General features: G+C 72.2%; 108 protein-coding genes and 3 pseudogenes (1 of these 111 cut by a window edge). 57 read left to right on the forward strand and 54 right to left on the reverse strand.

The window, feature by feature from the left end; translation table 11 throughout:
• The 9 genes and pseudogenes from ABEB28_RS27010 to ABEB28_RS27050 form a co-directional block, all read left to right on the forward strand.
• A partial coding sequence (locus ABEB28_RS27010; protein WP_345731027.1) for an ATP-binding cassette domain-containing protein occupies positions 1-815 on the forward strand: 815 nt, incomplete at its 5' end.
• A gap of 81 nt (positions 816-896) precedes the next feature.
• On the forward strand, positions 897-1,817 hold the full coding sequence (locus tag ABEB28_RS27015) for a LysR family transcriptional regulator (RefSeq protein WP_345731028.1): 921 nt from the start codon (positions 897-899) through the stop codon (positions 1,815-1,817).
• Positions 1,818-1,924: 107 nt separating this feature from the next.
• Positions 1,925-2,836 carry a VOC family protein gene (locus ABEB28_RS27020; RefSeq protein WP_345731029.1) on the forward strand — a complete coding sequence of 304 codons (912 nt, stop codon included), beginning with the start codon at positions 1,925-1,927 and terminating at the stop codon, positions 2,834-2,836.
• Complete coding sequence (locus tag ABEB28_RS27025) at positions 2,833-4,302, forward strand: NAD-dependent succinate-semialdehyde dehydrogenase (RefSeq protein WP_345731030.1); 1,470 nt, start codon at positions 2,833-2,835, stop codon at positions 4,300-4,302. The genes ABEB28_RS27020 and ABEB28_RS27025 overlap by 4 nt, the downstream gene beginning before the upstream one ends.
• Entirely contained in the window at positions 4,299-5,102 is an 804-nt protein-coding gene (locus ABEB28_RS27030; protein ID WP_345731031.1) for a fumarylacetoacetate hydrolase family protein, read from the forward strand. The genes ABEB28_RS27025 and ABEB28_RS27030 overlap by 4 nt, the downstream gene beginning before the upstream one ends.
• Positions 5,099-5,461: pseudogene (locus ABEB28_RS27035) on the forward strand (VOC family protein); the annotation flags it as partial. The gene ABEB28_RS27030 and the pseudogene ABEB28_RS27035, both read left to right, overlap by 4 nt.
• Before the next feature lie 68 nt (positions 5,462-5,529).
• Positions 5,530-6,315: an alpha/beta fold hydrolase gene (locus ABEB28_RS27040; RefSeq protein ID WP_345731032.1), complete on the forward strand. Its 786-nt coding sequence runs from the start codon at positions 5,530-5,532 to the stop codon at positions 6,313-6,315.
• The gene (locus ABEB28_RS27045; RefSeq protein ID WP_345731033.1) at positions 6,312-6,791 is read left to right on the forward strand and encodes a GlcG/HbpS family heme-binding protein; all 480 of its coding nucleotides are present in this window, start codon (positions 6,312-6,314) and stop codon (positions 6,789-6,791) included. Before ABEB28_RS27040 ends, ABEB28_RS27045 begins: the two co-directional genes overlap by 4 nt.
• Positions 6,784-7,842, forward strand: a complete 1,059-nt coding sequence (locus ABEB28_RS27050; RefSeq protein ID WP_345731034.1) for a methionine synthase — start codon at positions 6,784-6,786, stop codon at positions 7,840-7,842. The genes ABEB28_RS27045 and ABEB28_RS27050 overlap by 8 nt, the downstream gene beginning before the upstream one ends.
• On the opposite strand, the gene ABEB28_RS27055 is transcribed toward ABEB28_RS27050, so the two are convergent.
• Entirely contained in the window at positions 7,818-8,510 is a 693-nt protein-coding gene (locus ABEB28_RS27055; RefSeq protein WP_345731035.1) for a hypothetical protein, read from the reverse strand. The two genes, ABEB28_RS27050 and ABEB28_RS27055, sit on opposite strands and share 25 nt — an antisense overlap.
• A gap of 204 nt (positions 8,511-8,714) precedes the next feature.
• Here ABEB28_RS27055 and ABEB28_RS27060 point away from each other — a divergent pair, with 204 nt between their 5' ends.
• Positions 8,715-10,316 (forward strand): HNH endonuclease signature motif containing protein, encoded by a 1,602-nt coding sequence (locus ABEB28_RS27060; RefSeq protein ID WP_345731036.1) that lies wholly within the window; start codon positions 8,715-8,717, stop codon positions 10,314-10,316.
• Between the two features lie 274 nt (positions 10,317-10,590).
• Positions 10,591-11,013, forward strand: a pseudogene (locus tag ABEB28_RS27065) (Rossmann-fold NAD(P)-binding domain-containing protein); the annotation flags it as partial.
• Positions 11,014-11,117: 104 nt separating this feature from the next.
• On the opposite strand, the gene ABEB28_RS27070 reads toward ABEB28_RS27065, so the two are convergent.
• The 7 genes from ABEB28_RS27070 to ABEB28_RS27100 all read right to left on the reverse strand — a co-directional run bounded on the left by ABEB28_RS27070 (position 11,118) and on the right by ABEB28_RS27100 (position 19,002).
• Positions 11,118-12,167, reverse strand: a complete 1,050-nt coding sequence (locus tag ABEB28_RS27070; protein WP_345731037.1) for an Ldh family oxidoreductase — start codon at positions 12,165-12,167, stop codon at positions 11,118-11,120.
• Positions 12,168-12,182: 15 nt separating this feature from the next.
• Positions 12,183-13,874 carry a thiamine pyrophosphate-dependent enzyme gene (locus tag ABEB28_RS27075; RefSeq protein WP_345731038.1) on the reverse strand — a complete coding sequence of 564 codons (1,692 nt, stop codon included), beginning with the start codon at positions 13,872-13,874 and terminating at the stop codon, positions 12,183-12,185.
• Positions 13,871-14,803, reverse strand: coding sequence for an amidohydrolase family protein (locus ABEB28_RS27080; protein ID WP_345731039.1), 933 nt, complete (start codon positions 14,801-14,803; stop codon positions 13,871-13,873). Before ABEB28_RS27080 ends, ABEB28_RS27075 begins: the two co-directional genes overlap by 4 nt.
• Positions 14,804-14,860: 57 nt before the next feature.
• Positions 14,861-16,057 carry an L-2-hydroxyglutarate oxidase gene (gene lhgO, locus ABEB28_RS27085; protein ID WP_345731040.1) on the reverse strand — a complete coding sequence of 399 codons (1,197 nt, stop codon included), beginning with the start codon at positions 16,055-16,057 and terminating at the stop codon, positions 14,861-14,863.
• The gene (locus tag ABEB28_RS27090) at positions 16,054-17,502 is read right to left on the reverse strand and encodes an aldehyde dehydrogenase family protein (protein ID WP_345731041.1); all 1,449 of its coding nucleotides are present in this window, start codon (positions 17,500-17,502) and stop codon (positions 16,054-16,056) included. Before ABEB28_RS27090 ends, lhgO begins: the two co-directional genes overlap by 4 nt.
• Positions 17,503-17,859: 357 nt before the next feature.
• Positions 17,860-18,330, reverse strand: coding sequence for a DUF6098 family protein (locus ABEB28_RS27095; protein ID WP_345731042.1), 471 nt, complete (start codon positions 18,328-18,330; stop codon positions 17,860-17,862).
• 105 nt (positions 18,331-18,435) lie between these two features.
• Positions 18,436-19,002 carry a hemerythrin domain-containing protein gene (locus tag ABEB28_RS27100; RefSeq protein WP_345731043.1) on the reverse strand — a complete coding sequence of 189 codons (567 nt, stop codon included), beginning with the start codon at positions 19,000-19,002 and terminating at the stop codon, positions 18,436-18,438.
• A 149-nt stretch (positions 19,003-19,151) separates the two neighbouring features.
• Between ABEB28_RS27100 and ABEB28_RS27105 the strand changes: the two genes are divergently transcribed.
• The 3 genes from ABEB28_RS27105 (at position 19,152) to ABEB28_RS27115 (ending at position 21,985) form a co-directional block, all read left to right on the forward strand.
• Positions 19,152-19,394 carry an acyl carrier protein gene (locus ABEB28_RS27105; protein WP_345731044.1) on the forward strand — a complete coding sequence of 81 codons (243 nt, stop codon included), beginning with the start codon at positions 19,152-19,154 and terminating at the stop codon, positions 19,392-19,394.
• Positions 19,395-19,580: 186 nt separating this feature from the next.
• Positions 19,581-20,963, forward strand: coding sequence for a cytochrome ubiquinol oxidase subunit I (locus ABEB28_RS27110; protein WP_345731045.1), 1,383 nt, complete (start codon positions 19,581-19,583; stop codon positions 20,961-20,963).
• Positions 20,960-21,985 (forward strand): cytochrome d ubiquinol oxidase subunit II, encoded by a 1,026-nt coding sequence (locus ABEB28_RS27115; protein WP_345731046.1) that lies wholly within the window; start codon positions 20,960-20,962, stop codon positions 21,983-21,985. The genes ABEB28_RS27110 and ABEB28_RS27115 overlap by 4 nt, the downstream gene beginning before the upstream one ends.
• Before the next feature lie 135 nt (positions 21,986-22,120).
• Here ABEB28_RS27115 and ABEB28_RS27120 read toward each other — a convergent pair whose 3' ends face one another.
• Together ABEB28_RS27120 and ABEB28_RS27125 are read right to left on the reverse strand one after the other, a co-directional pair.
• Positions 22,121-22,477, reverse strand: coding sequence for a hypothetical protein (locus ABEB28_RS27120; protein ID WP_345731047.1), 357 nt, complete (start codon positions 22,475-22,477; stop codon positions 22,121-22,123).
• Between the two features lie 82 nt (positions 22,478-22,559).
• On the reverse strand, positions 22,560-23,309 hold the full coding sequence (locus ABEB28_RS27125; protein ID WP_345731048.1) for an AfsR/SARP family transcriptional regulator: 750 nt from the start codon (positions 23,307-23,309) through the stop codon (positions 22,560-22,562).
• 355 nt (positions 23,310-23,664) lie between these two features.
• Between ABEB28_RS27125 and ABEB28_RS27130 the strand changes: the two genes are divergently transcribed.
• The 3 genes from ABEB28_RS27130 (at position 23,665) to ABEB28_RS27140 (ending at position 26,156) form a co-directional block, all read left to right on the forward strand.
• The gene (locus ABEB28_RS27130; protein WP_345731049.1) at positions 23,665-24,573 is read left to right on the forward strand and encodes a manganese catalase; all 909 of its coding nucleotides are present in this window, start codon (positions 23,665-23,667) and stop codon (positions 24,571-24,573) included.
• 87 nt (positions 24,574-24,660) lie between these two features.
• The gene (locus ABEB28_RS27135) at positions 24,661-24,894 is read left to right on the forward strand and encodes a hypothetical protein (RefSeq protein WP_345731050.1); all 234 of its coding nucleotides are present in this window, start codon (positions 24,661-24,663) and stop codon (positions 24,892-24,894) included.
• Positions 24,891-26,156, forward strand: a complete 1,266-nt coding sequence (locus ABEB28_RS27140) for an Nramp family divalent metal transporter (RefSeq protein ID WP_345731051.1) — start codon at positions 24,891-24,893, stop codon at positions 26,154-26,156. The genes ABEB28_RS27135 and ABEB28_RS27140 overlap by 4 nt, the downstream gene beginning before the upstream one ends.
• A gap of 68 nt (positions 26,157-26,224) precedes the next feature.
• Here ABEB28_RS27140 and ABEB28_RS27145 read toward each other — a convergent pair whose 3' ends face one another.
• The 5 genes from ABEB28_RS27145 to ABEB28_RS27165 all read right to left on the reverse strand — a co-directional run bounded on the left by ABEB28_RS27145 (position 26,225) and on the right by ABEB28_RS27165 (position 30,408).
• Positions 26,225-27,400, reverse strand: a complete 1,176-nt coding sequence (locus ABEB28_RS27145) for a zinc-dependent alcohol dehydrogenase (RefSeq protein ID WP_345731052.1) — start codon at positions 27,398-27,400, stop codon at positions 26,225-26,227.
• Positions 27,397-27,873, reverse strand: coding sequence for a hypothetical protein (locus tag ABEB28_RS27150; RefSeq protein WP_345731053.1), 477 nt, complete (start codon positions 27,871-27,873; stop codon positions 27,397-27,399). The genes ABEB28_RS27145 and ABEB28_RS27150 overlap by 4 nt, the downstream gene beginning before the upstream one ends.
• Positions 27,874-27,886: 13 nt before the next feature.
• Entirely contained in the window at positions 27,887-28,282 is a 396-nt protein-coding gene (locus tag ABEB28_RS27155; protein ID WP_345731054.1) for a hypothetical protein, read from the reverse strand.
• A 49-nt stretch (positions 28,283-28,331) separates the two neighbouring features.
• Positions 28,332-28,625, reverse strand: a complete 294-nt coding sequence (locus tag ABEB28_RS27160) for a hypothetical protein (RefSeq protein ID WP_345731055.1) — start codon at positions 28,623-28,625, stop codon at positions 28,332-28,334.
• A 397-nt stretch (positions 28,626-29,022) separates the two neighbouring features.
• Positions 29,023-30,408 (reverse strand): SLC13 family permease, encoded by a 1,386-nt coding sequence (locus tag ABEB28_RS27165; RefSeq protein ID WP_345731056.1) that lies wholly within the window; start codon positions 30,406-30,408, stop codon positions 29,023-29,025.
• Between the two features lie 110 nt (positions 30,409-30,518).
• On the opposite strand from ABEB28_RS27165, the gene ABEB28_RS27170 reads away from it, so the two are divergent.
• Positions 30,519-31,277, forward strand: coding sequence for a sulfite exporter TauE/SafE family protein (locus tag ABEB28_RS27170; RefSeq protein ID WP_345731057.1), 759 nt, complete (start codon positions 30,519-30,521; stop codon positions 31,275-31,277).
• Here the strand turns inward: ABEB28_RS27170 and ABEB28_RS27175 are convergent.
• Positions 31,261-32,769, reverse strand: a complete 1,509-nt coding sequence (locus ABEB28_RS27175) for a GGDEF domain-containing protein (protein WP_345731058.1) — start codon at positions 32,767-32,769, stop codon at positions 31,261-31,263. The genes ABEB28_RS27170 and ABEB28_RS27175 overlap by 17 nt on opposite strands.
• Positions 32,766-35,663: a hybrid sensor histidine kinase/response regulator gene (locus ABEB28_RS27180; RefSeq protein ID WP_345731059.1), complete on the reverse strand. Its 2,898-nt coding sequence runs from the start codon at positions 35,661-35,663 to the stop codon at positions 32,766-32,768. The genes ABEB28_RS27175 and ABEB28_RS27180 overlap by 4 nt, the downstream gene beginning before the upstream one ends.
• Before the next feature lie 214 nt (positions 35,664-35,877).
• Between ABEB28_RS27180 and ABEB28_RS27185 the strand changes: the two genes are divergently transcribed.
• From ABEB28_RS27185 to ABEB28_RS27195, 3 genes are all read left to right on the forward strand, one after another.
• Positions 35,878-36,381, forward strand: coding sequence for a response regulator transcription factor (locus ABEB28_RS27185; RefSeq protein ID WP_345731060.1), 504 nt, complete (start codon positions 35,878-35,880; stop codon positions 36,379-36,381).
• Between the two features lie 101 nt (positions 36,382-36,482).
• Complete coding sequence (locus ABEB28_RS27190) at positions 36,483-36,968, forward strand: dimethylamine monooxygenase subunit DmmA family protein (RefSeq protein ID WP_345731061.1); 486 nt, start codon at positions 36,483-36,485, stop codon at positions 36,966-36,968.
• On the forward strand, positions 36,965-37,900 hold the full coding sequence (locus ABEB28_RS27195) for a PDR/VanB family oxidoreductase (protein WP_345731062.1): 936 nt from the start codon (positions 36,965-36,967) through the stop codon (positions 37,898-37,900). Before ABEB28_RS27190 ends, ABEB28_RS27195 begins: the two co-directional genes overlap by 4 nt.
• A 32-nt stretch (positions 37,901-37,932) precedes the next feature.
• Here ABEB28_RS27195 and ABEB28_RS27200 read toward each other — a convergent pair whose 3' ends face one another.
• From ABEB28_RS27200 to ABEB28_RS27230, 7 genes are all read right to left on the reverse strand, one after another.
• Entirely contained in the window at positions 37,933-38,796 is an 864-nt protein-coding gene (locus ABEB28_RS27200) for an LLM class F420-dependent oxidoreductase (protein WP_345731063.1), read from the reverse strand.
• 116 nt (positions 38,797-38,912) lie between these two features.
• Positions 38,913-39,842: an alpha/beta hydrolase fold domain-containing protein gene (locus tag ABEB28_RS27205; protein WP_345731064.1), complete on the reverse strand. Its 930-nt coding sequence runs from the start codon at positions 39,840-39,842 to the stop codon at positions 38,913-38,915.
• Positions 39,843-39,865: 23 nt separating this feature from the next.
• The gene (locus ABEB28_RS27210; RefSeq protein WP_345731065.1) at positions 39,866-41,542 is read right to left on the reverse strand and encodes an FAD-dependent monooxygenase; all 1,677 of its coding nucleotides are present in this window, start codon (positions 41,540-41,542) and stop codon (positions 39,866-39,868) included.
• Positions 41,539-42,789 (reverse strand): DUF3500 domain-containing protein, encoded by a 1,251-nt coding sequence (locus ABEB28_RS27215; RefSeq protein WP_345731066.1) that lies wholly within the window; start codon positions 42,787-42,789, stop codon positions 41,539-41,541. Before ABEB28_RS27215 ends, ABEB28_RS27210 begins: the two co-directional genes overlap by 4 nt.
• Positions 42,789-43,664 (reverse strand): fumarylacetoacetate hydrolase family protein, encoded by an 876-nt coding sequence (locus ABEB28_RS27220; protein WP_345731067.1) that lies wholly within the window; start codon positions 43,662-43,664, stop codon positions 42,789-42,791. The genes ABEB28_RS27215 and ABEB28_RS27220 overlap by 1 nt, the downstream gene beginning before the upstream one ends.
• Before the next feature lie 100 nt (positions 43,665-43,764).
• Entirely contained in the window at positions 43,765-44,331 is a 567-nt protein-coding gene (locus tag ABEB28_RS27225; RefSeq protein ID WP_345731068.1) for a quercetin 2,3-dioxygenase, read from the reverse strand.
• Between the two features lie 145 nt (positions 44,332-44,476).
• The gene (locus tag ABEB28_RS27230) at positions 44,477-45,340 is read right to left on the reverse strand and encodes an IclR family transcriptional regulator (protein ID WP_345731069.1); all 864 of its coding nucleotides are present in this window, start codon (positions 45,338-45,340) and stop codon (positions 44,477-44,479) included.
• 225 nt (positions 45,341-45,565) lie between these two features.
• On the opposite strand from ABEB28_RS27230, the gene ABEB28_RS27235 reads away from it, so the two are divergent.
• On the forward strand, positions 45,566-47,494 hold the full coding sequence (locus ABEB28_RS27235) for a hypothetical protein (protein WP_345731070.1): 1,929 nt from the start codon (positions 45,566-45,568) through the stop codon (positions 47,492-47,494).
• A gap of 25 nt (positions 47,495-47,519) precedes the next feature.
• Here ABEB28_RS27235 and ABEB28_RS27240 read toward each other — a convergent pair whose 3' ends face one another.
• Positions 47,520-47,975, reverse strand: coding sequence for a hypothetical protein (locus tag ABEB28_RS27240; protein ID WP_345731071.1), 456 nt, complete (start codon positions 47,973-47,975; stop codon positions 47,520-47,522).
• A gap of 108 nt (positions 47,976-48,083) precedes the next feature.
• Positions 48,084-49,022, reverse strand: coding sequence for an LLM class F420-dependent oxidoreductase (locus ABEB28_RS27245; RefSeq protein ID WP_345731072.1), 939 nt, complete (start codon positions 49,020-49,022; stop codon positions 48,084-48,086).
• A gap of 63 nt (positions 49,023-49,085) precedes the next feature.
• On the opposite strand from ABEB28_RS27245, the gene ABEB28_RS27250 reads away from it, so the two are divergent.
• From ABEB28_RS27250 to ABEB28_RS27260, 3 genes are all read left to right on the forward strand, one after another.
• Positions 49,086-49,541, forward strand: a complete 456-nt coding sequence (locus ABEB28_RS27250) for a nuclear transport factor 2 family protein (RefSeq protein WP_345731073.1) — start codon at positions 49,086-49,088, stop codon at positions 49,539-49,541.
• A 74-nt stretch (positions 49,542-49,615) separates the two neighbouring features.
• Positions 49,616-50,755 (forward strand): phosphotransferase family protein, encoded by a 1,140-nt coding sequence (locus tag ABEB28_RS27255; protein ID WP_345731074.1) that lies wholly within the window; start codon positions 49,616-49,618, stop codon positions 50,753-50,755.
• Positions 50,752-51,858: an Rv3169 family protein gene (locus ABEB28_RS27260; RefSeq protein ID WP_345731075.1), complete on the forward strand. Its 1,107-nt coding sequence runs from the start codon at positions 50,752-50,754 to the stop codon at positions 51,856-51,858. Before ABEB28_RS27255 ends, ABEB28_RS27260 begins: the two co-directional genes overlap by 4 nt.
• Before the next feature lie 87 nt (positions 51,859-51,945).
• Here the strand turns inward: ABEB28_RS27260 and ABEB28_RS27265 are convergent, their stop codons facing one another.
• From ABEB28_RS27265 to ABEB28_RS27285, 5 genes are all read right to left on the reverse strand, one after another.
• A complete protein-coding gene (locus ABEB28_RS27265) occupies positions 51,946-52,947 on the reverse strand; it encodes an MEDS domain-containing protein (protein WP_345731076.1) in 1,002 nt (333 codons plus the stop codon).
• A complete protein-coding gene (locus ABEB28_RS27270) occupies positions 52,944-53,306 on the reverse strand; it encodes an STAS domain-containing protein (protein ID WP_345731077.1) in 363 nt (120 codons plus the stop codon). Before ABEB28_RS27270 ends, ABEB28_RS27265 begins: the two co-directional genes overlap by 4 nt.
• Before the next feature lie 99 nt (positions 53,307-53,405).
• Positions 53,406-54,968 carry an alkaline phosphatase D family protein gene (locus ABEB28_RS27275; protein WP_345731078.1) on the reverse strand — a complete coding sequence of 521 codons (1,563 nt, stop codon included), beginning with the start codon at positions 54,966-54,968 and terminating at the stop codon, positions 53,406-53,408.
• A gap of 6 nt (positions 54,969-54,974) precedes the next feature.
• Positions 54,975-55,580, reverse strand: coding sequence for a TetR/AcrR family transcriptional regulator (locus ABEB28_RS27280; protein WP_345731079.1), 606 nt, complete (start codon positions 55,578-55,580; stop codon positions 54,975-54,977).
• A 16-nt stretch (positions 55,581-55,596) separates the two neighbouring features.
• Positions 55,597-56,262, reverse strand: coding sequence for an SGNH/GDSL hydrolase family protein (locus ABEB28_RS27285; RefSeq protein ID WP_345731080.1), 666 nt, complete (start codon positions 56,260-56,262; stop codon positions 55,597-55,599).
• Between the two features lie 223 nt (positions 56,263-56,485).
• On the opposite strand from ABEB28_RS27285, the gene ABEB28_RS27290 reads away from it, so the two are divergent.
• Both ABEB28_RS27290 and ABEB28_RS27295 read left to right on the forward strand, forming a co-directional pair.
• Positions 56,486-58,042, forward strand: coding sequence for a PstS family phosphate ABC transporter substrate-binding protein (locus tag ABEB28_RS27290; protein ID WP_345731081.1), 1,557 nt, complete (start codon positions 56,486-56,488; stop codon positions 58,040-58,042).
• 90 nt (positions 58,043-58,132) lie between these two features.
• Positions 58,133-59,962: a sensor histidine kinase gene (locus ABEB28_RS27295; RefSeq protein WP_345731082.1), complete on the forward strand. Its 1,830-nt coding sequence runs from the start codon at positions 58,133-58,135 to the stop codon at positions 59,960-59,962.
• A gap of 19 nt (positions 59,963-59,981) precedes the next feature.
• Here the strand turns inward: ABEB28_RS27295 and ABEB28_RS27300 are convergent, their stop codons facing one another.
• Together ABEB28_RS27300 and ABEB28_RS27305 are read right to left on the reverse strand one after the other, a co-directional pair.
• Positions 59,982-61,595, reverse strand: a complete 1,614-nt coding sequence (locus tag ABEB28_RS27300) for an alkaline phosphatase D family protein (RefSeq protein WP_345731083.1) — start codon at positions 61,593-61,595, stop codon at positions 59,982-59,984.
• 20 nt (positions 61,596-61,615) lie between these two features.
• Positions 61,616-62,227, reverse strand: a complete 612-nt coding sequence (locus ABEB28_RS27305; protein ID WP_345731084.1) for a TetR/AcrR family transcriptional regulator — start codon at positions 62,225-62,227, stop codon at positions 61,616-61,618.
• 97 nt (positions 62,228-62,324) lie between these two features.
• On the opposite strand from ABEB28_RS27305, the gene ABEB28_RS27310 reads away from it, so the two are divergent.
• Entirely contained in the window at positions 62,325-63,827 is a 1,503-nt protein-coding gene (locus ABEB28_RS27310; protein ID WP_345731085.1) for an MFS transporter, read from the forward strand.
• A gap of 121 nt (positions 63,828-63,948) precedes the next feature.
• Here the strand turns inward: ABEB28_RS27310 and ABEB28_RS27315 are convergent, their stop codons facing one another.
• From ABEB28_RS27315 to ABEB28_RS27325, 3 genes and pseudogenes are all read right to left on the reverse strand, one after another.
• On the reverse strand, positions 63,949-64,692 hold the full coding sequence (locus ABEB28_RS27315) for an ABC transporter permease (RefSeq protein WP_345731086.1): 744 nt from the start codon (positions 64,690-64,692) through the stop codon (positions 63,949-63,951).
• Positions 64,692-66,236: an ABC transporter permease subunit gene (locus ABEB28_RS27320; protein WP_345731087.1), complete on the reverse strand. Its 1,545-nt coding sequence runs from the start codon at positions 66,234-66,236 to the stop codon at positions 64,692-64,694. Before ABEB28_RS27320 ends, ABEB28_RS27315 begins: the two co-directional genes overlap by 1 nt.
• A 71-nt stretch (positions 66,237-66,307) precedes the next feature.
• A pseudogene (locus tag ABEB28_RS27325) lies at positions 66,308-66,967 on the reverse strand (ABC transporter ATP-binding protein); the annotation flags it as partial.
• Positions 66,968-67,129: 162 nt separating this feature from the next.
• On the opposite strand from ABEB28_RS27325, the gene ABEB28_RS27330 reads away from it, so the two are divergent.
• From ABEB28_RS27330 to ABEB28_RS27375, 10 genes are all read left to right on the forward strand, one after another.
• Entirely contained in the window at positions 67,130-67,792 is a 663-nt protein-coding gene (locus ABEB28_RS27330; protein WP_345731089.1) for a response regulator transcription factor, read from the forward strand.
• 28 nt (positions 67,793-67,820) lie between these two features.
• Positions 67,821-68,885, forward strand: a complete 1,065-nt coding sequence (locus ABEB28_RS27335) for a sensor histidine kinase (RefSeq protein ID WP_345731090.1) — start codon at positions 67,821-67,823, stop codon at positions 68,883-68,885.
• A 137-nt stretch (positions 68,886-69,022) separates the two neighbouring features.
• Positions 69,023-71,434, forward strand: coding sequence for a sensor histidine kinase (locus ABEB28_RS27340; protein ID WP_345731091.1), 2,412 nt, complete (start codon positions 69,023-69,025; stop codon positions 71,432-71,434).
• On the forward strand, positions 71,431-71,865 hold the full coding sequence (locus ABEB28_RS27345) for a roadblock/LC7 domain-containing protein (RefSeq protein WP_345731092.1): 435 nt from the start codon (positions 71,431-71,433) through the stop codon (positions 71,863-71,865). The genes ABEB28_RS27340 and ABEB28_RS27345 overlap by 4 nt, the downstream gene beginning before the upstream one ends.
• The gene (locus ABEB28_RS27350; RefSeq protein WP_345731093.1) at positions 71,862-72,251 is read left to right on the forward strand and encodes a DUF742 domain-containing protein; all 390 of its coding nucleotides are present in this window, start codon (positions 71,862-71,864) and stop codon (positions 72,249-72,251) included. Before ABEB28_RS27345 ends, ABEB28_RS27350 begins: the two co-directional genes overlap by 4 nt.
• Positions 72,235-72,852, forward strand: a complete 618-nt coding sequence (locus tag ABEB28_RS27355) for a GTP-binding protein (protein ID WP_345731094.1) — start codon at positions 72,235-72,237, stop codon at positions 72,850-72,852. The genes ABEB28_RS27350 and ABEB28_RS27355 overlap by 17 nt, the downstream gene beginning before the upstream one ends.
• Positions 72,846-73,796, forward strand: coding sequence for an ABC transporter substrate-binding protein (locus tag ABEB28_RS27360; protein ID WP_376980536.1), 951 nt, complete (start codon positions 72,846-72,848; stop codon positions 73,794-73,796). Before ABEB28_RS27355 ends, ABEB28_RS27360 begins: the two co-directional genes overlap by 7 nt.
• Positions 73,797-73,838: 42 nt before the next feature.
• Complete coding sequence (locus tag ABEB28_RS27365; protein ID WP_345731095.1) at positions 73,839-74,207, forward strand: ArsR/SmtB family transcription factor; 369 nt, start codon at positions 73,839-73,841, stop codon at positions 74,205-74,207.
• On the forward strand, positions 74,204-74,842 hold the full coding sequence (locus tag ABEB28_RS27370) for an SRPBCC family protein (RefSeq protein ID WP_345731096.1): 639 nt from the start codon (positions 74,204-74,206) through the stop codon (positions 74,840-74,842). Before ABEB28_RS27365 ends, ABEB28_RS27370 begins: the two co-directional genes overlap by 4 nt.
• 59 nt (positions 74,843-74,901) lie before the next feature.
• Complete coding sequence (locus ABEB28_RS27375; RefSeq protein ID WP_345731097.1) at positions 74,902-75,969, forward strand: SDR family oxidoreductase; 1,068 nt, start codon at positions 74,902-74,904, stop codon at positions 75,967-75,969.
• Positions 75,970-76,016: 47 nt separating this feature from the next.
• On the opposite strand, the gene ABEB28_RS27380 is transcribed toward ABEB28_RS27375, so the two are convergent.
• On the reverse strand, positions 76,017-76,331 hold the full coding sequence (locus ABEB28_RS27380) for a hypothetical protein (protein WP_345731098.1): 315 nt from the start codon (positions 76,329-76,331) through the stop codon (positions 76,017-76,019).
• A gap of 120 nt (positions 76,332-76,451) precedes the next feature.
• Positions 76,452-77,627, reverse strand: a complete 1,176-nt coding sequence (locus ABEB28_RS27385) for an AI-2E family transporter (protein WP_345731099.1) — start codon at positions 77,625-77,627, stop codon at positions 76,452-76,454.
• Between the two features lie 188 nt (positions 77,628-77,815).
• On the opposite strand from ABEB28_RS27385, the gene ABEB28_RS27390 reads away from it, so the two are divergent.
• The 3 genes from ABEB28_RS27390 to ABEB28_RS27400 all read left to right on the forward strand — a co-directional run bounded on the left by ABEB28_RS27390 (position 77,816) and on the right by ABEB28_RS27400 (position 81,322).
• On the forward strand, positions 77,816-78,142 hold the full coding sequence (locus ABEB28_RS27390; RefSeq protein ID WP_345731100.1) for a hypothetical protein: 327 nt from the start codon (positions 77,816-77,818) through the stop codon (positions 78,140-78,142).
• A gap of 167 nt (positions 78,143-78,309) precedes the next feature.
• Positions 78,310-80,001 carry an FAD-dependent oxidoreductase gene (locus ABEB28_RS27395; protein WP_345731101.1) on the forward strand — a complete coding sequence of 564 codons (1,692 nt, stop codon included), beginning with the start codon at positions 78,310-78,312 and terminating at the stop codon, positions 79,999-80,001.
• A gap of 61 nt (positions 80,002-80,062) precedes the next feature.
• Positions 80,063-81,322 (forward strand): glycosyltransferase family protein, encoded by a 1,260-nt coding sequence (locus ABEB28_RS27400; RefSeq protein WP_345731102.1) that lies wholly within the window; start codon positions 80,063-80,065, stop codon positions 81,320-81,322.
• 62 nt (positions 81,323-81,384) lie between these two features.
• On the opposite strand, the gene ABEB28_RS27405 is transcribed toward ABEB28_RS27400, so the two are convergent.
• The 4 genes from ABEB28_RS27405 to ABEB28_RS27420 all read right to left on the reverse strand — a co-directional run bounded on the left by ABEB28_RS27405 (position 81,385) and on the right by ABEB28_RS27420 (position 84,445).
• Positions 81,385-82,074, reverse strand: coding sequence for a hypothetical protein (locus ABEB28_RS27405; protein ID WP_345731103.1), 690 nt, complete (start codon positions 82,072-82,074; stop codon positions 81,385-81,387).
• Positions 82,071-82,619: a SigE family RNA polymerase sigma factor gene (locus ABEB28_RS27410; RefSeq protein ID WP_345731104.1), complete on the reverse strand. Its 549-nt coding sequence runs from the start codon at positions 82,617-82,619 to the stop codon at positions 82,071-82,073. Before ABEB28_RS27410 ends, ABEB28_RS27405 begins: the two co-directional genes overlap by 4 nt.
• Before the next feature lie 75 nt (positions 82,620-82,694).
• On the reverse strand, positions 82,695-83,579 hold the full coding sequence (locus ABEB28_RS27415; RefSeq protein ID WP_345731105.1) for an NAD(P)-dependent oxidoreductase: 885 nt from the start codon (positions 83,577-83,579) through the stop codon (positions 82,695-82,697).
• A complete protein-coding gene (locus ABEB28_RS27420) occupies positions 83,576-84,445 on the reverse strand; it encodes an NAD(P)-dependent oxidoreductase (protein ID WP_345731106.1) in 870 nt (289 codons plus the stop codon). The genes ABEB28_RS27415 and ABEB28_RS27420 overlap by 4 nt, the downstream gene beginning before the upstream one ends.
• Before the next feature lie 127 nt (positions 84,446-84,572).
• On the opposite strand from ABEB28_RS27420, the gene ABEB28_RS27425 reads away from it, so the two are divergent.
• Complete coding sequence (locus ABEB28_RS27425) at positions 84,573-84,932, forward strand: winged helix-turn-helix transcriptional regulator (RefSeq protein WP_345731107.1); 360 nt, start codon at positions 84,573-84,575, stop codon at positions 84,930-84,932.
• Here ABEB28_RS27425 and ABEB28_RS27430 read toward each other — a convergent pair.
• From ABEB28_RS27430 to ABEB28_RS27445, 4 genes are read right to left on the reverse strand one after another with little or no spacing between them, the layout of a single operon-like run.
• Positions 84,847-85,446 (reverse strand): toll/interleukin-1 receptor domain-containing protein, encoded by a 600-nt coding sequence (locus tag ABEB28_RS27430; protein ID WP_345731108.1) that lies wholly within the window; start codon positions 85,444-85,446, stop codon positions 84,847-84,849. The two genes, ABEB28_RS27425 and ABEB28_RS27430, sit on opposite strands and share 86 nt — an antisense overlap.
• 35 nt (positions 85,447-85,481) lie before the next feature.
• Positions 85,482-86,243: a sigma factor-like helix-turn-helix DNA-binding protein gene (locus tag ABEB28_RS27435; protein ID WP_345731109.1), complete on the reverse strand. Its 762-nt coding sequence runs from the start codon at positions 86,241-86,243 to the stop codon at positions 85,482-85,484.
• A complete protein-coding gene (locus ABEB28_RS27440; protein ID WP_345731110.1) occupies positions 86,240-87,085 on the reverse strand; it encodes a DUF7134 domain-containing protein in 846 nt (281 codons plus the stop codon). Before ABEB28_RS27440 ends, ABEB28_RS27435 begins: the two co-directional genes overlap by 4 nt.
• Complete coding sequence (locus tag ABEB28_RS27445) at positions 87,082-87,408, reverse strand: hypothetical protein (protein ID WP_345731111.1); 327 nt, start codon at positions 87,406-87,408, stop codon at positions 87,082-87,084. The genes ABEB28_RS27440 and ABEB28_RS27445 overlap by 4 nt, the downstream gene beginning before the upstream one ends.
• Positions 87,409-87,508: 100 nt before the next feature.
• On the opposite strand from ABEB28_RS27445, the gene ABEB28_RS27450 reads away from it, so the two are divergent.
• Complete coding sequence (locus tag ABEB28_RS27450; RefSeq protein WP_345731112.1) at positions 87,509-90,703, forward strand: ATP-binding protein; 3,195 nt, start codon at positions 87,509-87,511, stop codon at positions 90,701-90,703.
• Here ABEB28_RS27450 and ABEB28_RS27455 read toward each other — a convergent pair.
• On the reverse strand, positions 90,645-91,418 hold the full coding sequence (locus ABEB28_RS27455; RefSeq protein WP_345731113.1) for an ABC transporter permease: 774 nt from the start codon (positions 91,416-91,418) through the stop codon (positions 90,645-90,647). The two genes, ABEB28_RS27450 and ABEB28_RS27455, sit on opposite strands and share 59 nt — an antisense overlap.
• A complete protein-coding gene (locus ABEB28_RS27460) occupies positions 91,415-92,410 on the reverse strand; it encodes an ATP-binding cassette domain-containing protein (RefSeq protein WP_345731114.1) in 996 nt (331 codons plus the stop codon). Before ABEB28_RS27460 ends, ABEB28_RS27455 begins: the two co-directional genes overlap by 4 nt.
• A 204-nt stretch (positions 92,411-92,614) precedes the next feature.
• Between ABEB28_RS27460 and chrA the strand changes: the two genes are divergently transcribed.
• The 6 genes from chrA to ABEB28_RS27490 all read left to right on the forward strand — a co-directional run bounded on the left by chrA (position 92,615) and on the right by ABEB28_RS27490 (position 99,177).
• A complete protein-coding gene (gene chrA / locus ABEB28_RS27465) occupies positions 92,615-94,042 on the forward strand; it encodes a chromate efflux transporter (protein WP_345731115.1) in 1,428 nt (475 codons plus the stop codon).
• A gap of 160 nt (positions 94,043-94,202) precedes the next feature.
• Positions 94,203-95,057 carry a S1C family serine protease gene (locus tag ABEB28_RS27470; protein WP_345731116.1) on the forward strand — a complete coding sequence of 285 codons (855 nt, stop codon included), beginning with the start codon at positions 94,203-94,205 and terminating at the stop codon, positions 95,055-95,057.
• A gap of 46 nt (positions 95,058-95,103) precedes the next feature.
• On the forward strand, positions 95,104-96,135 hold the full coding sequence (locus tag ABEB28_RS27475; RefSeq protein WP_345731117.1) for an AAA family ATPase: 1,032 nt from the start codon (positions 95,104-95,106) through the stop codon (positions 96,133-96,135).
• A 2-nt stretch (positions 96,136-96,137) separates the two neighbouring features.
• On the forward strand, positions 96,138-97,046 hold the full coding sequence (locus ABEB28_RS27480) for a DUF58 domain-containing protein (protein ID WP_345731118.1): 909 nt from the start codon (positions 96,138-96,140) through the stop codon (positions 97,044-97,046).
• Positions 97,043-98,056, forward strand: a complete 1,014-nt coding sequence (locus ABEB28_RS27485) for a vWA domain-containing protein (protein WP_345731119.1) — start codon at positions 97,043-97,045, stop codon at positions 98,054-98,056. Before ABEB28_RS27480 ends, ABEB28_RS27485 begins: the two co-directional genes overlap by 4 nt.
• Positions 98,056-99,177 carry a VWA domain-containing protein gene (locus ABEB28_RS27490; protein WP_345731120.1) on the forward strand — a complete coding sequence of 374 codons (1,122 nt, stop codon included), beginning with the start codon at positions 98,056-98,058 and terminating at the stop codon, positions 99,175-99,177. The genes ABEB28_RS27485 and ABEB28_RS27490 overlap by 1 nt, the downstream gene beginning before the upstream one ends.
• Positions 99,178-99,205: 28 nt before the next feature.
• On the opposite strand, the gene ABEB28_RS27495 is transcribed toward ABEB28_RS27490, so the two are convergent.
• Positions 99,206-99,952 (reverse strand): GNAT family N-acetyltransferase, encoded by a 747-nt coding sequence (locus ABEB28_RS27495; RefSeq protein WP_345731121.1) that lies wholly within the window; start codon positions 99,950-99,952, stop codon positions 99,206-99,208.
• A gap of 267 nt (positions 99,953-100,219) precedes the next feature.
• Positions 100,220-100,864: a TetR/AcrR family transcriptional regulator gene (locus ABEB28_RS27500; protein WP_345731122.1), complete on the reverse strand. Its 645-nt coding sequence runs from the start codon at positions 100,862-100,864 to the stop codon at positions 100,220-100,222.
• An 87-nt stretch (positions 100,865-100,951) separates the two neighbouring features.
• Here ABEB28_RS27500 and ABEB28_RS27505 point away from each other — a divergent pair, with 87 nt between their 5' ends.
• Genes ABEB28_RS27505 through ABEB28_RS27520 form a run of 4 tightly spaced genes read left to right on the forward strand, consistent with a single transcriptional unit; the run spans position 100,952 to position 104,726 of the window.
• Entirely contained in the window at positions 100,952-102,193 is a 1,242-nt protein-coding gene (locus ABEB28_RS27505; RefSeq protein ID WP_345731123.1) for an amidohydrolase family protein, read from the forward strand.
• Entirely contained in the window at positions 102,190-103,062 is an 873-nt protein-coding gene (locus ABEB28_RS27510) for an enoyl-CoA hydratase (RefSeq protein WP_345731124.1), read from the forward strand. The genes ABEB28_RS27505 and ABEB28_RS27510 overlap by 4 nt, the downstream gene beginning before the upstream one ends.
• Positions 103,063-103,848 carry an SDR family NAD(P)-dependent oxidoreductase gene (locus ABEB28_RS27515; protein WP_345731125.1) on the forward strand — a complete coding sequence of 262 codons (786 nt, stop codon included), beginning with the start codon at positions 103,063-103,065 and terminating at the stop codon, positions 103,846-103,848.
• The gene (locus ABEB28_RS27520) at positions 103,848-104,726 is read left to right on the forward strand and encodes an acyl-CoA thioesterase (protein ID WP_345731126.1); all 879 of its coding nucleotides are present in this window, start codon (positions 103,848-103,850) and stop codon (positions 104,724-104,726) included. Before ABEB28_RS27515 ends, ABEB28_RS27520 begins: the two co-directional genes overlap by 1 nt.
• Before the next feature lie 5 nt (positions 104,727-104,731).
• On the opposite strand, the gene ABEB28_RS27525 is transcribed toward ABEB28_RS27520, so the two are convergent.
• From ABEB28_RS27525 to ABEB28_RS27540, 4 genes are all read right to left on the reverse strand, one after another.
• The gene (locus tag ABEB28_RS27525; RefSeq protein WP_345731127.1) at positions 104,732-105,196 is read right to left on the reverse strand and encodes a hypothetical protein; all 465 of its coding nucleotides are present in this window, start codon (positions 105,194-105,196) and stop codon (positions 104,732-104,734) included.
• Between the two features lie 134 nt (positions 105,197-105,330).
• Positions 105,331-106,005: a response regulator gene (locus ABEB28_RS27530; RefSeq protein WP_345731128.1), complete on the reverse strand. Its 675-nt coding sequence runs from the start codon at positions 106,003-106,005 to the stop codon at positions 105,331-105,333.
• The gene (locus tag ABEB28_RS27535; RefSeq protein ID WP_345731129.1) at positions 106,002-107,159 is read right to left on the reverse strand and encodes a sensor histidine kinase; all 1,158 of its coding nucleotides are present in this window, start codon (positions 107,157-107,159) and stop codon (positions 106,002-106,004) included. Before ABEB28_RS27535 ends, ABEB28_RS27530 begins: the two co-directional genes overlap by 4 nt.
• Positions 107,160-107,164: 5 nt before the next feature.
• Positions 107,165-108,097 carry a hypothetical protein gene (locus ABEB28_RS27540; protein WP_345731130.1) on the reverse strand — a complete coding sequence of 311 codons (933 nt, stop codon included), beginning with the start codon at positions 108,095-108,097 and terminating at the stop codon, positions 107,165-107,167.
• Positions 108,098-108,258: 161 nt separating this feature from the next.
• Here ABEB28_RS27540 and ABEB28_RS27545 point away from each other — a divergent pair, with 161 nt between their 5' ends.
• The 4 genes from ABEB28_RS27545 to ABEB28_RS27560 all read left to right on the forward strand — a co-directional run.
• On the forward strand, positions 108,259-108,762 hold the full coding sequence (locus ABEB28_RS27545; protein ID WP_345731131.1) for a hypothetical protein: 504 nt from the start codon (positions 108,259-108,261) through the stop codon (positions 108,760-108,762).
• Positions 108,763-109,142: 380 nt separating this feature from the next.
• Positions 109,143-110,669 (forward strand): ABC transporter substrate-binding protein, encoded by a 1,527-nt coding sequence (locus ABEB28_RS27550; RefSeq protein ID WP_345731132.1) that lies wholly within the window; start codon positions 109,143-109,145, stop codon positions 110,667-110,669.
• A 43-nt stretch (positions 110,670-110,712) separates the two neighbouring features.
• The gene (locus ABEB28_RS27555; RefSeq protein ID WP_345731133.1) at positions 110,713-111,657 is read left to right on the forward strand and encodes an ABC transporter permease; all 945 of its coding nucleotides are present in this window, start codon (positions 110,713-110,715) and stop codon (positions 111,655-111,657) included.
• Positions 111,654-112,135, forward strand: the start of a protein-coding gene (locus tag ABEB28_RS27560) for a dipeptide/oligopeptide/nickel ABC transporter permease/ATP-binding protein (protein ID WP_345731134.1). Its footprint extends 1,462 nt past the window's final position; 482 of the gene's 1,944 nt are visible here — the first part of the coding sequence; the start codon lies at positions 111,654-111,656; the stop codon falls past the right edge of the window. Before ABEB28_RS27555 ends, ABEB28_RS27560 begins: the two co-directional genes overlap by 4 nt.

Here is a 112,135-nt window from a genome sequence, read left to right on the forward strand (position 1 = left end):
CGGCGTCGGCCCATCACGGGCCGGCCGATCACGGGCCGGCCGAACACGGGCCGGCCGAACTCGGGCGGGTCGTGATCGAGGGTGTGTCCGGCACGCGCGTCCGCGCGGTGGACCTCGAGGTCCGGCCGGGCGAGGTCCTCGGCGTCACCGGCCTTCCCGACTCCGGCTACGACGAGCTGCCGTACCTGCTGGCCGGTGCCCGCCGTGCCACCGGCGGCACGCTACGGCTGGCCGGGACGACGCTCGACCTGCGCCGAACCGCCCCGGTCGCGGCGATCGCGGCCGGGGTGGCGCTGGTGCCGGAGAGCCGGGACCGGCAAGGGCTGGCGTTCGACCAGTCGATCGCGGAGAACATGGTGCTGCCCACGAACACGCGGCGGCGCGGTGTCCGCCCGGTCGACCGTCGCACCGAGAAGGCGCGCGTCGACACGTGGGTCACCGACCTCGACGTCCGTCCGCCGGTCCCGTCGCTGCCGGTCGGCACGCTGTCCGGCGGCAATCAGCAGAAGGTCCTGCTGGCGAAGTGGCTCTCGACCGATCCGCGCCTGCTTCTGCTCCACGAGCCGACGCAGGCCGTGGACGTCGGCGCCCGGCGGGCGATCATCGCCGCGATCCACGGCGCCGCGGCGCGCGGGTGCGCGGTGCTGGTCGCCGGCTGTGACGAGAACGAGCTGTCGTTGCTCTGCGACCGCGTCCTCGTCTTCCGGGACGGCCGCGTCGCGGAGGAGCTGGGTGACCGGCCGGGCGCGGACGCGATCGTCGCGGCGACGCACGTCTCGACCGGACGGAAGAAGCTTCGCGCGCGGAGCGCGTGACCCAACGGCGGGGGCGTCGCGGAGAACCGCGGCGCCTCGGCACCGCCGCATGCGGCGGAAGCTCGGAGAGGAGCACCATCGGTGGACCGGATCACGATCATGCGCAGCTTCGTCGGCGTCGGCGAGCAGGGCAGCTTCAGCCAGGCCGCACGCCGTCTGGGGATATCCGGCTCGCTGGTGTCCAGGCACGTCGCCGAGTTGGAGAAGCAGCTCGGCATCCGGCTGGTGAACCGCACCGCCCGCGCGGTCACGCTCACCGCCGCCGGCCGGCGGTACCACGACTTCGCCCACCGCATCCTGGAGGAACTCGACGCCGAGGACGCCGCGCTGCGCGGGCTGCGGGACAAGCCCGAGGGGCCGCTGGCCGTGATCTGCCCCAAGTGGATCGGCAACCTCGACCTGGGCGAGGCGATCGCGGACTTCGCGGTCGACCACCCGAAGATCCATGTCCGCTTCGAGGTCGGCGGGATGTCCGACCGGACGTTCGACTTCCTCGACAAGGGTTACGACGTCGCGTTCCACACCAAGGATCTGCGGGACTCGACGATGTTGATCCGCCGGATCGCCAACATCGAGTACGTGCTGTGCGCCGCCCCGGATTACCTGAAGGGCCGGCCGGAGCTGACCGACCCCCAGGACCTCGCCGAGCACGAATGCCTGGTGCACATCAACGACCCGATCTGGCACCTGCACCAGGGCCGCCGCGACGTGCACGCGAAGATTCTCACCACGGTCTACTCGTCCAACAGCTACCTGACGCTGCGCAAAGCCGCGGTGCGCGGGCGAGGGCTGGCGCTGATGCCGGTGCGGACCGTGCTGGCCGACCTGGAGAGCGGGGCGCTGCAGCGCGTCCTGCCCGAGTACGACGGTCCCGACCGGTCCCTCTACGCGGTGCACTCGCCGGGCGCCCACACGCTGCGTAAGGTCCGCGTGTTCCTGGACTACATCGCCGCCTGGTTCGCGCGGAATCCCATTAACCCGGTGCACACGGCGAATGATTAGAGTTCGCCGATTTCCACTTCGCGCCATTGAGGCGGGTCAACTGCCCCCCATAGTCTGAAACAGAATCCAGGCACGAAGTCCGCGTGCCGGTTGAGGAGTGCGCCCCCGTGACTATTCTTCGGATCGAACGTGCCGTCTACGCGGTGGACGACATCGCCACGTGCGCACGATTCTTCGAAGATTTCGGCTTACTGCCGAGTACGGCCTCCGATCGCGTGGTCGAGCTGACGACGCTGACCGGCCAGGTGGTCGAACTCCGCCCGATCGACGACCCCGACCTGCCCGCACCGGTGGAGCCCGGGAACACGATCCGCGAGGTCGTCTGGGGTGTCGACCGCCAGGAGAGTCTCGACGCGCTCGTCGAAGACCTGCGGAGGGACCGTACGGTCACCGTCGATCAGAACGGCGTCGCCCACACCGTGGACGAGACCGGTTTCGGTCTCGGGCTCGCGGTCGCCGCGCCGACCGAGGCGGATCCGACCTCGTTCGCGACGAATGCCTACGGCAACGTCCAGCGCTGGAACAAAGGGCTCGATCCGACCGCGACGGTCCGCCCACTGCGGATCTGTCACGTCGCACTGAACATTCCGAAAGACGGCCGCGAGAAGGCGATCGACTTCTACCTCGACCGGCTCCATTTCCGCGCGACCGACCGCGTTCTCAAGATGGGAACCTTCATGCAGTGCGAAGGCGACGACGACCAGCACAATCTGTTGCTCTGCCACCGCCCGGACCGCGCCGGTGTCAACCACACCTCCTACGAGGTCCGCAATTTCGACGAGGTGATCGTCGGGGGCAACCAGATGATCGCGGCGGGCTGGCAGGAAGCGCGCCGGCTCGGCCGCCACACCGTCGGCTCCAACGTCTTCCGGTTCTTCCACGCCCCGTGCGGTGGCCGGGTCGAGTACGCCGCCGACATGGACCGGGTGGACGCCTCCTACGGGGAACGCGTCCACGAGGAGACCCCGCCGCACCACCTCTGGACGCTCCGCAGCAACCGGGAGAAGGCTGAACAGTGAGCACTGCTCTCTCCGAAACACAGACGACGATCGGCTACCCGCAGCTGCGCCTCTACATCGACGGCGAGTGGACCGCGGGGAGCAGCGGCCGGACCGAGCCGGTGATCAACCCGGCGACCGAGGAGGTTCTCGGGCACGTCCCGCTCGCGGACGCCGCGGACCTGGACCGCGCGCTGGCCGCCGCCGCCCGTGGCTGGCGCGTCTGGCGCGACACCCCGGTACTGCGTCGCTCGGCGATCCTGCACCGGGCCGCCGATCTGATGCGCGAGCGGGCCGCCGAGATCGGCCGGGCCATGACGCTCGAGCAGGGCAAGCCGCTGTCGGAGTCCACCGGCGAGGCACAGCGCGCCGCGGCGCTGCTCGACTGGGACACCGAGGAGGGACGCCGCGCCTACGGTCGGATCATCCCGACCGGCCCCGGTGAGTCGTTACGGGTGGTCCGCGAAGGCATCGGACCGGTCGCCGCGTTCACCCCGTGGAACTTCCCGGCGGGCGGCCCGAACCGGAAGATCGCCGCGGCGCTCGCCGCCGGGTGCTCGATCGTCCTCAAGGCCTCCGAGGAGGTGCCCGCCACCGCGGTCCTGCTGGCCCGGTGTTACGAGGACGCCGGGCTGCCCGCCGGTGTGCTCAACCTGGTCTTCGGGGTGCCCGCCGAGGTCTCCGAGCACCTGATCGCGTCGCCGACGATCCGTTTCGTGGCGTTCACCGGGTCGGTGCCGGTCGGCAAGCTGCTCGCGGCGCGGGCAGGCTCGTTCATGAAGCCGTCGATCATGGAGCTCGGCGGCCACGCGCCGGTCATCGTCTGCGACGACGTGGATCCGGTGGCCGCCGCCCGGGCGTGTGTGCGGGCCAAGTTCGCCAACGCTGGCCAGGTCTGCACGTCACCGAGCCGGTTCTTCGTCCACGAAAGCCTGCACGACCGGTTCGTCGAGGCGTTCGTGAGCGCGACCGAAGCGGTGACGGTCGGGAACGGGCTGGACGAGGGCGTGACGATGGGCCCGATGGCCAACGCGCGCCGCCGGCAGGCGGTCGATCGCCTGGTGGCCGACGCCCGCGAGGCGGGCGCCCAGGTGGTCACCGGCGGTCACGCGCTGGACGGGCCGGGCTTCTTCTACGCGCCGACCGTCCTCATCGACGTGCCCGCGGAGGCCGCGCTCCTCGAGGAGGAGCCGTTCGGGCCGATCGCGCCGATCCTGCCCTACGGCGACCTCGACGAGGCGATGGACCGGGCGAACAGCCTGCCCTACGGCCTCGCCGCCTACGGCTTCACCCACCGCGCCGATCGCGCCGAGTTCCTGGTCGACCGCTTCGAGGCCGGCATCCTCTCGATCAACCACGCCGGAGGTTCGGTACCGGTCGCGCCGTCCGGCGGCTTCAAGGAGAGCGGCTACGGACGCGAGGGCGGATCCGAGGGCCTCGACGGGTACCTGACCACCAAGCGCGTCTCCCAGAAGCTCACCCTATGAGGTGGGCTCGAGTCGGTGGCCGCTTCGCCGTGATCGAGGACGAGCACGTGCTCCCGGTCGAGGGCAGCCCGTTCGGCGACGGCTACCGCAGCACCGGGGAGCGGCTCCGGCTCACCGACACCGAGCTGCAGCCGCCGGTGCTGCCGCCGACGTTCTACGCCGTCGGGTTGAACTACGCCGACCACATCGTGCAGGCGAAGCAGCGCGGCATGGCCGCGGCGAAGCTGCCGGCGCGGCCCGAGGTCGGCTACCGGGCGAACAGCGCGCTGATCGGCCACGGGCAGCCGGTGGTCAAGCCCGCCGACTGCACCGGGCGATTCGAGGCCGAGGCCGAGCTCGTCGCGGTCATCGGCAGGCCCCTGCGCCGGTGTTCCCGGGACGAGGCGCGGGCCGGGATCTTCGGCTGGACGATCGGCAACGACGTCAGCGCACGGGACTGGCAGCACTCGGACCGGACGCTCTGGCGCGCGAAGAACAGCGACACGTTCAAGCCGATGGGGCCGTGGATCACCACCGACGTCGACCCGCTGCAGTCGGAGACCACGGTCAGCGTCGACGACGAGCCGGTCGCCCGCTTCAAGACCGGAGCGATGATCTTCGACCCTTACGACTACCTGGTCGAGATCTCCCGCTACATCACGCTCGTGCCCGGCGACGTGCTGTGGATGGGGACGGACGCCGTGGTGCCGATGGAGGTCGGCACCACGCTCAGCGTCGCGATCAGCGGCGTCGGCACGCTGAGCAACCCCATCGTGCTCGGCACGGCCAGCAATCCCATCGTGCTCGAGGAGGAGTCATGAGTAACCGCCCCGCCTACATCCACCACGTGAACTTCCCGACGACCGACCCCGAGCGCACCAAGGAGTGGTACACGAAGGTCTTCGGCATGAAGAACGTGACGCCGAAGAGCAACACCAAGGTCGTCCTGATGACCCGCGGTGACTTCGACCTGCACTTCACCCCGGTCGAGACCATGGACCGGATGGCGCCGTACCACTTCGCGGTCGAGGTCGAGGACTGGGACGGCTTCCTCGCCCACCTCGCCGAGCTCGGCATCCGGCACACCAGGCCCATCGAGCGGCCGGAGAACCAGTCGAAGTTCTGCTACATCCACGATCCCGACCACACGATGATCGAGCTGGTGTACCACAACCGGCGCAAGCCGATCGACGGTGCCCCGAACCTCCAGCCGTCGATCGCCGCGTCTGACTCCAGGGGGGCGTGACGATGCCGTTCGCTCGCTCGGAAGACGGCACGAAGGTCTACTACGAGACGCACGGAAGCGGCCCGGCCGTCGTGTTCGTCCACGGCTCGGGCGGTCACCACGCCGCCTGGTGGCAGCAGGTGCCCGCGTTCAGCGACCGCTACACGGTGATCACGCTCGACCTGCGCGGTTTCGGCAACTCCGACTCGTCGTTCGACGAGTTCGACAGCCGCGTCTTCCCGGACGACGTCCTCGCGGTGCTGCGGGCCGCTTCCGTGGGCCCCGCCGTCCTGCTGGGACAGTCGATCGGGGCGGCGGCGGCGTTGAAGGCCGCGCTCCGGGAGCCGGCGCTCGCCGCCGGCGTCGTCCTCGCGCACTCGCTCGGCGGCATCGAAGACGCCGAGCTTTTCGCGCTCGTCGCCGCCGACCGCGCGGAGGCGGTCAAGCTGCCGGTCATCGACCGGCTGCTCACCCGTGAGTTCCGGGCCGCTGACCCGGCGAAGACGTTCCTGTTCCGGCAACAGGGGACGTTCAACACCGCGACCATGGCCGATCTGCGCAACCTCAACAGCGACGGCCCCACCGTCGAGGCCGTCGTCGCGTCCGGTCTGCCCGTCTGCTTCCTCGCGGGGGAGAAGGACGCTGTGCTCTCCGCCGCCACCGTGCGGCGGGCCGCGGAGAAGGTGCCCGGCTCGGTCCTGGAGCTCGTCCCGGACGCACCGCACTCCATGTACTGGGAAGCGCCCGCGTTGTTCAACGCCGCCCTCGAGCGGTTCCTGTCTCGCGTCTTCACGGGAGTGCCCGCATGAACCGCGTTCCGCTGGACGTTGCCCGCGCCCTCGTCGAGGACGCCAAGCGGCACGCCACCGAGCTCGGCAAGGCTCTGAGCATCTCGGTGGTCGACGCCGGTGGCTACGTTCTCCTCACCGAACGGATGGACGGCGCCCGCCCGATGACGCCGAGCATCGCGCTGTCCAAGGCCTACTCGGCCGCCGTGATGGAGCGCCCGACGCACATGCTCGAGGGCTGGGCGAAGAGCGACCCGGTGTTCTTCAGCCAGGTCGCCCGGATGGGGCACCAGCCGATCGTCGCGACGCTGGGCGGATACACCCTCAAGCGGAACGGCGAGATCCTCGGCGGCGTCGGTATCTCCGGCGGGAGCCCGGCCGAGGACGAGAAGATCGCCGAGGCGATCGTCGCTGCGGCCGGGTTCTCGACCGACTTCCCGGCCTGGGCCGGCCTCGCGGCGGAAGCCGACACCTCGGGAGCTGACGGACGTGGCTGACGACTTCAAGTACCACATCGACCACCACGCGCGGCTGCTGCCGCCACCGGCGCTGGTCGAGGCGCGCGCCACCGGGGTGTCCGAAGCCGAGCTGACCGCGGTCGAGGACGCCGCGATCAGCGCGGCCCTGCTGGAGCAGCGTCGGTTGGCCCTGCTCGGCCTGTCCGACGGCGAGTTCCGGCGCCCGCACCGGCTCTCGGTGGTCTACGGGGGGATCGACGGGTTCGGCTCCCGGGTGGACGGTGGCCCGTTCGGCGAACTGCTCGGCCCGGACGAGGTGGGGGAGCGGCGTCCGCTGCTCGATACTCCGGTCGCGCACGGTCGGCTGACCAAGCACGAGACCGGCTACCTGTTGGCCGGGGTCCAGCGCTCGACGATGCTGACGCTGCCGTCGCCGGGCCTGGTGGCGGCGCTCGGCGAGGCGTCCGACGAGGCCGCGACCGCGTTGGCGGCCGTCATCCGGGACGAGGTGGCGGCGGTCGCCGCCGACGGCATCAGGTACGTCCTGCTGACCAACCCGCTCTACGGGCACCTGCTCTCGGTCGCGGGCCGAGCACGCGCTGCCGCCTTGGGCATCGACGCCGGTGCAGTGCTCCGCCAGATGCTCGCGGTCGACGCGCAGGTGCTCGACGGGCTGGAACTGGGTCATCAGGAGGGGGCGGAGAACTTCCGGATCGGCCTCGACCTGACCACGAGCGGTGCCGTCCGCGGCGGATACGACGACGCCGATCTCGCCTGGTTCGTGGCGGAGCAGCCGTTCGGGCGGCTCTGCGTCGAGCACACCGCCGCCGCACCGTTCCCGCTGCCGCTGCTCGTCGGCGGGCTGGTCGTGTCGCTGGGCCTGGTGGACGTCTCGCACCCGGAGCCCGAGAACGTCGACGACGTGGTGGCCCGCGTGGACGCCGCCGCCGAGGTCCTCGACATCGACGACATCGCGATCTCGACGAACGGTGCGTTCTTCCCGGGGCTCGGGCTGACCGTCGCCCAGCAGCACACGAAGCTGCAGACGGTCGAGATGGCGGCCCGCTACTTCTGGGGCAACGAGCTGTAGGTCGCTGTCGACGTCGAGCCGCCGGGCGTTGCGACCGGCGGCTCGGCGTCGTGGCCGATGACGTAGGCGGCGCTGTGGCCGGCGTCGTGGCCCACCTGCGCCTGAAGGGTCGCCAACTCCTCGCCCATACTGCGGTAGTTCGCCTCGTCCGCGACGAGGCGCTCGCGGCGGAATGCGCCCGGCTGACTACCGCGGATCGCGATTCCGTCGGCTGTCCAGAACGCATCGTCCGGGATCTCCGCGTCGCCCTCGGGCAGGAACTTGTCGATCTCGGCCAGCGCCGAGTACGCGGCGTCGACGTGGGCGGCGACCGCGCCCAGGGCGGTCGGATCGAGCCCGCGGCCTCCGGACTGCTCGAGCAGCTGTTCGATGATGGAGCACGCCCACAGCTCGACGGCCCTCCACTGGCCGGCGTCGATGAGCGTCGAGGGAGTGTGCCCGCAGCCGTACAACTCGCCGCGGAGCGCTGCTTTCTGCGAGACCGGCGGCATCGTGATCTCGAAGTCATGGTGCCGACCGGCGTGCCGGCCCTTGACCCGAAGTACCGGGCGGTTGTCGTCGAGGACCATCTCCGTCAGACGGTAGAGGTCGACCGGCTCTTCGCCTCCGGCCACGAGTTCGACGAACAGGTAGGCCTCGTCCGGCGTCCTGGCGCGCAACTTCGACATCGTCAGCCTCCCTCGTGGACAGTTGTCCCCAATCGTGCCGTCTCGGCCGTACGCGTCGGATACCGGGGTAGGGGTCCGGTTCTCCCCGGTTCCGGTTAACACGGCGCGGGGGCCGTCGGCCCGTTGTTCACCGGACCCGCGCGGCGCTTCGGGAGCCTGTGGACAACGGTGAATTCGTCGTACCCCCGTGCGATCGTGATTGGCATGAGTGAAGGCGGAGTAGCCACCCAGCTGTACGGGGTACCGGCCGGGCCGGAACTGGTCGCGATGCTGGCCGCGCTGGGTCCAGTGCGCAGCCGGGACATCGACGCGGCCGGTGTCCCGGAGATTGTTCCGGACACGAGCGAACAGGTGCTGATCGCGCAGGCGTGGCAGCGGGCTCTGGCCTGGATGGAGTCCCGGCTCGACGATGCGGTGCTGCAGATCGCCGGGGCGTGGACCGGGGTGAGCGAGGACGACTGGGGCAGGGAGGAGATCGCTGCCGGTCTGCGCTGGTCCGGCCTCGCCGCCGCCGACCGCCTCGAGGTCGCCCGCGCTCTGCGCGGCCGCTGCGTGCTCACCGGGACGGCGCTCGCGGCCGGCCTGATCACCTACCGGCATGCCGCCGAGATCGTGCACGCACTCGAGCCTCTCGACGACGAGACGGCCGCCGTGGTCGAGGCCAGGCTACTGGACGCCGCGGACACGCTGACCCCGGCCCAGTTGGCGCGGAAGGCCCGCAAGGAGGTGGCGAAAGCCGACCCCGCGGGCGCCGAGAAGCGACACCGGAGGGCCCGCAACGGGCGGCGCGTCGACTTCCATCCGCTGCCCGACGCGATGGCCGAGCTGCGCGCCATCCTGCCCGCCGACGACGCGGCCCGCCTCCGCGCCACGATCGACCAGTTCGCCGGTCGAACCCGGTCCGGCGACGACAAGCGCACGATCGACCAGCGCCGCGCCGACGCTCTCGTTGCGTTGGCCGAGGTCGGCGCGGTGACCGCGGCCAGCGTCGGCGCCGCCAGGCCCGCGAACTCCGGAGCCAGTCATGCCACAGCCGGGTCCGCGAGTGCCGCGGCCGGGTCCGCGAGTGCCACAGCCGGGTCCGCGAGTGCCACAGCCGGGCCCGCGAGCGCCACAGCCGGGCTCGCGAGTGCCGCGGCTGGGCCGGCGGATGCCGCCGCTGGGGGCAGCGAGGAAGCTGCCCGGGTTGCCGGGTTGATCAGCACCGTCCTCGCCGGGAAGCGCGCCGTTCCGCCCCGCATCGCGCTGACCGCGCCTCTGTCCACGGTGCTCGGCGCCACGAACCGGCCCGGCGACCTCACCGGCTACGGCCCCGTCCCCGCGTCGATCGTCCGGGAACTGGCCGCGCAGAGCAGCTGGGAGAAGTGGGTCACCGACCCGGGCGGTGTGGTCACCGACCTCGGCCGCACCACGTACCGACCCACGGCCAGGCTTGCCGCGCTGATTCGCGCCACCTATCCCACCTGCATGTTCCCTGGCTGCTCACAGCCGGCCTACCGCTGCGACCTCGACCACAACGTCCGCCGCATCGATGGCGGCCCGACCAGCACCGCCAATATCGTGCCCTTGTGTCGGAGGCATCACCGCGCCAAGGACGAGGCCGGCTGGGAGTTGGTCCACCACCCGGATACCGGTGTCTGCACCTGGACCAGCCCGGCTGGCCACACCTACACCGTCGCCCCACCCGACCAGAGTGACGAGCCAGCGTCGGAACTCCCGGCCGATTGGACGCAGCCGCTGAGCCGGGAACCCGCGCTCGCCGGCGTGGCGACATCGGGTGGCGCCGACGACCCACCTCCGTTCTGAACCACGGCGCCGCGCGCACCGGACCTACCACCCCCGGTAGGCCCGGCGCCGACGCATGCCACGGGCACGGGAACGGCCATGACCACGGCACGGCCGCGAGGGCGCACGGCCACGAGGGCGCACGGCGACGAGCGGGCGCACGGCAGCCACGGGCGCGAGTACGGGCACGGCCGCGCCGACCGCGGGACGACCACTCGGACTTGGTTGCCTCCGGACGCCCGGCAGGGAAGTCTCTCCGGAGAACCGGGTGGGCACCCGCTCCGGGAGGCGACGGATGGGAAAGCTCGACGGCAAGACCGCGTTCATCACCGGGGCCGTGCGAGGCCAGGGCCGCAGCCACGCCGTGCGGCTGGCCGGGGAGGGCGCGGACATCATCGCGGTCGACCTCTGCGCGCAGATCCGCACCGTGCCGTACGCGATGTCCACCCCGGACGACCTGCGGGAGACCGTGGCGCAGGTCGAGGCACTGGACCGGCGGATCGCGGCCCGGGAGGCCGACGTCCGGGACCTGGCGGCCCTGACCGCGGTCCTCGCGGAGGGCCAGGCCCCACTCGGCCTGAAGGGCACCGGCTCCCGCGGCGACGCGGGCGGCGTCACCGACGCCGCGGCCAAACACGGCGTCGTCGGCCTGATGCGGACGTTCACGAACTGGCTGAGCCCGCTCGGCATCCGGGTGAACTCCGTGCCCGGTACGTCACCGGCGTCACGCTCGCGGTCGACGCGGCTACACCGCGAAGTGACGAGTACGGCAACGGGGGGGGGGGGGCCCCCCCCCCCCCCCCCNTCGGCTCTACCGCGGTGTCACAGCCCCGCGGGCACCGGCGCGCCGAGCTTCTCGGCCGCTGCCCGCAAGGTGCCGAGCAGCTTCTCGGTCAGCGGGATGCCGTGGGTCAGGCGCTCGTTGAGCGTGCGGGAACCGCGCTCGCCGGGCACCAGGATCTCGCTGTCCGGGTCGGTTTTCGGCAGCGCCTTGATCGCGTCCACGGTCTCGTCGACGATGCTCCGGAACTGCTCGACAGGGGTGAACGCCGAGATGTCCACCGCGACCAGCACCGCGTTCTGCCGGTGCCGCCTTCCTTCGGGCGTGCCACCGTGGAAGCTGTTCACGATCGGGTTGGCGGTCAGGCCACTCGCCAGCAGCTCGAACACCAGCGACATGCCGGCGCCCTTGGCGCCGCCTACCGGCAGCGGCACCGTGGCGAGCGAGGCGTCGGTGGTCTCGGTGCCGTCGGCCGCCAGCGCGGAGCCGGAGGGCAGCGACTTGCCCTGGTTCTTGTACTGGGCGATCTTGCCCAGCGCGATCACCGCGGTGGCCATGTCGAGCAGCACGGTCGGGTGCTTGCCCGCGGGCAGCGCCACTGAGAGCGGGCTGGTCGCGACCGCTGCCTTGGTGCTGCCGGGGTAGGCCATGTTCGGGACGCCGGCCACGATGCCGAGCCCCGCCATGCCGTACTGCGCGGCGCAGTCGGTGTAGTAGCCGATCGCACCGGTGTGGACGGTGCCCCGCACCGCGACCCAGGCGATGCCCGCCGACCGTGCCATGCTCACGGCCTGGTGCATGGCGGTGGTCAGCGCGACCGGGCCGGGAGCGGCGTCCGCGTCGACGATCGCGACTGCCGAGCGCAGCTGCTCGACCGTGATCGCCGGCTTCGGGTTCGCCTCGCCCTTCCCGAACAGCTCGAGGTAGCGAGGGATCCGGGAGACCCCGTGCGAGTCGACCCCGCGCAGGTTCGCCCAGACCAGGACGTCGGCGACGGTGTCGGCGTGCTCCCGGGACGTCCCGGCCGCGACGAAGATGCCGCTGACCAGCTCGCGCAGGACGTGGTGGGAGAGATAGGTCTTGGGTGGCATGGATGCCTCCAGGTATCAGCGGACGACGCGGACGTCGACCAGCGCCGTGACGCCTGCCCGGACGGACGCCAGCGCCGCCTCCAGCGCGGGACGCAGCGCGTCCAGCGACGTGACCTCCGTGCCGTGCAGGCCGAACGGAGCGACGAGCTCGGACAGCGGGGGTTGGTCGGACAGGTCGACGCCGAGGAAGTTCTTCTCGTTGACGGCGGCCCCGTCCGGGTAGAACCGCACGTGGTTGAGCTGCATCGACAGGTACTTGCGGTTGTTGAAGACGACGACCAGCACCGGCAGGTCCAGCGACTTGGACGCCGCCAGCGACTGCACGATCGGGTTGTAGAGGAACGAGCCGTCCCCGACCGTCAGCACCACCTCACGGCCCGGATCGGCCAGCTTGGTGCCGAGTGCCACGCCGATGCCCTGGCCGAGGCCGCCCTGGACGTAGCTGTACCGGCCGGGCCGGTCGGCGCGCAGGTGCGCCGAGACGACCCGGGCGTGCGTGATCGTCTCGTCCACCACGGCGGCGTCCGGGTCGATCAGGTCCCGCAGCGCGTCGACCACGGCGGCGGCGTCGAGTTTCCCGGAGGGCGACGGCAGCGGCGCCGGGGCCAGCCGAGCGCGCCGAGCGGCCACCAGTGACTCGTCCACGCCCATCGCCTTGACCGTCGCCACCAGCGCGCGCAGCGTCGGGCCGACGTCGCCCTCGAGGTACTGGTCGGCGCCGAGCACCTGGTAGTCGACGTGCGGCCGGTGCGGAACGTCGTCGACAACCAGGATTTCTGCGTCCTGCGGGCGGTTGCTCGGCGGGTACCAGGGCGCGCGCGTGCAGGCGAGCACGATCAGATCCGCGTCCGCGGTCAGCGGCCCCGGATCACCGCCGCGGTGCAGCCCACTCGTCCGCGGGAAGTTGCTGCAGACCGCCGACTGCGGTTCGACCACCGGAATGGCGAGCAGCTCGGCCAGCTCGACCAGAGCCTCGAATCCGTCGGGGTGGCGTCCGACCGACTCGGTGAGCAGCACCGGACGCTCGGCCGCGATCAGCCGCCGGGCCGCGGCCTGCAGATCGGGCTCGGTGCTCACCCGGGAGCCCGGCAACGCGAGCGGACGGCCGACGATCGACGGTGGCGTCCACGGCTCGAGCAGCACCTCGACCGGCACGTTGAGGTACACCGGCCCGGCCGGCCCGCGGCGCGCGAGCTCGGCGGCGCGCAGCACCATCTGGTACAGGTTCGACACGCTGCCGACCTGCGACGACCACTTGACGAACGGCTGCGCCACGGCCTGCGGCCCGCCGACGATCGACAGGTTCCGGTACCACTGCGAGCCGGGGTCCACCTCGGTCTCGCCGTACGTCAGTGACTCGGAGGTCGCGACGATCATCCCCACGCCGGAGAGCAGCGCACCGTGGATACCGCAGGCACCCTGCAGCAGCCCGGGAACCGTGTGCAGCAGGACCAGCTGCGGCCGGCCGGTGGCCAAGCCGTACCCGGTGGCCATCGCGACCGCGAGCGTTTCGTGCATCAGATCGAGGTAGCGGGGGCCGGCCACGCCGTCCCGGGCCTGCCGGGCCAGCGCCTCCCACACCGGCGCCCACTCCGACCCCGAGGAGCAGAAGATGACGTCGACGTCCAGGTCCCGGGCGGCGACGAGGAGGGCCTCGCCGCCGTCGAGACGGGCCCCGCCGGGGTCGGCGCCGGGTTGCTCGCTCACTGGCTCTCGGCGGCCATGGCGGCCGCTGTGGCCGCCGCTGTGGCCGCCGTGGCCGGCGCGAGCTTGCCCGAGGACGGCACCGGCCAGTCCAGGCACTCGGAGATGCCGCGTCCCATGACGTAGTCGAGCTCGTCCTCGGTGAGGTCGAAGTGCTCGGTGAACTGCTGGATCGTGTCGGTGTAGGTGAGCCCGTGGCCGAGCAGCCGGGTGATGTCGGTGCCCCAGAAGCAGCGCTGAGGGCCCATCGCGTCCACCATCTCGCGGACGTACTTACCGATGTTCAGATTCGGGAACGGCGCCGTGGAGTAGCCGGGGATCGCCGAGACCTTGACGTAGATGTTCGGGTGGACGTGCAGGTCCGCGGTCTCCTTGACCCAGTAGCCGATCGCGTCGTCGACGCAGCGGGCCATGATTCCCATGTGGTCGATGATGATCTTCAAGGCGGGGTGCCTCGCGGCGATCGCCCCGAGCTCGGCCTTCCAGATCGGGGCGTGGACCATCGTCTTGATGTCCAGCTCCTCGGCGAGCGGCCAGTACCAGTCGTTGGTCCCGTCGATCATCCAGTTCCGGTCCTGCGGCCGGTGGAACGTCAGCCGGGTGCCTTTGACGTACGGGTTCTGGGCGAAGTCCTTCATCATGGCCGCGCCCTCAGCGGGCTTGTTCTGCGGGATGCGGGCCATGATGCCGAACCGGTCGGGGAACGCCTCGCAGGCCTCGAGCGCGTAGTCGATGCGGTCGCCCTCCCAGGACGGCGGCAGGATCAGCGCCCGGTCGACACCCGCCTCGTCCATCAGCTCGAGGGCCTCCTCGTAGCTGAACGGGTCCTCGCGGTGGCCGTTGAGCCGGATGCGCTCCCGGGCACCGGGCACCCACGGACGGTCGGGGGTCTCCTCTTTCCAGATGTGGATCTGGGAATCGACGATGAACATCGGGCGGTCCTTCGCTCTTCGGGGGACGGAGTAAGTCGGTAAGGCGGGGAGAGCGCGTCAGCTGCTCGACGGCTCGGTCAGGCGCGCGACGACGTGCTCGGCGATCGCCAGCGCGGACGTCGCAGCCGGCGACGGTGCGTTGCGGACCGCGAGAACCGGGCCGAGCGCGCTGATCCGGAAGTCGTCGACGAGCGAACCGTCCCGGTCGACGGCCTGCGCCCGGACACCGGCCGGCGCCGGCACCAGGTCGGCCGTGCGCAGCGAGGGCACGTAGTGGCGAGCCGCCGCGGTGAACGCCCGCTTCGACAGCGAGCCGCGCATCTCGACGATGCCGGCCTGCCAGTGGCGGAGCGCCAGCTTCCGGAACCCCGGCCAGGCCAGCGTGCGCCCGAGATCGCGGAGGTTCACGTTCCGCCGGAGGTATCCCTCGCGGGCGAGGCTGAGCACCGCGTTCGGTCCGACGTCGACCGTGCCGTCGATCCGCGGCGTGACGTGCACGCCGAGGAACGGGTACGCCGGGTCGGGCACCGGATAGACCAGGCCGTTGACGAGATTCGCGCGCTCCGGAACCAGCCGGTAGTACTCGCCGCGGAACGGGATGATCGCGGGCGCCCGGTCGTCGCCGGCCAACTCGGCCACCACGTCGGACTGCAGCCCGGCGCAGATCACCAACTGGTCCAGCGTCGTGTCGGTACCGCCGGCTCGCACCCGGATCCGCTCGCCCGCCCGGTGGATCGCGGTGACCGCGGCGGAGAATCGGACCTCGCCACCGGCGGTGCGGATGTCGTCGGCCATCGCGCGGGCGACCGCGACGTAGTCGACGATCGCCGTAGTGGGGGAGTGCAGCGCGGCGGCTCCGGCGACGTTCGGCTCGAGCTCGCGGAGCGCGGCGGGGTCCAGCCAACGGACGCCGGGCACACCGTTGGCGTCGGCCCGCTTCTCGATGTCCTTCAGCCGGGCCACCTCGACCTCGTCGCGCGCGACGACGACCTTGCCGATCTCGTGGTAGGCGAGCGCGTGCTCCGCGCAGAACTCCTTGAGCAGGGCGACGCCGCGGCGGCACAACGTCGCCTTGAGGGAGCCGGGCGTGTAGTAGAGGCCCGCGTGCACGACGCCCGAATTGTGGCCGGACTGGTGCTGCGAGACGTCGGTCTCCTTCTCGAAGACGACGACGTCGGCGCCCTGCTGGGCGATCCGGCGGGCGATCGCGAGGCCGACCAGGCCCGCGCCGACGACGCCGACCCGCGCGCTCATGAGGCGTACCGGACGGCGACGGTCTTGGCCCGGGTGTAGAAGCGCAGCGCCTCGGCGCCCTGCTCCTTGAACGGGGAGCCGGAGTCGCCGAAGCCGCCGAACGGCATGTGCACGTCCCAGCCCGAGGTCGGCAGGTTGACCGACACCTGCCCGGTGTCCACGCGGTCGGCGAACTCGTACGCGCGCTGCAGGTCTCGGGTGAACACCGCGGCGGCCAGCCCGTAGACCGAGTCGTTGACCGCGGCCACGACCTCGTCGAACCCGTCAACGACCCGGACGGCGACGACCGGGCCGAACACCTCGTCGCGCCAGAGTGAGTGCCTCCCGTCCACGCCGGTCACGACCGTCGGCTCGACGTAGCAGCCGTGGGCGTAGGCCTCGTCCGCCGGGGCGCCGCCGCCGAAGCGGACCACGACGCCCTCGGCGCGGGCCCGGTCGATGTGCTCGAGCACCTCGGCGCGGTGGCGCGCGCTGACGACCGGCCCCATCGTGGTGCCCTCGGCGTCGCCGGGGCCGAGCCTCACCTGCTGGGCGGCGTCGATCAGTCCGGCGATCAACGGTTCGGCCACCGCCTGCTCGACGACGACCCGGCTGGTGGCCGTGCAACGCTGCCCGGCCTGCCCGAACGACGCGGCGGCGATCGTGCTTACCGCGGCCGCCAGATCGGCGTCGGCGAGGACCGCGGACGCGTTCTTGCCACCCATCTCGGTCTGCACCCGCACGTTGCGGCCGGCCAGCCGGTGCTGGAGCCGGCGCCCGATCCCGGTGCTGCCGGTGAACGACATCGCGGTGATCCGGGGATCGTCCAGCAATGCCGCCTCGATCTCGCGGATCCGGCCGGTGACGACGCCGAGGACACCCGCGGGGAGGCCCGCCGCCTCCAGACTCCGGGCCAGGTGGAACGCGACCAGCGGGGTCTCCGAGGCCGGTTTGAGGATGACCGCGTTGCCGGCGATCAGCGCCGGCGCGAGCTTGCGGGCCGGTGTGAGCAGCGGGTCGTTCCACGGCGTGACCAGCGTGACCACGCCCAGCGGTTCACGGCGGACGCTGGTCTGGGTGCCCGGCCGGCCGTCGGCGATCAGCTCGCCGTAGGGCTGGCGAGCCCAGCTCGCGTAGTACTCGAGGAAGTCGGCGGCCTTCGTGACCTCGGTGGTCGCTTCGGCGCGGGTCTTGCCCATCTCGGCGACCAGGTCCCCGGCGATCTCGGCACCGCGGGCCCGCAGGTCCGCGGCGGCGCGGGCCATGATCTCCGCGCGCTGCAGGGGGTTGGTCGCGCGCCACCGCGCGGCACCGAGCTCTGCGGCGTCGTACCGGGCGGTGACCTCAGCGGCCGTGAGCGCCGGGACACGGCCCACCACGCGGCGGACGTCGGCGGGGTCGGTCACCTCGAGGGAGGCCACCTGCTCCGTACTCTCCACCGGCTCCTGTGCCGCGTGCACTGGCATGAGTCGTCGCCCCCTTCACCGGGAAAACGCTGAGGATCGAAATGCTGCCGAGCGGGCTCAATCGTAAGAGCGCTGCGGCGTCGCGGAAGACCTCGATAATGCAAGCTAAGGTGTACAGCCGGGCTGGTCGGGAACGCTTTTCCGCCGCGCGGCGCACGACATCATGAGGGCTCGACTCGCTATTCGGAGGACCGATGCCCTACGTCGTCATCGCCCACTATCGCGCATGCGAAGGAGCGGAAAGGCGAGTCGCGGATTCGGAGTAGGCGGATCGAGAAGTCCGCGAATTCGTGCTGACCTGACCGCGCCCCCGCTGCCCGGGAAAGGCAGCGGGGGCGCGTTCAGCGCGGGCCGGGGTCAGCGGGAGCTACGTCGGTCGAGTGGGCCCCACTCGACCGAACCCTCGGCTTCGACCAGACGTTCGGACTCGGTCAGGGCCTGGTCGGAGATCCACGCGACCGGGCCCAGGCACCTGACGAGCGGCTCGTTGTCCGGGCCGCGGCCACAGACCTCGCCGTGCATCACCCACGGACGGGTGCCCTCTCCCCGCAGGTTCCGCAGGTGGCGGTAGTCGTAGAGGCGGCGTGCGACCCAGAGCCGCAGCGTTCGCCCCTCCCACCACGGTTCGACCGCGAGCGGGTTAGCGGACAGGCCGGGCAGCCGGACGCCGGTCAGCGAGTCGCGGCTGGTGCCGCCCTGCTCGCCGTCGCAGACGTCGACATCGGGACCCAGCGACCACCGCACGTACAAGTCGTCCGGGTGCGTGACGAGTAGCTCGACGACCGCGTCGAGGTCAGGAAGCGTCGGTAGACGAGTTCCGTTTCGCACGGCGCCAGGAATGCCCCCATTCCGCAATTCCACGCGTCGATTTTTCCTGCGTGTTACGGCGTTCTCCCGGCCCGTGCCGCGGCCCGCACCGAGCGGGGGCCGGAATCAGCCGCGGCCGGACCGGCTCCATTCGCTGACCGCATCGCGCATCCGGTCGAACAGGGCCAGCGGCGGTCCCGCGAGCATGTTGCCGAGCGCGGATTCCCCCGCCGCCGGGTGGGGGCGCGTCGGTGCGACCGCCTCGGCCGCCTTCACCGCGCCGGTCATCCGCCGCAGCCGCGCCGCGTCGGTCGTCCGCCGCAGCTCCGGGAACTCCTCCTGCTCCTCGTGCGCGGCGTGCTGCAGTACGGCCCGCTCGAACGCCGCGAACCGCACGTCGAAGTCGGGGGCATCGGTGCCGAGGTCGTGCAGGTCGGACAGGACCTTCTTGGCGTCGCTCTCCTCGTGCAGCCGCGCGGCGACGACGGCCTCGCCGGCGCCGTCCCTGGCGGCCGGGTGGACCACCTGCTCCTCGGCGGCTTCGTGGACGGCCAGCAGCCGGACCAACTGCCGGAACGCGTCCCGCTTGGCGTCACCGTCGGCGGCCTTGACCTGGGCGAACAGCGCCTTGATCTGCTGGTGCTGGTCGAGCAGGAGATCGACGACGTCCTGCTCCTTGGTGGCGGTTCCCATCGTTTCCTCCGTCTCATCGGTACTGGCGCGGTCTACCCGGTGCGGTCGGGGCCATGCGCCGCTGCGTCGCTTGCGCCTCGGGTGTGTACGAGCGCCGAACGGGGGTAGCCGCCGGTCGTCAGCCGACCGCACGGAGGGACGGAGAGCCAATGGCAACCGGAGAAACCGGCTTCGACGACGTCAGCTTCGACCTGATCTCGGTGCAGTACCACTCGCTCAAGGCCGGCCACGACTACGGTCAGTACGTCCGTGACGCCAAGAATGCCGGGCGGGACGACATCGCGTCGTTCTTCGAGAAGATCATGGCCGAGGACTCGGCGCGCGCGAAGCAGTGCCACGAGTTTCTCGCCCAGCTGTCCGGCAGCTCGGAGTCCGGACCCGCACTGACCTGACGACCGCGGGCCCGAACAGCGCAGGCCCGAACAGCGCGGGCCCGGAACAGCGGACGTCGCCCGGCGCGGCGTCCGCTGCGGCGTGCCCGGACGCGGTGTTTTGGACGCGGTGTTTTGGGACGCGGTGTTTTGGGACGCGGCGTCCTTGGATCCAGCGCGCGGACCGATCGGCGGACGGGAGAGACGATGACCGTTGACTGGGTGCTCGCGGCCGACCCCGAACAGCTGCTCCCCGCCCGGCAGCAGATGGCGTTCACGCTCGGCTTCCACATCATTCTGGTGCCGTTCGGAGTCGCGTTCACGTTCCTGATGCTGATCGCGAACTACCGAGGCTTGAAACGGGGCGACGACACCGCGCTGCTGCTCGCGCGCCGGTGGTCGCAGGTCGCCGCCGTGTTGTTCGCGGTGGGCGCGGTCTCCGGCACCGTGCTGTCGTTCGAGTTGGGCCTGCTCTGGCCGGGGCTGATGGGGACCTATGGAGCGGCGTTCGGGATCCCGTTCGCGATCGAGGGCCTGTTCTTCTTCATCGAGGCGATCTTCGTCGCGATCTACATCTACGGCTGGGAGCGCATGAAGCCGTGGCCGCATTTCTGGACCGGCGTCCCGGTCGTGCTCTCGGGCATCGGCGGGACGTCGTCGGTCGTCGCGGCGAACGCCTGGATGAACCAGCCGGACGGCTTCACGATGCGGAACGGCGAGGTCGTCGACGTCCGGCCGATGGACGTTCTCCTCAACGACGCGTTCGGGTACGAGGCGCTGCACATGCTGCTCGCCGCGTACATGGTCGCGGGCTTCACGGTCGCCGGGGTGTACGCGGTCGGGATGCTCCGCGGACGCCGGGACCGGTACCACCGGCTGGGCTTGTTGATCCCGCTCACGGTCGCCGCGATCGCGACGCCCATGCAGATCGTCGTCGGTGACGTGGCGGCCCGCGAGGTGTTCCACAACGAGCCGGCGAAGTTCGCGGCGATCGAGGCGCTCTACGAGACCGACACGCACGTGCCCGAGGTGCTCGGTGGCTACTACGCGGACGACGACGTCCACTACGGGGTCCACATCCCGTGGGGAGCGTCGATCCTGTCGGGGTACGTGCCGTCCACCGAGATCAGAGGGCTCGAAGAGGTACCGACGGAGGTCCGGCCGACCGACCGTGCCGTCACGATCGTCCATCTGAGCTTCGACGTGATGGTCGGGATCGGGATGGCGCTGCTCGGGCTCTCGGCGTGGTTCGGGTGGTCCTGGTGGAGGAGACGGGACCTGCCGCGGAGCAAGTGGTTCCTCCGGGCGACCGCGGTCAGCGGGGTCGCCGCGATCGTCGCGATGGAGGCCGGCTGGGTCGTCACCGAGGTCGGCCGCCAGCCGTGGACGGTCGTCGGACACCTGCTCACGCGGGACGCGGTGACCACCGAGGGCAACATCTGGCTGCTGTACACGGCCACGCTCGTGCTCTACACGGCGGTCGGCGCGGCCACGCTCTACGTGCTCGGGCTGATGCGGCGCCGATGGCGCGCGGCCGACGACCCGACCGTGCCGTACGGGCCCTCCGCGGTGGGGGAGGAACGGACATGAGCACGTTCGCCGCGGTGGTGCTGTTCCTCGGCGTCGTGGCCTACGCCGTGCTCGGCGGAGCCGATTACGGTGCCGGGTTCTGGGACCTCACCGCCGGGGGCGCTCGGCGCGGCCGCGAGCCCCGGCACCTGATCGACGAGACGCTGGCGCCGGTCTGGGAGGCGAACCACGTCTGGCTCATCTTCTGCCTGGTGATGTTGTGGACCGGCTTCCCGGAGGCGTTCGCCGCGATCACGACGACGCTCTACGTGCCGCTCGGTCTCGCCGCGCTCGGCATCGTCGTCCGCGGCTCCGGGTTCGCGTTCCGCAAGGTCGTCGTCCGCACCGACCAGCAGCGGGTCACCGGAGCGGCGTTCGCGACGTCGTCGGTGATCACGCCGTTCTTCCTCGGGACCGTGGCCGGCGGGATCGCGTCCGGCCGGGTGCCGACCGGCGGCAGCGGGGACCCGGTCACCAGCTGGGTGAACCCGACGTCGCTGCTCGGGGGAGTGCTCGCTGTCGGCGTGTGCGCGTTCGTCGCCGCGGTGTTCCTCACTGCCGAGGCTTGGCGTCGCCCGGTGCCCGCTGCCGAGCTGGAACGCCGCAAAATCGCCGACCTGGGGCGCTGGTTCCGCCGCCGGGCGCAACTCTCGGCGTTGGTGACCGGGGCGATCGCGCTGGCCGGGATCGCGATCCTGCGGGCGGACTCGCCTCGGTTGTTCGACGGCCTGGTCTCTCGCGGACTGCCGTTCGTGCTGGTCTCCGAGGTGTGCGGCCTGGCCGCCCTGATCCTGCTCGGCCGCGCTGCGCCCCGCGTCCTGCAGGGTCTGGCGGTCACCGCGGCGGGAACGGTCGTCGTCGGCTGGGGCGTCGCGCAGTACCCGTACGTGCTCGGCACGCACCTGACGATCGCCGAGGCCGCGGCCCCGCCGCCGACGCTCTGGGCGCTGACGATCGTCGCCGCGGTTGCGCTCGCGGTCGTCGTCCCGGCGCTGGGCCTGCTCTTCTCGTTGCAGCAGCGCGGTCAGCTCGAGAGCCACTGAGTTCGAGCTACTGGGTTCGAGAGCCACTGAGTTCGAAAGCTACTGAGTTCGAGAGCTACTGGGCGTGGCGACGGCTGGCTCAGTGGCGACGGCCTGGCTCAGCTCAGCCGGAGGGCTGAGACAGGTGGGTGGCGGCTAACCCCTGGGCTGAGCGGGGTTCGTCGGGTCGCCGTGCGACGGCGGGTTGATCGGCGGTGCGGTGGTGGTCTGCGGCGACACGCCGCCGGTGGCCGCACCCGCTCCGTGGTGCGCGAACGGCGCCGGCGTGTCGTCGGAGCTGCCCCGCAGCGCCTGCCGCAGCCCGTCCAGCCGGTCGGCCAGCACCTCGACGATCTCGGTGGACGCTCCGCCCTCGACCGCGTGGGCGTGCATCCGCTCGACCTGGGCCGCGGTCAGCGGCTCCAGCTGGGTCCGCAGGTCGTCCGGGGTCAGACGGTCGTACTCCGGTAGGGCGAGCTCGTCTCGCGCGGTGTCCTGCCGGGTGTCCGCCATGTGGCCCTCCTCGGCGCTGTCGATGGGTGGGACGCCGGGGGTTTCCCGGCGATGAAATGACCGAAACATCGGTTGATGTGGTTCAGGCGGAGCGGGCGTCCAGGGAGCGGACGCTGCGGGAATCGGCGGATCGACCGTCGACGGGACGGCCGAGCAGTGAGGCCACCACGGCCCGGGTGGCCGGTGCCGGCGGCAGCCCCAGTTCGTCGCGGAGCAGTCTCCGCACCGTGTGGTAGTGCCGCAGCGCCTCGGCCGGATTCCCCTCGGCGAGGTGGATCTCCATGACTCGCCGATGAGCACTCTCCCGCAGCGGCTCGGTGGAGACGGCGGCGAGCGCGGCCTGCAAGGCGAGGTGATGGTGGCCGTGACGGAGGGCCCGGTCGGCGGACTCCTCCAGGCGGTGCAGCCGCAGCTGGCGGAAGCGCTCCCGCTCCGCCTCCACCCACGGCTCGTCCCACTCCGGCAGTACCTCACCGCAGAGCTGCGTCACGTCCAGCCGCTCGGCCAGCGCGTCGTCCTCGGCGAGGTGCAGGTCCACCTCCAGAACCGGCGTGAGCCGGACTTGGCCCCCGTCCGAGTCGACCAGCCGCTCCCCGGCCGGTGCCGGCAGCCGCCACAGCGTCGACCGCAGACGGGTCGCTGCGGATCGTTCGTCCAGGTCGGGCCAGAGTGTCGCCGCCAACGTGCGGCGGTGCACGGCCCTGCGCTGCAGGGCCAGGAACGCGAGAAGCCGCTGCGCCGAGCCGCACACGCGGACGGGCTGCTCCTCGTGCCGGAGGTCGAACGCGTTGAGCAGCCAGAGAAGGGTGCTGCCCGATCGCGAAGGACTCATGAGTAGTGCGCCTCTCCTTGGTGGCCGGTCGTCGGGCCCCGCTGCTGGAGCGCTCTCGGCATGGGCGGGGTGACCCGGATCGCGTCCGCTACACCTGATCGAATCCAGGAAATTCGCGCGCGCCAGGACGCCCAGGTGATGCAGGTGAGACAGGGCGGAGACGCGCTCCGGACGCCGGGCGAACGCTTTCCGGACGCGAGCGGGACGTCCACCGGACGCCGCCGGGCACGCGGCACGGACGGACAGTGACGCGGTACCGGGACGGCAGCGCAGACGAGTCCGGGACACGGGTCCGGCACGGTGCTTCCAGCGGTCGGGGATGCCGGCCGCTCATCCCCGACGTGAGGAGCACCTGGTGTACCGCCACGTGAAGAACCTGCAGTTCGAGTCGAAGCCGCAGAAGCCGGACGCCGTGCTGGCGATGAAGATGCAGGAGCTCGTCGCCGGTCAGTTCGGTGAGATGACCGTGATGATGCAGTACCTGTTCCAGGGCTGGAACTGCCGCATTCCCGGCAAGTACAAGGACATGATCCTCGACATCGGCACCGAGGAGATCGGCCACGTCGAGATGCTCAGCACGATGATCGCCCGGCTGCTCGAGGGCGCGCCGAACGAGACCACCGAGAAGGCCGCGGCGGCCAACCCGGTGCTCGGCGCGGTGCTCGGTGGGATGAACCCGCAGCACGCGATCGTCTCCGGCGGCGGCGCGCTGCCGTTCAACAGCCAGGGCGTGCCGTGGAACACCGGCTACATCGTGGCGAGCGGCAACCTGCTCACCGACTTCCGGTCGAACGTCCACGCCGAGGCGCAGAGCCGGCTGCAGACCAGCCGGATCTACAACATGACCGACGACCCGGGTGTCCGGGACATGCTGAAGTTCAACCTCGCCCGCGACACGTTCCACCAGCAGCAGTGGTTGCTCGGTATCGAGCAGCTGCAGGAGGACGGCCTCGCCGACCTGATCGAGGACTCGAACTTCGAGAACGAGGACAAGATCCAGGACCACACCTACTGGGTGTTCGACGAGACCAGCGCCGGCCCGGAGGGGCGGTGGGCGCGCGGCATGACGCTCGTCGACGAGCAGGAGATCCTGGTCCAGAACCCGCCGGTGCCGAGCGAGGACACCGCGCTGCTTCCGCCGCCGGACCCGAAGCTCTACGCCACCTACGACGGCAGCCAGGGCCGCGGCAAGCCGGGTACCGCCACCGGTGCCACCGCGCAGGGCATCGCGAACGTCGTCAAGAAGGTCACCGGAACCGACTGATCTCCGCGGGTGCCCGGCGCCGCTCCCGGCGCCGGGCGCCGCGGACCCGCTCGTGTACGGGCCCACCGCTGTCCGAGGAGATAGCCAATGACTCGTTCTGCCCTCGATCGTCATGCCCTCGAGCCGCCGATGTCCGGTCCGATCGCGGCGGTGGCCCGCCACCGGCCGGGACTCGTCGCGCTCCTCGCGTTCGTCGTTCCGGTCGCCGTCTGGACCCGCCAGCCGATCCTCCTCGTGTCCGGCCTCGTCCTCGTCTCGCTGCTCGGCCTCCGCGTGTACCTCGCGACGGCAGAGGCGCAGGGCCAGGAGGTACGGCCGTGACCGCACTCCCGATGGCCGCACCGGCCCCCGCCGCCGCGGCGCCGGCGATACGGGCGCCACGCCGCGCGCTGCTGCCGTCGACCGCCGTCGGGACGCTCGCCCCTGCGCTGCTGGTCTCGGCCGGCTACGTGGATCCCGGCAACTGGGGCACGGACGTCGCGGCCGGCGCCCAGTTCGGTTACCGGCTGGTCTGGGTGCTCGCGCTCGCCACCGGCCTGGCGCTGTTCCTGCAGTACCTGTCGGCCCGTCTCGGCCTGGCGTCCGGGCAGGACCTGGCGTCGCTGCTGCGGACCCGCCTGCCCCGCCCGGCCCGGGCCGTGCTGATCCCTCCGATCCTCGGCGTGCTGGTCGTCACCGAGATCGTCGAGGTGCTCGGGGTCGTGATCGGCGTCCAGCTGCTGACCGGCTGGTCGACCGGCTCCTCGGTGGCGGTCGCCACCGCGCTCGTCGTCACGATCCTGGTCGCGCCGCCCGGCGTCGCCCGCCGGACCGTCTACACCTGCCTGGGGCTGGTCGGCGCGGTGTACCTGACCGTCCTGTTCCTCAACGGCATCGGCGACGTGGTCGCGGGTCTGCGCCCGGAGTCGCTGCCGCCCGGCGGGATCGTGGTCGCCGCCGGTCTGATCGGCGCGGTCGTCATGCCGCACAACATCTTGCTCCACAGCGCACTCGCCCGGGACCTGCGGCACGCCGCGGACCGGCGGGACGGTGGACAGGCGACGCCCGCCCGGCTGGCCCGGCTGAGCCGCCGCTCGCTGACCACCACTGCCGCCGCGCTCGGCGTCGCGTTCGCGGTGAACTGCGCGATCATGTCGATCACGGCCAGCGGCTCGAGCAGCGGCACCGACCTGGCCGGTGCCCTCGGCTCGTCCGCGGCCACGTTCGGCGCGGCCACCACGATCCTGTTCGCGATCACGCTGATCGGCGCGGGCCTGGCGTCCTCCACGGCGGGCGGCATGGTCAGCGCCGACGTGATCAGCCGCCTGCTACCGAGCTTCCCGGCCCCACCGGCCGTCCGCCGGATCGCTTGCCTGGTCCCCGCCGCGCTGATCGCGGGCAGCGGCCTACCGCAGGTCACGGTGCTGGTCTGGAGTCAGGTCCTGCTGACGGTCGCGCTGCCGCTGGTGCTGGTGCCGCTGGTGTGGTTCTCCAGCGAGCGACGGACGGTCGGACGCTGGGCCCTCACGCCGGCCGTCCGGGGCGTCGCGATCGCGGTGACCGGGGGCATGTTCCTCGCCGGTCTCGCGTCCCTGCTGGCCTGAGGCGCCCGGAACGCCGAACGACCCGCCGTCTTCCAGACGGCGGNCGCTCAGCCGCGGCCGGTGGGTGCTCAGGCGGACGGTTCGAACACCGCGCGGACGCAGTTGTCCTTCTTCTCCTTGAACAGCTCGTACCCCTTCGGACCCTGCTTGAGCGGCATGATGTGCGTGGCGAGGTGCTCGGTGAGCAGCTCACCCTTCTCCATCCGCTCCAGCAGCATCGGGATGTAGCGCTGGCCGTGCATCTGCGCGCTGCGGACCGTCAGGCCCTTGTTCATCATCGCGCCGAGCGGGAACTTGTCGACGACCCCGGCGTAGACGCCGAGCACGAAGACCGAGCCGCCCTTCCGGCAGTTGTAGATCGCTTCCCGCACCGCGGTGGGCCGGTCGGTCTGCAGCCGCAGCTGGTGCTTCGCCTGGTCGTAGAGGAACTCGGGCCCGGGGGAGTGGGCCTCCATCCCGACCGCCTCGATGCAGACGTCCGGCCCGCGGCCGCCGGATCGCTCGCGCAGCTCACCGCCGACGTCGGTCTGCTCGTAGTTGAGCGTCTCCGCGCCGATGTAGCGCCGCACCTGCTCGAGCCGGTACTCGTAACGGTCGATGACGATCACCCGCTCGGCGCCGAGCAGGATCGCTGCCCGGGCGGCCATCTGCCCGACCGCGCCGGCACCCCACACCGCGACGACGTCGCCGGGACGGACGTTGCCGAGGTCGGCGCCCATCCAGCCGGTGGACGCGGAGTCCGAGGCGAACAGCGCCCGCAGGTCGCTCACGCCGTCCGGGATCGGAAACGCGCCGACGTCGGCGAACGGGACCCGGATGTACTCGGCGTGGCTCCCGGCGTTGCCGCCCATCGCGTGGGAGTACCCGAAGCAGCCGCCGGGCGCGAAGCCCCAGAGCTCCTCGGTGATCGCCGGGTTCTGGTTGCCGTTGTCGCAGAGCGAGTACAACTCCTGCGCGCAGTACCAGCACTTGCCGCAGGAGATGAACGACGAGACCACGACCCGGTCGCCGACGCGGTGGTTCGTCACGTTCGGCCCGACCTCGACCACCTCGCCGACGAACTCGTGCCCCAGCACGTCACCGGCCTTCATGAACGGGATGTAGCCACCCACCAGGTGCAGGTCGGAGCCGCAGGTCACGGTCTTGGTGACCTTGACGATGATGTCCCGGGTGTTGATGATCCGCGGGTCCGGGACCTTCTCGACCTGCAGCTTGTTGACGCCCTGCCAGGTCAGCGCCTTCACCGGCCCTCTCCCTTCGCGTGCGCGATCGCCAGCTCCAGCGGCTTGCCGGTGAGCGTCTTCTTGGTCGTTCCGGGCCGGTCCGGCGAGAGGATCTCGCCGGTCTCCAGGAGTTGCCGCGTGTCCCGGAGGGCCTTGCGGACGGCCTGGCGCGGGTCGGTTCCGGCGGCGCGGGAGGCCGCCGCCTTGACCCCGCTGGGCTCACCTTCGGCCAGCCGGACGCCGATCTCGGTGCCCTTGTCGCCCGGCGCGGGCCGGATCACGATCTCGGTCTCCGGGCCGAGCTCGCGGAGCGGCTCGGGCAGCAGGCCGTCGGCCTTGACCTGGTCGGGGGAGACGTTCACGGTGACGAACCGCCACCTCGACGTGTCCGTCGTCGCGGTGCGGTTCCGCGCGCGGCGGGTTAGCAGTTTGCGGGCGGCCCAGCCGGTGCCGCCGACGACGGCTATCGCCGTGGCGCCGCGTACTCCTTGCATGGTTTCGTCCACCTCACCGGGTATCGGAAATGTGTGCCCGGCGTCGTACCCCACCGAAGCGCGCTGAATCCCCAACGCATCGCTGCGGCGAGTCGAGGGCGGTCGCGAACGCCGGTCGGTAGCGGACCGGCCACCGTCCGGTTCGGATCGGCTGTTCGACGAGCGTGTACGACGCGAGGGCGAGGGCCGCCGTCGCCGCGCACCGGACGCCCAGCAGCGCACCGCCGCTCAGACCGGTCCGGTCGGCGTCCAGCAGCAGGAACGTCGGCCAGTGCCACAGGTAGAGCCCGTAGGAGATCCGGCCGATCCCGACCAGCGGTGGCAGCGCGAGCGTCCGCGCGGTGAGCCCGTCGGGCCGCGTCTCGATCCGGGCGACGACCACGGCGACCCCCAGCACCCCGATCCCCACCAGCGCCAGCGCCGCTCCCGCGGCGGCGGCTCGGCGGATTGTCGAGTCGTCAACGTGGCGAGGGCCTTCTGCGCGTTGACTTCTGGGCAAGCCGTCGTTGGGGGCGGGCGAGCGCCACCGCTAGCGCGCAGCCGATCAGCAGGCCGAAGCAGCGGGTGCCGCTGCCGTGGTAGGTCGGGCCGGGCTCGGCCTCCGGCCCGGCGGCGACGGCCATCGCGATCGCCGAGGCGGAGGCCCCGGCTAGCGCGAACACGCCGAGCCACCGGGCCGCGAACCGGTCGGCTGCCGGCGCCCCCGCCGGACGCGCGCGGCTCCGGGCCCGGCGCACCGCCAGCGCGCACATCCCGGCGGCGACCAGCGGCCAGAGCAGAGAGAACTGCTCCTCGATCGCGAGTGACCAGGTGTGCTGCAGCGGCGACGGCGCGGCGGTCAGCGCGACTTAGCCGGTGCCGCGGTCGATCATCCGCCAGTTCGCGACGTAGGCGAGCGCGGCCAGTGCGTCACCGCGCAGCAGCGACGTGATCAGGTACCCGGAGAGCACGAAGAACACGTCGACGCCGAGCCGGCCGCCGGGCAGCCGGGGGAACTCCGGCGTGGAACAACAGCACGATCAGGACGGCAACGGCGCGTAGTCCGTCCAGTGCCGGCGGTAAGCGATTCGCGCAGCGCGCGGTGTGGACGCTCGCGGCCGTTCTCAACCCCGAGTTGCCGCTGATTCCGCCGAAGTGCAGCGGCGCTGCTCAGCTGGGCCCCCATCCGGGCAGAACGAGCGCCGCCCACACCAGCAGTGGCCCGATGAGCACGACGATGACGCTGTACACGAGGATCTGCCGGTAGAACACCGGTTCCGCGATCGACTCGGGGCGGTTGGCGAGGATCAGCGCCCCGTTGGTCGAGAACGGGCTCACGTCGACGATCGTCGACGAGATCGCCAGCGCGGCGACGAACATCGCCGCGTCGACGCCGCCGTTCACCACCAGCGGGACCCCGATCGGGATGATCACCGGAAGCAACGCGGTGGACGACGCGAACGCCGACACGACGCCGCCCACGTAACAGAGCACCAGCGCGCCGAGCACGGCCGTGCCGAGCCCGGCCGCCCAGTTACCGACGAACTCCGGCGAACCGGCCTCGGTGAGCACGGTGGCGTAGGTGCTGACACCGGCGACCAGCAGTACCGTCGGCCAGGCGATCTGGCGGACCGCGTTGCGGTTCCGGGTCGGGGAGAGCGCGGTCAGGATCACCGCCGCCGTGATCGCGACGAACCCGATGTTCTTGTCGAAGGCCAGTGCGACGACGGCGACCGCGAGGAACGCGACCAGCGTGAGGATCTGCTCCCGACGGCTGCCGGTGTCGTCGGTCCCGGCCGACCCGGTGCCGGTGTCGGTGTCGGTGTCGGTGTCGGTGTGCGCCAGGGTCCGGCTCCGGGTGCGTCCGGCCGCCGTGCTGCGGACGGTCGCGAGCGGGTCGTCGGCAGTGGCCGTGGCCGTGGTCGGCGCTGCTCCCGCCGGGGCGACGCGCCGCCGCAGCAGGTCGCGTCCGAACAGCAGGAACAGGATCACCGCCATGACCGTGTTCACGGCCAGGCTGGCCAGGAAGACCGTCAGCTCGCTGCTGGGGAGGTCCGCCTCCTCCATCACCGAGTTGGTGATCGTCCCGTAGATGCTGATCGGCGAGAAGCCCCCGCCCTGGGCGCCGTGGACGACGAACATCCCCATCATCAGCGGGTTGATGCCGTAGCGGCCGGCGAAGCCGAGCGCGATCGGCCCGATGATCGCGCACGCCGCCGGACTGGCCGCGCCGATCGCGGTGAGGAGCGCGGTGACCCCGAACATCACCCAGGGGATCAGCGCGACCCGGCCGCCGACCGCCCGGACCGCCGAGTTCACGATCAGGTCGACCGTGCCGTTGTTGCGGGCGACCGCGAACAGGTACGTGACGCCGATCAGCGTGAGGATGAGGTCTCCGCTGACGCCGGCGAGGATCTCCTTCTCGTCCAGGCCGAGCGAGTACATGCCGACGAGCCAGGCCGCGACGTAGGCGAGCGCGCCCATGTTGATCGGAAGGGCCGTTCCGGCGACGAACAGCGCCACCAAGGCGAGAACCGCCACCCATTCCGGCCCCATACGCACCTCCCGGTCGGCAGCGCGTCGAGACCGGAGTGACACCGGTCACGTCGCGTTCTTCAGGTGGCCGTGCCGCCCCGGCGGTAAACCCCGAACCTAGGATGCGGTGCATGAGCTCACCGGCCGAGTACGCGGCGGTGTTCGCGGCCGGGCTCGGCTCGGGCGTCCTGATCTCCACGATCGGGTTCGCGTCGCTGCTCAGTTTCCCGGTGCTGCTCGCCGTCGGACTGCCGCCGGTCGTCGCGAACGTCTCGAACACGATCGGGTTGACGCCGGCCGGGCTGAGCGGCTCGTTCGGTTACCGGCGCGAGCTGCGTGAGCACCCGGTCGTGACGACGGTCGTGCTGCTCACCTGCGCCGGTGGCGCGGTGCTCGGCGTCGTCCTGCTGCTGGGTCTGCCGCCGGGCGTCTTCGCGGCGGCCGTGCCGTACCTGATCCTCGTCACGTGTGTGCTCGTCGGCGTCCAGCCGGCGCTCTCGCGGTTGCTGCGCCGCGGGCGGGAACCGGCCGCCCGCACCCGGCTCTCCGGCCTGACGACGTTCTTCTGCACGCTCGTCGGGGTGTACGGCGGCTACTTCGGCGGCGGCTCCGGCGTGATGATGATGGCGGTGCTGGGCTTCGGCGCGGACCTCGAGCTACGCGTCGTCAACGCGCTGAAGACGTTGTCGGTCGCCGCAGGCAACGTCGTCGCGTCCGCGGTGTTCCTGGTCGTCGCGGAGGTGGACTGGGCCGCCGCGGGGCTGCTGGCCGTCGGGTCCGGCGCCGGCGGTTACGTCGGCGCGCTGATCGGCCGCCGGCTGCCTGCGACGCTGCTGCGGGTCCTGATCGTGCTCGGCGGCCTGGTCGCCGCCGTCATGATGCTCGGCTGACCGGGCCGCGCTCGATCGGGTCCGGCGCCGCGGACAGCGACGCGCCGGCGGCGACGCGATCGCGGCCGTTGTCCTTCGCCGCGTAGAGCAGCTGGTCGGCGAGCAGCATCAGCGCGGCCGGATCCGGCGCGTCGACCGGCAGCGTCGCGACGCCGACCGAGACGGTGACCGTGGTCGCCGCACTCCCGCTGACCGTGATCGGGGTTCGCCGGATCCCGCGGTGCACCCGGTCGGCGATCTGCCGTGCCTCCCGGGGCGTGACGCTCGGCAGCAGCACCGCGAACTCTTCGCCCCCGTAGCGGGCGACCAGATCACCGGGGCGCACTGCCTGGGTCAGCCGGCGCGCGATCTCGCAGAGCACCCGGTCGCCGCCGTGGTGCCCGTACGTGTCGTTCACGGTCTTGAAGTGGTCGACGTCGAGCAGCAGCACGGCGAGTCCGGAGCCGCCGGCGGCCCGCTCCGCCGTGGTGGCGAGCGCGTGCTCGAAGTACCGCCGGGTCCGCAGACCGGTCAGGCCGTCGGTGATCGCGACCCGCTCCTGGGCGACGACCAGGCCGGCCATCCGGGTCAGGACGAGGAGGAACAGCACCGCACAGACGGTGGCCACCAGCGGGACGTGCAGCGGCGCCTCCCGCAGGTACTGGACGAACAGCGTGGCCGGGGCCAGTAGCGACGCGCCGGCGAGCACCACCATCCGCCCGAGGCCGGCGTGCGGCGCCGCGACCGGGGACTCCTCGCTCAGCTCGCGCATCGACGGATGCAGGCCGGCCGCGCCCAGCAGGATCCACGACCCCATCCACATCGACTCCAGCCAGCCGCCCTCGGTGTAGGTGCCGGCGAAGACTTGCCAGGTGTAGAGGGCATCCGGCACCAGAACCAGCACGAACCCACTGGCGAGCAGCCTGAAGGCGGGTGGGCGGCTGCCCGCGCCGAGCATCAGCCGGGCGCCGACCGAGAGCAGCACCAGATCGCCGACCGGGTACGCGGCGGTGGTGAGCACGCCTGCGGTGGTCATGCCTCCGCCGCTCGCGCCGGGGCTGATCAGGAACACCCAGGAGACCAAGCCGGCCGCGACCGCGACGATGCTGGCGTCGACCAGCGCCGGCACGTCCCACCCCGGCGTCCGGCGCCGGATCAGCAGGAACAGCGCCACGCCGTCCAGCAGGTACTGGAGCAGGTAGAGCAGGTCGGCCACGCTCGGGTACGGCAGCGTGACGTCGACCAGGCTGGCGCCGTAGAACGTGATGTCCGCGCCGAGCGCGGACAGCTGGCCGAGCGCGAGCAGCCACCACGGCCACCGGGTCGTCGGCCGGTGCAGCCGGGCGCCGATCAGCAGGACGACGACCGCCGAGGCGTCCAGCGTCCAGTACAGGAGGTTCCGGCCGAGCTCGGGGACGCCGAGCAGCGGCGCGAGCCGGTACACGACGATCGCGATCAGCCCGAGGCCGATGAACAGGGCCCACGGGGGAACCGCTCGGGGAGACCACCTCATGCCGGCACCATCGGCGCGTACTCGGTCGCCAGGCGGTCGGCCAGGCGGGCAGCGTGCTCGGCCTCGTGGCGCAGCCGCGGCAGCACCGCGTCGGCGGCGGGCGGCGAGCCCGCGCGGGCGCCGTCCTCGACGACGCCACCCAGCTGGGCGAGGCGAACCGCGCCGATGTTGGACGCCATACCCTTGAGGCTGTGGGCGGTGCTCGCGAGCGCCGTGTCGTCGCCGTCCGCGAGCGCCTGCGCCACCTGCGCGAGCGCTCCGGGCAGTCGCTGGACGAACGACGCGAACAGCCGCGCGACCAGGGCCCGCTCGGCGTCGTCGGCGTCCGGCTCGAGCAGGTCCTCGGCCCGGGCCCGCATGGCGGCGAGGTTCTGCCGCTCGATCGTCTCGTCGTCCGCTGGCTTCTCGTGCAGTGGGCTCTCGTGCAGTGGGCTCTCGTCCACGGGGATCTCGTTCACTCGGTCCTCGTCCAGTAGGTCCTCGGCGGGCGGGACCGGTGTCATCGGGGGGTGGGAGGCGGCTGGGCCGCCCGTGGTGTGCACGGCGGCGAGCGCCGCCGCCAGGTCCGCGGCACGGACCGGCTTCGGCAGGTACGAGTCCATGCCGGCCGCACGGCACGCGGCCTGGTCCTCGACGAGCACGCTCGCGGTCATCGCGATGATGTGCGGTTGCCGCTCGTCCGGTAGCACCGCGCGGATGCGGCGGGTGGCCTCCAGGCCGTCGAGCACCGGCATCTGCACGTCCATCAACACCGCGTCGTAGTGCGTGCGGGCGAGCGCGTCGACGGCCTCCTGCCCGTTGCCGACGGTGTCGATGCGGTGTCCCAACTTCTCCACGAGGAGCTGGGCCACCTGCTGGTTGATCGGGTTGTCCTCGGCCAGCAGGACCCGCAGGCGACGCCCGGCCGACGGCGCGGGCACCAGATCGGTGGTTCGCCGTCCGCGCTGCGCGTGCTCGGGCTCAACGGCGACACCGAGCACGTGCTCCAGCGTCGACCGGACCTGCGCCGGACGGAGCGGCTTCGCCAGGACCGCGCGGAACAGGTCGTCCCCGGCGTCGTCCCGGTGGCCGCTGGCGTCGCTGAGCAGGACGAGCGGCAGGTCCCGCCCGACGGGCAGCTCCCGGATCCGCCGGGCCAGCGTTCCGCCGTCGGTACCGGCCAGACACCGGTCGATCAGCGCGAGGTCGTAGGTGACGCCGTCGGCGAGCGCCGTCAGCGCGGCGTCCGCCGAGTCGGCCTCGGTCCAGCGCAGGCCCCATCCGGCGACCTGCGCCGCCAGGGCTTCCCGGCTGCTGGCGTTGTCGTCGACGATGAGCACCGAGCGGTCGGCCAGACCGGGCACCGCGGCCCGGCGGTCGGCGCAGGCGGTCATCCGCGCGGTGAGCGTGAACGTCGTCCCGACGCCGAGCTCGCTGGACACCCGCAGGTCACCGCCCAACGCGCGGGCCAGGCGCCGGCTGATCGCGAGGCCGAGCCCGGTCCCGCCGTACACCCGGGTGGTGGACGCGTCGACCTGGCTGAACTCGCGGAAGAGCCGGTCGGTCCGGTCGGCCGGGATGCCGATGCCGGTGTCGTGCACGGCGACCTCGAGCTCGATCGGGCTGTCGTCGTTCCGGATCGCGGTGCCGCCGGGCTCCGCGGGCACGCGGCGGCCCGTCACCGAGACGACGATCTCGCCGCGCTCGGTGAACTTCACCGCGTTGCTCAGCAGGTTGACGACGATCTGCTGCAGCCGCGTGACGTCGCCACGCAGGAACGTGGGGCAGTCCGGGTCCACCGTGCCGACCAGCTCCAGCCCCTTGGCCTGGGCCGGCAGCGCGACCAGGCTCAGCGCGGAGTCCAGGCATTCCTGGAGGTCGAACCGGGCGTCCTCGAGGTCCAGTTCGCCGGCCTCGATCTTCGAGAAGTCCAGGATGTCGTTGATGATCGCGAGCAGCGCCTCGCCGCTGTCCCGGACGGTCTCCGCGAGCCGCCGCTGCGAACCGTCGAGCTCGGTGTCGAGCAGCAGGCCGGTCATCCCGATGACCGCGTTCATCGGGGTACGGATCTCGTGGCTCATCGTCGCCAGGAAGGCCGACTTGGCGGCGGTGGCGGCGATCGCCTCGTCCCGGGCCGCGGAGATCGCATCGACGGAGGCGTTGATGGCCTCCGCCGCCCGGCGCAGCTCGACCGGTCCGGTCGGCCGCACCCGCTGGTCGCGGTCGCCGCCGGTGATCTGCTCGGCGGCGTGGGTGATGCGCCGGACCGGAGCGGTCACCGAGTGGGTGATCCACCAAGCACCGGCGCCGATCAGCAGCGCCGCCAACGTCGAGCCCCAGAGGAGAACCCGCTGGGTGGCGGCCGCGCCCTCCGCGCGGGCGTCCTGGCGGCTGGCCAGCTGCGCGCAGGCGCGCTGCTCCATGCCGGTCAGCAACGACTGGATGCGGAGCATGTCCTGGGCGCCGCGGTCGGTGAGTACGACCGCCTGCGCGGCCGCGAATCCCCGGGTGTCGCGCAGTCGGACCGTCTCGGCCAGCTCGGCGAGCTTCACCGCGACGATCGGCCGCAGTGCGTCCAGTGCGCGCTGCTGGTCGACGTCGTCGTCGGTGAGCGTGTCCAGGTCGGCGAGCGTCTTCTCGACGTCCCGGAGGGCCTGGCGATAGGGATCCAGGTAGAGCGATCGGCCGGTGAGCACGTAGCCCCGCTGGCCGCGTTCGGCCGCCTGCAGGTGCGCCCAGACCGCGGAGACGCCGCCGAGCACCCGGTACGTCTGTTCGACCGAGACCTGGTCCCGGTCCATCGCCTCGATCCGCGCGTAGGCGCTGCCACCGAGGACGGCGGAGGCCAGCATCGCCAGGACGTAGCCGAACGCGAGCAACCGACCGACGGTCGGTGTCCAGCTCGTTCCCCGCATGCCCACTCCAGCTCCCCGTCCCGCCGATCGCTGCCCCCGGGATCAGTTATCGGCCGGTCGGGTTCCGGGCGGGCAGCGGAACGGGTGCGGCCCGGGTGCGTGCGGACGGAGCGGGGGCGCTGCAACCGGAGCGCACCCGAGCGGCACCTCTCGCCGGGGCGGAGTCTGCCGATGTTCCGGGTGACACAGGAGCACGTCGGGTGGGGGTGGGTACGTGGGGGCGATCGTGATCGCCGAGGACGACCCGGATATCCGGGGGATGATCAGCGAGAAGCTGTCGCGGGCCGGTCACAGCGTCACCGCGACCGAGGACGGGGCGGCTGCCCTGGTCGCGGTGCGCCGCTCGGTGCCGGACGTCGTCGTGCTCGACATGCAGATGCCCGGGCTCTCCGGCCTGGATGTCGTCCGGCTGCTCCGGGTCGACCCGGCCACCGCCGACGTACCGGTCATCATGGTGACGTCGCACAGTCAGGCGCAGTACATCGGCGAGAGCTTCAACTCCGGCGTGAACGACTTCCTCGCCAAGCCGTTCAGCCCGCGGGAGCTCGCCGCGCGGATCGAGCGTCTGATGGTCGACGGCCAGGAACCCGACGACGGAGGATCGACGCAGGTGGCGACGGCAGCGGAGGCCGTGGTCGACGCGCTCGTCGCCACCGAGGAGGCAGAGGAGAAGGTCGGCCGACGCCGGTTCTTCCGCCTGCTCACTCCGTCCTCCTGACGGATCATCCCGCCGGACCGGCTCCGGCCGTAAGGCGGGCACGGCGGCGTCCTGGAATGCTGGCTACCGGCCCGGGACCGCCACCGTGAAGGAGACCGTCGATGGACGCCGCCGACCGCAGCGGTCCGGGCCGGCCCGACGTCGACGAATCCGGCCGGTCGTACGCGGTGCTGGCGTTCGGGCCGGACGCCGAGCGCGTGGCTACGACCTGGCGGGCCCGTCTCGCCGCACTGGGCCGGACGGTGTGGTCCTGGTCGGGGGAGCGGGCCACCGACGCCGCCCTGGCCGCGCTCGCCGAGCAGACACGCGTCGCGACCGTCGGCTGGCGGCTGCTGCTCGCGGGCCCGGAGGCCGACGTCCTGCGGGCGCGGGCGGTCGCGATCACCGGCGGTGCCGTGGACGCGGAGCTGACCGTGGTGGTCACCGACGATCGTCGCCGCCGGGTCTGGTGCGCGCATTGCGGGAGCACCACCGAGGCCGACGTCCGCGCAGGCGATGACCTGCCGTGCGCGGACTGCGGCCGGACGCTGTCGGTGCACGCCCACGTCTCCCGGCACCGGGCCGCGTATCTGGGAGCCGGCGAGTGACCGTGCTTCGCCTCGTCGTCCGGCGAACCACCGAGGTCGCCGACGGCATCCGGGAGATCGCCTTCGCGGCCGAGGACGGAGCGCCGCTCCCGCCGCACCCACCCGGCAGCCACCTCGTCGTGGAGTCCGGACCGGCGCGGAACGCCTACTCGCTGACGAACGTCGGACGGGCTCCGGCCGAGTACACGATCGCGGTGCTCCGCCGCCCCGACGGTCGCGGCGGCTCCGAGCACCTGCACCGCCTGCGCCCCGGTGACCGGATCGCCGCCTCCCGGCCGCGCAGCGCGTTCGCCCCGGTCAGCACCGCGCGGCGACACCTGCTGATCGCCGGGGGCATCGGCATCACACCGGTGCTCGCGCACGTCCGCGACGCGCGACTCTGGGGGCGGACGGTCGAGCTGCTCTACGTGCACCGGCCGGGCGCCGGCGCTTTCGCCGGTGAGCTCGTCGACCATCTCGGGCCTCGGCTGTTCCGGACCACGGACCGGGACGCGTTCGGGCGCCGGCTGGCGACCGCGCTGACGACCCAGCCGCTCGGCACGCACCTCTACGTCTGCGGACCCGGATCGCTCACCGACCAGGTCGTGACCGAGGCGTCGGCGGCGGGGTGGGTCCCGCAGCGCCTGCACCTGGAGCGGTTCGTGCCCGCCGAGCCGGCGTCCGGGCGGGCGTTCGTCGCGCGGCTGGCCCGGTCGGGGCGGGACGTCGTGGTGCCGTCCGGCACCAGCCTGCTCGACGCGGTGCGCGCGGCCGGGATCGACGTGCCGAACCTGTGCCGGCAGGGGATCTGCGGAGAGTGCCGAGTGGGGGTGCTGGCGGGGACGCCCCTGCACCGCGACGAGTACCTCGCCGACGACGAGCGGGCCGCCGGCGACGCGGTGATGTGCTGCGTTTCCCGGAGCGAGACCGACACGCTGGAGCTCGATCTCTAACCCTCAGGTCGAGGCTGTAACTACTATCGCGACTATCCGTGGCGGGCCGGCGCCAGTCCGAGCCGCTCGGCCTGGCGTCCGAGTGACGCGACGATCTCGTCCGGCGACCTGTCGGGTAACCCCCAGATCGCGTCGGTGACGCCCGCCTCGGCCCAGGACGCGAGAAGCTCCGGGCTGGGCCGGGTGGTTGCGAGGACGTGGATCTGCGGGGCGCCCTCCCGCCCGGCGCGGGACCAGGCCTCGCGGAGCGCGTCGGCCTTGGCCTGCAGGCCGGTCTCGGTCGGGGTGGTCATCCAGCCGTCGGCGCTCCGAGCGATCCAGGCGAACGTCTTGGGACCGCCGCCCGCGCCGATGATCAGCGGAACGTGCTCCTGCACCGGTTTCGGGTAGGCCCACGACGGGCCGAACGCCACGTACTCGCCCTGGTAGGAGGCGACCTCCTGGGTCCAGAGCGCGCGCATCGCCTCGACGTACTCGCGGAGGACGGTCCGGCGGCGGGCGGCGTCCACCCGGTGGTCGGCGAGCTCGTCGGTGTTCCAGCCGAACCCCGCGCCGAGCGTGACCCGGCCGCCCGAGAGGTGGTCGAGCGTCGCGATCGTCTTCGCCAGCGTGATCGGGTCGGACTCGACCGGGAGCGCCACCGCGGTCGCCAGCCGGATCCGCGACGTCACCTGGGCCGCCGTGGCCAGCGCCACCCAGGGGTCGAGGGTCCTGGAGTAGCGGTCGTCCGGCAGCGCGGCACCCCCGGTGCCGGGGTGCGGTGCGTCCCGTCGCACCGGGATGTGAGTGTGTTCGGGCACGTAGAACGTGTCGAAGCCGGCCTCCTCGGCGGCGCGGGCCGCGTCAGCGGGGCGGATTCCCCGATCACTCGCGAACAGCACCACGCCGTGCCTCACGGGCCACCTCCGGAACTAGAACACGTTCCAGAACGATGGCAGCCGGCGGGCGACGGCGCAAGCTCCGAGGCGGTGCACGTTTGCGGCCGTTCCAGGGCACGCGAACGTGCACCGCTTCACCGAAGCAGGTGCGCCCGCAGGAATTCGATCGTGCGGTCGAGTGCGGCGGCGGCGGCCTCGGGCGCTCCCAGCCACATGTGGTCGGCGCCGTCGAACAGTTCCAGCGTGACGTCCGCACCGGCCGCCGTCAGCGCGTCGGCGAGCCGTTCGCTCTGCCGGACCGAGATCAACCGGTCCGCACGACCGTGCAGCAGCAGGAACGGCGGTGCGCCCGGCCCGGCGTACGTCACCGGGCTGGCCGCCGCGGTCCGCTCCGGCCGGGCCGTGACCGGCTCGCCGAGCAGTAGCGCTTCCCGGGAGTCGGCCGCGTCCGGATCGGCGCCGAGATCGGCGGCGACGGCACCCAGGTCGCTAGGGGTGTACCAGGCGACGACCGCGTCGACCGCGGACGACGGCCCGACCAGCCCGACGTCGCCCTCCAGGTCGAGGACGTCGTCCGTGAGGCCGACCAGCGCGGCGAGGTGCCCACCGGCAGACTCGCCCCAGGCCGCGATCCGCGCGGTGTCGATCCCGGCCTCACCGCCGCGGGCGCGGAGCCACCGCACCGCGGCCTTGACGTCGTGCAACGGCGCCGGCCACGTAGCCTCCGCGGAGAGCCGGTAGTCGACGCTCGCGACCCCGATCCCGGCCTGCGCGAGCCGTTCGAACGGGGTCGGACGGGCGCCCGCGTACGCCGGACCGACCGCGTTCCGGCTGCCCATCCGCCAGCCGCCCCCGTGCAGGAAGACCACGACCGGGGCGGGCGCGGTCGCCTCCGGCGGCAGGATCAGGTCGAGCTCGAGCGGCCGGTACCCGGGCACGCCCGCGTAGCGGATCGCGGTCACCGTGCGGACGCCGTCCGCGCCGACGTGGACGGCGGGCAGCGGTGCCTCGTGGACCGGCGGCAGCAGCGGACGCCCTCCGGGGGCGGAGTGCGGTGCGGTCATCGGGTTCCCTCCGTCGTCGGCAGTCACGGCGTCGGGCTGGGCACCGAGACGGTCGAGCCGGTCACCGTCCGCAGCAGGGTTTCCGCGTCCTCGACCCGGCCACCCCGCCAGGCGACGTGTTGGTCGGGGCGCACGAGCACGAGGTCCGCGCCGTAGTGCGGGCGGAGCTCGGGCCGGTCGGTGAGGTCGACCACCTGCACCGGGATACCGAGACGATCGGCCGCCGAAACCACCCCGTCCACGTCCCCGGCACCCACGCGCAGCAGCGTGAACTCCGGCCCTAGGCGGTCGTAGAGCGAGCCGCCGTCCGGCAGCCAGGCGTGCGGCAGCCGCGCTCCGGGATGCGCCGAGGGCGTGTACAGCGTCAGCGTCGGCTCCGGCACGGTCGTGCCGCTACCCACATCCGGGCCGTCCAGTACCCCGGCGTCCTCCGGGACGACGGCGCCGTCCGGGACGACGACCGGCGAGTCCGGGTAGTCGTAGCCGAGCACCAGGCCCAGGCTGTGGAACTCGGCGTCCTTGACCTGCAGGCCGTCGGCGAGCCGTGCCCGCAGCGCCTGTCCGGCCGGACCGGAGTCGGTGAGGTCGGCGCCGCCGGCGATCTCCCTCTTCAGCGCCGGTGCCAGGAACGCTTCCTGCGATCCGGCGGCGTCGATCGTGCGTGCGGCCACCGGACGCCGCTCGGCCTGGTAGCTGTCGAGCAACCCCTCCGACGCCCAGCCGCGCAGCACCGCGGCGAGCTTCCAGCCGAGGTTCACCGCGTCGCCCACGCACGTGTTGAAGCCGTGCCCGCCCCACGGCGGGTTGAGGTGGGCGGCGTCGCCGACCAGGAACACCCGCTGCCCCCGGTACCGGTCCACCAGCAGCATCCGCGCCGACCACGGATCGGTGGCCAGCACGTCGACGCCCACGTCGGCGCCGATCAGCGAGCGCACTAGCGCCGCCGCGTCCGCGTCCTCGTGCACCCCCTGCACGATCGCCCACCAGGTGCCGTCCAGGTCCAGCCGGCCCATCAAGCCGCCGACCTCGGCGCCGAGCACCCAGTAGTGGACGCCGAGCGCACACAGCGCCCGGGTCTCCAGCGCCGGTGCGCGGAACGTGACGCTGAGGTTCGGCATCGTGCCCGACGAACCCTCGTACCGGACGCCGATCGCCCGGCGGGTGATCCCGCTGCTGCCGTCGCAGCCCAGCACGTACTCGGCCACGACCTCGTGGCGGACGCCGTCCGGGTCGCGGAGCACCGCACGAACGACGTCGGGCCCGTCCTCGATCGATTCGGCCTCCCAGCCGATCTGCAGGCTGACGGTCGGCAGTTCCGCGACCGCCTCCCGGAGCACCTGCTCGACGACCGGCTGCGGAACCTGCTGACCGGCCTCGGCGAACTCCTCGCGCCGATCGGTGACCAGGCCGAACGCCTCGGTGAAGCGGGTGATCTCGTGCCCGAACAGGCCGGTGCAGAAGACGACGTCCTGGGCGTGGGCGACGGGCAGCGGCGCGAGCTCCCGGAGGCGGTCGGCCAGACCCCAGCGGCGCAGGTGCTCCATCGTCCGGACGCTGGTCGTCTTCGCGCGTGCCCGCAGCGGGTCGAGCGTCGTCCGCGGCTCGACGACCAGGACCTCGATGCCGCGGCGTCCCAGTTCGAGGGCGGCGGCGAGGCCGCTCGGTCCGCCGCCGACGATCAGCACGGGGACAGTGCTCATGGTTTCTCCTGCCACTGCTGCACATACGCACGTCCGTAGTCGTTGCCGTGCGGGGTGCGCAGGACCGTGTGGATGTGGAACGGCTGCGGGGTGTCGTAGTCGAGAAAGACACCGCAGTGGTGGTCGAGCTCGGCGATGATCACCGGCGACTGCAGCCGGAAGTAGAAGACGTCGCCGGTGCGGTGACCTCCGATCCAGCAGAACCACGTCTCGTCCCAGTGCTCGCGGATCTCGCGGAGACGGGCCGCCCGCGGCGCGGCCGGCAGCACGCCGACGAAGCGTTCGGCGAGCGCGTGCACCGCCTCCTGGGCGGCGGCCGGCATCTGCGCGACCCGCAGGCCTTCGTACGGGATCACCCGGTTGTCCTGGAACGCACCGGCGAGGTGCCGCTCGTCGCCGGGGTGGACCCGGCCGGGGGGCATGGCCGGGTCGACCAGCTGCCGGTACACCGTGGCGGCGTCGCGCTGCTCGGGCGTCAGGGCGTCCATCACGCGCAGGCCGAGCGCGATGTGCTCGCCGAACGAGCCGCGTCCGGCGTGTGGTCCGGCGTCGATCTCGTTGGGCTCGGCGCCGAGGAAGACGGGGGAGACGACCATGCGGCCCTCGACGACGAGGCAGTTGACCGCGCAGTGGTGGCCGAACAGCTGCCAGCCCCAGGGCGCCACCAAGTCCGGCACCCCGTAGAGCACGAGGTGGTAGCTGAACTCGTTGAGGATCGTCTCCAGGTCGACGACCTGACCGAGGAAGCCGTTGATCAGCATCATCGTGTGTGCCAGCTCGGCTCCCTCGGACGAGAGCGACGCGCGCATCAGTGCCAGCGCCTTCTCCCGGACCTCGACCGGTTGGAACTCCAGGCGCAGACCGGTGTCGAACTGCATGAACTCCGGGTTGGCCCAGGTCTGCCACTCGACCGCGTCCACCGGGAACGACACCCGCTCGCGATCCTCCGGCGACAGCGCGGCCAGCAGCTCCTCGGCGGCCGCGACCATCGCCGCGACCGGAGCTTCCTCGCCGGGCGCGGCGGGCTTCAGCGGGTAGAGGCCGTCGCGGAGCGTGCCGTCCTCGGTGATCCCGCGGAACTCGTTGAGGTACAGCGGGGTCCAGCCCTCGATCAGCCCGCCGGTGAACGTGCCGGGCTTCCGGGCGACGTCCCGGTAGGCGTACGGATCGAGGCCGCGGACCTCGGCCAGCCGCGGGTGGTCGTGGGGGAACAGGTACTGCCGGAAGGCCCCTGGCTCGTGCGACATCAACGGCTGCCCTGGTCCGAGGCGGTTGCGTGCCGCGCGTCGTTGCCGACGATGGGGTTGCGCAGGACGCCGATGCGCTCGACCTCGACCTCGACGACGTCGCCCGGCTGCAGCAGCCACTGCGGGTCGCGGGCGTAACCGACGCCCGACGGCGTGCCGGTGGCGAGCAGGTCACCCGGGCGCAGCGTCAACGTGTGGGAGATCAGCGAGAGCGTGTCGCCGACCGGATAGACCATCTCGTCGGTGCGGCCGTCCTGCACGGTCTCGCCGTTGACCCGGGTCTGCACGCGCAGCCCGTCGCGCAGGTCGCCGACCTCCGCGGCGGGCACCAGCGGGCCGAGCGGTCCGGAGTGGTCGCCGTTCTTGCCGAGGATCCACTGCGACGTGAGTTTCTGCGCCCGGCGGGACGTCAGGTCGTTGAACGCCGAGTAACCGACGACGGCGGCGAGGGCGGTCTCCGGGTCGGCGTCCACCAGCGTCGAGCCGACCCAGGCCACGACCTCGCCCTCCCAGTCGATGCCGTCCTCGTTCGCGGGCACCGGAACCGGTGCGCCGTCGACGGTCAGCGACTGGGTCCAGCGGGCGAACAGCGTGGGGTGCGGCGGGACGCCGTCCGCGGCGAACGTTCCTTCGGCGACGTGCTTGAGGTAGTTCAGCCCGATGCAGATCACCCGGGCGCCGGGCAGCACCGGCGGCACCAGCTCGACGTCGGCGCGGGCCAGCGTCGAGCCGGCGGCCGGGCGCGACAGATAACCCGGCGCGTCGGCCCAGAACTCCTCCAGCCCGGCGACCAGCGTGACCGCGGAACCGTCCGCCGCGAGGTCGGCCACCTCGACACCGGGCGCGTCGCTGCGGCGTACTCCGACGATCCTCACGATGCTGATCCTTCCTACGGGGGTGCACGGCGGGGCGCCGCCGCCCGGTGCGGTGCGGCGGCGCGTCCCGCGGGGTGACGACGCGGGGGCGTCGGGTGGCTCAGGCGTCCGAGTCGGGCGCGGGCCACGTGTACTGCGGCATGAACTGCATGTTGTGCTGTTGGGCGGCGGCCTGCATCCGCGGGAAGTCCGGGATGAACGGCGGCTGCTCCTTGGTGCCGTGATCGGTGGGCTGGCCCATGTGCTGGAAGAACCGCTCGAACCCGCCGGACATGACGCCGAGGATCCGGGCGGCCTCCTCGACCTGGTACGCGTGCGGCTTGCCGGCCGGCACGTACGCGAAGTCGCCGGGCAGCAGCAGCGACGAACTCTTCGTGCCCTCGGAGTCCTCGAAGAACACTCGGAGCTTGCCTTCGAGCACGTAGAACGTCTCGTGGGTGTCGTTGTGCGAGTGGGTCGGGATGAGGTCCCCGGCGGGGCAGTCGCTGGTGATGACGCCGAACTGGCCGTTGGTCTCGTCGCTCGAGAGCAGCACCGTGAACAGGTCGGTGAACACCATGGCGTGTTCGCCTTCGCCGCGGCGCAGTACGTACGGCTCGGGCTTGCCCGGCAGGCTTCCGTGCCACGCGGGCCGGCCGGAGGGGTCGGCCAGGTACTCGAAGCTCATCATGTCTCCGTTGTCAGGTGAGGGCTCCGGGAATTACAGGGCTCCGTGCTTTCAGCTTCGGCAAGGATGCGTGACCGCGATCACGGCGTCCCAGAGCCTTGCCATTGATTGGCACGGACCTTGGATCGCCCGTTGCGGGAACCCGTCACCCGCCCGCGCCAGGGTCGTCGACCTCGGTGCGGCCGTCGGCGTCGGTGCGGCCGCCGGCCGGGTCGGGGCCGAGCGCGGCGGAGGAGCCGAGGCCGCGGGACACCGCCCGCGCGGCCGTGCGCACCGCCGGTCCGAGCGCCCGCGAATCGGCACCTTCCTCGGGCACCAGCACCGACAGCGCCGCGATCACCTGCTCGTCCCCGTCGAAGATCGGCGCGGCCACCGTGACCAGCGGCCGGGGCGCCTGCCGATGCACGATGGCCAGCCCGTCCCGGCGCACCTGCGCCAGCGTCCGGCGCAGCGCCGCGGCCGAGACCGGAATCTTCTCCGGCTCGTGCACCAGCGGCCGGGCCAGCACCTCGTCCTGGAATTCGGCCGGTGCGTGCGCCAGCAGGACCAGGCCCACCCCGGTCGAGTGCAGCGGCAGGCGTCCGCCGACGTAGTAGAGCACCGGCATCGCCCGCTGTGTCGACAGCCGCTCGACGAGCACCGCCTCGTCGCCCTCGCGCACCGCGAGCAGGATGTGCTGGCGGGTGACCTCGGAGAGGTCACGCATGTAGGGCAGCGCCACCTGCCGCAGACCGCGAGCCCGTGGCGCGAGCGCCGCGACCTCCCAGAGCCGGAGCCCGACGACGAACCGCCCATCGGCGCCCCGCTCCAGCGCACCCCACTCCACCAGCCGCGACGCGAGCCGCAGCGCGGAGCTGGGCGGGATCTCGCTCCGCCGGCTGAGTTCGGCGAGGCTCAGCGACGGATGCCGCACGTCGAACGCGGCGAGCAGCGCGAGCGCCCGGTCGACGACCGGATCACCCTGCGGCGGACGGCGCCCGCGCACGCGCGGCGAGTCGATGTTTTCCATTGACCGGCATTGTGCGCCGTTCCGGTCGCGTCGTGCGAGACCCCCGCGGTGAGCGCCGGGTTGCGGCGAGGACTGGCGCTCCCCTGGTCGCCGCCCCTCGCACGGCCGGCGACGTCGTCACCGGCCGTGCGTGGGACGGCGTTCGGCGAGACCAGCTCCAGATAGGAGTTCAGGGCCTAAGGTGTGCCGAGCGTAGAGCGAGCAGCGGCGCACGAGGGGGACGAGATGACCGCCCAGCTGCCAACGGCGCAGTCGCCGTCGCCGGAAGAGAGCCCGGGGCCGCCGTGGACCGAAGCAGCGCTGCGCCCGTACGCGCTCGCGGTAGGGGCGATCGCGGTCGTGCAGGGAGTGGTGATCGGCGCGCTCGGCGCGGCCGGCTACTTCTACCTCGACGACGTCGACTTCAGCGCCGACGGCGCCAAGCACCCGTTGAACTGGGACTACCTGACGCTCCCGGTGAACGTCCATCTGACGCCGGGCTTACGCCTGGTCTACTGGCTCATCGCGCACTACGCGCCGTACGACAACGGCGCCACCGTGCTCGGCCGGGTGCTGGTCCAGGCGCTGGCCACGGCGTTGATGGGGTACCTGCTCGCGCAGCTGGCCGGACCGGGCCGGGCGGCGACCCTGGGCTTGGGCCTCTACGCTTTCTCGCCCCTACTGGTGCCGTCGCTGCTCTCGCTGAGCAGCGGCGCCAGCCTGGTTCCGCTGCACGTCGGCGTGTTGGTCCTGCTGGTCATGCACGTGCGGTACGAGGCGACCAGGCAGCTGAAGTACGCCGTGTTCGGCGCGCTGGGCGGCTGGTTCGCGCTGCTCTTCTGGGAGCAGGCTGTGTTGAGCTTCGCGTTGGCGCCGTTGCTGACGCTGCTGTACCTGACCGCCGGCGGGGTACGGGCCCGGTTGGCAGCGGTCCTGCGATCGTGGCCCGCCTGGCTCCTGTACGCCGCCCCCGTCGTCCTGTTCTTCGGGTACTTCCTGCACGGCCCGTACGGCTCCAGCAGCAGCATGCCGCACCCGGGTGACATCTGGAGCCTCGCGTGGGACGGCTGGTTGCACGCGCTGGGTCCGAGCCTGGTCGGCGGCCCATGGACGTGGTTCAGCATCGACAACGTCTACTACAGCGCGGCCGCGCCAGGGCTGGTCGTCACCGTCTGCGGCCAGCTCGCTGCGCTGGTCCTGAGCGTGCTGGCCGTCTACCGGAACGGCTTCTCCGCACTGCGAGCCTGGATCCTACCGGCCACGGCGCTGTTCGGAACCAGCATCCTCCTCGCCGCCGGACGGTTCGAGTTCATCGGCACGTTCCTCGCCCGCAACTTCCATTACTGGACCGCGGCGTCGATCTCGCTCGTACTCGGCGTCGTGCTGCTCACGGTCCGGATCGACCCGGCCGCGGTCGCCGCGCGGGGCAGGTCGGGGCTGTGGGCCGCCGACGACCCGGCACCGCAGAGCCGGATCGAGGTGGTCAAGCCGATCAGCGCCGGCCTGGCGCTCGTCGTCGCCGCCTACGCGGTCAGCTACGGAACGACGATCGGCAGGTTCGAGCACCGCTGGGTGCAGAACCCGATCCGCGGCTACCTCACGACGGCGATCGACGACCTGCGAGCGACCACCGCGAGCGGCCCGATCGCCATCTACGACAACTACGCGCCGGTGACGGTGGCGACGCTGATCCAGGGCAACCGCCGGGTCTCGGAGATCTTCCGGCCGGTGGAGCACGAGTTGCCCAACGACATCGCGTGGGACGACGTGGCCCTGCCCCTGTACCTGTTCGGGCCGGAAGGTGACCTGGTGAAGGCTCGGTTCGTCGAGGAGGCATCGAGTGTGGACAAGCCCGGCGTGTTCTGCCCCCATCCGCTGCGCGGCGTCGGTTCGGTGACGATGAAACTCGACAAGGCGGTCACCCGCTGGGACTCGTTCGCTCGGCTGGACTACCTGGCGCAGACCCCGACGGAGGTGACCGTGCGTCTCGCGAACGAGAACACCACGTTCGCTCCCCGACGCAACGGCACCCCGGTGCTGACCGCGGGCGCGTACCGCTCGCTGCTGCTGGGCACGCCGAACCGAGGCTTCGACCGGGTCGTGGTGAGCAGCGTGAACCCGGACGCCGTGGTCTGTGTGTCGGTCAAGGCCGGATCCCCGGTGCCTGCGCTGTGACCGCACAGCGCAGGCACGCGATGGCTCAGCAGGACCGGCCCACCGGGACGCGAAGGGTCTGACGCCGCGTCCCGGAGCGGACCTCGACCGGCACGCACTGCGGCGTGCGCACCGAGAAGCCGCCCGGAAACGCCATCCACGGGCTGTCCGGCCCCGCGGTTCCCGGGCACCCGGGGATCCGCAGCACCATCGTCCATTTGCCGCGGTTGGTGCCCCACGCGACCGCCACTGCCGGCGGAACCGTGAGCGTCACCGGGCGGTCGGCGCGGACGACCAGGCCGGTCTTCGCGAACAGGTCGTACGGGTCGCCGGGGCCGGACGGGGACGCGGGCCGGACCGACGCGGTCGCGAGCGCGACCGCGTCGAGCGCGGTGGTGTACCCGGTCGGCGGCGTCGCGAGCGTGTCGATCGGCGACTCGCACGACAATTCGATCTCACCCGGCGCCAGCGACTCGGGCGGGGGAGGGTCGAGGGAGACCATGGACGGGGGTCCGGGCGCTGGGCGCTGCGCGCCGGAGTCAGACGTGTCCCCGCTGCAGCCGGTGAGGCAGCAGACCAGGGCCACCACGGCGAGACGCGTGCGCACGGCCTACCCGACCAGCGGGCGCAGCGTCCGCCCGGCGAGCTCCACGGCGCCCGGCCGGTGCCCGATGTGCGGCATGTTGATCGTCAGCCCGGTGATCCCGGCGTCGAGGATCTCCTTCTGCAGGATCTCGGCCACCCGGTCCGGTGTTCCGGCGACGACCCGTCCGCGCGCCCCTGGCGACAGCGGCTCCAGCAGCGTCGCGACCTCCGCCTCGGTCTCCGCGACCAGCACCGACGTGAGGAAGCTCGTCGGCAGGGTCTCGGGGTCGCGTCCGGCCTCCTCGCACCGCTGCCGCAGGGCCTCCACCTTGCGCGGGATGTCGGCTCGACCGCAGATGATGTTCAGGTGGTCGGCGAAGAGGGCCGCCAGCCGGAACGTCTTCTTCTCGCCGGAGCCGCCGAGCATGATCGGGATCGTCGGCCGCACCCGAGGGTTGTTCAGCGCGTTCGCCACCGTGTACCACTTGCCGGAGAACGACGGCGCCTCGCCGCGCAGCATCGGCGCGACGATGTTCAGCGCCTCCTCGAGCCGTTCGAACCGGTCGGTGAACGTGCCGAACTCGTAGCCGTAGTCATCGTGCTCGCGCTCGAACCACCCCGCGCCGATGCCCAGGATCGCGCGGCCCTTCGACACCACGTCCAGCGTCGTCACGCACTTGGCCAGCATCGGCGGATTGCGGTACGTGTTGCCGGTGACCAGGGCGGAGAGCTGCACGGTCGACGTGGCGGTCGCCAGCGCACCGAGCGTCGTGTAGCACTCCAGCATCGGCTGGTCCGGCGTTCCGAGGCCGGGCAGCTGGTAGAAGTGGTCCATCACCAGGACGGTGTCGAAGCCGGACGCCTCCGCCTCGCGGGCCTGTGCGATCACGGCGTCGAACAGCCGCTCGTTCGGCGTCTCCGGGTAGGTGAAGTTCGGGATCTGGTAGCCCAGGCGAATCGTCATGTCCGGACCATAGCGCCGGCCGTAACGCCCGACCGGCGGACTAGAACGCGTTATAGTGCGACGATGATCGAGTCGGAGTTCATCACCTGGAACGCACCGGACGGCGAGAACCCGGCGCGGGCGGCGTCGCAGCGGTCGTACGACGCCGTCGGGCGCGGGGCGAAGGACGAGTGGCTCGAGCTCTTCTCCGAGCACGCCGTGCTCGAAGACCCAGTCGGTCCCTCGTTCTTCGACCCGGAAGCCAAGGGGCACCACGGCCGCGAGGGCATCGCCGCGTTCTGGGATCTCGCGATCGCGCCGGTGAAACGGTTCCACTTCACGGTGCACGACTCGTTCGCGAACGGTCCGCACTGCGCGAACGTCGCGACGTTCAGCACCGAGCTGGCGGACGGCACGCGCGCGGACACCGAGTTGGTCAGCGTCTACCGTCTCGACGACGCCGGGCGGATCGAGATGATGCGCGCGTACTGGGAGGTCGAGCGGACGCTGGCCAGCGTGCGGCCGCCGGACGCCCAGTGAAGCCTTGACCGCACCGCCCCCGCGCCTCTACATTCCGCGAAACCAGAACGCGTTCCAGTGCAGGGAGGCGTGCGATGGCCGAGTCCGAAAGCTCTCCGCGAGCGACCAAGACCATGACGACGACGGTCACCGATCTGGTGGACCTCCGCCGTCGCCTGACCGAGTGGCTGACCGCCCGGACCGGCGGGCCGGCCGAGGTCGGCGAGCTGTCCAGGCCGGGGGCGACGGGCCTCTCCAGCGTCTCGCTGCTCTTCGATGCGGCGTGGACGCGGGACGGGGAGCGGGTGCAAGCCGGTCTGGTGGCCCGCGTCCCACCCGATCTCGACGCCTTCCCGGTGTTCCCCGCCTATGACCTCCAGCGTCAGTACGACGTGATCTCCGCGGTCGCCGCGCACACCGACGTCCCGGTGCCGCAGGTGCACTGGCACGAAACGTCGGCGGAAGTCCTCGGCTCGCCGTTCCTGGTGATGGATCGGATCGCCGGCCGGATTCCGGTGGACAACCCGCCGTACGTGTTCGGCGGCTGGCTCGCCGAGGCCACTCCGGACGAGCAGCGGACGTTGCAGGACGCGACCGTGCGCCTTCTCGCGGGCATCCACGGCCTGCCCGACGTGCGGCAGCGGCTGCCGCTGCTCGCCGCGGAGGCCGGCTCCGACCCGCTCCGGCGGCTCGTCGACGACCAGCGCGCCTACTACGAGTGGACGCGGGCCGAGGACGGCCTGCGGATCCCGGTGATCGAGGACGCGTTCGCATGGCTGGAAGAGCACTGGCCGGACGAGCCGGGTGAGGCCGTCCTCTGCTGGGGCGACGCCCGGCCGGGCAACGTCATCTACGACGGCTTCCGTCCGGTGGCCGTGCTGGACTGGGAGATGTGTGTCCTCGGTCCGCGCGAGGTCGACCTCGCCTGGATGGTGTTCCTGCACCGGTTCTTCCAGGACATCGCGGAGATGTTCGACGCACCCGGGCTGCCCGGCTTCTTCCGGCCGTCCGAGGTCGTCGCGGTCTACCAGGAAGCGTCCGGCCATACCGTCCGCGACCTCGACTTCTACCTCGTCTACGCGGCGGTCCGGCACGCCGTGATCATGAGCCGGATCAAACGCCGGATGATCCACTTCGGGGAGGACACGGTGCCACCGACGCCGGACGAGTACGTGCTGTTCCACAATCTGCTGCGCGGGATGCTCGACGGCCGCGCCGACTGGATGCGCCAGTGAAGCCGACGCCGCTGGACGAGTACCCGATCCACCAGGCGTCGCTGCCGATCGCCCGCGCCGCCACCAGCGACCGGCACTTCTACGACCGCAACTACTTCCTCGCGCACGACCGGACCGGCGAGCTGTCGGTGATCACCGGCTTCGGCGTCTACCCGCACCTGGGCGTCGTCGACGCGTTCGCCCTGGCGCGGCGCGGCGACGTCGCGTACTCGGTGAAGTTCTCCGACGCGCTGGAAGCGCGGAGCCTGCAGCAGTGCGTCGGCCCGTACCGGATCGAGATCGTCGAGCCGCTGCAGCGACTCCGGGTGATCTGCGACGCGGCGGACCTGGGGGTGGGGTTCGACCTCACCTGGGAAGGCTCGTTCCCGGCCGTGCTGGAGCAGTCGCACCTGATGCTCAGCGGCCCGCGGGTGACGCTGGACGCGAACCGGTTCGCGCAGGTCGGCACGTGGAGCGGGCAGCTCGTCGTGGACGGCACCGAGGTCGACGTCGACCCGGACGTCTGGGTCGGCACCCGGGACCGGTCCTGGGGAATCCGCCCGGTCGGTGAAGCCGTGCCGGCCGGGCGCCCGTCGGACGACCCGAACGAGGGCCTCTGGTGGCTCTACGTGCCGCTGCGGTTCGACGACTTCGCGATCGTGATCATCGTTCAGGAATCCCCGGACGGGTACCGCACGCTCAACGACGCGACCCGGGTCTTTCCGGACGGACGCGTCGAGCAACTCGGGTGGCCGCGGATCGAGATCCAGTACACCAGCGGGACGCGGATGCCGGTCGGCGCACGTCTGCACTGCACCACCGCACGGGGTGAGCCGCTGGTCGTCGACGTCGAATCGCTCGGCGGCATCCCGCTGCACGTCGGCGCCGGCTACGGCGGCGATCCGGACTGGACCCACGGCACCTGGCACGGCCGCAACTGGTCGCGCGCCGACCGGTACGACATGACCGACCCGGCGCACGCCGGGCGGGCGGTGTGGGGCGTCGTCGATCACCCGGCGCGGGCCACCTGCGACGGTCAGGTCGGGTGGGGTCTGTTCGAACACGCCAGCATCGGCCGCCACGACCCGTCCGGCTTCGCCGACTTCGGATCGGTCGCGCCCTGATCCGTGGGCTCTGACGCCCGGGCGGGCCCAGTTTCGCCCGGGCGGGCCCAGTTTCGCCCGGGCGAGCCCAGTTTCGCCCGGGCGAGCTCAGTTCGCCCGGGCTTCGAGGCCGCGGTGCGTAACCTCGTGCGGGAAGTGGAGCCGGACCGCGGTGCGCCCCTCGGCGCTCTGGGTGAGCAGGACGTCCGCGAGCTGCCGGGCGATCCACAGACCGGCTCCGTCGCCCGGCCGGGCCGGCGGCCGGTACCCGGCGTCCGCCGGGATCGGGTGGCCACCCTGATCCTCGACGTGGACGACGAGCGTCGCGTCGTGGTGCCAGGCCCGCACCCGCACCGGTGGGACGCCGTGCCGCATCCCGTTCGTCACCACCTCGTTCGTCGCCGACACGACGTGGTCGGCGGCGAGTTCGGCGAAGTCGCGCTCTTGCGCCCAGCGACCGATCGCGGCGCGGAAGCCGATCAGCTCCCGCAGGTCGGTGACGACGACGTCCAGCTCGGCGGTGTCGGGCGGCGGGAGCATCGCGACGTCGGCCCGTCCGCTGAGGTACTGCGCGGCGGGGATGTAGCCGTCGTTCTCGACCCGGCCGTCGACGGTCAGCTCGTGGTCGTGGATGCTGCGGACGCCTTCGATCACCAGGGTCGGGTGGCGTCTGCTGTCCCACAGACAGGTGATCGGGCAGCCGTACGGCGCGTAGACCTCACCGCACACCGACTCGTAGCCGAGATAAGCCGCGACCCGGTCGGCCGGAGCGTCCACGCCGGTCATGACGTCGGGCTCGGCGATCACGTGCACACGCCGTCCGCGGGCGTGCTGCTCCCGCAGGTAGTCGCGGAAGCCGGCGAACGCGAAGCCGAGCCGCTGGTAGAAGGTTTCCCGCGCACCCCACTCCAGGGCCTCGGCGTCCCGCCCGAGTCGCGTCCGGAGCACCCGCTCGGTGTGCGGGCCGACCACTAGGAGCGCCGGGGTGCCCTCGGCCACGTGGTGGCGCAGCACCGGCACCAGCAACTGCTCGACGGTGGCGTCCGAGTCGATGATCAGTGCGGCGTGGTCGGATCGTCTGCGGGTCGGAGGGCCTGCGGTCGTGGTCATCGGCCGGGGCGGGCCGCGGGATCGGCCCGGCGAGTCGGTGGCTCGAGGAGCAGCCCGGTGACCTGACGGATGCCGCAGAGCTCGAGGATGCGCCAGACGATCATCGAGCAGGTCACCCGCACGACGACGTGCTCGGCCTCCGCGGACCCGCCGAGCAGCACGAGCACGCGCACGCCGGCCGCGCTGAAGAACGTCACCCCGCTCAAGTCGAGCCTGGTGACCCCGCCACCGATCGCGGCCGCCGCTCGCTCGACCAACGGCGAAGCGCTGTCCTCGTCGATCTCCCCGGCGATCGCCAGACAAGCACCCGTGCGCGTCAGGTCGCAGCGGCTGAGGTTGCCCGAGTGCCCCATGCGCATGGAGAACCACACCCTCTGTGCGACGCCAGGTCCCGGAACACAGTCAGCATGCCACTACCACCAGTGATCTGCAGCTCACTCAACGGGGCGCGCCGACGCTCAGCCGAGCGGATCGTCCGCGTCGTCCACGATGACGCCCGGTCGTCCGTACTCGACGACGAAGCGGGCCGCCGTACGGACCGTCGTCGGGCCGGCGCTGCGAACCGTTCCGACCACCCGCAACCGCGCCTGGAGCTGCTCCGGCGTCAGCTCGCCGACCAGGTAACCGCGCCGGTTGTCCAGGTACTTCCAGTGCGGGTTCTCCGTCCGCAGCGGGTCGAGCGCTTGGCGGAATCCGACGACGTCCGCGTCGCCGCCGGACGTGATCGACGTGCCGATCAGCTCGGCGGCGACGACCGGGGAGTCGTCCGCGTCGAAGTCCGGCTTGAGATCGCACGCCCAGGTGGCGTGCTGGTCGCCGGTGAGGACGACCGGGTTGCGGGCGACGCCGGTCGCGAGGAACTCCAGCAGCCGGTGGCGCTGCGCGCGGTAGCCGTCCCAGCCGTCGAACCCGAAGCGTTGACCGCGACCGCGCTGCCGGTCGACCGAGGCCCACATGACCTGGTTCGCCAGCAGGTTCCATCCGCTCCGGGCGCGGACCAGCCCCTCGACCAGCCAGCGCTCCTGCGGGCGGCCGGTCATCGTCCGCCAGGGTTCGTTGGCCTGGGTGAGCGTCCGGGGGTGCCGCGACCGGTACTGACGGGTGTCGAGGACGTGCAGCGTCGCGAGGTGGCCGAACCGTAGCCGCCGGTAGAGGCGGAGCCCCGGACCCACGCGCATCGGGAGGTGCTCGGCGAACGCGCGCAGCGCGGCGGCCTTGCGCGCGGCGAACGGCACCGGCTCCCGCGCCGATGGATCGGCCGGGAACGCGCCGGTCCAGTTGTCGTCGACGTCGTGGTCGTCGAGGGAGACGATCCAGGGTGCGGCGGCGTGCATCCGGGCGAGGTCGGGGTCGGTGCGGTACTGGGCGTGCCGGTTGCGGTAGTCCTCGAGCGTGTACGGCTGGCCAGCCCCGACGTGGTTGCGGAGCCGGGTGGGGCCGGGTGTGGCCTCGTAGAGGTAGTCGCCGAGGAACGCGACGAAGTCCACGTCTTCCTCGGCCATCGCCCGGTACGCCGTGTAGAAGCCGTCCTGCCAGTTCTGGCAGGACGCGGTGGCGAACCGCAGGCGGCGCGGGTGGGCGTCGGGCGCGGGGGCGGTGCGGGTGCGGCCGATCGGGGACGTCTGACGCCCGGCGGTGAACCGGTAGAAGTAGTCGGCGGCGGGGCGCAGGCCGCGGGCGTCGACGTGGACGGTGTGCGCGGCGGACGGGCGGGCGACCGCGGTTCCGCAGCGGACGATCGTCCGGAACCGTTCGTCGGTGGAGACCTCCCACCCGACCTCGACCGGCCTGGCCGGCATGCCACCGCCCTCGAGCGGACGCGGCGCCAGCCGGGTCCAGAGCACGACGCCGTCGGGCAGCGGGTCGCCGGACGCCACGCCGAGCGTGAAGACGTCGGGCGGGAGGCGGTCCGGGCTGGCCGACCGCACCCGGCCGCCCCGGCCGTCCGCGCCCACCAGGACGGGCACGAGCAGCCCGGTGGCGAGGAAGCGGCGCCGGGGCAGCGGAAAGGACAGCGGCACGGGCCTCTACCGGGTTGCCGACAGCAGCGGCCCGGCCAGGTCGCGCAGGCGGGCAACGGCCCGCTGGTCGCCGAAGCGCAGTGCGGTGTTCGTCGCGCACAGCAGTGCGTCCAGGCCGAACGCGGCGTGTTCGGCGTCCACCGCGGCGATCTCGCCGGCCGCGACGGCCGTGCGGAACTGCTTCGCCAGCAACTCGGTCCAGTCCCGCTGGTCCCGGGCGAGCGCGTCGTGCACCGGACCCGGGTGGCTGTCGAACGTCGCCAGGTTCGCGACGCGGAAGCAGCCGCCGGCGAACAGCGGTGCCTCCGCGTAGGTGATCCAGTGGTCCACCAGCGCGAGCAGGCGCGCCCGCCCGTGCGGCGCTGCCGCGGCCGGCCGGACCACCGCGTCGACGAAGAGGTCCCGCGCGGTGTCCACGGTGGCCAGCTGGAGCGCCTCCTTCGTCCGGAACAGCGTCTGGACACCGGCCTTGCTCATCCCGGTGTCCTCGGCCAGCCGTCCGAAGCTCAGGCCGTCGAGGCCGTCGAGCGAGGCGACGTCCACGGCGCGCCGGAGGACTGCCTGCCGGGTCCGCGCCCCGCGGAGCAGGCGTTTGTCCGTGGTTACCGCCATACGGACGATCGTAGGGTCACTGGGTCAGGCGACGAGCGAGCGCCCGCACCATCTCGCTGGCGAGCACCGCCTGCCCGACGCCGGCGAAGTGGATGCGGTCGGCGCTGAGCAGATCGTCCCGGAACTTGACCGGGTGGTCCTCCATGTCGACGAGGACGGCGTCGTACGCCGCGGCGATCGCCCGGACGAGGGCGTTCAGCCGCTGGATCCGGTCGCACCAGTCCGGGAACACCGGGACCACGTAGGCCGACGAGAGCGTGAACGTGGTGAGCGTCGCGCCGGTCGTCGCGGCCCGGTCGTAGAGAACGCGCAGCGAGCGGGCGATCGCGTCGAAGTCGGGTGTCCTCCGGAGCAGGTCGTTGGCTCCGCACGGCAGGTGCAGGAGGTCGGGCTCGAACGCCAGCGCCCGGTCCAGCTGGGTGCGGAGCGTGTCTTCGGTCGTCGCGCCGACGACCGCCGTGTTCAGGTAGGCGAGCTCGGGCCGGACGCTCCGCAGGTGAGCGGCGAGCCGATCGGGCCAGCCGCCGTCACGGTAGCCCGGGCTGGCGTCGCCGGTTCCGGCGGAGAGGCTGTCGCCGATCGACGCGTACCGCCGCCACGGTGCGGACGCGAGCAGGCCGGACGCGGCGTCGGGGGACAGGCAGAAGGGATCGGCGTCTTCCGGGAGGGTGTCGGTGTTCACGCAAGAAACCATACGTCCGACCGTATGTACATCTCAAGGGTTTCGCGTTCTCCCGTGCCGCGCCGGGCGGTCGCCCACCGAACCTGGCACCAACGGTCGGGGAACTATCGGCGAACAATAGACGCGAATAGCGTCTGGCCCTTTGTGGAATGCCGCTCGCGGCCATTGTGTACGCTGCATTCATCGTTATTTCCGTGCGGGCTGGAGAGCGGCCGACCACACGATGCTCAGCGACATCGGCGACAATGCCGACACGATTCTGACGTTTCTCACGACGATAGCGACGCTGGTCACCGCGGCCGGCTGGCTGTTCGAACGGGTCAGCAGCCGGAACCGGAAACGCCTGAACTATCGGGTGCACTGGAATGAATCGCTCACTCGGCCGGAGGGTCAGCCGTTCGCCAACGACCTGGAACTGAAGCACAAGAATGAAGTCGTCCGAGATCCCCAAGTCGTGGTGATCCGGGTCGAGAACACCGGTGGATCGTTGTCCGCCAGGGACTTCGACCCGCCGCTGGTGTTCGGATTCGGCACGCGTCGGGTCATCCACGCGGTCGTGGCCGAGACCGCGCCGCGCACGCTGTTCGCCGGGAAGGCCGACGACCTCGAAGCAGCCGCCGCCACGGGCCAGACCGAATTACCCCTGCCGCCGGTCGAGATGCGCCACGGTGACCGCTTCAAACTCACCGTGCTGCTCAACGGCCGCCACGACAGGGTCACCGGCTCCTGGGACCGTCGGGACGCACGACTGATCGAGGAGGACAAGCGGGTCCGGCGGAGTCGCCGGGGCCTCGCGCTCGGCGGTGCGACGCTCGCGCTGCTCGGTCTGCTGCTCGGCCTGATCATCGTGCCGTCCGATTCGAAGCCCCGCACCGTCGCGACGATCGGCTGCCACGCCGGCACCGTCTCGATCAGCGGCTCCACCGCACTCCGCCCCGCGATCGAAACCCTCGCCGCCGAGTTCGAGAAGCGGTGCCGGGACACCGATCCGGACGCCGTGCCGCAGATCGTGATCAGCGAGTCCGGGAGTCGGACCGCGCTCGACACGCTGGTCCGGCTCGGCACCAGCGCTACCAACCAGGAGATCCAGCGCACCCGGCTGGTCATGTACGACGGCGCCGCGGAGGACCCCGGCCGGGTGCTGGCCCGGCACACGCTCGGGATCGGCATCTTCGGCATCGTCGCCCACCGGGGCGCGATTCCCGACGGCGGTCTCTCCCGCGCGGAGGTGCGGCGGCTCTGGGACGGCCGAGCGTCCACGTTCGAGGCGGTGGACGGCGCCGACCAGGAGGTGAAGCTGATCAGTCGGCATCCGGGCTCCGGTACCCGGGACCGGTTCGAACGGACCGTGCTCGGGGGGCGTCCGGCGGCCGCGCCGCAGACGTCGTCCGACTGCACCGGGTTGGATCCGCGCCCGAAGTCCGACGTCGTCCACTGCGTGCGGCAGACGACCGAGGCAGTACTGGACGTCGTCGACGCGCTGGACGGCGCGATCGGCTACGCGGACGTCCGCGCCGCGGCCCGGTATCCGGACGTGGAGGTGATCCGGCTCGACGGGTACGGCCCGTCCGAGGAGGACGTCGCGTCGGAGGCGTATCCGTTCTGGGCGGTCGAGAACCTCTACACGTTCGGCGAGCCGCCGTCGGGCACCGCGCTCAAGGACTTCCTCGCGTTCGTCGCCACCGACGAGGCACGGGCGATCCTCACCGACAAGTTCGGATACCTCCCGTGCAGCCGGTTCAACCGGAGCGAGCCGGCCCGCGCCTGCGCGTCGAAGTAGTGCGCCCCCGAAGAGGGGCCAGCGCGGGGCGGCGGGGATCCGTACCATGCGCCGGTAACCCCCACGACCGGCGAAGAGACGCGACCATCGATGTCGGGCCACTGGCTCTCCCTGCCGAGCACCGTTCCGGTCCTCCGGCACCAGACCGCGCGGGTCGTCCTCTGCGCGGTCGCAGCCGGAACGCTGGTCGTCCTGATCGGCTTCCCGTACTGGCGCACCCACCTGGTCCACGGTGCGGTGGCCGGCCTCGCCTGCGCCGGGTTCGCTGCGGCCGGTGCGCTGCTCGCGACCGGCGGCGCGCGGCGTCGGCTCACCGGCCGGCTCCTGCTCGCGGGCGGGTTCTGCTGGCCGTTCGCCTGGATGATCTCCTGGGACAGCGGCCCCGGCCCGATGCTCTCGTTCCTCGCTCAGTTCGGGTTCTTCGCGCTCGTCGGCACCGCGATCCTGTCCTACCCGGAGGGGCGCATCGTCGGAGGGCGCGATCGGGCCTGGGTGATCGCCGCCGTCCTGACGCTGGTCGGTGGGGAGATCGCACTCCAGTCCGTCACCGCACCGGAGTGGCTCGGCGTGCGCACCGGCGTCTCCTGGCTGCACGTGGCGCCGAACCGGACCGCGTTCGAGATCGGCATCCGGGTCCAGGCCGTCGCGCAGGTCCTGCTCGCGGCCTGGTTCGCCGGGCTGCTCTGGCGCCGGGTCCGGTGGCTGTCCACGCTCGACCGCCGGATCGCGATCCCGGTCCTGCTCGCGGCCGCCGCGCTGGGGTTGATCTCGTCGATCCAGGCCGTAGTGCAGCCGGAGGCGTGGACGAACGTCGCCGAGCTCCAGGCGTTCTACTTCAACCAGGGCGTGATCGCGCTGGTCGTCTCGGTCGCGCTGGTGTCCGGGGCACTGCGTGACCGGTGGTGGGAGCTGAGCGCGCCGCACCGCGTCGTCCGGATCACCTCGTCGGGCACGTCGGTGGCGACCGTGCGGGTCGCGCTCGCCGACGCGCTGCGCGACGGGACCCTCCGGCTGTACTTCTGGGCACCGACCGAGCGCGGGTGGGTGGACCCGGCCGGCCGGCCGGCAGCGCCGACCCTGCCGACGGCACCGGACGACGCGTCCGGCGGCGCCGACCCGGACGACCACCGCTGGCGGATCCCGATCGCCGGGGAGCAGCACCCGCTGGCGATCGTCGACGTCGACGCCTCGCTGCGGCGTCGCCCGGTCCTGGTGGACGCCGTCCTGCGCGCCGGCGGGCAGGCCCTGCTCACCGCCCAGCTCCAGGCGGCGGCAAGCGCGAACCTCGCCCAAGTGCTGGCCGCCCAGTACCGGCTGGAGGAGAAGGAGCTCGCCGAGCGGTCCCGGCTGGAGCAGGAGCTCCGTGAGGGGGCGCAGCGCCGTCTGGGTGATCTCGCGCGGCAGCTCGACGGGCTGGCCGCGCACACGACCGACCCGGTCGCGGGGGTCGTCGCCGGTGAGTGCCGGGACGAGGTGCTGGCGACGGTCGGGGATCTGGAGCAGCTCGCGCACGGGCTCCTGCCGGCCACGCTGCGGGAGCGCGGTCTCGGCCCGGCGCTGGAGGCGGTCGCCGCGCGGCTCCGGCTGCCGGTGCAGCAAGTGGTCTGTCCCGGGCGGTTCCCGGCCGCGGTCGAGGCGACGCTCTACTTCGCCCTCTGCGAGGGCCTGACGAACGTCGCGAAGTACGCACCGGACGCGGCCGTACGCGTGGAAGTGCTGCTCGCCGACGGCTGGCTGAGCGGTTCGGTGGCCGACGACGGACCCGGCGGCGCCGTGGCCAAGCCGGGCGGCGGGCTGGCCGGTATCGAGCGCCGGGCCCGCGCGCTGTCCGGCTGGGCGGGCGTGGACAGCTCGCCCGCCGGCACCCGGGTACGCGTCACCATCCCCGCGGACGCCGCCCTGGTCGCGTCACCGCCGTAGCGCGGCAGTTCGGGGGACGTCACCGGCGCGGTCCGATCGGTGGGGCCGCGCCGCCCGGTGCGCCGGTCAGATCGGGTGGGCCGTCCAGCGCGGCGCCGGGCCGGTCGCTCTGCACCACGAAGCGGGCGCCCGTCCGCACCGCGCCGCCCGCCGGGTCGAGCACCGTGTCGACGACGCGCAGCCGGACCTGCAACGCGGTGGCGGACAGCTCGCCGAGCAGGTAGCCGCGCCGGTTGTCGAGGTACTTGCAGTGCGGGTTCTCGGCGCGCAGCGAGTCGTGCTCGCGGCGGAACCCCTCCACGTCCGGGTCGCCGCCGGAGGTGATCGAGGTACCGGCGAGCTCGGCGCCGACCACCGGGGAGCCGTCGGTCCGCGCGTCCGGCTTCAGGTCGTTGACCCAGGTCGCATGCGTGTCCCCGGTGAGGACGACGGGGTTGCGCGCCGCGCCGCTGCCCAGGTACTCGAGCAGCCGCCGCCGCTGTACCCGGTACCCGTCCCAGCTGTCGAAGCTGTACCGCTCGCCCGGCCCGGCCCGGCTGTCGGCGGACGCCCACAGCACCTGGTTCGCCAGCAGGTTCCACCGGCTCCCGGCACCGGCCAACCCGTCGACCAGCCAGCGTTCCTGGGTGAGCCCGGTCATCGTCCGCCAGGGTTCTTCCGCCTCCTCGACCGTGCGGGGGTGTGGCGAGCGGTATTGACGGGTGTCGAGGACGTGCAGCGTGGCCAGGTCGCCGAACCGGAGCCGACGGTAGAGGCGGTGCCCCGGGCCGACCCGCATCGGAAGGTGCTCGGCGAACGCGCGCAGGGCCGCGGCCTTGCGGGCCGGGAAACGGACGGGTTCCCGCTGCCCGGGGTCGGCGGGCGCGTCGCCGGTCCAGTTGTCGTCGACGTCGTGGTCGTCGAGGGAGACGATCCAGGGTGCGGCGGCGTGCATCCGGGCGAGGTCGGGGTCGGTGCGGTACTGGGCGTGCCGGTTGCGGTAGTCCTCGAGCGTGTACGGCTGGCCGGGGCCGGTGTGCGCGCGGAGCGTTCCTGGCCACGGCGCGGCCTCGTAGATGTAGTCGCCGAGGAACAGCAGGAAGTCCAGCTCCTCGGTCGCGAGCGAGCGATAGGCGGTGTAGTAGCCGTCCTGCCAGTTCTGGCACGACGCGGTGGCGAACCGCAGTCGGCGGGGGTGGGCGTCCGGCGCGGGGGCGGTGCGGGTGCGGCCGATCGGGGACGTCTGGTTCCCGACCCGGAAGCGGTAGAAGTAGTCGGCAGCGGGGCGCAGTCCCCGGGCGTCCACATGGAGCGTGTGCGCAGCGGCGGGGTGTGCGACCGCGGTACCGGTCCGCACGACCGTGCGGAAGCGTTCGTCGGTCGCGATCTCCCACCGGACCTCGACCGGTGCGGCGGGCATGCCGCCGCCGTCCGTGGGGCGGGGAGCCAGCCGGGTCCAGAGCACGACGCCGTCGGGTAACGGATCGCCGGACGCCACCCCGAGCGTGAACATCCCGGACGGGAGCCGCTCCGCCCGGGCCGACGACACCCGGAGGTGCCGTCCGTCGGCGGTCACCAGCGAGGGACCCAGGAAACCCGCCCCGGCGGACCCGACCAGGGCGAGGAAGCGGCGGCGAGGGAGTGGGTATTCCATCCTCACCCCCTCCGACCAGGCTAGGAGTCGGTGCGCCGGACCGCGGGCAGCAGGATCTCGTCGATGATCGAGACGAGGAACGCCTGGTCGACCGGTCGCTGCTGGATCAGCGTGCGGTAGACCGTCATCGACGGGCTGAGCAGCGCCAGGAAATCGACGTCGCAGTCGGGGCGGATCTCGCCGCGCTCGATCGCACGGCGGAGCAGGAACCGGTTCGCGGCGGCGCGTGGCTCGATCATCGCCGCCCGGAGCGCGTCGCCGAGCTCGGGATGCTTGGAGAGCATCGAGACCACGCCGGTCATGATCTGGAGCTTGCGCTTCGCGTCCTGGATCGTCGGTGGCTTGATCATCGCCAGCAGGTCGCCACGCAGCGTGCCGGTGTCGGGGAGCGCCTCCGGCCGGAGATCCTCCTTCTTCATGCAGGCGATCGCGTCGATGACCAGCTCGGCCTTGGACGGCCAGCGGCGGTAGAGCGTCGCCTTACCGGCCTTGGCGCGGCCCGCGACCTGGTCGAGCGTCATGCCGTCGTAGCCGGTCTCGGCGAGGACGTCCAGCGCCGCGTCGAGGATCTCGGGGTCGCGGCTGTGGTCGCGCTTGCGGCCCGGCTTGACCACGGGAACGGCGGACGTCATCGGGGCCGGCTCCTCTCATGCGTAGTCCGCTCATGATACTCACCAGTTCCGGAACTAACCAGTTTCGAAACTCGCCAGTTCCGTATATGGTCGTTGCATGACTTCGGCAACTATCTCGCCGCCGACCGACGCGGCTTCCTCCCGGCGCTGGTGGGCGCTGGTCACCGTGGGCCTGGCCCAGCTGATGGTGGTGCTCGACGCCACCGTCGTGAACATCGCGCTGCCCGCGACCCAGGCCGATCTCGGGTTCTCCAACGGGGACCGGCAGTGGATCATCACCGCCTACTCGCTCGCGTTCGGCAGCCTCCTGCTGCTCGGCGGCCGCCTCTCCGATCTGATCGGCCGTAAGCGCACGTTCCTCATCGCGCTCGTCGGGTTCGCCGCCGCCTCGGCGCTCGGCGGTGCGGCCCAGAGCTTCGGCGCGCTGGTCGGCGCCCGCGCGCTGCAAGGCGTGTTCGGTGCGCTGCTCGCGCCCACCGCCCTCGCGGTCCTCACCACCACGTTCACCGCTCCGCGCGAGCGGGCCCGCGCGTTCGGCGTCTTCGGCGCGGTCGCCGCGGCCGGCGGCGCGATCGGCCTGCTCCTCGGCGGCGCCCTCACCGAGACGCTCAGCTGGCGCTGGACGCTCTACATCAACGTCGTGATCGCCGCCGTGGCCCTCGTCGGCACGCTGCTCTTCGTCGCGTCGCCGGCCCGCATCGGACCGCGCCCACGGCTCGACGTGCCCGGAACCGTGCTGGTCTCGGCGGCCTTGTTCGCGATCGTCTACGGGTTCTCCAACGCCGAGACCGACGGCTGGGGCTCCGTCCGGACCTGGGGGATGCTGACCGCCGGCGTGCTGCTGCTGGTCGGCTTCCTGGCGTGGCAGCGCCGGGCCGCGCACCCGCTGCTCCCGCTCGGCATCCTGCTGCACCGTGACCGGGGAGCCGCGTACCTCGCGGTGCTCATCGCGGCGACCGGCATGTTCGGTGTGTTCCTGTTCGTCACGTACTACCTCCAGGGCACGCTCGGTTACTCGCCGATCCGCACCGGCCTGGCGTTCCTGCCGATGGTGATCGCGCTGGCGGTGGCCGCGCAGCTCTCGACGAACCTCCTGGTGCCCCGGCTGGGGCCGAAGGTGATGGTGCCGATCGGGCTCGGGCTGGGTGCGATCGCGATGGTCGCGCTGACTCGCCTCGGTCTGCACTCGACGTACGTGTCGGACCTGCTCGTGCCGCTGACGCTGCTCGGCTTCGGCATGGGGACGACGATGCCCGCCGCGATGCAGTCGGCGACGCTCGGCATCGACCGACAGTTCGCCGGGGTGGCGTCCGCGCTGGTCAACACCAGTCAGCAGGTCGGCGGGTCGATCGGCACCGCGCTGCTGAACACGCTCGCCGCCACCACCGCGGCGAACTACCTGGTCGCGCACGGGCCGGTCACCGACGCGGTGGCGGCGGAGGCCGCGGTGCAGAGTTATGCGACCGCGTACTGGTGGGGCGCCGGGTTCTTCGCGACCGGAGCGGTGCTCGCCGCGCTCCTCTTCCGGCGCCGGGTCTCGCCGGACGCCGTGCCCGACACCGCACCCGCCCCCGACTTGGTTCCCGCCGTCGCCCACTGAGCGGGCGGACAGCCGTCCCGCCCGGTCGGCCCCGCCGATTGACGCCGAATCCGTCTCCACGGGCGCCGTGGGGACGGATTCGGCGTAACNGGATTTGGCGTCAATTCGTGCGTGCCCGGTCTCAGGCGTCGCGGCGGTGGAGCAGGAACGCGCCGAGGAGGAGCGTGCCCACCGTCCAGAGCGCGAGCACCCCTAGCCCGTGCCACGGCTCGACCGGCAGGTCGTCGAGGTTGATCGTCGCCTGCACGGCCAGCCCCGCGTCCGCGGGCAAGACCTGCCGCAGGTGCCGCTGCCAGTCCGGATCGCTCACCATCGCCGTGACGATCGGACCGATGTAGAGCAGCCCGAGCACGACGCCGATCGCCGCCGCCGACGCCCGCGCCACCGCCGCCGCGCCGAGCCCCAGCAGCGCGACCAGCATCAGGTAGAGCACCGAACCCACCACCGGGCGCAGCACCGCACCGGGGCCGAGGTCGTCCCCGAGCACGGCCCGCCCGATCAGCCAGGCGGCGCCGACGCCGACCGCCCCCGCGCCCCCAACCAGACCCAGTACCAGCGTCGCCTTCGCGGCCAGCACCGAGACCCGGTCCGGCAGTGCGGCGAGCGTCACCGTGATCATCCCGGTGCCGTACTCGCCGCCGAGCAACACGACCGCGAACACCGCGGCCACCGCCTGGCCGAGCTGGACGCCGCTCAGCGTCAGCTTCATCGTGTCGGTGGCACAGGGGCAGGTCACCGAACCCACCGCCAGCGCGCTCAGCCCGGCAGTGGCCACCGCGATCGCGAGCACCGACCACGCGGCGCCGGGCGACGTCCGCAACTTGGTCCACTCGCCCCGCAGGGCGTCGGAAAGCCGGGGCCGCATCAGACGTCCCGGCGGCGCAGGACGACGACCGCGAGCGCGAACGCGGCCGCGGTCCAGGCCAGCAGTACGGCCAGCCCACCGGCGGGCGGCAGCGGGAAGTACCCGAGCGAAGGGATGTAGAGGTTGTCGACCTGGGCGTACTCGACCGCGCTCTGCTGCACGGCGAACGCGGCGGCTGGCGTGAGCCGCAGCACCCAGTCGCCCACGCCGTTCGGTAACACGCTCAGCGCCAGCAGGTACGGCAGCACGGTCACGGCGAGCACGGTGGTGAGCGCCGCCGCGCTACGCCGGATCACGGTCCCCAGCGCCAGCGCCAGCACCGCGCAGGCCGCGAGCAGCGCCGCGGTACCGAGCACGATCCGGACCTCGGTGGCGGTCGACACCGCGTTGACGTACACGCCGTTGGCGCGCAGCACCCGCTGCCCCAGCGTCACGACGACCGCCGCGGCGATGGCGCCGGTGACCGCCGTGACCGCCGCGAGCACCACCGCCTTCGCCGCGAGCATCCACCCGCGCGCGGGACCGGCGGTGAGCGTGGTGCCGATCAGCCCGCGCCGGTACTCGACGGTGACGAAGAGCGTGGCGACGACGACGAACAGGATCAGCCCGGCGAACGTCCCGACGAGCGTCTGGCTGACGCTCGTGCCCAGGCCGTTCGCTCCGGAGACGGCCGGTGCGACGTCACCGGACCCGGTCAGCGTGAAGACCCCGTTCTCCTCCGTCGAGCCGGACTCGGGCTGGGGCGGTCCGGGGGCGTGCTCCTGGGACGAACCGGCGACGGGGGAGTCGGCCGTGGGGGAGTCGCCGGTCCGATCCGGTCCGCCCACGTGGTCACTGCGCCACGAGCGGCCCGCGGTGCCGTCCAGTCGGACGGAGTCGAACTCCGCGGTCGCGGTGCTCGGACCGCCGGTCGCACCGATCGTCCCGAACGACGTGTCCGACACCTCGGAGTACTGCGGGGACGTCGCGAACAGGCCCGCCTCCACGGTATCCGGCAGGTGCCGCACGGTCACCCGGCCCACCGTCCGCCAGCCGGTGCCGTCCGTCGACTCGGCCGCGGTGACCGTGTCGCCGGACCGCGTCAGCCGCAGCCACCGCGGTGCGCTGTCCACGGCCGGGCCCGCGACGTCGTGCACGTAGTCGTACTGCAGGCGGACGCCGTGGCCGCCGGTGAGCATCACCGCGGCGTACGAGGACCCGGGCGAGGTGCCGTCCTTGAGCATCAGCCCGACCTTCGCCCACGGCACCAAGCCGGGCTCGGGCGGACCACCGGCCATCGTCGAGCCGGTCAGCGAGGTGATCCGGGCGGTGATCGTCCCGTCTCCGGTGAGCGTCCGATGGACGAACCGGAAGCTGTCGCTGACCTCCTGCCCCTCCGGGCCGATCGGCAGCCCGCAGTCGTCGCCGCACGTACCCTGCATGCCCGGGAGCACCCCGATCCCGACGATCAGCACGGCGGCGCCGATCGTCGCGAGGACCCAGCCTCGCACGGTCCGGAACTTCGTCCACTCGGCGCGGAGCAGGCGCCCGAGCTGCCCGGTCATCGGGCGTCCTCCGAGGAGGTGTGGAACTCGACCGCGCTCCGGGTCAGGTCCAGGTAGGCCTGCTCCAGCGACGAGTGACCGGCCACCAGATCGGGTACCGGGGCGTCGGCGAGGACCCGGCCGCGGCCGACCACCACCAGGTGGTGCGCGGTGTCCTGCAACTCGCCCATCAGGTGACTCGAGACCAGCACGGCTCGGCCGTCCACGGCCAGTGACCGGAGGAACCCGCGCATCCAGATGATGCCGTCCGGGTCCATGCCGTTGAACGGCTCGTCCAGCATCACGGTCGGCGGGTCGCCGAGCATCGCCGCGGCGATGCCGAGCCGCTGTCGCATGCCCAGCGAGTACCCGCCTGCGCGGCGTCGCGCCACCGACGTCAGGCCGGTGAGCGCCAGGACCTCGTCCACCCGCCGGCCGTGCAGGCCCTGCGAGTGCGCGAGCCAGAGCAGGTGGTTGCGGGCCGTCCGGCTCGGCTGCAGCGCGGCGGCGTCCAGCAGCGAGCCGAGGTGGCGCAGCGGACGCCGCAGCGTCCGGTACGGCTGCCCGTCCACCAGCGCGGTACCCGCCTCGGTGGCGTCCAGCCCGAGGATCACCCGCATCGTGGTGGATTTGCCGGCGCCGTTCGGCCCGACGAATCCGGTGACCACGCCGGGCCGCACGGTGAACGCCATCCCGTCCAGGGCGACCGTCGATCCGAACCGCTTGCGGAGCCCGTCGACGACGATGCTCATGCTGTTCTCCCTCTGCCTCGGCAACGCCGATTGGTCTACGCGCCGAGCGGTGTCAGCCCGGTGTCAGGTCTGCGTCGGCTGAGGTCCGCTTCCGACACCGTCGGTGTCACGTTGGCGCCGCGGACACCGAATTGACACCCGGGGCCTGGCATCGTGGGGCCGGTGAGAGTGCTGGTCGTGGAGGACTTCGAGATCTTGGCGCGGACGCTGGGAACCGGGCTGCGGCGGGAAGGAATGGCGGTCGACGTCGTCCTGGACGGAGCCACCGCACTCGAACGGCTCGCGATCACGCCGTACGACGTGGCGGTGCTCGACCGGGACCTGCCGGGCGTCCACGGCGACGAGGTGTGCCGCCGGATCGTCGCCGACCACCCCGCCTGCCGGGTCCTGATGCTCACCGCCGCGAGCACCGTCCGCCAGCGGGTGGACGGCCTCGGGCTGGGCGCCGACGACTACCTGCCGAAGCCGTTCGACTTCGCGGAACTGGTCGCCCGCGTTCGCGCGCTCGCCCGGCGTCCGGGGCCCGCGCTGCCACCGACGCTGGAGAGCGGCGACCTCACGCTCGACCCCAACCGCCGGGTGGCGACCCGCGCCGGACGGCGGCTGGATCTCAGCCCGAAGGAGTTCGCCGTGCTGGAGTACCTGCTCGCGTCGCCGGGCCGGGTGATCTCCCCCGAGGAGCTGCTCGAACACGTCTGGGACGAGGCCGCCGACCCGTTCACGACCGCCGTGAAGACCACGATCAGACGACTTCGGACGAAGCTCGGCGATCCGCCGGTCGTGCACACGGTCCGCGGCGGCGGCTACCGACTGGGCCAACTGTGAAGGGGCCAACCGTGAAGGGGCCAAACGCGTGACGCTCCGTGGGCAGTTGACGCTGCTCTACTCCGGCGCGTTCGTGGCCTGCGGCGCGGCTCTGCTCGGCGTCCCGCTGCTGCAGGTGAGTGAGTCGTCGCCCGTTCCCGGCCAGGTACCGGCGTCGGACGGCGTCGGGCAGCCGGCGGCCGAGGCCGGCGCGCGGCAGGACCTCGTGGTGTCGTCCCTGGTGGGGCTGGCGCTCACCGTGCTGGTCGCGATCGTGCTCGGCTGGCTGATCGCCGGGCGGCTGCTCCGTCCGCTGCGGACGATCACCGCGACGGCCCGGGAGATCTCCGCATCGAACCTGCACCGCCGGCTGGGCGTCAACCGGCGGGACGACGAGTTCCGCCAGCTCGCCGAGGTGCTCGACGACCTGTTCACGCGGCTGGAGGCGTCGTTCGAGGCGCAGCGGCGGTTCGTCGCGAACGCGTCGCACGAACTCCGTACACCGCTGACGGCGGAGCGCACGCTGCTGCAGGTGGCGCTCGCCGACCCGGACGCCACCGCCGACGACCTGCGGGCCGCGTGCCGCGAGGTGCTCACGCTGGGGGCGCAGCAGGAGCGGCTGATCGACGCGCTGCTCACGCTGGCCGGTAGCGAGTCCGGAATCGAACACCGGGAGCCGCTCGACGTCGCCACGATCGTCGACGACGTGGTTCACGGCCGCGGCGTCGGTGAGGGCGTGCGGGTGGACGCGCGGCCGGCGCCGACCACCGGCGACCCACACCTGGTCGAGAGTCTGGTCGCCAACCTGGTGGACAACGCGGTGCGACACAACGTCCCCGAGGGTTGGGTCCCCGCCGGTTGGGTCGAGGTGACGACCGGCACCGTCGACGGACGGGCCCGGCTGACCGTCCGGAACACCGGCCCGGTGATCTCGGAGGCGGACGTCGCCCGGCTGCTCGAACCGTTCCAGCAGCTCGAGGGTGCCCGGGTCCGGCATGGCGGCGGGCACGGCCTCGGCCTCGCGATCGTCCGGGCGATCGCCGATGCGCACCGGGCCGTGCTGAGCGTTCGCCCTCGCTCGGAGGGCGGTCTCGACGTCACCGTGACGTTCTGACCCAAACGAATACCTCGTGTATTCAGGCAAGTGCTCTTTGAATACGCGGCAGTATCACCACTCCCGTGTCGGCTCACCAGTATCGGGGGGAACGGCGGAGCGCCTCCGGCCGCCGGTCCACGAAGGAGCTGATCGGAGTGTCCGTGGCACCGCGTCCGGGCGGACGCCGTTCCGGCGGGTCGATCGGGCGCCGCATCATCCGCACGCTCGCGCTGCCGGTGGCCGCCACCGTCGTCCTCCTGGCGGTGATCGCGGTCGTGCAGGTCGCCAACTACCGCTCGGCGGCCGAGACTGCGCGCGCGGTCGGCCTCGAACTCGCGGTGCAGGACCTGATCCGCGAACTGCAGAACGAACGCGGGATCACCGCCGGGCTGCTCGGCGGGAACGCCGGCTTCCGGGCCGAGCTGCCTCCGGCCCGGGAACGCGTGGACGACCAGCGGGATGCGGTGGAGAAGTTGGTCACCGGCGGCGGAGCCGGGGAGGAGCGCGTTGCAGCCGCCGTGCGGGAACTCGACGGCCTCGCCGGCGTGCGGGCCGGTGCCGACGCCGGATCCGCCGCGCGGGCGCCCACGTTCGCGTACTTCACCGCGCGCATCGGCGTGCTCACCGACGTCGACACCGGTCTGGACAGCTCCGGCGACGCGGCCCTGCGGCGCCACGTCGCGGCCCTGGACGCGCTCGGCGCCGTCACCGAGGCCACCGCGCAGGAGCGGGCGTTCCTCAACGGCGTCTTCTCCGCCAGCGGCTTCCGCGGCGACGAGTTCCTCCAGTTCGTCACGATGCGGTCCGCGAAGGACACCGCGGCGGCCGCGTTCAGCCGTCACGCCGACGGCACCGCCCGTACGGCGCTCGCCTACCTCCTCGACACCGGGGCCGCACGCGAGGCGGCGTACTTCGAGAAGGTCGCGCTCGGCGCGGGCGACGGGCGGTATCTCCAGGTCAACCCGCAGTCGTGGTGGTCCGCACTCACGACGGTGCTGGACGACATGCTCCAGCTGCAACAGCACGTCGGATCGGTCATCCAGGCGCGGGCGGAAAGCCTCCAGCACCAGGCGACCGTCCGCACGGCCCTGTTGCTCGCCGCGGTGCTGCTGAGTCTCGTCGGCTCGATCGTCCTCGCCGTCCGCGCGTCCCGGTCGATCGCACGGCCGCTCGCCGCGCTCGCCGCGGAGGCCAACCGCGTGGCCGGTGTCCAGCTCCCGGAGGCCGTCCGGCGCGCGACCTCCGGCGACGAGGCCACCTCGCCGCCACCGGTCCGGGTGTCCCGCGGCGCCGGCGACGAGGTGCGGCTGGTCGCCGACGCGTTCGACCGGGTGCAGGCCACCGCGTACACGCTCGCCACCGAGCAGGCGCGTCTGCGCCGCAGCGGCGCGGAGTCGCTGGCGAACCTCGGTCGGCGCAACCAGAACCTGCTGCGCCGCCAGCTCGGGTTCATCACCCGGCTGGAGCGGGAGGAGTCCGACCCGACCGGGCTGGCCAACCTGTTCGAGCTCGACCACCTGGCCACCCGGATGCGACGCAACGCGGAGAGCCTGCTGGTGCTGGTCGGCGCCGCGAGCCCACGGCAGTGGTCGGACCCGTTGCCGGTCACCGACGTCATCCGGGGCGCCGTGTCCGAGGTGGAGGAGTACCGCCGGGTCGCGCTGCGCCGCGTGGACGACGTGCGGGTGGCGGGCTCGATGGTCAGCGGGGTCGCCCACCTGCTCGCCGAGCTGATCGAGAACGGGCTGGCCTTCTCCCCGCCCGACGTCGACGTCGAGATCCACGGCCGCCGGATCGGATCCGGCTACCTGATCGCGGTGGTCGACCAGGGCGTCGGGCTGAGCGCCGCCGACCTGCGGCGGGCCAACGAGCGGGTGCGCGGCGAGGGTGACTTCCTGACCGCACCGGCCCGGTTCCTCGGGCACTACGTCGTCGGCCGGCTCGCCGTCGGGATGGGCGTCGGCGTGGAGCTCGCACCGTCGCCGGTGACCGGCGTGACCGCCCGGATCACGCTGCCGGCGAGCATGTTGTCCGATCCGGCCCCGGTGGAGCGGATCACGGCCGAGTTGCCGGGGCGCGCTCCGGTCCCGGTCGAGCCGCGCGCACTGACCGCGTCGGTTCCGGCTGGCACCGGACGGTGGTGGGCGACGGCGGATCCGTCCGCGCCGGCGTCCCCATCCGCCCCGTCAGCCCCGTCCGCCCCGTCAGCCCCGCCCGCCCCGTCAGCCCCGTCCGCCCCGTCGGCCCCGCCCTCCGAGATCGCCGAGCCCGCCGACCTTCCGGCGACCGTCGAGTCCGTCGTGCTCGCCCGCGACCCCGCCGACGACAACCCGTCCGCGCCCGCCCAGCGCACCCGGAACGGCCTGCGCAAGCGCCCACCGCGCAGTCAGCGCACGGCGGTCGCCGGAGTACGTCCGGCCGTGTCCGCGCCGGTGCAGGAGCGGCCCGCGCTGCTCAACGAGTCGCCGGAGGCGCTGCGTGCCCGGCTGGCGGCGTTCCGCGACGGGGTCCAGCGCGGCACGACCGGAACCAGCGCCACCGTGCCACAACGAAAGAAGCATCCGTGAGCTCTCCGAGAGTCGACAGCCCGGCCGATCGGCACCAGTTCAACTGGCTGCTCGGCAACTTCGTCCACCAGACCGACGGCGTCCGCGACGCGGTGGCGGTGTCGTCGGACGGGCTGCTCATCGCGGGCTCCGACGGGCTCGGCCGGGCCGACGCGGACCAGTTGGCGGCGATCGTCTCCAGCCTGGCGAGCATCGCCCGGAGCGCGTCCCGCCGGTACGACTTCGACGGCCTCAAGCTGATCATGATCGAGATGCGGCGGGGTTTCCTCCTGGTCTCGGTCATGGCGGGCGGGAGCTGCCTCGGTGTGGTCGCCGACGGGGAGAGCGACCTGGGCCTCGTCGGATACGAGATCTCCCTGCTGGCCGAGCGGTTCGGTGACCTGCTCACCCCGGCGCTGATCGCTGAGTCCCGGCAACACCTACCGAGATGACGTCGTTCCCGGGGCGGCTCGGCCCACCCGCCGGACGGCCCGGAGCGGCGACCCCAGCGGACGAGGACCCAGTCGTCCGTCCGTTCGTGCTCACCGGCGGGCGGACCGTTCCGCTCCGCGACGGACTGCGGATCGAGACACAGCTGCAGACGACGCCGTCGGCGCTCGCCGCGCCGCTGCGATTCGAGTCGCGGCGGATCGTCGAACTCTGCCAGGCCCCGAAGTCGATGGCGGACCTCTCGGCGGCGCTGCGGGCACCGCTGGCCGTCGTCCGGATCCTCGTCTCCGACCTCCTCGGCGCGGGGCACCTCCGGACCGACGCGCCGGTCGGCGCATTCACCCCCGCACTGATCGAAAGGATCCGGGATCGTGTTCGGGCGCTCTAACGAACCGGTGGTTCCACCGATCGCTGTCAAGGTCGTCGTCGGCGGCGGTTTCGGCGTCGGCAAGACGACGTTCGTCAGCGCGATCTCGGAGATCGAGCCGCTGATCACCGAGGCGGAGATGACCGACCGGTCGATCGGGATCGACGACACGTCGGCGGTCACCGGGAAGACCACGACCACCGTCGCGCTGGACTTCGGGCGGATCACGCTCGACGACGCGCTGCTGCTCTACCTGTTCGGCACCCCGGGCCAGGACCGGTTCGCGTTCCTCTGGGACGACCTGGTCGACGGGGCGCTCGGCGCGGTCGTGCTGGTGGACACCCGCCGCGTCGAGGACTGTTTCCGCACGATCGACTACTTCGAAGAGCGGGACCTCCCGTTCGTCATCGGCGTCAACGTGTTCGAGCCCGGTCAACGGTTCGCGCTGGACGAGGTGCGCGAGGCGCTCGGCGTCGAACCCGGGGTGCGGCTCGTGGAATGCGACGCACGCCAGCGGGAGTCGGTCAAGGACGTCCTGGTCGCGCTGACCGAGGAGGTCCTCGCCCGGCGCCTGAACACGGATCGGGCGGTCGCCCCGGGAATGAGGCAGGAGACATGGTGAGGTGGCGCACGACGGTGGCCCTGATGAGCGTCCTGGTGCTCACCGCCTGCGGTGGGTCGGACGCGGCGATCACCGCGCCACCCGGCGTACCCGAGGCCGAGTGCTCGACGGTGACGATCGCGGTGAACCCCTGGGTGGGCTACGCGGCGAACGTCGCGGTCGTGAGCTACCTGCTCGAGCGTGAACTCGGCTGCACGGTGGTCGAGAAGCAGCTCACCGAGGACGCTTCCTGGGAGGGGATGGCCGCGGGCAGCGTCGACGTCATCCTGGAGAACTGGGGCCACGACGAGCAGAAGAAGAAGTACATCGACGACCGGAAGGTCGCGGTGGAGCTCGGGCTGACCGGTAACAAGGGCGTCATCGGGTGGTACGTGCCGCCGTGGATGGCGCAGAAGTACCCGGACATCACGAACTGGCGGAACCTGAACAAGTACGCCGCCCAGTTCGCCACCGCCGCGTCGAACGGGAAGGGACAGTTCCTCGACGGCGACCCGTCGTTCGTCACGAACGACGCCGCGCTCATCGCCAACCTTCGCCTCGACTTCACCGTCGTCTACGCCGGCAGCGAGGACAAGCTGATCGCGGCGTTCCGCGCCGCGGAGGCCAACCGGACGCCGCTGATCGGCTATTTCTACGAGCCGCAGTGGCTGCTGTCGGAGATCCCGCTGAAGCGCATCCGGCTCCCGGTCTACCGACCGGGCTGCGACGCGAACCCGAAGACGGTCGCCTGCGATTACCAGCCGTACGACCTGGACAAGATCGGGCGCGCGACGTTCGTCGACTCCGGCAGCCCCGCCGCGACGCTGATCAAGAACTTCACCTGGACCAACGCCGACCAGAACGCGGTCGCGCGCGATCTGACCGTGAACCAGCTGTCGCCGGATCGGGCGGCGAAACGGTGGCTGGACACGCACCGCGCGACCTGGGAGAAGTGGCTGTCATAGAAGTTGTGGCTTATATAAGCACCGCATGATATCGTCTGCCTCGTGCATGCGTTCGATGTGCTCGGCGACCCGGTGCGCCGCCGGATCCTGGAGCTGCTCGCCGACGGCGAGCAGCCCTCCGGCGCGATCAGCGACGTCATCCGAGCCGAGTTCGGAATCACCCAGCCGGCCGTTTCGCAGCATCTGCGCGTCCTGCGGGACAACGGGTTCGCCTCCGTGCGGCCGGAGGGCGCGCGGCGGCTCTACGCAGTGGAGGCGACCGCCTTGCGCGAAGCGGACGACTGGCTGGGGCAGTTCCGGCGGTTCTGGACGCCACACCTCAACGCGCTGGCCACCGAGGTGGCCCGCGGCAAACGGCAGCGGCGAGTAGCCGCACCGCCCGACGACGACCCCCGGGGAGCAACCGAATGATCGACGTGAAGAGCCACATCAGCGCGGTGCGCCGCACGCTCGGCAGCCGTGAGCTGGAGGCCGGGACGGCACGGGTCTCCACGATCAGCCAGGTCTACGACACCGACATCGATGACCTCTGGGACGCCGTCGCGACCGCCGAGCGGATCCCGCGCTGGTTCCTGCCGATCTCCGGCGAGCTGAAGGAGGGCGGCCACTACCAGCTCGAAGGCAACGCCGGCGGCACGATCACCCGGTGCGACAAGCCGCACGGCTACGACGCCACGTGGGAGTTCGGTGGCATGGTCAGCTGGATCGAGGTGCGGCTGACCCCGGAGGGCGAGGGGCGGACGCGCGTCCAGCTCGAACACGTCGCGCACGTCGACGACGCGCTCTGGGAGCAGTACGGCCCTGGCGCGACCGGCCTCGGCTGGGACTCCGGCTTCTGGGGCCTGGCCAACTATCTGGCCGACCCGACCTCGACGCCGGCGGACTCGGCGGCGGCCGCCGCCTGGGTGGCCTCTCCGGACGGCAAGCTGTTCATGCGGCTGTCCAGCGATGCCTGGGCCGAGCAGGCGATCGCCGCCGGGGACGACCCGGAGCAGGCCCGGGCCGCGGCCGAGCGAACCTACGCGGCCTACACCGCCGAGGCGTAGGCCCCGCCCGTCCGGGTAGCCGCTCCGCGAAACTGTCGTCGAGACGCGTGGAGCAGCTCATGCCCAAGCCGGTAGCGGAGCAGGTAGCGGTCGTCGTCGGGGCGTCCACCGGAATCGGCAGGGCGACCGCGCTCGCGTTCGCCGCCCGGGGAGCCCGGGTGGTGTGCGCCGCGCGCAACGCGGTCGCCCTGCACACGCTCGTCGACCAGATCCGCAAGGACGGCGGCACGGCGACGGCGGTACCCACCGACGTCGCCGATCCCGCGGCCGTCCGGGCCCTCGCGGACGCCGCCGAGCAGGAGTTCGGCCGGATCGACACCTGGGTGAACAACGCCGCGGTCAGCATCTGGGGGCGGATCGAGGACATCACCGACGAGGAATTCGACCGGGTGATCCGGGTCAACTTCCTCGGGCAGGTGCACGGCGTCCACGCGGCGCTACCCGCGCTCCGCCGGGCCGGCGGGGGTGTCCTCATCGGCGTCGCCTCGGTGGAGGGGATCCGGTCGGTGCCCCTGCACGCCCCGTACACGGCGAGCAAGTTCGCCCTCCGGTCGTTCTACGACACGCTGCGGATCGAGCTGGCACAGTCCGGCGACCCGATCGCGGTGACGACGATCCTGCCGGCGTCGATCGACACGCCGCTGTTCGAGCACGGCCGGAGCAAGATCGACGCGATGCCGAAGCCGCCGCCGCCGGTCTACGCGCCGGAGCTGGTCGCCGACGCGATCGTCGCCGCGGCGGAGCGTCCGCGGCGAGAGGTCGCGGTCGGGGGCGCCGCGGTCGGGTTCTACCTGGGACAGCGGCTCTCGCCGGCGCTCACCGACGCGTTGATGTCGATCCGCCGCCTCGGGGCCGGCTCGCAGCAGAGCGACCGTCCGGACAACCAGCTGGACAACGTGGACCGGCCGCTCGGCGAACCGGGCCAGGTCCGGGGGACCTACTCGGGGCGGGTGCTGCGGCGAAGCGTGCTCACCCGGGTGATGAGCGCGGCGCCACGCCCGGGGGAGCTGTTGACCGCGGCCGTGCGCCGGGCGAATGCCCGGCGGGCGCAGGCGACCGAGGGCTCCGGACGTCCGGCCGGGGCGCGTAGCGTCCCGCGGCGGCCGGTGGACAGCCCGGCCGGATGAGGCGTTCCCGGTGCCGGCCCACGCCGGCACCGGGACGCTCTCGCGGGTCAGGCCCGGCGGCCGGTCCGTGGAGTGCGTGCGGTTCGGGCGGTGCGTGCGGTCCTGGCGGTGCGCGCGCTCCCAACGTTGCGGCGGTACCAGGGCGACGGGGGTGTGGGACGACGGCGTCCCCGGCGAAGCACGACGGTGACGAGCGTGAGCGCCCCCACCCCGGCGGCTCCGGCCGCTCCGGCGAGGGCCTTGCGCGGCCGGTCGGCCTTGGTCGCGAGCGCGTCCACGTTGTCCCCGAGGTCGCGGCGCGTCTCCGCGGTCTCCGCGACTAAGACCTCCGGGGCGGTCTCGGGCGGCGGTGAGTACGTCATACCTGCTCCTCTCGCAGGGGGCGCCCCGATGAACGCGGGCGTCCCGGTCGATGGTGGAACGGAACACCCCGGTCGCGTTCCGTTACCGCAGGGCTACCCAGTGCGAGGTTCGACTAACGTTCAGGCGGGCGCCACCCCCTCGGCGGGCGCCCCGACCGGTGCCCCGGTCGGCGCGTCGTCCGGTGCGTCGTCCGGATCGGACTCGCTCGGGACCGCCGCGCCCAGGTCCGCTTCGGGTTCGGTGAGTTGTTCGCGGAGGTAGTTCCACACCACCGCGATCAGCGCGGCGACCGGAACGGCGAGGAGGCTGCCGACGACCCCGGCCAGGCTTCCGCCGAGCGTCACCGCCAGCAGCACCACGGCCGCGTGCAGGCCCAGGCCGCGGCTCTGCACCATCGGCTGGAACACGTTCCCCTCCAGCTGCTGCACGACCAGGATGATCGCGAGGACGATCAGCGCGTCGGTGAGACCGTTGGAGACCAGGGCGATCAGCACGGCGACGAAGCCCGCGAACACCGCACCGACGATCGGGACGAACGCGGACACGAACGTCAGCACCGCCAGCGGCAGGACCAGCGGCACGCCCACGATCCACAGGCCGACGCCGATGCAGACGGCATCCAGCAGGCCGACGAAGGCCTGGGACCGGACGAACGACCCGAGGGTATTCCAGCTGCGGTCCGCGATCGTCGGAACGTCGGTCGCGAGGCGCCCCGGCAGCTGACGGGTCAGCCAGGGCAGGAAGCGCGGGCCGTCCTTCAGGAAGAAGAACATCAGGAAGAGCGCCAGGATCGCGGTGATCAGCCCGTTCACCACGGTGCTCACCCCGGTCAGCGTCGCGGTGGCGATACTGCCGACGCTGTCCTGGAGGCGGGCGGTTCCGCTGTCCAGGGCGCTGGTCACCTGGTCGTCGCCGATGTTCAGGGGCGGTCCGGCGGCCCACTCGCGGAGGCGCTGAATGCCGTCCGCGACGCCGGCCGCGAGCTCCGGCGCTTGGTCCGCGACCGGTACCGCGATTCCGACCAGCGTGCCGGCGGCCACCACCAGGAAACCGATGGTCACGGTGGACGCCGCCAGCGCCGGCCGCACACCGTGGCGTCGGAGGAACCGGGTCGGCGGCCAGGTCAGCGTGGTGAGCAGGAGGGCGACCACGACCGGCCAGAGGATCGACCACATGCGGCCCAGCAGCCACAGCGTCACCGCGGTCAGGAGCAGGACCAGGAGCATCTGCAGCGAGACGCGTGCCGACGTGCGGAGTGCGGCTCGAGTCTTCGTCGAGCTCAGGGTGGCAGGCATGGCGTTCACCTTAGGAGCGACCCGGGTCGGTGCCGTGTAGCGGTGGGCCACGCGTGGCGTCGCGCCGAGGCCGGCTTCCGGAAGACGTCGGGAAGAACCGAGGACCGGCCCGTCGATCGATGCCTAAACTTCAAACGATCTTTGACCGAGGTCGACGCTCCCACGGCGTGGTGAGGGAAGGAAGGCCGATGGCCCGAACCATCATGGCGGTGTTCACGAACCCTCGTTCGCCGGAGCAGGAGGAGGAGTACAACACCTGGTACAACCAGGTTCACCTCGCCGAACTGCTGGAGATCCCCGGCATCGTCGCCGCGACCCGGTACTGGGCGGCCGACGGCACGGCCGACCTCACGCACCGCTACGTCGCGCTCTACGAGGTGGAGGGGGACCCGGCAGCGGTGTTCGGTGAGCTGTCGACGCGGTCCGGCGGGATGTCGATCTCGCCGAGCCTCGACGCCGAGAACGCACAGGTCGTCTTCTGGGAGCCGATCGACGGCGGCTCGCGTTCCCGCTGAAGCCCGCAGTCCGCGGCGGCGAACACCTCTCTCCGGCGGCGAGACCAAACCTCAGGTCCGGAAATCCGATTTCCCACCGGAAGAACCAGTGACTAACACATAGACCTTTCTCTAAACTTCGAACGTCTTGGACCACCGCATGTTCCGACCATCGATGGGGATGAGGCATGGCAACGCGGGATGAGTCGTTCGACTTCGTGATCGTCGGCAGTGGCGGGGGTGGACTGGTCGCGGCACTCGCCGCCCACGAAGCCGGTTTGAAGCCGGTGGTCATCGAGAAGCAGCCCTACCTGGGCGGCTCGACGGGCATGTCCGGCGGCATCATCTGGGTGCCGAACAACCCGCTGATGCGGGCCGAGCGGGTACCGGACTCGTTCGAGGACGGGATGGCGTACTTCGAGTCGGTCGTCGGCCCGCCCGACCAGGGCTCCTCGCTGGAGCGCCGGGAAGCGTTCCTCACCGAGGGCCCGGAGATGATCTCGCTGCTGCAGCGGAAGGGCGTCCGGCTGGTCCGTTGCGAGGGATACGCCGACTACTACGACAACCGCAAGGGCGGAAAGGCGCGCGGCCGGTCGGTCGAGGGCATCCCGTGGGACGGGCGGCAGCTCGGCGAGTGGCAGACGAAGATCATCCCCGGCATGGGCAAGGGGATGGGCATGGCGGTCAAGACCAACGAGGTCCGCAGCCTGCCCACCTGGAGCCGTTCCGCCCGGTCGCTGCGCACCACGGTGCGGGTCGGTACGCGTACCTACCTCGGGAAGATGCGCCGCAAGGACCTCTTCACCAACGGCATGTCGCTCGTCGGCCAGCTCACCAAGATCCTCGTCGGGGCCGGCATCCCGCTGTGGCTGAACACCGGTGTCGAGGACCTGGTCGTCGAGGACGGCCGGGTGGTCGGCGTCCGGGCTGTCCGGGACGGTGAGCCAGTGCTGGTCCGGGGCACCCGCGGCGTGCTGCTGGCCGCCGGTGGCTTCGAGCGCAACGCCGAGATGCGCAAGAAGTACAGCGCCGACACCCAGCCGAACGACGGCCAGTGGACGATGGCCAACCCGGGCAACACCGGTGAGGTGCTCGCGGCCGCCATCGCGGTCGGCGCGAAGACCGACTACATGGACGACGCCGTGTGGCTGCCCAACCCCCGCATGGAGCTGGCCGGCTCGGCCGTCGCGCTCGGCCGGCAGTACCCGCACGCGCTCTTCGTGAACGCGCACGGCAAGCGGTTCGTCAACGAGTCGAACTCCTATCTGGAGGTCGGCAAGGCGATGTACGCGAACGACGCGGTACCGGCGTGGCTGATCTTCGACGACACGTTCCGGAAGCGGTACCCGTGGGCGCGCGGCCTGCCGACACTGCGCAAGCTCGGCACGGTATTACCCGGGCGGATGCCGGAGGAGCTGGTCAGCAGCGGCTGGCTCAAGCGCGCGAACACGCTGCAGGAGCTGGCGAAGCAGATGGAGGTCGACCCCGAGGCGCTGGTGGCCACGATCGGGCGGTTCAACGTCCACGCCGCGCAGGGCGAGGACCCGGACTTCGGGCGCGGTGAGTCGGAGTACAACAAGGTGCTCGGCGACCCGGGCAACAAGCCCAACCCGGCGCTCGGCCCGGTGGACACCGCACCGTTCTACGCCACCCAGATCTACCCCGGCGACGTCGGCACGATCGGCGGCGTCATCACCGACGAGCACGCCCGGGCGCTGGACGAGGCGGACACGCCGATCCCCGGCCTCTACGTGACCGGCAACATGGCCGCGACGGTGATGGGCCGCACGTACCCGGGTGCGGGAGCGAGCATCTCGAACACGATGACGTTCGGGTACATCGCCGCCCGCCACGCCGCCGCCGCGCAGGCGTCGGCCTGATCGGCTCCCGCGCGGGGCCGGGGCCCCGGCCCCGCGCGGGACTCCGTACGATCCGTGGGCTGTGGAGCAGACGTCCGCGCCAGTGCGCGATCTGACCGATTCGGACCAGAACGAGGCCGTGCTCACGGTCGCCGAGGGCGGCGCCGGGGACTACGGCCCCGCGATCGCCGCGGAGGCCGCCGCGGTGGCCCGGTCACGCAAACGGCTGAGCGAGCTGGAAACCCCGGTGCATCTGACCGTGGTCTGGGCGATGTACGGCGAGACCGGGCGGATGGTGCCCCGGTCCGACCATCCGCACGGCGAGGACTTCGTCCGGGCGAAGGTACGGCAGCTCGATTGGCTGACCGCCGGCCTGCCCGGCGTCACCTGGAGCATCATCGCCTGCGACGACGGGTGCCCGGACCGTCCGTCCAGCGCCGAGGTAATGGAGCGCATCGTCGCCGCCGAGGGTTACCCGGCCACCGGACACCGCAGCGTCCGGGTGGTCCGGCTGGCCGACGTGCTCGCCTCCGGCCCTTCGATCAGCCCGGAGTTCGACCGGCTGACCTCGACCGACCAGTCCCGCAAGGGCGGGTCCGTTCTCGCCGCGTTGGCCGAGGCGGTGCGAACCGGCCCGGGGACCGGCCGCCACGTCGTCGCGTACACCGACGCGGACCTCTCCGCGAACCTCGCGCAGCTGGGTTCGCTGGTCGCGCCGATCGTCGGCGACGAGCGCACCGGGACGACGGTCGGCGCGCTCGGCCAGCGGTACGGGGTGGACGGTGCGGTGCTGGTCAAGCCGGACGGGCCGACACGCGAGCCGGAGAGCACCGGCGGCAAGGCCGACAAGCTCATCGTGCTGTTCCGGCACTACGTGCGGGCGTTGCTGGTCCCGTCGTTGGCGCACGTGCTCGATACCCAGGCGGGCTTCAAGGCCTTCGACGCCGCCGCGTTGCGTCCGGTGCTGTCGGAGATGACGTCGTTCAACGAGACGTTCGACGTCGAGCTGCTGATCCACCTCGCTCAGCGCTACGGCGCCGACGCGCTGGCGGTCGAGCCGATCGTGTTCACCGAAGACTTCGCGGCGACGAACTTCCCGTCGGTCGACCCGGGCGCGCGCCACCTGGCGATGGTCCGGCAGGTCGTGGACCTCTACGACCGGTTCGTCGCGCCGGTCGACCCGGTGACCGGCGAGGCGGCCGAGCTGCTCGCGCTGGTGCGCGGCCTCGACCTGGACGGATACGTGCGGCTGATCGAGCGGCTCCGTGCCGAGGACACGGGCGACCCGACGCTCTTCGACCGCCGCTGGCCGGTGGCGCATCTCCGCGCGCTGACGCGCTGAACCGGGTGCCGACGCGCTGAACCGGGTGCCCTCGGCGAGGGCACCCGGTCCGGGGCGGACGATCAGCCGTGCGAGTCGCCGGCGCCGTTGACCACGGTGACCCCGGTGGCGAAGGCGGCGATCTCGGTGGCGTCCCAGTGCAGCTGTGCGGGCACCTGGATCTGCACCCAGCGGCCGCCCGGGTCCTGGTAGGTGAAGATCTGGTAGCCGTCACCCGGAGCGCGGTAGTAGCCGGTCCGGTCGCCCATCGGCACCGGCTCGCCCTCCGTCAGCGTCTCCGGCGGGGTGTCGGACGACGCCGAGAGCACGGTCAGCTTGTCCACGAACGAGTCGGGGTTCGTGTCCTTGGCGTCGGCGGGCGCGATCGTCAGCGAGGACTCGCGTCCGCCCTGGATCACCCAGCCGTCGGGCACCTGCTGGACGCGGTAGCCCTTGGGCTGCTTCCCGGTGTAGGCGACCAGAACGACCTCCTGCTCGACCGGCGTGGGCGCCGACGTGGTCACCCGCTCGACGGTTTGCAGCCGCGTGGTCCCGCTATCTGCTGAGCCGAGGCTCATGAATGCGGCGCCCCCGCCCACGAGAAGGGCGGCCGCCGCGACCCCGCCGGCGATCGCGGTCCGCCGCCGGAGCAGGTGGCGCCGGCCCCGGGCGAGGTCGTCGGCCGGGTCGGCCGTGGGTGGGCGGAGATCGGTCGTCATCGGGGTGTGCTCCTCGTTCAGGGCTGCGGCGAGCAGGCTCTTGATGTCGTTCATCGGCAACTCCGCCCGGGATGGACAGGAACTGGAGGTGGGGCACCGTCCGGCGCCAGCAGGTGCCGCAGCTTCGCGACGGCCTTGGCGTTCTGGCTCTTCACGGTCCCCTCGGTGCAGCCGAGCCACTCGGCGGTCTGCTCGACGGTCAGGTCGAGCCAGTGCCGGAGGACGACGACCGCCCGCATCTTCGGAGGCAGCGACGCGAGCGCCGCCCGCACCGCCTCCCCGAGGTCGTCGGGAACCTCCGTCCCGCGGGGGAGCCGCTCGGACTCCGGTGGCTCGGCTACCGACCGTTCGCGGCGCCACCACGGTCGGCGGCTTTCGTCGATGTGGGCATTGACGATGCTGCGCCGGACGTAGGCGACCGGGTGATCGCTGCCCCGGATCCGACCCCACGCCACGTAGGCCCGCACCAGCGCGGTCTGCACCAAGTCCTCGGCCCGGTGTACGTCACCGCAGGCCAGTAGCCGCGCGGTCCGCACCAGGTCGGACCGGTGGTCCCGGACGAAGCCGGCGAACTCCGCGTCGAGCGTCCGTCGATGCATCGGCACCTCCCTCGACCCGATGGACGAACGGCGGCCCGCCGGGGGTTGCCCGGCGGGCCGAGAAGTTGCCCAAGGTTAGGAGGAAGCCCGGATCACCTCGTAGAGCGCCGTCCAGTCCTGGTCGCCACGCCCGGCCGCGATCGCGCGGTCGTACTGGGACTTGACCGCGTCGGGCAGGCCGGTGTCGACGCCGGACGCCGTCGCGGTGCGGACGATGTGGTCCGCGGTGGCGCCCATCATCCGGGCATTGCTCAGCGTGCCGGGATGCTCACCGGCCTCCAGGCGACGGGCCAGCTCCTTCGCTTCGTCGCCGAGCATCGCGGGGATGTCGGTCAGCGTTACCAGCGCGTCCGGCAGGAAGTCCTCCGCGCGGACGCCGGCGGCGGTGACCAGCGCTGTCGCGTGCAGCAGGGCCGAGAGCGCGGTGAGGAACACGTCGAGGTGGGCCTGGTAGAACAGCTGGGCCAGGCCGAGGTCCTCCCCGAGGTACTTCGGCTCGCCGATCACCCGAAGCGCCGGTGCGTGCGCGTCGAGCACGTCCGCCGGACCGCTGTAGAAGACGTACGCGTCGGGCGTGCCGACGGCGGGCGGCGGCACCATGACGCCGCCGGTGAGGAACCGCGCGCCCCGGTCGGCGGCCCAGGACGCCGCGTCCCGGGAGGCGTCCGGCGTATCCGAGCTGAGGTTGACCAGCACTTTTCCGGCCAGGACGTCGGCGGGTACCGCGCCGAGGATGTCGTACATCGCCGGGTAGTCGGTGAGGCTCAGGACGACCAGCTCGCTCGCGGCGACGGCGTCCGCCGGGGTGGCCGCCCGGGTGGCCCCGGCCGCGACCAGCTCGTCCGCGCGGGCCGGCGTCCGGTTCCACACCGTGACGGGGTGGCCCGCCCGGAGCAGTGCGGCCACCATCGCGCGGCCCATCGGGCCGAGACCGATCACCGTGACAGGGGTGGAAGTCATCGGGCGCTCCTCAGTCCTTCGAACATCCGGGCCGTGCCGTGCGTGCCGAACCCGGCGGCGATCTGCCGCCGGACCAGGTCGTGTACCGGCGCGAGCACGTCGTCGGCCACCCCCTGGTCGGTGCTGGCCCGGCGCAGGGCGGAGAGTGCGGTGTCGGTGAACTGCAGGCTCTGCTGGCCCTCGCCGGCGTAGTCCTCGGCGTCGACGACCGCGGCCAGGCCGGCCAGTTGCTCGGACATCGCAGCGAGGAACGGCGCCTGCCGCGCCGCGAACTCGGTCGCCGAGATCCCGGCGGTGCCCACCATCGCGGCGCCGTGCAGGAAGCCGGCGAACATCGTGTACATGCCGGTGAGCATCGCCAGGTCGTAGAGCGACGCGAGGCCCGCGTCCGCGCCGAACCAGGTGCTCGTGCCCCACCGGTCCAGCAGGTCGCGGTGCGCGGCGTAGGCGTCTTCCGTGCCGCTGTAGAAGATCGCCGACGCCGGGCCCCCGATCATCTCCGGAACGGCCATGATCGCGCCGTCGAGGTAGGTGACGCCGTGGGCGTCCGCCCAGGCGGCGAGTTCGCGGGCTTCCTCCGGCGTCGTCGTGGTCAGGTTGATCACCGTCCGTCCGGAGAGGTCGGTCGCGACGGGGTCGAGCACGGTGTGCACCGAGCGGTGGTCGAACAGGCACACGACGATCACCTCGCTGTCCGCGATCGCCTTGGCGGCGGTGTCCGCCACGATGGCGCCGCGGGCGCCCAGGTCGCGGGTGCGGTCGGAATTCCGGTTCCAGACGGTGACGCGCCGGCCGGCGTCGAGCGTCGTCGCCGCGAGTGCACTGCCCATCGCTCCCAGCCCGAGGAACGAGGTGCTGGTAGTCATCGATCGTCCTTCGTCGTGCTTCGTCGTGGTCAAAGGGGGACGATCGAAATCCTCAGCCGATGCCGTCGAAGCGGCAAGTACCTACTATTTTGTTCAATACTTACCTGAACGTAAGGATCGAGGTCAGATGGGCACGAGTGCGCGGCGAGGGCCGTACATCTGTGGGATCGACGCCGCGATGGACGTGGTGTCGGGGAAGTGGAAGTCACTGATCCTCTGGGAACTGGCCAACTACGGCACCCGGCGCTTCGGCGAGCTGCGGCGCGGGCTGCCCGGCGTCAGCGAGAAGATGCTGATCCAGCACTTGCGCGAGATGGAGGAGGACGGGCTGCTCCACCGTGAGGTGTACCGCGAGGTGCCGCCCCGGGTCGAGTACTCGCTCACCGAAGACGGCACCTCGCTCAACGAGGCCCTGCGTCCGCTGGGTGCCTGGGGAACGGAGCGGTCCGCGCGCCTCGCCGTCGACGCCGCGACCAGACCCGCCTGACTCGGCTCGTCGCACGGGCCCGACCGGCACCCGCAGGGGCGTCCAGGATCCGTCGGACCGTCTCCCCGAGCAGGACGACGTCGTGTCGGAACATGTCGTAGCGCAGACGGGCCGCGCTCAGCCGGGTGATGGCCCGGATCGACCGAGGCAGCGCGGACGCCGGCGGCATCGCCGCGCCGTCGACGAGCACCGGCACGACCGGCACACCGCATCGCAGCGCCTCCTCGATCTCGATCCGGACCACGTCCTCCGGGTCGTCCAGGCGCGCGCCGGTGACGCCCGGGCCGTGCCATTCGCAGCCGATCAGCATCACCAGGACGCCACTGGCCCTGATCCGGCGCCGGACCTCAGCGGCGACGTCGGCGCCGACGCGCGTGGAGTCGACGTCGAGGAAGACGCGGTCCTCGCCGTGTTCCAGGGCGATGCGATCGGCCAGGCGACCGGCGACGTTCGCGGTGTCCCGGCGTCGGTAGCTGATGAACACCGGCCGGGTGGGATTCGCCGAGTGGGCCACGAGAACGCTCCACGGATCAGAGTGCACGGTCAGGGCTACTGCGGCACCTCGGCCAGGCCGAGACGCGGAAGACGGACGGCGCCGGTCGTGAAGAACGCGGTCACCACCAGGGCGAGGTCCGTCGCGTCCAGCCGGCGCTTGCCGGCGTACAGGTGGCTCCGGACGTTCTCCACCGAGCAACTGCGCAGCGACGCGATCTCGGCGGGCCGTCGCCCCTGGGCGTAGTGGGTGAGGACCTCCAGTTGCGAGCGGGTGAGCGTGCGCAGGCGCTGCTCGATCCGGCGGACCTCGGCCGAGGCCGTCGCCCGCAGGTCGGCCACCTCCGCGAGCGGTGGTAGCAACCGCGTGCTGACCGCCCCGTCGATCCAGCAGTGACCGGCCGACACCGTGCAGATCGCGTCCGCCAGGTACTCGGCCGCCGTCTCGCGCACCAGGAACCCTCGCGCGCCGGCCCGGAACGCCCCGCCGAGCACGCCGTCCGCGCCAGGCGGAACCAGCACCAGCACGTGGACCCGCCGCCGGGCCAGGACGGTGCCGAGCTCGTGCACGACGTCGCGGCCGGGCACGGCCAGCAGCCGGGCGTCGATGACGACGACGTCCGGCTCGTGCCGACGGGCCAGATCGACCGCGTCGTCACCCCACCGAGTCATCGCGACCAGGCTGAGCGCCACCGCGCCGGCCGGGGTGGGGACCACCGCGTCCGTCAGCAGCATCGCCGCGCCGTCGAGGTAGTCCTCGCTGGTATCGGCGAGGATCACCCGCACGACCCGCGGCCCGGAACGGACGGCGACGCTCATCGCCGCGCCACGTGGGCGAGCACCCACTGCACCATCTCCGACGAGCGGGAGGCCCGGGACTCCACCTCCAGCCCGCTGGGCTTCACCTCCAGCGGCCCGGCCGACATCGCGGCGAGGGTCTGGCGGAGGTCCTGCACGGCCCGCCCGCCGATGTCCTCGATCCGCCGGAGCGCGGTGGCCGTGCGTCCGGGATCGCGGCGGAGCACCTGCCCGGCGCCTGCCGCCTGCATCACCATCGCGCTGACCGCGTCGGCGAGGGCGTGCTGCGACACCCTGGCGGCCTCCAACCGCTCCTGCGCGGTGATCCGTTGCGCGACCGCCAGCCGCCCGATCTCCAGGAGCGTGTCGCGGTACGCGCTGGCCCGCCGGGCGCGCCCGGCCGTCCACGCGCCGAACCCGGCGAGCGCGCAGCCGACGACGATCGTGGTCCGGCCGGCGATCTCCGGCTCGACGTTGTTCCAGGCCATGACGTCGAGCGCGGTGGCGCAGAGCGCTGCGGTCGCCACCGGGAGGTAGCGCGCCGACCGGGCGTGGACGGCGCCCAGCGTGTAGGTGGCGACCAGCACGCTCAGCGTCGGCATGTAGTGCGGGACGAGGCCGTTGGTGGCCAGGCAGAACAGGACGACGACCTGGGAGCAGGTGAGCCACAGGACGCCGACCGGCGCGCGGTGGCGCCAGTACAGCGCCGCGAACCCGGACGCAGCGACGAGAACGGAGAACAGTGCGCCCGGCGCGGGCCGGAGCAGGCCGGCCAGGACCGAGGGATTGGCGAACAGGCACAGGTCGGCGACGAACAGCAGCGCCGCGAAGCCGGCCCGTCGAACCGTGCCGGCGGTGCTCATGGCTTGTTCCGGTTCGGCAGCCACGGGATCGGGGGGATCACCGGGCGTGGAGTCGGCCGGATCCGCCAGATGAAGTCGCAGGCGATACCGGGACAGAACGTCGGGCTGCCGAGGCGTGTCGCCGCGGGGGCCTCTGCGGCCTCCGGGACCGCCGCGACGGCGGGGGTGGGCACCTCGGTGCCGGTCGCGGCGACCGGTGCGGCCGCGGCGAGCGGTGCGGCCGCGGCGAGCGGTGCGGCGAGCGGTGTGGCGGCAGCGAGCGGTGCGGTCACGACGCCGAGCACCACGACGAGACGGGCGAAACGTTGCGTAGATCTGCTCATGACTGAAATGTTCGATTACTGGGGTCCGTCCGGTCCACGGATCCCCGCCGTGGCGCCGCAACTTCATCAACCAGTGGGAAGCGGGTCTAATCTTCGTCGTGTGAACGGGGAGCGCACGGTCGAGCTGCGGCTGCTGACCGGGGTGGCCTACCGCGGCACCGAGGTGGTGGGACCCCGGCTGCGGAACCTGCTCGCCTTACTCGCCGGTGAGCTGCGGGCCGGGTGCGCGACCAGCGTCTTGGTCGACGGTTTGTGGCCGCACGGGCTGCCGGAACACCCGGCGAAGGCGCTGCAGGCGCTGGTGTTCCGCGCCCGCGCGCAGCTCGGCCCGGACGTCGTCGTCTGGACGCCGCGGGGCTACCGGCTCGCGCTCGACGCCGAGCAGGTCGACGTGTCCGCGGCGCGGCTGCGGGCGTCGGCGGCGACGCGGGAGTCGCAGGCCGGAAACGCCGCCGCCGCGTTGCGCCAGGCGGAGGACGGCCTCGCGTTCTGGGCGACGCCGGAGCCGGCGGCCGTGGACGACGAGGGGCCGCTGACCGAGCTGCGGGCGGGGCTGCGACCGGTCCACCGATCGCTGGTGCGGACCAGAGCGCTGGCGCTCGCCCGGCTCGGCCGGAACGCGGACGCTGCCGGGCCGCTCGCCGAGGCGTTCCGCGAGTTCCCCCGGGACGAGGAGATCCTGGCCGAACTGCTGCGCTGCGAGGCGGCCACCCAGGGCCCGGCGGCGGCGCTGACCAGGTACGAGACGTACCGGCGGAGCTTGCGCGACGAACTCGGCACCGACCCGGGCGCCGCATTGCAGCAGCTCCAGCGCGACCTGCTGCGGCCCGCCGCTCCGGTGACCGGGCACGGCCTCCCGCACGACCCGAACCCGCTGCTCGGCCGGGACGACGACGTCGCCGCGGTCACCGGCCTGCTGCGCAGCTCCCGCGTGGTGTCGATCGTCGGTCCCGGTGGTCTGGGCAAGACCCGTCTCGCCACCGCCGTCGCCCGGCAGGCGGACCAGCGTGCGGTGTCCGTCGTGTCGCTGGCCGGGCTCACCGACGCCACCGAGGTCGAACGAACGGTCGCCGCGGCGGTCGCGACCGCCGAGCCCCCACCCGTCGCCGGCCTGGGCCCGGTTCCCACCCCACCGGACGTCGTCACCGGCATCGTGCAGGCGCTCGGCCCCGGACCGACCCTCCTCGTGCTGGACAACTGCGAACACGTGCTGGCCGGCGCGGCGGAACTGGCCGGTGCGCTGGTGGCCGCCACCGACCGGGTCCGGATCCTGACCACCAGCCGCACGCCGCTCGGCCTGTCGTCCGAGGCGCTCTACGCGCTGCCGGAGCTACCGCTGCCGACCAGCGTCGAGCTGTTCCGGCAGCGGGCGCTGGCGGTGCGGCCCGGCGCCGACCTGCCCGACGACGTCGTCGCGGAGATCTGCCGCCACCTCGACGGCCTGCCGCTCGCGATCGAGCTGGCCGCCGCGCGGATCCGGGTGCACTCCCCGAGTGACCTCGCGAACCGCCTGGACGAGCGGTTCACGGTGCTGCGCGGCGGCCGTCGGGACGCCCCGCCGCGGCACCGGACGCTCGCCGCGGTCATCGACTGGAGCTGGCATCTGCTGGACGCCGACGGGCGAGCCGCGATGCGCGCGCTCTCGGTCTTCCCGGGCGGGTTCACCGCGGCGGCGGCCGGCTCGGTGCTGAACGGACCGGACCCACTGGCGATCCTGGAGCACCTCGTCGACCAGTCCCTGCTGAAGGTGGTCGACGACGGGCCGGGCGTGCGGTTCCGGATGCTGGAGACCGTGCGCGAGTTCAGCGCGCTGCGCCGGGACGAGGCAGGGGAGACCGATCGGGCGATCGAGCGGTTCCTCGCCTGGGCCCGCGCGTTCGGCCTGGCGCACCACAGTGCGCCGTTCGGCGACGACTTCGTCGGGGGCATCCGGCGGATCCGGGCGGAGCAGGACAACCTGCAGCACGCGCTGCGGATCGGCATCGATCGGGTCGACGGCGCAACCGTCGCCGCGACCGCGGCGGCGCTCGGTGGGTTGTGGACGGTCGAGTCGAACTTCAGCCGGATGCTGTCCTTGTCCGGCGAGCCGGTGTGGGTGCTGTCGCACTACCGTCCGGACCCGGCGCTGGTCGAGGCCGTGCGGACGGCGGTCGTACTCGCCGCGATCAGCGCGCTGCTGCTCACCGGGGGTGGCGCTGCGCGGTCGATGGCGACGCTTCGTCGTCTGCCATCCGCTCCACCGACGACGTTGATCAGCGCCGCCGACACCGTGCTGCGGCTGGACGATCCCACCGCGTTGCCCGCGCTGTGCGAGAGCGACGAACCGATGCTCGCCGCGGCAGCCAACGAGATGGTCAGCTACGCCGCGGAGGCCGAGGGGGATCTCGACGCGGCGCTCGCGGCCGCCACGCGCCTGCTCCGCGCCGTCGAGCGGGGCAGCAACCAGTGGCTGCGGGCGGCCGCGCACTCCCGGCTCGGCGAGCTGCACGGCGCGGCCGGCCACACGTCCGAGGCCATCTACCACCTCTCCGCGCTGCTTCCGGTGCTGGAGGAGCTGGACGCCCACGCCATCGCCGGCCGGGTGCGCTGGGCGATCGTGCACGCGAACGTCCACGACGGTGCGATCGACGAGGCGGAGCGCTGGCTGGCGCGGATGCCCGGACCGGACAACGCCGACCTGGGGACGACGCTGCTGTTCGATGCCGCGGTGCGGGCCGAGGTCTGGATCGCCCGGGGCGACGTCGACGCCGGGCTCGCGCTGTGGCGCCGGACGGCCGCCCAGCTGCGGGACGCCGACGAGCGGTCGCTGCCCGGCCTGCGTTCGTGGGCGACCGAGGTGCAGGCCGCGGCGGTGATCGCGCACGCGTTCGCCGGGCGGCTCGCCGACGTCCCGGAGTTCATCGCGGGCCTACCCGACCTGTTGGCCCAGACGGTGGCGCTGGTCGCCGAGTCGGAGTCGATGGTCGGCTTCCCGACCTGTGGCGCTCTGGTGCTGGCGCGGGCGCTGGTCGAGCTCAGCGACGGCCGGGCCGCCTCCGGCGCCCGGATGGTGGCGCTCGCCGATCGGCTGGGCGTCACCGGCGGTTTCCAGTCGCCGCACTCGGTGGCCAGGGCTCGCGCGCTCGCGGAGAGCGCCGACGGGCCGGCGTACGTCGACGCGGTGTCGGCCTACGCCGGCCTCGACCGGGAGTCCCTGCTGGTCGCCGCGTCGGACGCGGCGCGGATCCGCTCGGCGGTCAGCGAGCGGGAGCCCGGCGGAACGCCGCCCGTGCCCACAGGTAGCCGACCAGTGTGAACCCGACGCACCAGGCGACCGCGATCGGGCCGTCGCTGCCCACCTCGGTACCGAGCAGCAGAGCGCGAAGCGTGTCGATCATCGGGGTGAACGGCTGATTCTCGGCGAACCACCGCACCGCGCCCGACATCGACTCGGTCGGGACGAACGCGCTGCTCAGGAACGGCAACAGCTGGACCGCCAGGAGGAATCCGGTGGTGCCCTCCACGTTGGGGGCGGCCAGCCCGACGGCCACCGCGAGCCAGCTGAGCGCGAACGTCATCAGCACCAGGAGTCCGGCGATCGCGAGCCACTCGAGCAGACCGGCGTCCGGCCGGAATCCGAGTAGCCCCGCCACGACCAGCGCCAGCACCAGGCTCACCACCGTCCGGAGAAGGGCGGCGAGAACGTGGCCGGTCAGCACCGCGGACCGGGCGATCGCCATCGTCCGGAACCGCTGGATGATGCCCTCGGTCATGTCCCGGTTCACCGCCTGCGCGGTGGACGAGGAGCCGTAGCCGATCGTCATGATCAGGACGCCCGGCGCGAGGTAGTCGATGTAGTCGCCGCCCGGCACCGTCTCGCCGAGCGCCCCGAAAACGCCGACGAACAGCAGCAGGAGCATGACCGGGATGACGGTCGAGACCAGCACCACGGCCGGGTACCGCTGGAGGTGCCGGGTGTTGCGGCGCAGCATCGTCACCGAGTCGCGCACCGTCAGCGAGAGGGTAGTCATCGGGCGATCGGCTCCTTCGTCGTGGTCGCCTCGGGGTCGGTGGCGGTCTCGGTCGCCGCCTGGCCGGTCAGCGCGAAGAACACGTCGTCGAGGTCGGGGGTGCGGACGGACAGCTCGGCGATCTCGACGCCGGCCCGGTCGAGGCGGTCGAGCAGCCCGCGCAGCGCCGGGACCGTGTCGTCCGCAGGGATCCGCAGCGTCGGTGTCTCGTCGCCGGGGGTGGGGGCCTGCCCCAGCGCTGCGGCGGCCGCGTCCCGTGCGGTGACGTCCGCGAAGACCAGCCGGACGTGGCCGCCCGGAACCTGACGCTTGAGCTCGTCCGGCGTACCGATCGCGACGAACCGGCCCTGGTCGAGCACGGCGATCCGGTCCGCGAGCTCGTCCGCCTCGTCCAGGTACTGGGTGGTGAGGAAGATCGTCACGCCGTCGGCGACCAGCTCGCGGACGATGCCCCACATCGTCTGCCTGCTCCGCGGGTCGAGCCCGGTCGTCGGCTCGTCCAGGAAGACGACGCGCGGCTTCCCGACCAGCGTCATCGCCAGGTCGAGGCGGCGCCGCATCCCGCCCGAGTAGGTCGAGACCGGCTTGCCTGCGGCGTCGACCAGGTCGAACTGCTCCAGCAGCCCGGCGACGCGCCGCCGCTTCTCGGCCCGCCCGAGGTGGTTGAGGTCGGCCATCAGCGCCAGGTTCTCCGTGCCGGTGAGCAGTCCGTCCACCGCCGAGAACTGGCCGGTCACGCCGATCGCGGCGCGCACCGCGTCCGGATCGCCGACCGGGTCGTGCCCGGCGACGCGCAGAGTTCCGGCATCGGGCGGGAGCAGCGTGGTCAGCGTGTGCACCATCGTGGTCTTCCCGGCCCCGTTCGGGCCGAGGAGCGCGAACGTCGTCCCCTCGGCCACCTCCAAGTCGATGCCGTCGAGCACCACGTGGTCCCCGAACGACTTGCGTAGCCCGGCGACGACGATCGCCGGCCGGGAGTGGGCGCCAGTCATGTCTCTCCTTCACGGCCGTGGCACGCTCGGCCACGACGGGATCGAGCGTGCGGGAGCCCGGTTCCGTGACGGTTCCGCGACGGTTCCGCGAAGTTCTGCGAGGTTCTGCGCTCGCCGATCGCCGCGGTGCCCGGCGCGGGCCCGACAATGTCCCGGGCGGCCGCGGGGACGGCCGTTCGGGAACGACGGAGGGGTGCACCGGGGATGTCTGGAGACGTCGGGGAGCGCGGGGTGCAGGACGTACCTGCGGCGGCGGCGGTGCCGTCGGAGGCCGACGGCCAGGACCTGATCCCGTTCCGGCAGGCGGTCCGCACCTGGTTCCTGATCTCGTTGCAGACGTTCGGTGGCCCGGCCGGTCAGATCGCGGTGATGCAACGGCACCTGGTCGACGAGCGGCGCTGGATCGGTCAGCGCCGCTTCCTGCACGCGCTGAACTACTGCATGCTGCTGCCCGGCCCGGAGGCGCAGCAGCTGGCGATCTACGTGGGGTGGCTGCTCAACGGGTTGCGCGGCGGACTGGTCGCCGGGACGCTCTTCGTCCTGCCCGGCCTGCTGTCCCTGCTGGCGCTGTCCGCGATCTACGCCGGGTACGGCGACACGACGGTCGTCACCGCTGTGTTCGCCGGACTCGGCCCCGCGGTCGTCGCGATCGTCGCCCAGGCGGTCTGGCGGCTCAGCGCGCGTGCGCTGCACAGCGCGCCGCTGGTGGGGCTCGCCGTCGGGGCGTTCGTGGCACTGGCGGTGTTCGGCGTGCCGTTCCCGATCGTCATCCTGGTCGCGGCGGTGGCCGGCTGGGCGTTGCACCGGGTGCGTCCGGGTCTGGTGACGTCCGCGCAGGGGCACGGCGGTGCCGACGAGGGCCCGCCCCCGCTGATCGCCGACGACGCCCTGCACGCCGACCGGCCGTCCGGGCGCCGGAACGCGCTGATCCTCCTGGTCGGACTGACCGTGTGGGCACTACCGGTCGCCGTCGTCGCGGTGACGACCGGAACCGACAGTGTCTTCACCCAGCAGGGTCTGTTCTTCTCCGGGACCGCAGTCGTCACGTTCGGCGGCGCGTACGCGGTGCTGGCGTTCGTCGCGCAGCGCGCCGTCGAGCACTACGGGTGGCTCTCCGCCGGGGAGATGGTGCGGGGCCTGGCACTCGCCGAGACGACGCCCGGACCGCTGATCATGGTCGTGCAGTTCGTCGCGTTCCTCGGGGCGTTCCACCACGCGGGAAGCCTCGACCCGTGGGTGGCCGGGGTGATCGCCTCGTTGCTCACGACCTGGGTGACGTTCGTCCCGTGCTTCCTGTTCGTCCTGCTCGGTGCGCCCTACGTCGAGCGACTGCGCGGCAACCGGGCGCTCTCGGCCGCCCTGACCGGCATCACCGCGGCGGTCGTCGGGGTCATCGCGAACCTCGGGCTGTACTTCGCGGTGCACACGCTCTTCGCCGACAGCGAGACGGTCACCGCCGGTCCGCTGCACCTGGTCGTTCCGGACGTGTCGACGCTCCGGCCGGTGGCGCTGGGGATCGCGGTCGTCGCGGCGGTGCTGATCTTCCGGCTGAAGTGGTCGGTGCTCCGCGTCCTCGGGGTGTGCGCCGCACTCGGCCTCGCGGCCGGCCTGGTCGAGGCGGCGGTGAGCTGAGCGAGAGCGCCCGCGTCGCGATCTCCATGGCGCGGACGGGCGAACTGCGAAACTATGGCGTTACCTCACCGTCCGCACAGCCGATTCCTACGTAGGGAGAGGCTTCTCCATGACCGCACCGCGCTTAGGATCGGCTGGTGCGGAGCGCGGTGGTCGGCCTGTGACCGGAGTGCCGGGGGAGGCCAGTGCGACGGACTCGGAGGCCGGGTCCCGACGCGACGAGCCGGGCCGCCGCCGAGTATTGGCTCGCCGGGCACTGATCGCCGGGGTGGCGTTATGGGCCGTGGCCCTCACCGTGCTGGTGTTCGTCCGCGGCGGGAACGAGCCCCCACCGGCCGCGGCCCCGGCGCCGTCGCCCTCGCCGAGCGAGACCCTCACGACCGCGCAGGTGTACCAGACGCTGCTGCCCTCGATCGTGCTGATCCAGGCCAGCGGCGGCTCGTCCGACGTGGACCCGGACGCGCGCACCGCCGCCCGTACCGCGCTCGGCACCGGCGTCGTCGCCAACGCGAGCGGCGTGATCCTCACCGCGCTGCACGTCGTCGAGGGCGCGCGCAGCATCTCGGTGACGTTCGCCGACGGCTCCCGCTCGACGGCGTCGGTCGTCCAGTCCGATCCCGCCCTCGACATCGCGGTGCTCGCGCCGGACGGCCTGCCCGACGTGGTGGTGCCCGCGACACTCGGCGGTGGTGCCGCGGTCGGTGACGACGTCGTGGCGATCGGCAACCAGCTCGGGCTGGCGGACAGCACGACCAGCGGCGTCGTCTCCGGGCTCAACCGGACGGTCGCCCGCTCCGGCGCCGCCGCGCTGCGCGGGCTGATCCAGTTCGACGCGGCGGTCAACCCGGGAAGCTCCGGCGGGCCGCTGATCAACGCGCGGGGCGAGGTGATCGGCATCATCGTCGCGCTGGCGAACCCCACGGATGCCGGCACGTTCATCGGGGTGGGGTTCGCGGTGCCGATCGGCGCGGCGCTGGGCGCGAGCGAGGGCGACGGCCGGGCGCCGCCGCTGTGACCGCCCCGGACGGACCACCCGATTCCCGAGCACCGAGGACGGATCCATGACCCGAGAGTGGAACGGTAGCCGCGCGAGCACGCCGAACGGATCGTCGGCGGGGTCGGGTGGCCGCGGTGGTCCGGTCGAGCAGGTCCTCTACGAGGTCAAGAAGACGATCGTCGGCCAGGACACGCTGCTCGAACGGCTCCTCGTCGCGCTGATCGCCCGGGGGCACATCCTCGTCGAAGGCGTCCCCGGCCTGGCCAAGACGCTGGCCGTGAAGTCGCTCGCGGAGGCGATCGGCGGACAGTTCCACCGGGTGCAGTTCACGCCGGACCTGGTGCCGGCCGACATCCTCGGCACTCGCGTCTACCACCAGCCGACCGGGGAGTTCCAGGTCTCGCTCGGACCCGTGTTCACGAACCTGCTGCTCGCCGACGAGATCAACCGGGCGCCGGCCAAGGTGCAGAGCGCGCTGCTCGAGGTGATGCAGGAACAGCAGGTCACGATCGGCCGGGAAACCCACGCCGTGCCCGCGCCGTTCCTGGTCATGGCCACCCAGAACCCGATCGAGTCGGAGGGCACGTATCCGCTGCCGGAGGCCCAGGTCGACCGGTTCATGATGAAGGTCCTCGTCGGGTACCCGAGCGCGACCGAGGAGTTCGTGATCGTCGAACGGGCGATCGCGCCGGGCGCCGCCATCCAGCGGATCATCGACCCCGAGATCCTCGTGGCGATGCAGCAGGAGGCCGAACGGGTCTACGTCGATCCGGCGTTGATCGAGTACGCGGTGCAGTTCGCCGCCGCGACCCGGGAACCGGCCCGAGTGGGACAGGGCGACCTGGCCCGGTACGTACTGTTCGGCGCGAGCCCCCGTGCCTCGATCAGTCTGGTGCTCGGCGCCCGCGCGCTGGCGTTCCTGCGCGGCCGGGAGTACGTGGTACCTCAGGACCTCACCGACCTCGCGCTCGACGTGCTGCGGCACCGGCTCGTGCTCTCCTACGAGGCGCTCGCCGACGACGTCACGGCCGACGCGGTACTGACCGGCCTCCTCGGCGCGCTGAGGGTCCCTGAGCCGGCCGGCCGGGGCGGCTGAGCATGCCGTCCCGGTTGAGTGCGGGTGGGGCGCCCGACCGGTTACTCCGGCGCCTGGAGTGGAGGCTGCGCCGGCGTCTCGACGGGCGGCTCCAGGGTGCGTACCGGACGGTGTGGCGGGGCGCCGGCATCGACTTCACCGACCTCCGCCTCTACACCCCCGAGGACGACGTGCGGCACATCGACTGGAACGTCACCGCGCGGCTGGACGAGCCCTACGTCCGGCAGTACACCCAAGACCGGGAGCTGACCGCGTGGATGGTCGTCGACCGGTCGGCGTCGATGCGGTTCGGAAGAGGCGCCCAGGGGAAAGAGTCGGTCGCCACCGAGCTGACGGTCGGCCTGGCGCAGCTGCTCTCCCACGGCGGTAACCGGGTCGGCGCGATTCTTTACGACAACGGCGCGCACCAGGTGATCCCACCCCGGACCGGACGGGACCAGATCCTGCGCCTCGCCGCCGAGCTCACCCGGGCACGCCCGGCCACGAAACCGGGCAGCACCACGGACCTCGCCGCGATGCTGCAGCTGGCCTCTTCCATGACGTCGAAGCGGCGCAGCCTGGTGTTCGTGCTCTCGGACTTCATCGGCGAGCCGGGCTGGGACCGGGCGCTGACGCGGTTGTCCCACCGGCACGAGGTGGTCGTCCTCCGCGTCGTGGACCCGGCCGAGCTGGAGCTGCCCGACGTCGGGCTGATCCTGGTGCAGGACGCCGAGACCGGCGAGCAGGTGCTGGTCGACACCAGCGACCCGCTGCTGCAACGCCAGCTGAGCGCCGAGGTGCGGTCGCGGGAGGAAGCGGTCGAGGACGGGATGCGGCGGGCGGCGGTGACCGCCCATCGGATCACCACCGAACAGGACGCCGTCACCGCGCTGGTCGGGCTGGTCCAGGACTCCCGCCGGAGGCGCCGGTGACCGTCAGCTATCCGGCCGTGCTGGTGATCGCGGTGCTCGGCACCGGGGTAACCGTGGTGGCCTACGTCCGGCTGCAGCGACGCCGGACCGCGGCGCTCGCGGCGGCCGGTCTGGACGGTTCCGGCCCGGGCGGCTCGGGTCGGGGCGGCTCCGGCCGGCGCTCGTCCGGTGGCGGCGCGGTCCGGCGGCACCTGCCCTACGCGCTGCTGCTGGCCGCCCTGCCGCTGCTGCTCGTCGGCCTGGCCCGTCCGGAGGCGACGGTGACCGTGCCCCGGATCGCGGGCACGGTCGTCCTCGTCTTCGACGCGTCGAACAGCATGCAGGCCGACGACCTGGAGCCCACTCGGCACGCCGCCGAGCAGGAGGCGGCGACGTCGTTCGTGGAGGACCAGCCGGACTCGGTCGACATCGGCGTGGTCGTCTTCGGCGACCAGGCCCTGATGACGCAGGAGCCCACCGACGACCGCAACCTCGCGCTCGCCGCGATCAAACGGGTCGGCGGAACCGGTGGGACGTCGCTCGGCCAGGCGATCCTGGCGTCGCTGAGCACGATCACCGGCAAGCCGGTGAACGTGCCGGAGGGGAACACGGCGGCGCCCGCTCCCGACCTCGGCTACTGGCCGTCGGCGACGATCGTCCTGTTCTCCGACGGTGAGAACACCGGCGGCGCCGACGTGCAGGCGGCGGCCGACCTCGCGGCCACCGCCGGAGTGCGGATCCAGACCGTCGGGGTGGGGACGGCGCAGGGTGGAACCGTCGAGGTCGACGGCTACCAGCTCGCCACCGCCCTGGACGAACAGCAGCTGGAGAGCATCGCGAAGACCACCGGCGGCTCGTACCACCGCGCCGAGGACACGGACGGCCTCGCCGAGACCACCCGCTCGATCGACCTACGCCTGACCAGCAAGGAGGAACCGCTCGAACTCACCGCACCGGTCGCCGCCGCAGCCCTCGTGCTGCTGGTGGCCGGCGCGCTCCTGATGACCCGTTGGCACGGAAGGATCGTCTGATGTCGCTGCACTGGCCGTGGGCGCTCGGCGCGCTGCTGGCCGTGCCGCTGCTCCTGTTCGCCCGGTGGTGGCTCAACCGGCGTCGGCGGCGGACGGCGATCCAGGTCTCCAGCGTCGCGTTGATCCGGGCGGCGTTACCCCGGCGGCCGTCGTGGCGGCGCCGGGTTCCGGTACTGCTGTTCCTCGCCGGGCTGCTCGTCCTCGGCGCAGGGCTGACGCGTCCGCAGGCGTCGGTGACGGTGCCGACCGATCAGAGCACGATCCTGCTGGCGATCGACGTGTCCGGGTCGATGTGCACCACCGACATCGAGCCGAACCGGCTCGCGGTCGCCAGCGAGGCCGCCCGTAGCTTCATCGAGTCGCAGGACAACGGCGTCCGGATCGGTCTGGTCGCGTTCTCCGGGATCGCCGGTCTGCTGGTGGCGCCCACGACCGACCAGGAGGCACTGCTGGAGGCGATCGACTCGCTGACCACCGCCCGTGGCACCGCGATCGGGCAGGCGATCCTCACCGCGATCGACGCGATCGCCGAGATCAACCCGGACGTCGCCGCCAGCGGCGTCAACCTGGGCGACAGCGCCGCGAAGCCGAGCACCGACCCGAACGGCGGCACCGGCTCCGGGCCGCTCGGCGGCTACGAGCCGGACTCGATCGTCGTGCTGACCGACGGCTCGAACACCCAGGGCGTCGACCCGGTCACCGCGGCCGAGCAGGCCGCCGCGCGCCGGGTGCGGGTGTTCACGATCGGCTTCGGCAGCACCGAGCCCGCGCCGATGGTCTGCACTCCCGACCAGATCAGCGGCGACACCACCGGCGGCAACTGGGGCGGTGGTCCGCGCGGCGGCGGCCGGCGCGTGCAGCAGATCGACGAGGGGGCGCTGACCCAGGTCGCCGACCTGACCGGCGGCCGGTACTTCCAGGCGAAGGACGCCGATCAGCTGGCCGACGTCCTCTCCGACCTGCCCAGCGAGATCGGAATGCAGCGCCGGGACGTCGAGGTGACGGTGTGGTTCGTTCTCGTCGCCACGGTGCTGGTCGGCGCGGGCGTCGGCCTCTCCCTGTGGTGGAACCGTCCGCGCGCGCCGGCGCCCCGGAGCGTTGTGCGTTCCGGCAGGGCATAGGTCGCCGGAACGCACACCGCTCACGGGGTCAGTCCACCAGCGACAGGTAGAGGCGAGTGCCGCCGGGGCGGAACCCGACCCGCTCGTAGACCCGCCGGGATCCGTCGCCGCCGTACTCCAGCCAGACCGACGACGCACCCCGGTCGAGCAAGGCCGCGGTGAGGGCCGCGGTCACGGCCCCACCGATACCCCGGCCGCGGTACTCCGGCCGGGTGCCCACCCCGGCCAGCTCCGCGGTGCCCTCAGCGAGCGGGGAGCAGGTTCCCGCCCCGGCACAGCCGCCGTCCGAGGCGCGAACGAAGCGGACCGCGCCGCCGGTGTCCTCGATCCGGCGCAGCCGGTCCGCACCGTCGCGCGACGGCGGGAACTCCCCACCGAACGCCTCGGACAGAGCCGCGTCGATCTGGGCGTACTCGTCGTCGGTGCCGGGGGTTTCGACGCCGACTCCGGCCGGGAGGGCCAGCGTCGACGGCGTGCAGACCAGGTACTCGTTCCGCGCCTCGGTGGTGAACCCGGCCCGCCGCAGGGCCGGCTCCACCGCGGGCGCGGCGTCCGGGGCGAACTCCAGGCGCGGCTGGAGGCCACGCTCCCGGAACGCCGTGATCAGCGCGGCGACGCTCCGGTCGGTCGGCTCCGCGCCCGGCAGCGGCGTCGCGTAGTTGAGAAGAGGGCTGGTCGTCGTCGGCTCCAGGCCCACGACGAACGGGCCGACCTCCAGCGCGATCGGCCGGCGGCGGAGGTTGGTGACAGCAAAACTCTGGACGTTGGTGCCCACAGGAAGGGAAGACCTCACGGGTGAAGGGATGGGAAACCATCGGGACGCCGTGAGAGGGCCGAGCGGGGATCCGCTCAGCGACGGCGACCGCTGCGGGGCGCCGAGAACATAGGCTTCAATCCTTCATCAGATATGTGCGCGACCACCTTACCGTGGCGCGCCGCCGGTGCCGCAACGCTGATTTACGTCGAATCCGCCTCCACGCCGCTCGTGGCGGCGGATTTGGCGTAAACCAGCGCGCGCCGCGGCCCCGAGGCCGCGCCGCGGTCAGCCCTGGACGGTTCCGAGCGCGCGGCGCACGAGGGCGAGGAACTCGTCGCGGGGGATGCCCGACGCGTCGCCGGTGAGCTCCGGGTCGACCTGCGTCTGGGCGAGCACCAGGCCCCCGACGTACTGCGCGAGGTGGCGCGGATCGCCGTCCCGCACCGTGCCGTCGCCCTGCCCGTCGCGGATCGCGATCGCGTACGCCTCCAGGATGCGGCGGAAGTGCCCACGCGAGTCGGGGGAGAAGTCCGGCCGCAACGCGCCGAGCGTCAGCCGGGTGCGGTCGGGGAACTCACCGAGCGTCCGGACCGCGGTGGACGCCATCGAGAGCAGCGTGTCCAGCCCGGTACCGCCGGCGCCGACGCAGGCGGTGAGCCGCTCCACCAGCACGGTGGTGTGCCGGTCGAGTACGGCGGCGTAGACCGCGTCCTTGCTGCGGAAGAAGTTGTAGATGCCGCCGACGGAGTAGCCGCTGCCCGCCGCGATCTTCTCCAGGCTCGTGCCGTCGTACCCGTGGGCGGCGAACAGTTCCTCGGCCACCTCGACGATCTCCCGGCGCCGACTCTCCAGGCGCTGCGCCCGGCGGAGCTCGCGTGGCGACGCGCCCTCGGCCGAGGGGTCCTCCGCGGGCTGGGGTTGCGTGCTCAACTGTACTCCGAATCTAATTCACTCCATTGAACGCCGTTCAGACTAGCTGATACGTTCGGCTCGCCAACGACGGTGAGGAGCCACTCGATGTCCCGACGGCTCGGCTTTCCGGTGTTCGACGCCGACAACCACATGTACGAGACCACCGACGCGTTCACGAAGTACCTGCCGGAGGAGTACGCCGGCCTGGTGAAGTACGTGCAGATCAACGGCCGGACCAAGATTGCGCTGCGGAACGTGATCAGCGAGTTCATCCCGAACCCGACGTTCAACAAGGTCGCTCCGCCCGGCGCGCAGGAGCTGGAGTTCCGCCTGAAGAACCCGTCGTCGAAGACGCAGGTGCAGCCCGGCGACAAGGTGATCGCGCCGCCGCCCCGCTACATCGAGGCGCTCCCGGCGTTCTTCAACCCGGCCGACCGGCTCGAGCTGCTGAACGAGCTGAGCATCGACCGATCGATGATGTGGCCGACGCTCGCCAGCCTGCTCGAGGAGCGGCTCGCCGACGACCCGGACGCCACCCACGCGATCGTGCACGCGCTGAACGAGTGGATGCACGAGCACTGGACGTTCAACTTCGAGGAGCGGATCTTCCCGACCCCGGTCGTCACGCTGCCGATCGTCGACAAGGCGATCGCCGAGCTGGAGTGGGTGCTGGAGCGCGGCGCGAAGGCGATCCTCGTCCGCCCGGCCCCGGTGCCGGACTACGGCGGCCGCCGCCGCTCGATGGCGTTACCGGAGTACGACCCGTTCTGGACGCTCGTCCAGGACTCCGGCGTCGTCGTCGGGCTGCACGCCTCGGACGACGGCTTCACCCGCTACCTCAACGAGTGGGAGGGCCACGTCGGCGAGTACGTCCCGTTCGCCAAGGGCCGCCCGTCCGCGTTCTCCGCGGTGGTCTCCGCCGAGCATCGCACGATCAAGGACCTGGTGACCTCGCTCGTCACCCACGGGGTAGTGACCCGCTTCCCCGACATCCGGTTCATGCCGATCGAGAACGGCAGCGTCTGGGTGAAGCCGATGATGGACGGCTTGCGCAGCGTCCACGAGCGACGTCCGGAGATCTTCGACGAGGACCCGATCGAGGCCCTGCTGCGGTCGGTGGTGTTCAACCCGTTCTACGAGGAGGACGTGGTGGGGCTCGTCGAGACCGTCGGCGCCGACCGCGTCGTGTTCGGCTCCGACTATCCGCACCCCGAGGGCATGTTCGATCCGGTGACGTTCGTCGACGAGATCGAACCGCTGGCAGATGAAGACAAGGCCAAGATCATGGGCGGCAACCTCTCCCGCCTGATGGGCCTCGACCCGGCGAAGGCGGCGCTTCCGGCATGACCGACTACCAGTTCCTCACGGTCGAGCGGCTCGACGAGGGCGCGATCGTCCGGATCCTGCTCAACCGCCCCGATCAGCGCAACGCCCAGAACCGCGGGCTGCTCGTCGAGCTGAACGAGGCCTTCCTCGCCGCGGAGGCCGACGACGCGGTCCGGGTCGTGATCCTCGGCGGCGCCGGGCCGATGTTCTCGGCCGGGCACGACACCGGCACGAAGCAGAGCATCGCGGAGATGACGCCCGGCCCGACCCTGCACCCCAGCTGGCAGGTGAACGGCGGCACCCGGCAGGGCGTCGAGCGGCTGATGCTCCAGGAGTGGCACTACTTCTTCCAGAACACCAAGCGGTGGCGCGACCTGCGGAAGATCACGATCGCGCAGGTGCACGGCAAGGTGTTCTCGGCGGGCCTGATGCTGATGTGGGCCTGCGACCTGATCGTCGCCGCGGACGACACGGTCTTCTCCGACGTCGTGGGCCAGCGGCTGGGCATGTGCGGCGTGGAGTACTTCGGCCACCCGTGGGAGTTCGGGCCGCGCAAGGCCAAGGAACTCCTGCTCACCGGCGACTCGATCAGCGCGGACGAGGCGCACCGGCTGGGCATGATCAGCAAGCTCCACCCGGAGGCCGAGCTGCCCGACCGCACGCTGGAGTTCGCCAGGCGCATCGCCCAGCTGCCGACCGTGACGTCGCTGCTGATCAAGGAGTCGGTCAACCAGACCGTCGACCAGATGGGCTTCACCAACGCGCTCAACTCGTGCTTCACGCTGCACGAGCTCAACCACGCGCACTGGGCCCAGCGGCACGACGACGGGTTCCCGCTCGCGCGGCCGGAGGACGGCGTCCCGGACTGGCGCGCCGCGAAGGCCAAGTAGATGGACCTCCTCGTCAGGGACAAGGCGTACGTGGTCGTCGGCGGCACCTCGGGGATCGGCTTCGCCGCGGCCCGGGAGCTGGCGGCCGAGGGTGCCCGGGTCGCGGTCGTCGGCTGCGACCCCGGGCGGGCCGAGGCCGCTGCGGCCGCGCTCCGCGAGGCGGGTGCCGCGGAGGCGTTCGGCGTTCCGGGGGACGTGTCCCGGAGTGCGGTGGCCACGGTGCGGGCGGCGGCCGACCGGCTCGGTGGGCTGGACGGCATCGCGGTCACCACCGGTCTGAGCGGGCACGAGCCGATCAGCATCGACGACGACCGCTGGGCGCACGTGTTCGCCGACGTACTGCTCGCCACGGTGCGCAGCGTCGAGGCGGCGCTGCCCTACGTCGAGCGGAAAGGCGGCACGATCGTGACGACGGCCGCCTACAGCATCCGGGCCCCGGAGATCGCCCGGCTGCCGTACGCGTCGCTGAAGAGCGGCGTCGCGACGTTCACGAAGGGCATCGCCAAGGCGTACGGAGCCGCCGGGGTCCGGGCGAACTGCGTCTGTCCCGGCGCGATCGAGACCGAGAACCTGTCCCGGCTGCGGCAGCACCTCGCCGCCGAGCGCGGTGTTCCGCCCGAGGGCGTCCTCGAGCAGGTCATGGTCGACGAGTGGCACCTGGACGTCGCGCTCCGGCGCCCCGGCCGCCCGGCGGAGGTCGGTGAGCTGATCGCGTTCCTGCTCTCGCCGCGGGCGGGCTACCTGACCGGCGCGCTGATCAACATCGACGGCGGGACGAACTTCTGATGCTGCCCTCGGTCTCCGACGTGCGGGACGCGTTGACCCTGGAGCCGCTCGCGCCCGGGCGGTGGCTAGGGAAGAGCGTCCCGTCCCGGGCGGGCGTCGTCTTCGGCGGTCAGCTGATCGGCCAGGCGATCGCTGTGGCGGCCGCGACCGTGCCGGCCAAGCGGGTGGCGTCCGTCCACACGGTGTTCGCGCGGACCGGCCGGACGGACGCACCCGTGGAGCTGGACGCCGACCCGCTGCACGACGGACGCTCGTTCGCCGGGCTCACGGTGACCGCGCGGCAGGGCGACCGGCTGCTCGCCCGATCGCTGCTGCTCCTCGACGTTTCAGAGGACGACGTCGTTCGGCACCGGCCCGAGGCTCCGGCGACCGGCGGGCCGGCCGCGGTCGGTCCGGGGGCAGCCCATCCGCGGCCCGCGATGCTGGCCGGCTGGGAGCACCGGTACGTCGAGGACGTCGACCTGACCGACCCGGACGCGGTGGGCCCGCCCGAGCTCGCGGTCTGGTCCCGGTTCGAGGCCGGTGGCAGGGCTGCGGCCGACGGACCGGCGCTGCTCGCCTGGGCCACCGTCGGGTTCCTGGTCGGCACCGCCCTGCGCCCGCATCCGGGCGTGGGGCTCGCGAACGCGCACCGGGAGCTGTCCACCGGCGTCCTGACGCACACGCTGACGTTCCACGACCCGATCGCCGCCGACGAGTGGCTGCTGCTGACCCAGCGCAGCACGGTCGCCGGCGGCGGCCGCGCCTACGGCACCGGCGAGGTGTTCACCGAGGACGGTCGGCCGGTCGCGAGCTACGACCAGCTCGCGATGGTCCGCCGGATGCCCACTGTGTCCTCGGCGGGATCGTCGTCCTCGGCGGGAGCGTCCGGGCTCTGATCGGCTCAGAACAACTGCCGCTTGGCCTCCTCGAACTCCTCTTTGCTCAGCTGTCCGACCTGCACGAGCTGCCAGAGCCGGCGCAGCTCTTCGGCGGGGTCGGGGCGGGAGGGCGCCACCTGCTGCTGCTGCCGGGCGAGCGCCGCGGCGCGGGCGGCGTCGATGAACGCCCGCAGCCGCGCGAAGTCGTCCTGACGGCCGTTCCGGAACGCCACGGTCAGCTCGGCGACCGGCCGGAGTGCGTCGGGCGTAGCGATCTCGATCGTGAACTGACCACCGGTGAACCGGGCGGTCTTCAACTCCATCGACAGGATGTCCTGCACGTGCACGCGCCGGTCGCCGGGTCTGACCGGCTCGCCTTTGCGATGGACGGTGACCCAGGTGCCGTCGAAGGTGATCTGTTCGGACTGACCCAGGACGCGCAGTGGATCGCGGGGAGTCGGCGGTGGGAACAGGGGAGGGCTGGCCACTCCGGCGACGCTAGAGGTGGGAGTTGCATCCCGGGCGCCGCTTTGGGTGGAGATGGACGACCTCCGTATGGAGGTCGTCCGGACAGTCACCGCGAAGTGACTGTTCGTAGGTGGCGCGGCGGCCGACTTTCTGGTTAGGCCACCAACCCGCCCTGGTACGCCAGCACCACGGCCTGTGCACGGTCGCGTGCGCCGATCTTGGCGAGGATTCGCTTGACGTGCGTCTTCGCGGTCGATTCGGCGATCACCAGGCGATCGGCGATCTCCCGATTGGACAGGCCTGCGGCGACGAGCGCGAGCACCTCGGCCTCGCGTTCGGTCAGCGGATCGAGGCGCCGCCGGGCCGCGGACGCCGCGGGCACGTCCGGCTCCGGCCCGCGCCGGACGAAGTGCTCGACGAGGTCCCGGGTGACCGCCGGATCGATCAGATCCTCCCCACCGGCCACCGTACGCACCGCGTCGACCAGCCGCTCGGGCGAGGTGCGCTTGAGCAGGAACCCACTCGCACCGGCCCGGAGCGCTCCCCAGACGTACTCGTCGTGGCGGAACGTCGTGAGCACGAGTACTCGCGTGCGCAGCGCGGCGTCGACGATCCGCCGGGTGGCCTCGATGCCGTCGATACCCGGCATCCGAACGTCCATCAGGACGACGTCCGGAACGTGGTGGTGGCAGGACTCGACGGCGGCGAGCCCGTCGGAGGCCTCTCCGACGACGTCGATGTCCTCGGCGGCGCCGAGGATCACACCGAGCCCGGCGCGCAGCAGCGCGTCGTCGTCGGCGAGCAGGACCCGGAGGCGGGAGGCGGTCACGGTAGCGGTAACACCGCACGGACGCGGAACCCGCCGCCGTCGCGCGCGGCGTGTTCGACGGTTCCCGCGAAGAGCGCGGCGCGTTCCGCGATCCCGAGGAGCCCTCGTCCAGCGCGGTAGTCCGGCGGCGGGCCTGCCCCGTCGTCGCACACCTCCAGCTCGACGTGGCGTCCGTCGCAGCGCGCCGAGACGGCGACCGAGCGCGCCCGGCCGTGCCGCAGCGCGTTGGTGAGCGCCTCCTGGACGATCCGGTAGGCGGCGCGGTCGAGCCCGGCAGGCAACGCGTCGGCGGGCGGCTCGATGCGGACCGCGACCGTGGTGCCGGTGCCGGCCATCCGCTCGGCGAGCCGGGGCACCGCCGCCAGCCCGGGTGGACCGTCGACGGCGTCGTCCGCTCGCGCGCGCCCGTCGTCCGGGCGCAGGGCGCCGAGCACGTGGTCGAGTTCGTCGAGCGCCTCCCGGCCGCTCTCCTCCACGTCGCGGAGGATGCCGCGGGCCTGGTCCGGGTCCCGGTCGAGGATCACCCGCGCGGCTCCGACCCGGACCAGCATCACGGAGACCGTGTGACCGACGAGATCGTGCAGTTCGCGGGCGATCCGGGTGCGTTCGTCGGTGACCGCGTCCCGGCGCAGCTGCCGCTGGGCCTCCGCGTGCGCCCCGGCCTGCTCCTCGCGCCGGCGTGCGGCGGTGTAACCGGCCGCCCAGACCAGCAGCCAGAGGAACACCACCGCGGCCGGAACCACCGCCGGGGCGTCCGACCGGGCGAAGTACGCCACGATGCCCGGCAGCATGATCACCGGGCCCCAGGCACCGCGCCGACGGTCGGCATTGTGGCCCAGCGAGTACAGCCCCATCAGGTTCACCAGCGGGGTGAGGTCCGCGGGCCCCAGCCAGAGGGACTCCACGGCCAGCGCGGCGGTCTGGACGGCGTAGGCGGTCACCGGCGTCCGGCGGCGCAGCGCGAGGCCCCCGGCCACGACGACGCTGAGCGCCACCGCGAACGGCAGGTGACGACCGGGTCCGGGGTCGGCGGCGAGCCGCGCGACGACCATCGCCACCAGGGCGACCACCGCCGGCGCCAGGTCGAGGACGGGCGGCGGCAGCGCCCGCAGCCGCGCGCCGATCGCACGCGCGGCCTCCGGTGGTCCGATCACGTTTCCTACCTCATCACGGCCGAGGAACGCGTCTCCGCGCCGCCCCGTGCCTCGGCGGTCCCCGGCGCTCCGGCCCTCGCCCGCAGGCCGCGGAGGACGAGAGCGGCGACGACGACGAACAGCGCGGCACCCACTCCGCCGAGCAGCCCGATCGCGGGCGTGGGGGAGATCCACGGCTCGCCGGCGTAGGCGGTGACCGTCACCGCGGCGAACAGCGCGGTGTATCCGGCGGCCCCGGCCAGCGCGGCCACTCGACCCCGTCGCCCGCCCAGCTCCAGGCCGACCGCGAGCAAGCCGAGAACCTGCAGCCCGTGGATGCCGAGGGCATGTGCGAGCTTCGCGCTGCCCGCGGCCCCGAAGAGCAGTTCCTCCGGCACGTGCCCGGTGGCGTCGACGACGTCCTCACCGACGCCGGCCATGCTGCCGCCGATCGCCCCACCGGCCAGCACCAGCAGCAGCCCGACCAGGACGGCGACGCGGGCGGCGGGACGGCCCCGGAATCCGAACAGCGCCCACACCAGCAGCACGACGAGGCCGGCGACCAGCAGGAACACCGACTGCGCCATTACGTCCCAGATCGCCTCGTCGGTCGGCGTCGCCGCGTTGAAGTGCGACGGCACGCCGCGCCACCGCTGCACGGTGATCAGCGCGACCTCGATCACCGAGGTGACGCCGATGATCCCGGTCGGGACCCAGCCCCACCGCCGGTCCGGCAGTTGGCGCAGCACCCACGCGACCGACCACAGCAGCATGCCGAACGACGTGCCGAACACCGCGGGCTTGCGCCAAGAGACCGCACCGGCCCACGGTCCGTCGGCAACGGCGATCCCGGTGTGCACCACGCCGGAGAGCACCAGCGCCGTGCCGGCCCACCAAAGGAAGCGCTGCTGCCGGGTCACCGGCCGGATCGCGTCCCAGAAGCTTCGTATCGTCGTCATGACCGGGACGCTAGGACCGCCCGAACGCGCCGCCGTCCCCCTGACGAGGACACCTGGCATACCCCCGAGGGGGTACGGGATGTTCGTCGGTGCGGTGGGGTATAGCCGAAGCGGCACGACCATTCGCGTGCCGCTCCATCCGAGGAACCGAGGACGCACCTGTGACCGAACTGCCGCTGTACGCGACGCTGGGATTCACCGACGCCGAGTGGGGGCTGCTGGTCGGCCTGCCCCAGTCGGTGCTGGTCGCGGCGAGCGCCGTCACCCCCGACAGCACCCGCAAGACCCGCGCCGAGACCGCCGCCGGGCTGGACGTCATCTCGGACGCCCGCGCGTCGGCGAGTCCGCTGGTCGCGGCGATCGCGGCGGAGATCGTCACCGAGGTGGGCGAGCCCGACGTCGGCGTCGAGCCGCCGGTGATCGAGCCGCCGGACCCGCAGGCCTACGCCCGCGACGTGCTGGGCCGCGCCGCCGAGGCCAACGCGCTGCTGGCGGCGAAGGCGGAGAAGGCCGATGCGGAGACGTACCGGCACTGGCTGGTCGAGGTCGCGGAGAGCGTCGTGGGCGCCGCGTCGTCCGGTGGGCTGCTCGGCATCGGCGGCGAGGCCGTCACCGAGGACGAGCGGGCGTTCCGCGACGACCTCGCCAAGACCCTCACCGACTGACGCGTTCCCCCGCAGCACCCCCGAGCGCCCGCCTCTCTGCGGGCATCCGGCCCGGCCCGTCGTCCACTCGGCGCGGCCGGGCCGCACTGTGTCTGATCCCCGGTCGAGCGACGTCTCCTCCCGGACGGACGGACAGGCCCTTTTCCGCTCACTCTCTGTGATCGGCGTACCCGGTTAGAACGACGCCGACCAGGACGAAAAGTCCCGCCGCCGACGACGAGTGGCCTGGTCGAGGGCTCAGGATGCGCAACCTGAGGTTGACGATCCATCGGTATTCGACCCCCTGTGACCGTCATTACAGTCCTTCACGACTCGTTCGGATCGGCCGTCCGTCGTTACCCCCCGCACTTTTTCGCTTTTCGACGCAAGGAGGCGTCCATATGAGAAGGCATAGGTCAGCGGCCTCGTTGCTGACCGGACTCGTCGCGCTGTCCCTGGCGCTCGCCGGATGTTCCGGCGACTCCGGGAACAGCAGCGAGTCCGGCTCGGCGACGCTGAACGTGAACGCCGGCGGCTTCCCCGAGAACTGGGCGCCCGGCCAGCGGTTGGAGGCCGGCTTCCTGCGCCTGCCGTACGAGAACCTCGTCGCCAAGAGCCGGGACGGGAAGTTCAGCCCGGTGCTCGCCACGGAGTGGAAAGAGACCGATAAGGCACTCACGCTCACGCTGCGCGAAGGCGTCACGTTCCACGACGGGACGCCGTTCAACGCCGCCGCGGTGAAGGCGAACCTGGAGTTCGTCCGGGACGGTGCCACCGCCTTCGGTGGCCCGCTCAAGGCCATCACGACGATCGACACCCCGGACGAGAAGACCGTCACGCTGAACCTGGCCCGGCCGACGCCGTCGCTGCTGACGACGCTCTCCACCCGGGCGGCACCGATGGCCAGTCCGGCGGCGCTCAAGGACGGCTCGATCGCGAAGAAGCCCATCGGCACCAGCCCGTGGGCGTACGACGAGGCCGCGTCGACCCCCGGCACGACGATGACGTTCACGAAGTTCGAGGAGTACTGGGGCGGCACCGACGCCGTCGCGTTCGACACGGTCAAGCTGTTCAACATCGAGGACGAGAACGCCGCGGCCGGTGCGCTCACCAGCGGCCAGGTCGACGTCACGATCGCACAGCCGGAGCAGGTGGATCAGCTCACCGGCACCCCGGGCGTCGAGACCGTCGACTACGCCGCGATCCGCAACAACGTCATCTTCTTCGACCGCGGCCCCGGCGGCGCGTTCGCCGACGTCCGCGTCCGGCAGGCCGCCTGCTACGCGATGGACAACACGGTGACCGGGAAGCTGGCCTCCGCGGAGCCGAGCAAGCAGCACTTCGCCGAGGGTGAGCTCGGCTACAACGCGCAGATCACCGGCTACTCCCACGACCTCGCCAAGGCCGAGCAGCTGATGGCGGCGGCGGGCAACCCGAAGGTCACCGGCACCGTACTGGCTGCCCCGTTCACCAAGTCCGAGGTCGAGGTCTACGCCGACCAGATGTCGAAGGCCGGCATCACGATCAAGGTGCAGACCGCCGCCCCGCCGCAGTTCCAGTCCGAGTGGAACAGCGGCAAGTACCCGGTCGGCATGGCCAACAACGACCAGATCCACCCGTACGAGTGGTACAAGGCCTACTTCGCCGCCCAGGCACCGGGCAACCCGTCGAAGGCCGAGAGCCCCGCGCTCAAGGCCGCCGCGGAGAAGGCGATCGCCGCCGGCAGCACCCCCGAGGCCGAGCAGCTCTGGGGCGAGGTCACGAAGATCATCTCCGAGGAGGCGCTGACCTGCTCGCACCTCAAGGGCACCGAGGTCATCGCCTACCAGTCGAACAAGGTCGAGGGCGTCGCCGTGCCGGCGGAGGCCTGGGAGCCCAACCTGATCAACTGGCGAGACCTGAAGCCGGCCTCCGGGACGGCGAAGTGACCTCGTCGGTCAATTGGCGACGGGCAGCGGGGAGGGCGGTCCGATGAGCAAGCTCATCGGCTACCGTCTCCTCCTCGCTGCCCCGCAGCTGGCGCTCGTCGCGTTGCTCGCGTTCTCGCTGACCTACGTCGTGCCGGGCAGCCCGGCCGCGGAGATCCTCGGCGCGAACGCGACACCGGAACTGATCGCGCAGGTCGAGGCGAAGCTCGGCCTCGACCAGCCGATGCTGACCCGGTTGGTCGACTGGTTCGGCGCCGCGGTCACCGGCGACCTCGGAGTCTCCTACCGGTCGGCGGTGCCCGTCACCGACCTGCTGCTGGAGCGGCTCCCGGCCACCCTTTCGCTGATCGTCGGCGGCCTGGTGGTGGCGGTGGTCTTCGGGATCGGGATGGGCGTGCTGGCCGGAACGCGGCCGGGTTCGATCGCCGACCGGCTGGTCGTCGGCGTGACGTCGATCGGCAACGCGATCCCGGAGTTCTGGCTCGGCCTGATCCTGCTGCTGGTCTTCGCCGTGCAGCTCGGCTGGTTCCCGGTCGTCGGCTACGTCCCGCTGGACGTCGACCCGGCGGCGTGGTTCACCGGCCTGGTGCTGCCGTCGCTGGCGCTCGGCATCGGTTCGTCCGCGCTGATCGCTCGGCAAGCCCGGGCCGCGATGGTCTCCGCGCTGGGCTCGCCGTACATCGACACGCTGACCGCCGCCGGGGTGTCCCGGCGGCGGATCGTCTTCCGCTACGCGCTGAAGAACGCGATGGTGCCGGTGCTCTCCGCGATGGGCATCACGGTCAACATCCTGATCGGTGCCAGCTTCGTGGTGGAGAAGGTGTTCTCCGTCCCCGGCATCGGCAACCTGATGCTGACGAGCGTGATCGGGAAGGACTTCCCGGTCGTGCAGGGCGGCGTCCTGCTCGTCGCCTGCCTCGTCATCATCGTCAACCTGCTCCTCGACGTGGGCTACGGCCTGCTCAACCCCCAGGCGCGGCCGTCATGACCCACTTGTCGATTCCCCATCCCGAGGTGGCGGCGCAGACCGACGTCGCTGCACACACCGGCTCCGGGCCGTCCGGCTCGCGGCGTGTGCTGGCCGGCGTCCTGCGCCAGCCGGCCGCGGTGACCGGCCTGGTGTTCCTGCTGCTCGTCGCCGTGGCGGCGATCGCCGCACCGTGGATTGCCCCCTACGGACCGACCGAGAAGGACTACGACGCCACGCTTGCGGGCCCGTCGGCCGACCACTGGCTCGGCACCGACCAACTCGGCCAGGACACGTTCACCCGGGTGCTCTACGGCGCCCGGATCGCGCTGATCGTCGCGTTCGGATCGGTCGGCATCGCGATGGCGATCGGCGTTCCGTTCGGCCTGCTGCTGGGCTACCGCGGAGGTTGGCGCGATCGGATCGGATCCCGTCTGATCGACGTCTCCGACGCGCTGCCCGGCATCCTGCTCGGGTTCGCGGTCATCGCCGTGCTCGG

It is taken from the genome of Cryptosporangium minutisporangium (assembly GCF_039536245.1).
GTDB lineage: Bacteria > Actinomycetota > Actinomycetes > Mycobacteriales > Cryptosporangiaceae > Cryptosporangium > Cryptosporangium minutisporangium.

Excerpts from the sequence above, each read along its gene's own strand:
- ABEB28_RS27030 (WP_345731031.1), top strand. The coding sequence starts at position 4,299 with ATGAGGTGGGCTCGAGTCGGTGGCCGCTTCGCCGTGATCGAGGACGAG.
- ABEB28_RS27040 (WP_345731032.1), top strand. The coding sequence starts at position 5,530 with ATGCCGTTCGCTCGCTCGGAAGACGGCACGAAGGTCTACTACGAGACG.
- ABEB28_RS27045 (WP_345731033.1), top strand. The coding sequence starts at position 6,312 with ATGAACCGCGTTCCGCTGGACGTTGCCCGCGCCCTCGTCGAGGACGCC.
- ABEB28_RS27055 (WP_345731035.1), bottom strand. The coding sequence starts at position 8,510 with ATGTCGAAGTTGCGCGCCAGGACGCCGGACGAGGCCTACCTGTTCGTC.
- ABEB28_RS27060 (WP_345731036.1), top strand. The coding sequence starts at position 8,715 with ATGAGTGAAGGCGGAGTAGCCACCCAGCTGTACGGGGTACCGGCCGGG.
- ABEB28_RS27070 (WP_345731037.1), bottom strand. The coding sequence starts at position 12,167 with ATGCCACCCAAGACCTATCTCTCCCACCACGTCCTGCGCGAGCTGGTC.
- ABEB28_RS27080 (WP_345731039.1), bottom strand. The coding sequence starts at position 14,803 with ATGTTCATCGTCGATTCCCAGATCCACATCTGGAAAGAGGAGACCCCC.
- lhgO (WP_345731040.1), bottom strand. The coding sequence starts at position 16,057 with ATGAGCGCGCGGGTCGGCGTCGTCGGCGCGGGCCTGGTCGGCCTCGCG.
- ABEB28_RS27090 (WP_345731041.1), bottom strand. The coding sequence starts at position 17,502 with ATGCCAGTGCACGCGGCACAGGAGCCGGTGGAGAGTACGGAGCAGGTG.
- ABEB28_RS27100 (WP_345731043.1), bottom strand. The coding sequence starts at position 19,002 with ATGGGAACCGCCACCAAGGAGCAGGACGTCGTCGATCTCCTGCTCGAC.
- ABEB28_RS27105 (WP_345731044.1), top strand. The coding sequence starts at position 19,152 with ATGGCAACCGGAGAAACCGGCTTCGACGACGTCAGCTTCGACCTGATC.
- ABEB28_RS27110 (WP_345731045.1), top strand. The coding sequence starts at position 19,581 with ATGACCGTTGACTGGGTGCTCGCGGCCGACCCCGAACAGCTGCTCCCC.
- ABEB28_RS27115 (WP_345731046.1), top strand. The coding sequence starts at position 20,960 with ATGAGCACGTTCGCCGCGGTGGTGCTGTTCCTCGGCGTCGTGGCCTAC.
- ABEB28_RS27120 (WP_345731047.1), bottom strand. The coding sequence starts at position 22,477 with ATGGCGGACACCCGGCAGGACACCGCGCGAGACGAGCTCGCCCTACCG.
- ABEB28_RS27125 (WP_345731048.1), bottom strand. The coding sequence starts at position 23,309 with ATGAGTCCTTCGCGATCGGGCAGCACCCTTCTCTGGCTGCTCAACGCG.
- ABEB28_RS27135 (WP_345731050.1), top strand. The coding sequence starts at position 24,661 with ATGACTCGTTCTGCCCTCGATCGTCATGCCCTCGAGCCGCCGATGTCC.
- ABEB28_RS27150 (WP_345731053.1), bottom strand. The coding sequence starts at position 27,873 with ATGCAAGGAGTACGCGGCGCCACGGCGATAGCCGTCGTCGGCGGCACC.
- ABEB28_RS27160 (WP_345731055.1), bottom strand. The coding sequence starts at position 28,625 with ATGTGCGCGCTGGCGGTGCGCCGGGCCCGGAGCCGCGCGCGTCCGGCG.
- ABEB28_RS27165 (WP_345731056.1), bottom strand. The coding sequence starts at position 30,408 with ATGGGGCCGGAATGGGTGGCGGTTCTCGCCTTGGTGGCGCTGTTCGTC.
- ABEB28_RS27170 (WP_345731057.1), top strand. The coding sequence starts at position 30,519 with ATGAGCTCACCGGCCGAGTACGCGGCGGTGTTCGCGGCCGGGCTCGGC.
- ABEB28_RS27175 (WP_345731058.1), bottom strand. The coding sequence starts at position 32,769 with ATGAGGTGGTCTCCCCGAGCGGTTCCCCCGTGGGCCCTGTTCATCGGC.
- ABEB28_RS27180 (WP_345731059.1), bottom strand. The coding sequence starts at position 35,663 with ATGCGGGGAACGAGCTGGACACCGACCGTCGGTCGGTTGCTCGCGTTC.
- ABEB28_RS27190 (WP_345731061.1), top strand. The coding sequence starts at position 36,483 with ATGGACGCCGCCGACCGCAGCGGTCCGGGCCGGCCCGACGTCGACGAA.
- ABEB28_RS27205 (WP_345731064.1), bottom strand. The coding sequence starts at position 39,842 with ATGACCGCACCGCACTCCGCCCCCGGAGGGCGTCCGCTGCTGCCGCCG.
- ABEB28_RS27210 (WP_345731065.1), bottom strand. The coding sequence starts at position 41,542 with ATGAGCACTGTCCCCGTGCTGATCGTCGGCGGCGGACCGAGCGGCCTC.
- ABEB28_RS27215 (WP_345731066.1), bottom strand. The coding sequence starts at position 42,789 with ATGTCGCACGAGCCAGGGGCCTTCCGGCAGTACCTGTTCCCCCACGAC.
- ABEB28_RS27225 (WP_345731068.1), bottom strand. The coding sequence starts at position 44,331 with ATGAGCTTCGAGTACCTGGCCGACCCCTCCGGCCGGCCCGCGTGGCAC.
- ABEB28_RS27230 (WP_345731069.1), bottom strand. The coding sequence starts at position 45,340 with ATGGAAAACATCGACTCGCCGCGCGTGCGCGGGCGCCGTCCGCCGCAG.
- ABEB28_RS27235 (WP_345731070.1), top strand. The coding sequence starts at position 45,566 with ATGACCGCCCAGCTGCCAACGGCGCAGTCGCCGTCGCCGGAAGAGAGC.
- ABEB28_RS27240 (WP_345731071.1), bottom strand. The coding sequence starts at position 47,975 with ATGGTCTCCCTCGACCCTCCCCCGCCCGAGTCGCTGGCGCCGGGTGAG.
- ABEB28_RS27245 (WP_345731072.1), bottom strand. The coding sequence starts at position 49,022 with ATGACGATTCGCCTGGGCTACCAGATCCCGAACTTCACCTACCCGGAG.
- ABEB28_RS27250 (WP_345731073.1), top strand. The coding sequence starts at position 49,086 with ATGATCGAGTCGGAGTTCATCACCTGGAACGCACCGGACGGCGAGAAC.
- ABEB28_RS27255 (WP_345731074.1), top strand. The coding sequence starts at position 49,616 with ATGGCCGAGTCCGAAAGCTCTCCGCGAGCGACCAAGACCATGACGACG.
- ABEB28_RS27265 (WP_345731076.1), bottom strand. The coding sequence starts at position 52,947 with ATGACCACGACCGCAGGCCCTCCGACCCGCAGACGATCCGACCACGCC.
- ABEB28_RS27270 (WP_345731077.1), bottom strand. The coding sequence starts at position 53,306 with ATGCGCATGGGGCACTCGGGCAACCTCAGCCGCTGCGACCTGACGCGC.
- ABEB28_RS27280 (WP_345731079.1), bottom strand. The coding sequence starts at position 55,580 with ATGGCGGTAACCACGGACAAACGCCTGCTCCGCGGGGCGCGGACCCGG.
- ABEB28_RS27290 (WP_345731081.1), top strand. The coding sequence starts at position 56,486 with ATGCTCAGCGACATCGGCGACAATGCCGACACGATTCTGACGTTTCTC.
- ABEB28_RS27295 (WP_345731082.1), top strand. The coding sequence starts at position 58,133 with ATGTCGGGCCACTGGCTCTCCCTGCCGAGCACCGTTCCGGTCCTCCGG.
- ABEB28_RS27300 (WP_345731083.1), bottom strand. The coding sequence starts at position 61,595 with ATGGAATACCCACTCCCTCGCCGCCGCTTCCTCGCCCTGGTCGGGTCC.
- ABEB28_RS27305 (WP_345731084.1), bottom strand. The coding sequence starts at position 62,227 with ATGACGTCCGCCGTTCCCGTGGTCAAGCCGGGCCGCAAGCGCGACCAC.
- ABEB28_RS27310 (WP_345731085.1), top strand. The coding sequence starts at position 62,325 with ATGACTTCGGCAACTATCTCGCCGCCGACCGACGCGGCTTCCTCCCGG.
- ABEB28_RS27315 (WP_345731086.1), bottom strand. The coding sequence starts at position 64,692 with ATGCGGCCCCGGCTTTCCGACGCCCTGCGGGGCGAGTGGACCAAGTTG.
- ABEB28_RS27320 (WP_345731087.1), bottom strand. The coding sequence starts at position 66,236 with ATGACCGGGCAGCTCGGGCGCCTGCTCCGCGCCGAGTGGACGAAGTTC.
- ABEB28_RS27350 (WP_345731093.1), top strand. The coding sequence starts at position 71,862 with ATGACGTCGTTCCCGGGGCGGCTCGGCCCACCCGCCGGACGGCCCGGA.
- ABEB28_RS27360 (WP_376980536.1), top strand. The coding sequence starts at position 72,846 with ATGGTGAGGTGGCGCACGACGGTGGCCCTGATGAGCGTCCTGGTGCTC.
- ABEB28_RS27370 (WP_345731096.1), top strand. The coding sequence starts at position 74,204 with ATGATCGACGTGAAGAGCCACATCAGCGCGGTGCGCCGCACGCTCGGC.
- ABEB28_RS27375 (WP_345731097.1), top strand. The coding sequence starts at position 74,902 with ATGCCCAAGCCGGTAGCGGAGCAGGTAGCGGTCGTCGTCGGGGCGTCC.
- ABEB28_RS27380 (WP_345731098.1), bottom strand. The coding sequence starts at position 76,331 with ATGACGTACTCACCGCCGCCCGAGACCGCCCCGGAGGTCTTAGTCGCG.
- ABEB28_RS27385 (WP_345731099.1), bottom strand. The coding sequence starts at position 77,627 with ATGCCTGCCACCCTGAGCTCGACGAAGACTCGAGCCGCACTCCGCACG.
- ABEB28_RS27390 (WP_345731100.1), top strand. The coding sequence starts at position 77,816 with ATGGCCCGAACCATCATGGCGGTGTTCACGAACCCTCGTTCGCCGGAG.
- ABEB28_RS27395 (WP_345731101.1), top strand. The coding sequence starts at position 78,310 with ATGGCAACGCGGGATGAGTCGTTCGACTTCGTGATCGTCGGCAGTGGC.
- ABEB28_RS27405 (WP_345731103.1), bottom strand. The coding sequence starts at position 82,074 with ATGAACGACATCAAGAGCCTGCTCGCCGCAGCCCTGAACGAGGAGCAC.
- ABEB28_RS27410 (WP_345731104.1), bottom strand. The coding sequence starts at position 82,619 with ATGCATCGACGGACGCTCGACGCGGAGTTCGCCGGCTTCGTCCGGGAC.
- ABEB28_RS27415 (WP_345731105.1), bottom strand. The coding sequence starts at position 83,579 with ATGACTTCCACCCCTGTCACGGTGATCGGTCTCGGCCCGATGGGCCGC.
- ABEB28_RS27420 (WP_345731106.1), bottom strand. The coding sequence starts at position 84,445 with ATGACTACCAGCACCTCGTTCCTCGGGCTGGGAGCGATGGGCAGTGCA.
- ABEB28_RS27425 (WP_345731107.1), top strand. The coding sequence starts at position 84,573 with ATGGGCACGAGTGCGCGGCGAGGGCCGTACATCTGTGGGATCGACGCC.
- ABEB28_RS27435 (WP_345731109.1), bottom strand. The coding sequence starts at position 86,243 with ATGAGCGTCGCCGTCCGTTCCGGGCCGCGGGTCGTGCGGGTGATCCTC.
- ABEB28_RS27440 (WP_345731110.1), bottom strand. The coding sequence starts at position 87,085 with ATGAGCACCGCCGGCACGGTTCGACGGGCCGGCTTCGCGGCGCTGCTG.
- ABEB28_RS27445 (WP_345731111.1), bottom strand. The coding sequence starts at position 87,408 with ATGAGCAGATCTACGCAACGTTTCGCCCGTCTCGTCGTGGTGCTCGGC.
- ABEB28_RS27455 (WP_345731113.1), bottom strand. The coding sequence starts at position 91,418 with ATGACTACCCTCTCGCTGACGGTGCGCGACTCGGTGACGATGCTGCGC.
- ABEB28_RS27460 (WP_345731114.1), bottom strand. The coding sequence starts at position 92,410 with ATGACTGGCGCCCACTCCCGGCCGGCGATCGTCGTCGCCGGGCTACGC.
- chrA (WP_345731115.1), top strand. The coding sequence starts at position 92,615 with ATGTCTGGAGACGTCGGGGAGCGCGGGGTGCAGGACGTACCTGCGGCG.
- ABEB28_RS27475 (WP_345731117.1), top strand. The coding sequence starts at position 95,104 with ATGACCCGAGAGTGGAACGGTAGCCGCGCGAGCACGCCGAACGGATCG.
- ABEB28_RS27480 (WP_345731118.1), top strand. The coding sequence starts at position 96,138 with ATGCCGTCCCGGTTGAGTGCGGGTGGGGCGCCCGACCGGTTACTCCGG.
- ABEB28_RS27490 (WP_345731120.1), top strand. The coding sequence starts at position 98,056 with ATGTCGCTGCACTGGCCGTGGGCGCTCGGCGCGCTGCTGGCCGTGCCG.
- ABEB28_RS27505 (WP_345731123.1), top strand. The coding sequence starts at position 100,952 with ATGTCCCGACGGCTCGGCTTTCCGGTGTTCGACGCCGACAACCACATG.
- ABEB28_RS27510 (WP_345731124.1), top strand. The coding sequence starts at position 102,190 with ATGACCGACTACCAGTTCCTCACGGTCGAGCGGCTCGACGAGGGCGCG.
- ABEB28_RS27515 (WP_345731125.1), top strand. The coding sequence starts at position 103,063 with ATGGACCTCCTCGTCAGGGACAAGGCGTACGTGGTCGTCGGCGGCACC.
- ABEB28_RS27520 (WP_345731126.1), top strand. The coding sequence starts at position 103,848 with ATGCTGCCCTCGGTCTCCGACGTGCGGGACGCGTTGACCCTGGAGCCG.
- ABEB28_RS27540 (WP_345731130.1), bottom strand. The coding sequence starts at position 108,097 with ATGACGACGATACGAAGCTTCTGGGACGCGATCCGGCCGGTGACCCGG.
- ABEB28_RS27550 (WP_345731132.1), top strand. The coding sequence starts at position 109,143 with ATGAGAAGGCATAGGTCAGCGGCCTCGTTGCTGACCGGACTCGTCGCG.
- ABEB28_RS27555 (WP_345731133.1), top strand. The coding sequence starts at position 110,713 with ATGAGCAAGCTCATCGGCTACCGTCTCCTCCTCGCTGCCCCGCAGCTG.